Source organism: Pirellulales bacterium (genome assembly GCA_036499395.1).
Lineage (GTDB): Bacteria > Planctomycetota > Planctomycetia > Pirellulales > JACPPG01 > JACPPG01.
The window spans coordinates 57,672-173,014 of sequence record DASYDW010000063.1; the positions used below are offsets into that span (position 1 = coordinate 57,672).

Here is a 115,343-nt window from a genome sequence, read left to right on the forward strand (position 1 = left end):
ACGATCGTATTGTCATGCCCGTGGCTGGGCAGGATCGTCATCAGCTCGGGGTTGGCCTTGCCGGTGGGATCGTTGCCGATCGGCGTGCCGTAGCTGACTTGGATCGGATCATTTGGGTCGTAACCAACGACACGACGATCCTCGACGTAAACACATGGCGTGCGATCGCCTGTGGCCGGCACGCCGAAAAAACTGCTGAAACCAATTTCGAGAGGGCCGGGCTTGATCTCGCGGTTGTAGTCGGTCTGGCCCGTGATGGTGCCGTCCGGCAATCGCTCGCCGCCAAGCCCCAGGTGCCACTTGCCGACGGCGGCGGCCTCGTAGCCCGACGCTTGAAAGCGTATGGCCAGCGTAGTCCCGGAAACCGGAATGCATAGCGGCGAGACGCCGCTTAAGATCCCTGCGGCCGGCTTGTGCCGCCAGGCGTATTGGCCGGTAAGCAACGCATAGCGCGTCGGGGTGCAGACCGACGAGGGGGAGTGCGCGTCGGTGAAACGCCGCCCCGCGCGCGCCAGCCGATCGATGTGCGGAGTTTCGACCTCGGTCGCCCCGTAACAGCCCAAGTCTCCGTAGCCGACATCGTCGGCCAGAATAATGATGACGTTCGGTCTGCCCGATGGCTCCGCGAAACAGGCCTGATTTACACCGCCGAATGACGAAAGTCCGCAAACCCAGCCAATGATTAGCAAAGTGAATCTGCCTAGCCAATATCGGACGGACGAGCTGATGACGGAATTGGAAAGCATGGGCCGTCTCACGGGATGTATGTCGGACAAGTTGTTGGAATTCGACGGTTAGTATCAATCGCCGCACGGCAAGGGTCAACGATTCATGACAAGACGCCGCAAAATGGACAGAAGACCACGAGCGCAGCCGGTGGCGCCCTGGGGGCCCATGTTGGAATTACGGCCCTCTTGGGCGTGAGCCCGCCGTTCGATCTGCAGTTCAGCGCACTGCTGGGCACGATTCACGGCGATGTGATCCTCGGTCATTCTGAGGCTCACCCTACCGCGGTGCCCGAGCCGAGCAGAAAGTTGGCTGGATGCGCAGCGGACAAAGGAGCAACGTGACTCACCGCTCTTAAACTACCGTTCAAGTTCCTCGCGAACGACGGAAGTCATTTGCAAATTTCTTGCCGAATTTTCAGCGGAGCGGAATGTCACAAAGGCACAGAGCTGGGTCTGGACACTCAGCTCTGCGCCGTCCCTTAACGGCTCTCTCTCGAGTGTTGTTGTGGCAAGTGTTTCTGAAAGCTCGTCGCGACTTGTAGTTGGGCAACCACGGGTCGACGTTGCGAGTTGCCGCGAGAATTAACTCGCGGCGAAGCGTATATCGCCAGGCGGATCGAAGTCAGGAAATGCCGGGGGCGCGAATCGCGATTGAGCGATCGCTTCCGACCTGCCCCGCCGTTGAGACAGCAGAGTCTACAACATCCCAGACAAGTGTGGAAACCACTTGGGTTTTTGAGCGTCCAATTTAACCACCGAGTTACGATACCGCGAGAATCAATCAGATACGCTCAGTTTGGTGTGCCGCAAGTAGACAAGCCGCGGCCGCCCCAGAAAGTCGTCATTTCTAGGATCGCGCCATCCGAGGAATGTTTCCTGCCTCGCATGCGGGAAGTGATGAAGTCGTCGCGTGACACTCATCGCCGCGCCAAGAGATTCCTGGAATCGTTCGACTGGGAATCAATCTAGAAATGGCAGCCACTTCTCAAGTACAGTGCAACGGCGCCAGCGAGCACAAGTAAGATCGCTGATGGTTCAGGGACAGTCGTCGAACCGCCAGAAGTATGCAGCCAATTCGACGAAACTAATGCAAGATCCTGACCATGGGAATGACCCCCACCAAGAGTTGCAGCGATTTTGTGCTGGCACGACGGATCTCCGCTTCGGTCGCGATGAGCGTTAGGTCGGTCAAGAGAGCGGCGCCGGGGGGATCGACTTCTGACTTTAATAGCTCGCACGTGGCCGAGGGCTCGATAGCACGCCTCGCTCTGGCCGATCAGCTTGCTCAGCAGTATTGCTGAGGTTACGGACAAGCTAACGACAGGCAATAATGTCTCAGCGTAATTCGCGAATTACCCGGACTGGATTGCCCACGGCCAGCACATTCGGCGGCAGATCATGCACGACCACGGCGCCGGCGCCGACCACGGTGTTTTCACCGATCGTTACGCCTGGGCAGACGATTACGCCGCCGCCGAGCCAGACGTTGTTGCCGATCGTTATCGGCTGAGAACCTTCCCATTTGGCCCGCCGCGGTCCTGCTTCGAGCGGATGGGTCGGCGTCAGTAGTTGCACGTTTGGGCCGATCTGCACGTCTTCGCCAATCGTGATGCGGCCGACGTCAAGCGCCATAAGCCCGCAATTGGCAAATGATCGCGCGCCGACGAAAATGTTATAGCCGTAGTCGCAATAAAACGGTGGTCGGATCACGGTACCGGCACCAACGCTGCCCAGCAGTTCGAGCAGAATGCGATCGCGTTTACCTTGATCCTCGGCCGGCGTCGCGTTGTATTGGGCGAAGAGGTCCGCAGCGAGGTTTCCTTCGCGGATCAATTGTGGATCGTCACAGATGTACTGATCCCCGGCTAGCATGCGCTCGCGATTCGTTCGACCATCAGGAGTAAACCGTTTATCCATGGCGACTGCTGCTAATGAATTGATGACTTGCTCTGTCGAGAACTTGGGCGTGTTCTGAGAACCATTTCCTTTAGGGTGATTACTCGCAGGAGGATTTCACGGTATTGGCTCCCGTACGATCTTGCCCTTAGCGCCGCTAGTAGGAGTCGCTTGAGCATACTGTCGACGGTTTCGCCTTGCCATCGTTGTCTTTGTCCCTAGCGCGTCAAAGTGTAGCGCAGGACAACTTTGGCCATTTGCTTGGGCTGTCGATTCCTCGACCATCGGCCCTCGCAGTGAAGAGTGGTCACCACGCGTTTCAAATTGCGCAGGCATTTGTCGAGAGGGGCCTATCGAAGTCGGGGGACACACCCCGATCACACCGACCGAACACCGCTCGACAGGTTCTCAAGTCGAACTAACTGGACGCGATCATTGAGCGCCAAATGACACGCCCCTCTGGTGCGCTAGGGCAAACTGGAGACTCGTCTCAACCGCCTGCTCAAAATCTACAGCAAAATGGCCTCGCTCGATTGGAGCATGTGGCCTGTGCGTAGTATGCTGCACGCCAACGCCCCGGCCCAACCCGCCGCGATGGCTCACGAACCTGCGTTTTTCAACACTCACCATCTACTGCCACGATCTTGCGCCATGTGTAACGGTCGCCGTATGATCATTCGACATCTTGCCGCTTGCATTTTGATCCTGAGCCTCACTGCCGCCGGCTGCGGCAAATCGGCCAGCGAAACTTTTGAGGCGTCGCCTAAATTGCCAAGTAAGTCGGCCGAGCCCTCCGCGAACCGTGCCGATAACGGCGTCGGTGCGACACCAACGGGTACGCCAATCGACCCGACACCAGCCGGTTCGAGAATCGCCCCTGCCGCGCCGCCTGCACCGAAAGATCCGCCTCCCACGGCCGAACAAATCGCTCGCTGGACGCCACCGTCGTTCGAGCCGTTGCAACTTCTCGCCGTCCGCCAGTGGAAAAAGACGAGCTTCACCTCGCGCCTCGCTGCGGCGCTTGACGGCACCCACTACCTCGTTGCCGGTTCGCGCGTCTTGCTCTGGTCGCTAACCGACGACGCGCCCGAACACGTATTCCTCGATCATACTGCCGATGACACGGACCACGGGCTCAAAGCTATGGCCGTTTCACCCGACGGCAGGTGGTTCGCAGCCGGTGATTCGAAGGGCACATTGCGAATCTGGAGTCTAGAAGATCGTAAAGAGCTCGTCTCGAAGCAGCTCTACCGCAATGGCATCCAGCACATCGCCATTTCGCCTGATGTCACTGAGATCGCTACTATCGCCTACGACAGCGACGTGACGATTTGGACCGCCGACAAGCTCGAGCAAAAGCGGAAGTTCGAAGTCACGTCGCGCGGTGTTGAGCGTATTGAGTACGTCGCCCCGAACCTGCTGGCCGTTGCGGGCGAGTCCACGGCGATGTGGAACACCACTACCGGCGACAAAGCGCACGACCTGCCGGCCGGTCGCTACAACTTCGCGCTGGCCCGCACGCCTGACGGCGCGAAATTCGTCTACGGCGCGAATGAGGTGCTCAGCATCTGGGACATCGCCGCGGCCAAGCCCGACGCGATGATTATCCGCGGCGTCGGCGGCAACGTGTCGCTCTCCGTTTCGTCCGACGGCAAAACTCTTGCGACGACCGACGGCCGCTCAGTCGACCTTTGGAGTCTCTTGGACGGCCGACGCTTACAGTCGATGCAAGGATTCGGCGGGACAATCGTCGGCGTCAGTTGGCTGCCGACGACCAATCTGCTCGCGGTCGCATCCGACAGCGGCATCACGCGCATTTGGGGGACGCCGGCCCAGGGCGAATCACTCGGCCTCAAGCCGCTCGACACAACGGTTGCGATGCCTGATGCCAATTCCAAAGATCCTGCTACTCCCGAGCAACTCCTCCAGGTCATCAACTGGCGCACGTTCCCATCGCTGCCGGAGAGCGTATCCAATGTGCAAAACCCGACCGATTTGAGCGGCGTTGCCCCTATCGCCGTTCCTGAAGCCCGCGCGTTTTACCGTTACTTCCTGACGAAGGGGGGTTGGAGCGAATCGCCGCCAGACCCGAACAATTCGAGTTCGGTCGAGTTCCACAAGGGCGGTTCGACAATCACCGCGTACTTCTATGACGCCGGCGAGGGCAAGACGAACTTCAACCTTCACCACGCCGGCAATTTTGATGTGCGGTGGACGCCAAAGGCTGACGCGGCGGCCATCAAGATAGTTCACGAAAACGCCGCATCGAGCTCGTATCGTGCGAAGGCCGGCATTCTGCAACTCGAGACATCGCTCTTGCGCAAACTACACGACGCCGGGTGGACGGCGTACGCGCGGCTCAACAGCTCCTTCCACGAGGAGCCCAACAAACGCGATTTCGAGTTCCTCAGAAATGGGGCCACACTCCGCATCTCCATCGGCAAATTTCCTGACGGCACCGAAGAAACATACACCATTCAACAATCGCTAGTCTCGAACAACTCATGGGCGCCCCCTCCCCCGGACGCTGGCTTCATCGAGTTCGACGGCTCAACTGAGCCGATGCTGATCGCCATCACTAAAATGAACTTGTCTGCCGCGCGCGAGTTCTACGACAGCGAAATGACCTCCCGCGGTTGGCTTACGCAAGAAATCGGCCGCTCGCTCCGAGACGAGCAAAACTGGCTCCGCTATCTGCGTGGCCAGTGCGACCTGACGGTGAGCTTGACCGATTTGACCGATGGCCGCGTGTTGGTGCGCATCGGAAACGCCTCTGGCTCGATATGGGAGGCCGCACGGCATAAGAAAGACCAACCAGAAGAGCCTGCAGCCGCCGGCCTCCAAGCCGCCGATTTCCCGCTGCTCAACACTACGAAGACGGGCAAATTTGACCCGCTCGGCAAGACAATCCAAGTGCAGCTCGACGGTTCGACCCTAGCCAACGCCGCCGAGGTCTACACGAAGGCGCTCAGCGAACTCGGCTGGAAGGCCGAGACAGATGGCATCCACGATGAAGAGTACACCTTTTTCCATTTCAACAAAGACGATCAAGAAATCTCGTTCCGCGCTCGCAGGCAAGACGGCGCGGCCATCGTGAGCTGCGACGGAAACGGCCTGCTTTGGACCAAGGAACTTCCCGGCGGCAAGCAAGTCGTGTCCTACGAAGCCTGGCTGCGCCAAAGTAAGCTGCCGCCAAGCTTGGAGTTTCTCGAGCGGTACGAAACAGAGATGAAGGCCATCACTGGTATTTGATCTGCTGGTGCCGCCTTGAACTTTGAATACTCAGATGCTCACCACGGGCGCCGGTTCCGGCCGCGGCAGCCCGCGACGTTGAGCCAATCGAAATCGCCGTCTTCGCCTGGTGTCGAAGGCATATCTTCGATCGCAGCTGGTTCATCGAGGGCGATCAGGCCCCCCAAAGATGAAGCTAGGCGATCCACGGCCTGCGCATGAGTCGTGATTGCGCTTGCTGCGGAATCTGGTACTGGCGCGATCGCCGGCGCGGCGCCGAGCACTGTTTTTGCTCCCTTCGAGACACTCGGCACATTCCACGAGTCACGGACGGTAATCGCGGTGCTGCTGATACTCGTCGGCCCGGCGGCGATGTCATTATTCGTTGTGGGGCCGGCGCTTGGCACGGCAGATGGCTGAGTGATGCTGTTCGCCGTGGCGGCGACGATCGTAGAGGCGTTGACCGTTGCCACAGGTTTGACCTCGATCACAGATGGCGATTGAACGCTCACGAGCGACTGTGCTCCAGCCGACGACGTCGTCGTTTTCAACCAGTTAGAAGAGATCAGGGCAATGTCTTGGGCATTCACAATTCCATCACTGTTCACGTCGCCCGGATTGTTCGCTCCGGTTTGCAACCAGCGAGATGAGACGACAGCAAGGTCCTGCATGTTGACAATGCCATCGTGGGTGAGATCGCCAGGCGGCAGGCTTGTTCCATTGAGTTGGATCGCGGGGCCGCCGATGGCACGAATCTCGTTGTTCTTCGCCAGGTCGTTGTCTCCTCTGCCGCCGTCGATGAAGTGCAGATAGAGATTGCCGACATTCGCCATCCCAGTGCCCGTCGTATCTGGTAACTGGCGGGAACGCCGTTAAAGGATGGGCTGATCGAGAACGAGCTAACCCAGGTTCCACCGATTATTTGATAACTGCCTGGCCCAGCGGCAACGAAGCTGTTATTGCCAGGGCCACCGAGCATCAGCCCACCACGGCTGGCAATCATCGTCGCGCCGATGTCAAGCAGATTCTTGAAGGTCCGCTCGAAGTGCAGTTCGACGACGTCGGCATTTTCGACTGACGCCGCTGAACGACAATCGCTAGGTCACTGCGCCCCAACTTGCTTGGCCTTGGCAACTGTGATGACCATATCGTGCATACTCGATGCGCAACAATTTAAGCGTGGCCGATGAATCCATGCCATTCCAGAACTAGATTCAAGCCCCCGTTCAGTCGTATCCCGCTTGGAAAGCATGGGCCGTCTCACGGGACGTATTTCGGAACAGTTGTTGGAATTCGACGGTTAGTATCAATCGCCGCACGGCAAGGGTCAACGATTCATTGCCAGCATCGAGACATCCCAAACCCAACACGTCTTATCCCTTATCAGCATGTTCCCGGTGATCGATCATGTACGGTACGATGAAGGCGGCCGTCCGCTCGTTCGAAGGCACTCGTCCGCATGGAAACATTTTTCTGTAAGAGGAATTCCATATGCGTAGGTCGATAATCCTGTTCCTAGGGCTTGGCATGATGGCGACACTGCTGCCGCGTTCATTGGCGGTCGCGGGCGAGAAGGATCGGCCCCGCGTTTCCGACTTCAAGGTCGTCACATTTGGGACGGACGAGGCCGCGAATATCGAACGATTGGCTGAATTGGCGGCTGACGGATGGGAGTACGTCGGACCACTCAATCCTGGAACGGTTGCCTTTCGCAAAGTTGCCACGAAGGCCGCGGCCAGGGACATGGCCAAATTGTCAGGCGTCTGGATCAATGTCTACACCGAACAAAATGGAATCCGTGACACCCCCGACTCTCGGCATGTCTTCGTCGGCAACCGATATTTTGTGATCGACGGCGAGACCGTCACCGAGGACGGCACGTTCGTGATCGATGTTTCTGGGCCCGTCAACAAGATTGACTACAAGTGTGTTCGCGGAGCTTATGCAGGACTCACATGGCGCGGAGTGTACGAGTTGGACGGAAATACGTTTCGACATTTCGGCCCCTGGGGAACCAATAACTGGAAGAACCGGCCCGTGGCCATGGCCACGCAAACCGATGCGACCACATTCCTGCGGGTTATGAGACGTGAGGCGCCCTAGCATAGGCCGAACAGTTCCGTGCATGGGATCGGAAATTCGCCCTAACGAGAGATGGGCGATTGAAGCAGATCTCGGACGGCGCGGCATTTTTCAACGGAATCTTTTCCACGCTGTCGAGAATGATCTGACTGCAGAGCGTGAACGCGCGACGGCCCTGCTGCACCGCACCGTCGAAATGGTTTGGCCGTGCAGCAAAGCGGGACCCGCTTCATCGGGGCGGCATGAAGCGCAGATCCCGAACGCCCGGCCTTCACGCTCAAAGTCTATTGGACAGAGAGTGCCGATTGCATCAACCAGAGGAGTTTTGCATGAGCATTGCGGAGCACGAGACAGCGAACGCCGCGGCAATTGCGGTCGAGGAACTGGTCGATATCATCGAGAGGATCGAGCGGCTGGAAACGAAAAAAGCTTCGATCGGCGCGGATATACGCGACATCTACGTTGAGGCAAAAGGTGCCGGCTTTGACGTGAAGGCGCTCCGCGAGATTATCAAGATCCGCAAAATCGACGCCCACAAGCGCGAGGAACAAGAGACGGTGCTCGAGGTCTACAAACGGGCGCTGGGCATGGACTCGGATCTGGACGCGGAAGAAGCCGCGTAACTGACGAGCTTCCGCGTGACGTCTCGCCCACTCCTGACAACGGAGCGAGGCCCGATCAAGTAGCAAGACACTTCCCTGGCTCACCCTCCCATTTCGGCGGGGGGGGCATCAACCGCGATTTCGGCGTTATAGGCCGGACGCGGTTTTTTCATTTACGGTGAAAACTTTTGCGCGACGTCGAGTTCGAAGAGCGCGAACAACGTTCGTTGAGCCGCTCATCTGACAATTGACGGTCGTGTCTTAAAGCGATGTTTCCTTCGGGCGCGCGCGAATCTGCACCAGTGACACGCCATCTGGCCGATTGTCATCGAATGGACGAATGAACTTGCCTACCAACCGATTAGCGCCCCAAGGCCCGTCACCTAATCCAAAGGCAGCCGTACACCCTCTAAAAACTCAGAGCACTGCCGAGGGCACAAAAGGACCCCAGCGTCATTAATTCGCATCCCAGTAAAGTTCCCCGAATACGACTGAACAACAAAACAACTACTAATGAAACGACGCGATGCTTTTGGATATGTTCCATTACCGCGTGTCCGAAACTGGACTCGTACGCTGTCGGCGGCGATAATTTTTAATCGAGGCGGTTCGGAGCAGAGAATTTGCGAACAGAGGCGAATCGATGAAAGATTTTGCCGGGACATATACAAGGTTCGGAATCTGGCTGGCAGCGGCGTTGTGCGTCGTTGCTGCCTGGCACTCGCCAGGAGTGGCCGCGGAAGGAGAGCCGCAACTGAGCATGTCGCTCGTCTGTCTCAACGCGGAAGAGCCTGATACCAGCGGCATCGAGTCTAGCAGCAAGTTGTTCCTTCGCGAACTATTGCGGCAAGCCGTGCTCATGGCAGTCCGCGACGAGGTCGGCCAGGGGACGCGCGATCGCGTGCTGCGCGAAGACTTTCCCGACGGAGCGCAGGTCTTTGGTGTCAAAACATCGCACAACGAGTCGCGACATTGGCAAATGAAGATCCTCGCGCCCGGCAACGGCAACGATGTGCTATTCGAACGGCGTCTCGAAATTCCGCCCGCCGAGCCAGGCACGATCGACTACCTGGCGCATGTAGCCTTGGCCGAGGAACTGGTCCGCACCGACCTGAAGAAATTCTGGCAGCAACGATTTGCCGACGGCAAAGCGAACGGCACGGACGCAAGCAAAAATGTTCCGCCGGAAACTGCGCGCGACGTCGAACAAATGAACTGCGTCTCGCAAATTTCAGCGCTACGCGACCTGCACGAATTACATCGCACGCAGGGCGAGTCGCCCGCGACGATGGCTGCCCTGATTCGGGCCTACGCGCACCTGGGTCAACTGACGATGCTGCATTGGAACGCCTCGCATTGCGTTTACCAAACGCGCTCGCTGCTCTACGCCCAGCGGTGGTGCGCCCGTGAGCCGCGTTCGGCACTCGCGATTTGGCATCGCGCTTATGCGCTGGCCCTGGCGGGCTTGCATCAGCAGGCGCTATTGGATTTGAAGACGGCCGAGGAGCTCGCGAAAAACGCAGGCGATCCCAAGCAGGCTGCGCGCCCGGGCTGGGTGCCGATGATCGAGGGCCTTTGCCGGTACGACATTGATAGCCTGTACGAAGCCACGAAAAAGGACGGGCCATACATGCAGCTCGCTTGGCTGTGCACCTACCTGGCGGTCGAACCGGGCGCCGACGCCGAGAATGAACGTCTCACCATCGGCTTCGAAGCGTTGAAGGGCGTGCCAGAATGCCTGCGGATCTCGGCCTCGATGTCGAGCACCGAGGGATACGACGCCAAGCACCGCGTGACCAAGCACGGTGTAAAGACCGTGACTTCGGCCTGGCGAACGCGACTCTTGGGCATGAACGGTTTGCCGGACGCGGTGCGACTAACGGCCGACAAGATTACGCCGGCCCCCGAGGATTACATCTTTGGCCGTGGGACCGATGTTCCAGGGCTATTCGCCGATGTGCGCCCCGTCGTCGAGGCGTGTGTTGCAGCCGGCGGCGCCGATCGGGGCGAACCCTCGATGGCGGCCCTCGGTCGGCTGCTGGAAGACATGACGTTTCTCGAGGTTGCAAACCGTCAGGAGTTCTACGCCGTGGCCTGGGGACACGGCCAACTTCCTGATCAGCATATTCAAGCGGCGCTCGATCTCTTTCCGCACCACCCGTACCGGGTTTTCTTCACGTTGGCAGCGATGCATCCCAAAAATGATGGCCAGAATTACTGGACGCCGCTGGCTGATCTCGATATCGTCGACGCGGATACGAGCCAACGACTGCTCATCGATCGCACTTGGACCAGCCCGTACACCCAGCGAATTCAAGGGGCGAGGGCCGTTGATCGGGCACTCGCTCATGCCGACGACGCCGCGTACGCGCTCACGTTCTTTCTGCAGTTCGCCAAGGATCATGGGCAGCAAGTCCAGCACGCCGAGACCTTGACGAAAGTCAGCCCCTACTGCCCGTTGGGCATGGCGACCCTGGTCCGCCTGGACTGGGACAAGTACGCACAAGGAAAAGAAGCCGAACTTGAAAAGGAATACGCCGACCGGCCACTCGTGCTCGCCGCGCTCGCGCGACAATATCTCAATCGCAACCGGCCTGACGATGCACAGCGCGCCCTCGAGGCTTACTTAAAGCTGTCGTCCGGTTGGTGGGCCTACGAAGCGCTGGCCAACATCTATTTGTCGCGTGGGGACGAAGAGCGTTGGCTATCCACGTTGCTCGCCAGCTTGAATCACGAAGACTTCTTCGGCATGCACGAAGAAGTGCAAGAGAAGCTGACGCGACATTACATGGCCAAAAAAGAATGGGAGAAAGCGCTCCCCTACGCGGACGCGGGCATTGAATTGGGCGCCGCGTGGGCCCTGGATTGCGCCATCACTTGCCATACAGAGCTGGAGCACTGGGAAGAAGCCGAGCAATATGCCCGTTTCCACCCGGGACGGATGGAACCCATGGGACCGCGTTGGTACGTTTGGTGCCGCATGACTGGCCATGGAAATCTGAAGGAAGCGCGCGCCGCGGTGTTTGAATACTACAAGCAACTCGAAGAGCGGGCCACTTCGCAAAACTGGATACCGATCGGCTTTTTCAAGTATGGCGAGAAGGACAAGGAGGGCGCGCTGAAGGCCTATCGAAATGCGATGAACTTGAGCAAGAGTCCGTTGGCGGCCCTGCTTTCGGCCCTCATTATGGATGAAGACCATCGCGATGCCGAACGGGATGAGCTGCTAGCCGGCATCGCCAAGCTGACTCCTCCCGAGGAAAGTCGCAAAGTGATGGTGCGGCTGGCGGCGATCGTTCAGTCGTCCGTGGCGAATGGCCCGGAGCACAAGCTCGATATCGAGGCAATCGAGAATTTGGCAAATGTTTCGGAGGAAGATTCGCGCGACGAGATTTGCCTGGTGGCAGGCCAATACTTGGAAAATCGGGGCGAGCGGAAAAAAGCGATCGAGTATTATCGCCGCGCAGCGGCAATCACGGGCTGGAACTTTCCAAAGCTCGGCGCTGCCATGCGAATGTGGGAACTGGAGCAGCAGAAGGGGCACTAGACGCGATTGCACTGCGCTCGCGCCGATTAGCTCCCGTGCGCCTGCACGCTCTCGTAGGTGCGGGTGACGACGTTCGATTTCGAATTCGTCACCGCAATCTGATACAGATCCTGGCCGCAGGGCGTCGGATACTCACCCGTCAGGCAGGCCTGGCAAAGCTGATCGCTGTCGAATCCGATCGCGCGGGCAATTGACTCCAGAGGCAAATAGCGGAGCGAATCGGCTCCCAACTGTTCGGCCATGCGCGCCTGGCTGGCTGCGGTCAGCACGCCGTTCTCGAGAAAGCGCGGGGCGAACAGCTCGTTGATCGTCGACATGTCGATGCCGTAGAAGCATGGTGCAACAATCGGCGGACAAGCGACGCGGACGTGAATCTCGCGCGCGTGGCCCAACTCGCGGATGCGGTGCAGCAGCACCTTCATCGTGGTTGAGCGGACGATCGAATCCTCGACCAGCAGCACCCGTTTATCTTCGAGCACTTCTCGCAGCGGCGTGTATTTACTCTCGGCCTTTTGCTTGCGGGCGCCTGATCCCTCAATAAATGTTCGGCCGGCGTAGCGATTGCGGATCAATCCTTCGCGCGATGGTACCCCCAACCTGTAAGCCATCGCATCGGCCGCGGCCTTACTGGTGTCGGGCACGGGGACAACGATTGTATCCTCGTCGATCGGCACCGTTTCGAGCCGGGCCAGCTCCTCGCCCAGCGCCGTGCGCGAGAGATAAACGCTGCGGTTATCCATCGTGCTGGCCACGTTGGCGAAGTAGACCCACTCAAAGAAGCAATGCGCCTTGCGAGGGCTGGGAGCGAAGCGTTGCACCTCAAAGCGGCCGTCGACGATCGTGATCGCCTGGCCGGGCAGCAGTGATTTGATACTCTCGGGGGCAAAGCCGAGGTTCAACAGCGCCACGCTTTCGCTAGCGGCGGCGAACAACGGCCCCTCGAGCGCGTAACAAAGGGGTTTGATGCCCAAGGTGTCACGCGCGACCAGCATGTCCCCCACGGCATTGAGGAATACCAGGCTATAAGCGCCGTCCAACCTACGATCGACGTTGCGCCACAGATCGATCAACGTCGGATCGCGGTCGCCCGACAGCTCGTGGCTGATCTCGTGAAGCAAGATTTCCGTATCGGTCTCGCGGGCCAGGTGGTTGTCACCGTTGGCCAGCAAATCGCGGCGCAGTTTCTGATAATTGGCCAACTGACCATTGAAGGCGAAGCTGAACCATTTGTGCCGCTGCAGGTGGTGCCGCTCGAACGGTTGGGCATAGCTGCGGTCCTCGGCCCCGCACGTGGCATAGCGAACATGACCGATCGCGGCCCGCCCGGCGTACTCTTGCATCAGGCTTTCGCACTTGCCGCGATGGCTGAGGCGAAAGACTTCGCTGACACTACCCAATTCCTTATAGGTATCGATGAGCTGATTGCGCTCGGGATTGTACGTGGTCATGCCCGCCGAAAGCTGGCCGCGATTCTGAATATCCAGAAGCATCCGCGGCAGCAAACGCGAGGCCTGGTCAGGCCCCTGCTCGAGGCACAGCGGGCTGGTAGTCCGGCCCGGCAGGTGATAGATCGCCGCGACTCCGCACTCGTGGTACAGTTCGCTCATCGTGGTGCGCTTACCCGGCTAAGGGCAATACGGCTCCGGTGGCTGTCAGGGGGAGAAACGCAGCGAGAAAACCAGGGGCCGAGATAGTATTTGCCACCAGCGCGCGTTCTGACCGCGAAATGTTGCAGTCAGGGGGGATGCCAGCGGCTCCCTCATTGTACGCTAACACAATCTTTTCTCAACCGGACGGCGCTCGAGAAGGCGCGCCGCTCGTAAACTGGCTCCCGCATCCGCGACGTAATTCTCTGCCTGTCGTGACTTGCGCCCATGCCATTGGGTGGCGGGCATCTGTTGCGGCGAATTGTCGTCCGCGTCGCCGAGGCGTAAAATCCTCGCTCCTACGACTCATATCACCACGCCGCCACGCTGCCGGCCACCTGATGCAAGGAGCCACGCCATGAATTCCAAGGAAACGATTCGTCACAGCATTGATAACGCCGACAAGATCGTCGCAGGTTACCTGGGCGACCTCTCGGACGCCGACTTGTTGGTCCGCCCTGTGCCCGGCGCCAATCACATCGCCTGGCAACTAGGACATTTGATCGCCGCGGAAAATATGCTGATCGACGCGGTCGTGCCGGGTTCGATGCCGAAGCTGCCCGAAGGCTTCGCCGCCAAGCATTCGAAAGAAACCGCCACGATCGACGATCCGAAGGCGTTTCTAACGAAGGACGAATACCTGCGGCTGATGAAAGAGCACCGGCAAGGAACGTTCAAGGCGTTGGAAACATTCTCGGAAGCGGATTTGGACAAGCCGGCGCCCGAGAAGTTCCGCTCCTACTTCCCGCAAATGGTCGATCTGTTCCTGCTGATGGGCTCGCACTCTCTGATGCATGCCGGCCAATGGGCCGTGGTGCGGCGGAAGTTGGGGCGGAAGCCGTTGTTCTAGGCAACGCCCGGCGCTCGAACAGAGAGGGGGCAATGATGAAAAAGCGCTCTCGGATGGTATATGCGCTGTGGGCGGTGGTGGTCATGGCCCTTTATGGCGGTGAGGACGCCGCCCCGTGCTTTGCCGACGAAGCGGAGGGTCTGGCACTTCTCGTGAATGCTGCCAAGCATGCTGGGGATCGTCAGATCCGCACGGGCGAGTTTACTTATACGCGCCGGATCACCCGCGACCCTCCCACCGACAAGGAGATCCAGCGATTGGTCGAACAAGTTCGCGCCGCTTTGCGCCGGCAGTTGGAAACGGTCAAGAACGAGCGCGCCCGCGCATCGATTCAAAAGAGTATCGATGATGCCGAGGCGGACATTGCCCCGCAGATGAAGGCAAATGCCAATCAAGAATGGCAATGCGAGTTCGCGCTGCGCGATCCGGACCACGGCGGCGACAAATATTCCGAGTTTTTTCGAACCGATCAGGAACCGGGACACGAAAAGCGGATGGCCGTCTTGCTGCGCGCGGGGCTTACGCTTGAGCAACACCAGGAGAATTTGGCGATAGTGGGCTCGGCTGGCATTTATCTGGGTCAAGAGCCGCAACGTGCGGGTCGTTTAACAGGCTTCCTCCTTCAAAGGGTCGCCGGCGACGGGGAGGAGATCATCCGCAACCTTAAGGATACTGTTTCCGAAATTGAGGTCGGCAACGTCAACGAGGATCGCCCGAGCAATACGCGAAAGGTGACCTGTTGGTTTACCGCGATCGGCGTGCCGCGCACCCAGGTCACGGTGCATATCGACACTTTGCGTGACTACGTGACGCCGCTAGTCCGCGAAGCCGACGAGGAAGGTAACGTCTTGCGAGAATGGATCGCAGAGACATACTTCCAGCCCGAGGGCACGGAACTGTGGTTTCCGCAGTCGGTCACTTATCGAGAATATCTTCACCCGCAGCGACCGTCGAGAAACGTCGTGGAGCGGTATGAATTCCCTCAGGACGGAGTCGCGATAAACGCCAAGATTGCCGACGAACGATTCACCATCGTGCTGCCGGCAAAGTCGACACTCTTGGACAGTCGAACGAAGGAGAACATCTCGTACAAAACGACCGAAGAAGTCAAACTTTCGCTGGACGCGCTCGAAGACCTGAACAGCGTATCAGGGCTAGAACGGGGGAAGAAATGACTCGGGGTGTTCGCCCGCACCGCGGCTGAGTCCCCCCCGGCGTAAACGAGAATGACGCAGCGTCCGTGAAATGTCACAGCCGCTGCGTCATTTGAATTTCGAGATCAGCCCTTTGCTCTACAGCGTCTTCAAATACTCAATCACGGCCTGCTTCTCCGGCTCGTCAAGCGCCTCGGGGAATGTGTGGCCGCCGGAGCTTTTGCCAAACAGGCGCGTGTCGAAGTACCGGCGTTTGTCCCGGCCGGTGGTCGCCGTGGCGGGCAGGTGGGACATGGTCGTCACTTCCAGACCGACCTTTTGCTGGTCGTAACCATCCTCGGTGCGCTGCCAGACGACCGGCCGTTCGCTTTCGTGGAACAAGTGCCACAGCGTGGGCACCGATCCGTTGTGCAGATACGGTGCCGAGGCCCAGATGCCGTCCAGCGGCGGCGCCACGTATCCGCCCGGATTTGTCACGACCTTTTTGTCATCAAGCTGGCCGAACCAACTGAGCTGATAGCCATAGCGCTGCTCGGGCGAGAGCGAATCGAGCCGCACGCGATCGGTGCCCACTTCCTCGATCGGCACCACCTTATTCGGATACGTCCACTTCTCGCCGTAGGTGCCGTGGCAACTGCTGCAATTCTGCTCGAAGATCGCGCGCCCTTTTCCGGCCAGCGCATGATCGACCTCGAACGGATATTTCGGCGGTTCGAGCGATTCGATCCATGCGTACAGATCTTTGAAATCCGCCTCCCATTCGCGGAACTTCGCCGCGTCGTTCTGCGGCACGAGCAGAAACTGCATCAACGAGCGATGGCTCTTGGGGGCGAAGCCGTCGATGTACAGGTATGTCTTCTTCTTGACGTTCCACCAGGGCGGAGCATCCATGTCATGATGAACGAAGCTGGGAGCCGAATCGGCCGGGCGCATGTTCAGATTTTCGTCGCGCAGAAAACCGAGAGCCACGCCGAACATCACGGCATTGGTCGTGCCGTTCGAGTTCCCCATCGGGAACGGCGCCGCGGCCAGTTCGAACGCCGTGAGCTTCCCTTGCCGGGCCTTGATCATGCGCACTTCATCGGTAAAGGTCTGCATGGCAAAGTGCGAGTTCGGCAAACCGGGGATCGATTTACCCAGCACTTTGCCGCCGTGGCACGACAGACAGTTGATCGACCAGCCTCCGTGGCCGGCGTCGACATATTGCATCGCCACTGGGCCGGGCAGGTTCGGCGATTCGGTCAGACCGTAACGCGAGAAGGCCATTTTGCGCCGCTCTTCGACCGTGGCCTTGACCGCCTTGGTGCGCAGCGGCTCTTCCCACACCTTCCATAAATCGTCGAACGTCGCCTGGTCGTGGGCGACCGGGATGTAGGCCTTGGTCGTCAGCCAGCGATAACCGCGCTGAGCCGCGGTCTCGGCGTCAGGGGTCGAAATGTTGGCATCCGCCGCCCGCAACGGGTTGAGCCATGTCGCCAAGAACCCGACAAGGATTAAAGCCAGCAATGCGGCTGCACCGTAAACCGTCCGCCGCGACGCCGTTTTCGACGGCGACTGTCCAAAACGCGACATGCGATCCCCCCTTGTGTCGGCCGAAAGCCAGAAAGGGACAGAAATGCCGGGCCAACCCTCGCGACGAAGGCCCGGATGCCTCCGATTTTACTAGGTCCGTTCGAAATAGCGAGATGAATTGCGCGCAAACTATTTTTGCGGGGTGGGGTGCCTCGCCCGCAAAGCCTGTTGGTAACCGACAATTCCTCGGACGGCTGTCCAAACGGTTTCAAGCGTCGAATCGCCCCGACTTTTCGCTACCGGGGCGTCACTGTAGAGTGTGTCGCGCCTCGAAGAATGTTTCGTTGCCAAGGAAATAGGCCACATGCTGCTCGATAACGCCCTGCTTTGTTTGTCCGCGGTACTGGCCGGTGCCATGAACGCCATTGCCGGCGGCGGCACGTTGGTGACTTTTCCCGCCCTGTACGCAATCCTGGGTACGTCTGGCGAGGCAGCTCGCATTGCCAATTGCACGAACACTGTGGCGCTGCTGCCCGGGGCACTTGCAGCCGCCTGGGGGTACCGGCGCGAGCTGTCGGCATCACGGCGCTGGATGGTCTGGCTGGCGGCGCCGAGCATCTTGGGCGGCCTGATCGGGTCGCTGTTGTTGACCGAGTTTTCGCCCGACACTTTTAAAAAGCTGGTGCCATGGCTGATCCTGACCGCGGCGCTATTGTTCGCCATCCAGCCCTACGTCGCGCGTTGGACCGGCATTGGCAAGCCTCACGCGACGCCGACCAGGCAAACAATCGCCGCGATCATCAGCTTTCATTTTCTGGTCTCGGTTTACGGCGGCTACTTCGGCGCCGGAATTGGCATCCTTATGCTGTCGGCACTGGCGATGATGGGGCTTTCGGACATTCACGTCATGAATGGGCTGAAGACCGTGCTGAACGCTCTGATCAACGGCGTCTCGGCCGTGTGGTTCATTTGGAAACAAGACGTCAACTGGCACTATGCCTTGATGATGATGGTCGCAGCGATCATCGGGGGATATTTCGGCGCACATGTCGCCCGACGTCTCGATAAGAACGTCGTCCGCCGCATCGTGGTCGTGATCGGATTTTCGCTGGCGGCCTATGAGTTCTATCGCCAGGTGAAGGGGGCGTGATCGAACGGCGCAACCGCGGCTTCGAACGGCTAGGCGAGATCGAGCGAATGGTCGTAGCGGAAATCCCTCTCCCCCGTGGCGGGGAGGTTAGGTGAGGGGAATCGCTTCGAGCTGACGATCGACTTGCAGTTCGCCCTCACCCTGCCCTCTCCCGAAGGGAGAGGGGTTATTGCACTATGCGATTGATTTGCGTGTTGCGGCTTTACGACATGGCGACCGCGTTCGGCGACATGGCGGCGAATTCTTGTAACGCCGCTCGGCAATGGTCCGCTCAGGCCGCTGCGCCTTTGGCGATAACTTCATAAACGTGCGCATTGCGTTCTTTGCCGATCGCGCGCACGGCGCCGGTTTCGCGCAGGCAATAGGCGATGCGCTGGGCGATCCAACGGGGCATGTCGAGCGCTTCGGCCAGGTGGCCGGTGTGAAAACGAGCCGGCAAATCGCAATTCAACATCGCGATTAAATCCCCCGGCGTGCGCACGAGGTACGAATCCCCGACGGCCGCCAGCAGTTGATCTTCGACTTGAAAATCGCTGCGGCGATAGCGGCGCCGCCGGCCGTGGCCTGGGTAGCGATACTCTTCGACGTCTACGAGCACGGCTTCGATCGTCAGCCGGGGATGGGGAAAGACCTTGGTGAAGTAGACCAGATCGTGAAATAGATCGAGCAGCTTGCCGCGCTTGGGACTGCGGCGGCGCGACAGAATCTTGCCGGCGCGGCGCCGGCGCTTGATGAGCAGTTTTTCGCGCACGATCGGTTTGACGACGCGCACCGAGTGTTCGGCGAGCAGTTCCGCGATTTTGAAGCCGATCGCACCCAAACGGCCGTGCTGGATTTCGATCAACTCGCCGGCGGCAACGGCGTCGACGCGATAGCGACCATAGCGAACTTCGGTCTGCGCAGGGTCACCGGCATAGAGGAGTTTCAGGTCGCGATGCAGGCTGGTTTCCATGCGATCCGTCGCTGGAGTGTATCGGACAGCCGCGCGATGAATGAGGGCGAGTTAGGCCTGCGGCTCGATACCAAAATCGCGGATCGTCAGCAGGGTGTCCATCGCAATCCCGCGCGCGGCGAAGGCTTCGCGCCCTCCTTCGAGCCGATCGACGATTGCTATCACCCGTTGGACGTGCATGCCGAACTCGATGGCCCGATCGATGGCCAACAGCGACGAGCCGCCGGTGGTGACGACGTCCTCGACGATCACGACTTCGTCCCCCGGCTGGACCGGACCTTCTATGTAACGGTTCGTGCCGTGCCCCTTCGGCTCTTTGCGGACCATGAAACCCAGGAGCGGAAGGCTGCGAATACCGGCCAGGGTAATAATCGATGCGGTAATCGGGTCAGCCCCGATCGACATCCCGCCCACGGCCTTCGGCATCCGGCCGACGAGCATGTCGAGAATCCCGGACCCGACGAGCCGGGCCCCTGCCGAATCGAGGGTGACCTGCTTGGTATCGAGGTAAAAACTTGCCTTTTTGCCCGATGCCAGCGTGAAGTCGCCGAATTTGAGGGCCTTGGCGCGAATCAGGTCGATGAGGGGCTGTTTGTCAAACACGGCGATTTCGGGGGCTGATTGAGTTGAGCGAAACTGCGGCAACAACAGGTACTTGCGAAGCATAACAATCTGCCGGCTTGCTGCCGAGACCCTGAGCCGGGGCCGACGGGCCGCGCCCCGTGTCACTGCTGCCTGTTGCAATTGCCTACCTATCTCGCCTATCTCGGCTGCCGCGAAATTGCTATGAATTGACCCCCGAGCCAAGGAGGGCCAGCATGTCGCAAGCGCAGTTCGTTCCACGCATCCATTCGACGAGCCTGATCGTGATTCCGGCCCGGCTGGCTTCGAGCCGCCTGCCGCGCAAAATGCTGTTGTGCGAGACAGGCAAGTCACTGATTCAGCACACGTTCGAGGCGGCCAGCCGTGCATCGCGTCCGATAGGCGTTTGTGTGGCAACCGACCACGCCGAGATTCTGGACGAGGTCACTCGATTTGGCGGCCAGGTCGAGATGACCAGCGAATCTTGCGCCAGCGGTACCGACCGTGTGGCCGAGATTGCCCGGCGCCGGCCGGACATCGATATCTTCGTGAACGTGCAAGGGGACGAGCCAGAGTTGGCAGGGCACTCGGTCGACCTGGTCGTCGAACTCTTGGAACGCGACCCGCGCCTGCAAATGTCGACACTAGCCACGCCCATTCGGCGGCGCGAGCAACTACTCGACCCGGCGTGCGTCAAAGTGGTATTCGACAGCCACGGGCGGGCACTGTATTTCAGCCGCTACCCGATCCCCTTCGTGCGCGAGTGGCGCGACGAACTGCTCAATGAAAATCCGCCAAATTTTTTCCAGCACGTCGGGCTGTACGCGTATCGACGCGATTTTCTGCTGCAAATCGCCCAGATGCCTCCGGCGCGAATCGAGCAGCTCGAAAAACTCGAGCAGTTGCGCGTGCTCGACGCTGGGCATTCGATCGCGGTCGGCGTGGTCGACGAGCCGACTGTCGGCATCGATACGCCCGAGGATTACGCCGCATTTGTACGACGGGCGAACACCCGCTAAGATGTGGCTCCAGGGTTAACACGGGGTGAACGTGACCCTGGCCCCGCCTTGCAGGCCCACGACGTTTGATTTCGTCGGGCCTATTTCCTTTTTGGCAGGCTTCCTTTTTTGCGATCTCTCGTTGGCCGTCATGGCCTGCGAGTGGCGGTCGCGCGTTGACATGCGGCAAGAATCCAGCTCCCCCGGGAAACGAACGAATACATGGACGGTGAACCGATGACTAAGCACATTTTCGTCACCGGCGGCGTGGTCAGCTCGCTTGGCAAAGGACTGACCAGCGCCTCGATCGGCATGCTACTCGAGCGGCGCGGCCTGCGAGTGCGGATGCAGAAGCTCGATCCTTATATCAACGTCGATCCGGGCACGATGAGCCCCTATCAGCACGGCGAAGTCTATGTGCTGGACGACGGCAGTGAGACCGACCTGGATCTGGGGCACTACGAACGGTTCACTAACAGCCCGCTGACGCGCGATTCGAACTACACCACCGGCCAGATTTACTTGTCGGTGATCAACAAGGAGCGGCGTGGCGAGTTCCTGGGCAAGACCGTACAAGTTATCCCGCACATCACGAACGAAATCAAAAGCGTTATCGAGAAGCTGGCGGCCGACAACGTCGACGTCGTGATCACCGAGATCGGTGGCACGGTGGGTGACATCGAAAGCCAGCCGTTCCTCGAGGCGATACGGCAGTTTTCGCTGGACGTCGGCAAAGAGAACTGCCTGTACATTCACCTGACGCTGGTCCCCTATCTGAAAGCGGCCGGTGAGCTGAAGACCAAGCCGACGCAGCACTCGGTGGGGCTGTTGCGTCAGATCGGTATTCAGCCGGACATTTTGATTTGCCGCACCGAGCGGACAATCAGCCGCGAAGATCGAGAAAAGATCGCCCTGTTCTGCAATGTGCCGAAGGACGCCGTAATCGAGGAGAAGGACAAGGACTTCTCGATCTACGAGGTTCCCTTGAGCTTGATGAACAACAAGCTCGACGATCTGATCGTACGCCGGCTAGGCCTCTCGGCCGGTCATCTGGACATGGACGATTGGAGCGAACTGCTGCACAAGCTGCGCAATCCGGATCACGAACTGGGCATCGCCGTGGTCGGCAAATATGCCGAGCATCGCGACGCGTATAAATCGATCTACGAGGCGCTTGACCATGCGGGCATCGCCCACCGGGCGCAGATTCGCATCCAGCGCATCCAAAGCGAAGAGGTCGAGCGCGACGGACCGGAACGGCTGCTGGCCGGTTACGACGGAATCTTGGTGCCGGGCGGATTCGGCGAACGTGGCATCGAAGGCAAGGTCGAGACCATTCGCTTTGCGCGCGAGCGCGGTATTCCGTTCTTCGGCATCTGCCTGGGCATGCAATGCGCGGCGGTAGAATTCGCCCGCAATGTTGTCGGCCTGGCTGGCGCGCATTCGACGGAAATCTGCAAGGACACGCCCCACCCCGTGATTTGCTTGTTGGACGAGCAAAAATCGATCACGGACAAAGGGGGCACGATGCGGTTGGGTTCGCAGGAAGCGCTGCTCGAACCGGAGAGTCACGCGGCCAAGGCCTATCACCGGACCCGAATTTTCGAGCGGCATCGGCACCGCTTCGAATTCAACAACGTGTATCGCAATCAATTCGCGGCCCACGGCATGCAGTTCGCCGGCACCAGCCCGGATGGATCACTGGTGGAATTGATCGAGCTGCCGGCGCACCCCTGGTTCGTGGCGGTGCAGTTTCATCCCGAGTTCAAGAGCAAGCCAACCGCGGCCCACCCGCTGTTCGCCGGATTTATCGGCGCGGCGGTAGCACGACACAGCTTGCGCGGCGAACGCACGCGCGAGGTTGAACAGCCGTAGAAGAGCTTAGAAGCAGCCTGACGCGGCGAAAGCCATTTTGGGCGGGCTTGGAAATGCGATAAGCCAGTGTCATTCGTCAAGGCACCTAAGGCGGCGGAATAGCGCTCGACTCCCAATCGGGCCAGGCTCGAATCGCATCTCCACCATGTCCGAAATCCCATCTATTACTGAACTCTGACATCGCGGCATTGTGGTCAGGAAACCGATAGATTCCAGCACAGTGCATGACGGGCGAGATCGTGACCATGGGCGGTCGGCCGTCGGCGAAGTAATGGTACTTCCAGTGGAAATCTGGTTTCGGCACGCGGGCCAATTCCGAAAAGGACGTGTCTGTCGGCCAGCTACCGGTGCGCGTTTTATAGTCGTACACCGCTTGAACAATGGCGTCCGCTTGCTTTACCCGGGCCCCGAATTCGGCATCCGTCAGCAGGCCGATGCCTCGACGACACGATTCCAACGCGAAGCACGTTAGCACGAGCAAAACACTCCATCGAAAAATCTTCCCAAACTTCCAGCGGCGTGTGAGCGCTTTCGCCGACATGATGCGGATTTTGCTCCTCCGTCGGTTCTCGCATTTTCAAATTCGAAATGTCGCAGACACCGCCTACACACCCTCGCGGGCGATTCGGGCCGGTGTGACGTCTTTTATTTCGCGTTCGCGCTCGCTGGGGGCAGCACGACGATCGTCAGCCAGAAATTTTCGATCATGCGCACCACGTTGATAAATTGATCCAGGTCGACCGGCTTGGTGATGTAGCAGTTGGCATTCAGCTCGTAGCTCTTCAACACGTCCTCCTCGGCCTTGGACGTGGTGAGAATCACCACCGGAATGCGGTGCAATTGCGGATCGGCTTTGATTTCCGCCAGCACCGAGCGGCCGTCTTTCTTCGGCAGATTCAAGTCCAGCAAGATGACATCCGGCCGGGGCGCATCGCTGTAACTCCCTTCGCGCCGCAACATGGCCAGGGCCTGCACCCCATCGCCGGCTACGCGCAGCGTGTTGCGGACTTTGCCGTCGCGCAGCACTTCTTGCGTCAGCCGTACATCACCAGGATTATCCTCGATCAACAAGATCTCGATCGGCGTGGCCCTGAAGCCATCGTTCATGTCGCGGTTCCTTCGCAGGCGGGCAAAGTGAAATGGAAAGTGCTTCCCTGGCCAGGCGTTGATTCCACCCAAATCCGCCCGCCATGTCGTTCGACCAGTTTTTTACAGACGGCCAGCCCGATTCCGGTTCCGGGGTATTCACCCCAACCGTGCAGCCGCTTGAAGATTTCGAAGATGCGATCCGTGTATTCCGGTGCGATGCCGATGCCGTTGTCGCGGACCGAAAAGTGCCATTTGTCGTCCTGCCGAGTTGCGGCCACGTGAACCTGCGGCCGATGTTCCGAGAACTTGAGCGCATTGCCGACCAGGTTCTGCAGGATTTGCAGCAGGTGGGCCCGATCGGCCCGGACCGTGGGGAGCGGATCGTGGGTGATTTCCGCGCCATGCTCGATAATCGCCGCCTGCAAATTAGCGATCACGTCGTCCAGCACCAGGGCACAATCGGTGGCCACGAGCGACTGCTCGCGGCGGCCAGCGCGCGAGTAGGCGAGCAAATCGTTGATTAGGACCTGCATGCGCCGCGCACCATCGACGGCGAAATTGATGAAATCATCGGCATCGGCGTCGAGCTTCCCCTGGTACCGGCGCTGCAACAATTGGCAGTAACTGGCCACCATCCGCAACGGTTCCTGTAAATCGTGCGAGGCCACGTAGGCGAATTGCTCCAGCTCGGCGTTCGAGCGAGCGAAGTCTTCGGCCTGCTGGGCGAGTCGCTCCTGGGCGCGGCGCTGCTCGGTGACGTCACGCACCGCGGCAATCACAACGACCCCCTCTTCGGTCTCGAACCGACTGAGACTGACCTCGACGGGCAATTCGGTCCCATCGCAACGCAAACCTTGCGACGGTAGCTTGCCGGCGCTTGGATGGCCATGGATTTCTTGTGCGACCCGGACCTGCATGGCGATGTCGTCGAGACCAAGCGGTTCGTCGAACAGCATGGCCACCGGACGACCTAGCAATTCGTCGCGGCGATAGCCGAACATTTGCTCGGCCTGAGAACTGACCATCTTGATGGCGCCGCCGCCATCGACGATGACCATTGCATCCGGCGCCGATTCAAGCAGTCCGCGAAAGCGCGCTTCGCTCGCGCGTAGCGAACGGGCCGCCTCTTCACGGTCCGTAACATCGCGGGCAATGCCCTGGACACAAACCGGCGCCCCGTCGCGCGTCACCAACCGGCTGTGAACATCCACGATGCGGTGTCGACCGTCCTTGGTGCGGATTACTAATTCGTACGACGAGCCCGAGTGCCCCGCTAGTTTTTGCGCGGTCATCTTGTGGGCCAGTTCGCGATGCTCGGGAACAATCAGTTCGTCGACGTTCATGCCGAGTAGCTCTTGCCGACTGTAGCCCGTGGCCTGCATCGCGGCCTTATTGGCCGCAGTGAATCGCCCTTTCAGGTCGTGCAAGTAGACGATGTCGTTGGCGTTCTCGAACAATTCACGGTATTGCGCCTCGCTTTCGCGCAGCGCGCGTTCCATGGCGCGGCGTTCAGCCAATTCGCGCTCGAACTCCTGCGGCGACCGTAGCGCCAGGACGCGCGGCACGACCGGCACCAGCGCGACGACCGTGGCCCAGGAGACGACGGCCGTGGCCAGTTTAGCCAACCCCAAGAGACGATACGCCGGCCACCAGAACATGACCGCATCCAGCAGACAGACCGCGCCGCAGCCTAAGATGAACGCCCCGGAAAGGATGAAAGCCCGGCGAAAAGGAGCCTGCCTTCGGCGCGACGCCAGGTAGAAAAGCATCGCTGGAATGGCGAGAAAAGCCAGCCACATCGCGACGTCCGAGAAGATATGTAGCCATCCCAGCGCTGCGCTCCACGACTCGCTCTCCCAGAGCGGCGTGAAGCCCGAGGTATCGAGCGGGTGGTTCAGTATCTCAAGCATGCGTCCACCTCGCCTCGGGTCGATCGTCGAATGCCGGCCGCCGAGCAAAGTTTTGAGAACTCCGCTGACCGAGTGGCAAAGCTGGCGATTATCAAGACGCCAGCAGCGTCTTCATCAACCACGATTTCTTGAGCTGCCGTATGACGGCGACGAACTTATCCCATTCGACGGGCTTGGTCATATAAGAATCGACGTTGGCCAGCTCGCCGCGCAGATAGTCTTCGTGCGCTTCGGACGCCGTGAGGATTACGACCGGAATCTGCTGCAGGTCTACGTCGGCTTTGATATGGTCCAGCAGTTGTCGACCGTCCATCTTGGGCAAACCAAGATCGAGCAGTATCAGGTCAGGTCTTGGCACCTGCGCGAAAATCCCCTGCTGGTGCATGAATTCGATCGCTTCGTAACCGTCGCGCACCACCGACAGCCGATGCTTGACGTGCCCTTCGCGCAGTGCCTCCTCGGTTAGTCGAACATCTCCGAGATTGTCCTCAACAAGCAATATTTCCACCGGTCGACCGACGACTTCGCGGTTCATCGTTGTGCCTCCGTCTCGGTTCCGATTTCGTCAGAGTGTCTAGACAGGCTACCAGGATTCGACATGCGGTTCCTCACGCTTTACCGTCCGGGGACGGCGTGTTCGACGGAATGGGCCGTGGACCGGGGCGCCCGCGGCGGGATCGGCTGGTTGATGCCCAGCCAGTACAGCACTGTTTCTTGTACGGTCTCCACGAATCGGCCGTGCGCAACCGGCTTGCGTACGTAACTGAGCGCGCCGAGACCGTAGGACGAGGCAATATCCCTATCGTCGTCGGATGACGTGAACACCACGATCGGCCAGACCGTTGGCTCGGCATGCGCGGCATTCTTCAAGATTTGCAGAACCTGCAGGCCATTCAGCTTGGGCAACTTAAGATCCAAGAGGATCAGGTCGGGGGGCCTCTTCTTTTCCTGCCCTGCCCGACCGGCATGCGCAAACAGGTATTCAAGCAGATCTTCGCCGTGGCGGACGACGTCGACGTGACAATCAATATTGGCGTGCGCGAGCGCGAGGCGGAATAGTTCCTCGTCGTTGGCGTCGTCTTCAACTAGCAATACAGTCTTGTTCGCGAAATTCATGATGTGCCGTCTCTTTTTGCAAGGCGAAGAAGAACGTGGCCCCTTGGTCGACGGCCCCTTCGGCCCATACGTGGCCGCCGTGGCGGCGCACGATGCGTTGAACGGTGGTCAAGCCGACGCCGAGCCCTTCGAATTCGCTTTCCAGGTGCAACCGCTCGAAAGGCTGGAACAGTTTGTTGGCGTAGGCCATGTCGAAGCCGACGCCGTTATCGCGAATGTAAAACACTCGGTCGTCACCGTCGGGCAGCCCGGAGAATTCGATCAGCCCGTCGGTGCGATGGCGCGTGAACTTCCAGGCGTTGGCCAGCAGGTTTTCCACCACGGCCGTCAACAAATGTGGATCGCCAAAAACAGTGAGCCCCTCGGTGACGACCGCTTGCACGACGCGCGTTGGATCGCGCCGCCGCAACTCGCGCACGATTTCCTCGGCGATTTCGCTCAGATCGACGCGCTCGTGCCGTAGCTCAAGATGCGACAGGCGGGCGATCGTCAACAGCGCGTCGATTAAATGATCCATGTGCATGCAGGCGCCGCGGATCCGATCGAAATAATTTCGCTCCTGCGGATCGAGTTTGCCTCCGCATGTTTCGCCCAGCGCAGCGCTAAAGCCATCGATGGCGCGCAGCGGCCGGCGTAGGTCGTGCGCGACCGAATAGCTGAAGGCCTCGAGCTCTTGATTGACACATGCCAGCTCGCGCGTGCGTTCGCGCACGCGCCGCTCGAGTTCGGAGTTGAGCGCCATGGTTTGCCGCTGTGCTTTTTTTCGTTCGAGTGCGTAACGCACACAACGCACCAGCAGCGGGCCGGTGACCTCGCCCTTGGGCAAATAATCCTGGGCGCCTGCCTGTACGGCGCGCAGTGCCAGGTCGTCGTTATCGCACGACGAGAGGATGATGACCGGTAAATGGGGGACCGCGTCGTGAATGGCGCGGAAGGTGTCGAGCCCGCGGCTATCAGGCAACTCGAGATCGAGCAGCACGCAATCGACGCCGCTTTCGGTTAATCGTCGCAAGCCGGCGTCGAGAGTCGGGCAATGCTCGACCACCAGTGGCGTCGCCGTGGAATCGACGAGCGCTTCGCGCGTCAGCCGGACATCGGCCGGATTATCCTCGATCAACAATAATCGGATGGAGTGCATCGACTCATCCTTTTCTGCTTCCCGAGCCTCTGGATTCGAGAAGTCGTCTGGCCCGCGCGTCATTCCGCTATTTCAACATTAGGCTGCCTTGCGGTCGGCGTGAAGAGAAGCGCACGATTGCGGCGGAAGTTCGTGCGTTTCTTCACAAGGACAGTTCCGGTCGCACGGAAATCAGCGGCAAACATAGGCGGCCGGAAGCTGACAATTCCGAAAGTGGAGCGATTCCGCGTTTCCGCGATATCGCGTGTCCGATCGTTCGTGCAGGACCGAATTCCGCGCTGCGCGTCAGGCGCGCGGTGGGCACTCGGGGTGCAGGACGGAAGTCGCGTGAAAATCATCCGCGCGGTGTGTGCCAACATGCCATGCGTCAGCCACTTACACAGGCGCGAATGCGCGGGCGAGGCTTGATTTAAAAAGCCCTGCCCGGTGGGAGAAGAAAATTGGCTTCCATGCCAAAGGGGCCGTCCTTGGTATTGTGCTTTCCAACCGGGTGACAAGCGGGGAAAACAGCACTTGCTCCTCACCGGGCATGGGCGCGTTAGTCGCCTTAGCCGGTTAATCGATCGAATAGTCTCCGGAACTTGGGCATTCGCTGTTCCAGGTACTCCAGCCAGATTGTTGGATTCCAGATCTCTAAACAGACGGTCGCGCCAATCAGCACGACCTCGCCGCCAGACTCCACGCGGAGAAAATCACGAAAGCCTTCCGGCACTAGCAGCCGCGCACGGCCGGCCAATGCTACCTCGGTATGTCGCGTCGATAAGAGCCTGCCGAGGAGTTGTACTTCCTCTAGTCGCGACTCGAGCTTGCCCGCCCGTAGCTTTCCTTGAATGACATCCAGCCCCGCCGTGAACTTCCCTTGCCATTGAGGCTGATTCCACAAGCTGAGACAGCCGAGCCGCTCCTTGGCAAGAATGCATGTCGCTTGCTCTCCACCCAACGCGGCCACAAACTGCTGGGGAATGGACAGACGAAATCTCTCGTCGAGAGTTCGTCGTTCCTCTCCCAGGATCAGGTTCTCATCCCTAACCATGCCGGTCGGACCAACAGAAAGTAGTGCTCGTCAAAATGGGTGAGACGCGCGACTCCGTTCTCGTCCGACCTCACATAAAATTGGGCTTAAATCCCGCTTTTACACGCCTGATTCTTCGGTTATTGGGCGTGTTTCCCACAGGCCTCGGAGTTTACCAATTCACATTCGTTTTGCAACCACTTTCTTCCCCCTTTTTCGCGCAACAAGAAAAATCGACGACGCCTTTTTCGCACGCTCGGAAGCACTTCGCACCGCGTTTGCCCGAGCGAAAGCGAAATGAGCCTGCGCGCAAATCTCACTCAGAAAAAATCACTATTTGTTGACGACGAGCCTTTTGAAATCTCGCGTTCGGCGGACGGCGAAGCAGGTCAAGAATGACGCGCCGTGCGACGACCGTATCGAGAAGCCTGACCCTTGCCGCTCGGCGCAGGCAGGGTTCGCTGTCACTCGAGCTTGCCGAACGGGGGGCGGAAAAACTTGACGCAAATGTGCCGATTTTTCAAAATTCAGTCGATGCGGCTTATATGATTACATCGCATTTCCGGGTTGGCGAAAGTTTTCCGCGGCTTTCTCCGATGTTTGGCGATGAGGACCAGTGCGTTGGATTTAGGGAATGACGCACAACGCAAGATTCCGCAGCCTTAGGTGAGTCACGCAGTGCCAGTGAGACTTCCACCAGCGCGCGACGAGCAGGAGCCGATCGTCATCACGGGGATCGGCATGATCGCTTCCGTGGGCAACGATCGCGAGAGCGTATGGCAGGCCGTACAGCGCGGCCAAAGTGGCGTGCGCAGTTTGCGCGGCCTGCAGGGAATTCCCGACGATCTATTGATCGCGGCCACAGTGGATATTCCGCCGCGTTATCCTGGCGAGCTGAAGACGATCAGCCTGATGCACCACGCCGCGGCCGAGGCCATGGCGGACAGCCGTGTGCGCATGAACGACGTCGATCGCGATCGTTTTGCTTGCGCAATCAGCGGGCACATGGGGGACACGGGCTTTGTCGTCGAAAACCTGGGGCGACACGATCTGATCGATCCGCAAGCCGTTCCCTGGTGGCAACAGTGGTTGCCCAACACCGGCTGTTCGACGGTGGCCAATCGATTTGGATTGAACGGGCCGCGTATTTGCCACTCGACGGCCTGCGCCAGCGGCTTGATCGATATCCTGGCCGCGGTCCGCGCGATTGAGGACGATAAAGCGGATATTGCCCTGGCCGGCAGCGCCGAGGGAATTCACCCGTTGTTCGCGGCCGGCTTTCATCGCATGGGTGTCCTGGCTGAGCACGAGGATCCGACGCAGGCCTGTCGCCCTTTCGACGTGCGCCGCAGCGGCTTCGTGATGGGCGAAGGGTCGGCCATGTTCGTCATCGAGCGACTGAGCCATGCGATCGCGCGCGGCGCAAAGATCTATGCCGAAATCACCGCCGGCCGCGTTCTGGCCGAGGCGCATCACGTCACGGGATTGGACGCCTCGAGCGAGGCGCTGGCCTATCTGATTTCAGCAACGCTGAACGACGCTCGCCTAGCGCCGCATGAAATCAATTACATCAACGCACATGGTACTGGCACGCAGCAGAACGACCTGGTCGAAACGCGCGGCATCCGCCGCGCGCTGGGCGCCGCGGCCGATAACATCTGGGTCAGCGCCACCAAGTCCATGCTGGGGCACCTGGTCAACGCGTCGGGCAGCGTCGAGCTGGCGATCACAACCATGGCGCTGCGCGATGGATTTGTACCGCCGACCTTGAACCTGACCGATCCCGATCCGCAATGTGATCTGGATTGCATTCCGCTGGTGGGTCGTCCATCGCGCTTTCAGACGGCGCTAAAACTATCCGTGGCGTTCGGCGGGCATCTGGCTGCTATTACGCTCCGTCGCTGGGACGACGTCAAAACCGGCTTCAGCTATCCGCCACGTTTGGCCGCATAAGACCCTGCCAACGAACACCGGCTGAAACCAGTAAATCGGTGCCATGCTTTTTCGCCACAAGCGAATAAGCATGCTCCTCGCTCGCTGGTTATCGCTACTCACCCAGCCGCAACACACGTCGCGCGTTGTCACGGAAGATCTTCGCGGCCGCCTCGGCCGGAAGATCGATCTGGGCGAAAAGTTCGAGTTGCGGCACGTCCTGGCCCGGGGCCAGAAAGTCGGTGCCGAACATTAATCGATCCTGCCGGCGCAGCAAAAACTCGCGACCGAATTTGGCGTCGCGCTTAATGGCCCCTGCCCCGCTGCCGGCAGATAGATCGCCGTAGAGATTCGGATGTTTATCCATGAGAGCGTCGATGGCGCCGCCCGGCGCGACGTCGCCGCGTGGATAGCCGGCCAGGTCGGCCGCCGTTGCTCCGCCGCCGATGGATGCCCACCAGCCGGGTCCGTGCCCAATCATGACTAGCTCCGGATGCTCGCGCAGCACTCGATCGAGACCGGGCAATCCGGGCACGTCCATGTTGCGCTCGTTGTCGAGGTGAAACAGCAGCGGCAGCTTCAATTCAGCGCAGGCGGCGTACAGCCTCCTATTGCGAGGGTCATCGATGGCAACGCCGGGCTTATGTTCGCCAAAGCCGCGTGCTCCGGCATCGATATACCGCTTGAGCATTTTCAGCAGCCCATCATGGCCGCCGGCGTAGCTGGTCCGCGGATCGACGGAGCAAAACGGAATCAGTCGATCGCGATGCGGCCGTGACTGCGCGAGCACGTAGTCGGTGCTGATCGGATAGCTACTCGATTCAGGCGACACCAACGGCAACACCACGGCTTGCGCGATATCGGCCGCATCCATCCAGCGCAATAGGGCCTCGGCCGTGAGCTCCGCGCCCGTGTTCCACACCGTGCCCAGATGCGTGTGAATATCGACGTAGCGGCCCGGCGGAAACTTCGCAGCGGGCTCGGCCGCGAAGGCGTTACGCTGACGCGAACGTGCGACGGACGCGGCGGCCACCAGGCTTGCCATTCCACCGCAGAATCGACGTCGCGTCACGACCGGACTATTCATGTGGGTGACTTTGTACAGTGCGGACAGGCAAAGTGGGAAAGAGAATTGATCCGCGGATTACACAGGTGAGGAGCAGCTTGATCGCAGCAATGAGCCGGTCCACCTCGATCGATTCTAACTGTCACGATTCGTAATCGTATCGGGGTCATTTGCGAAATCTGCCGGGGTATTCGGTACGGGACCTAGCCCCCTTCGCGGCGGTGCAAATCGGCGTGTTCGGTTTCGTCCGCGGGGCGATTGTCATGGCCGCGATCGGTCGAGAGTTCGATATGATCGACGAACTTGACGTTCGCGCACTCGTCGATGTCGGCCGAGTGGCAGGCGGAGTAATCCGGGATGAAGAACCGCAACGGTCCGCCAGCCTTTGCGGGCAGGGGCGCACCGTCGAGCGCATAAATCAGCACGGCGCGATCGCGCACCGCAGCCAGGGGAATGCTGGCGTGAAAATCATCGGCCGCCGCGTGCAGCGTCAGGTAGATTGCATTCGGCTTGACGCCCACGTACTGCAACAGGCCGGCCAGCTTAACGGCCTGGCCGCGCCGCTTCGGGTCGAGCGTGCTGACGTCGGCAATCTGAAACTGCGCGTCGATGGCTGCCAGGTCGGCCGTCGAAAGCTGGCGTGGGTGATCGACCTCACCGGTAATGCGCAATTGCATGGCGCTCGTCTGCCGTTCCGAGAAGCAAATGTCGCGGCCTCGCAACCAATTTGCGAAGCAATCCTGGTGGGCATCGCTCTGGCCATATCATAGCTACCGAGAATGAGAGCAGCGACGGGCGCAAAAAAGGAGCGGGCACCACTCCCGACCATGTGGAGTGGTGCCCGCCAACTGCTGGGCCGACCGCGGGACGAAGCCCGACAATCCGTTACGAGCAGCCCATGCTGTTACCGCAGTTGTGACAGAGATAGCAATTGCCGGCACGCACCGTAATGGCACCGCAGTTATCGCAGCTCGGTGCGTCAGCCTGGAAGCTGGCGAACTGTTCGCTGCGGACTCGCAACCGCCCGCCGTCGGTATCGGTCCGTTCGAGCAGCAGACTCTTCGCCTCGAAACTGTGACCATTTCCGTTGCCGTTGAAGTGCGGCTTGAGAACCTGGGCGTGACCATTGCTCTTGGCCACGGGGGCCTTGGGATCAGAGCTGGCTGCGTCGGCAGTTTTGGGCGATCCTGCCCCCGCGTTTGGCCCGCCGCTCGTCCTGGCGACGGGCTTGGTCTCGCCGGGACTATCCTCCGCGGCCGGTCCGGCCGCCTCGCTATGGGCGAGATTGCCGTTGGCCTCGCGATAACCGGGCAGAAACGTGATCCCCAACCAGCGGAAGATGTAATCGACGATGCTCTTCGCAATGCGGATGTCGGGGTTCTTGGTATGCCCCATCGGCTCGAACCGCGTGTGCGAGAACTTGTTCACGTACACTTCGAGCGGCACGCCGTACTGCAAGCTCATCGAGACCGCGGTGCCGAAGCAATCCATCAAACCGCCGACGGTGCTTCCTTCCTTGGCCATGGTGATGAACAGTTCGCCCGGCCGGCCGTCATCGTACAAACCGACCGTGATGTACCCCTCGTGCCCGGCGATGCTGAACTTGTGCGTGACCGAGCGGCGAGTATCGGGCAACCGTTCGCGACGCGGAGCAGCCTTTTGCTTTTCGGCGGCGCGATCCCCTTCGGTGCTGGTCGACAGCGGCTGGCTTTCCTTCGAACCGTCGCGATAGACGGCCAAAGCCTTCAACCCTAGCCGCCACCCTTCCATGTAAGCATCAGCAACGTCAGCCGGCGTGGTATCGCGCGGCATGTTGACCGTCTTGCTGATGGCACCGGAGAGGAACGGTTGGGCCGCGGCCATCATTCGCACGTGGGCACGCCACGAAATCGAACGCGTACCGTTGCGCGGTTGGAACGCACAATCGAAGATCGGCAGATGCTCGTCAGCCAGGTCGGCGCCCCCTTCGATCGTATCTTCGCGACCGATGTAGGCAACGATCGACTCGATCCGCGGCTCGTCATAGCCGAGCGCACTCAGGGCCAGCGGCACCGTCTGATTGACGATTTTCAGCATGCCACCACCGGCCAACTGCTTGTACTTCACCAGCGCGATATCGGGCTCGATGCCCGTCGTATCGCAATCCATCAAGAAGCTGATGGTGCCGGTCGGCGCGAGCACCGTGGCCTGTGCATTGCGGAAACCGTGCAAACGGCCGCTGGTAAGAATGTCTTCCCACACGACGCGGGCGGCATCCTTCAAATAGGCGGGGCAAGCGTCGTCGATCTTCTCGACCGCGTCGCGATGCATCTGCATAACACCCAGCATCGGCTCGCGATTTTCCGGATAACCCTCGAACGGACCGACCGCGGCGGCCAGCTCGACGCTGGTCAGGTTCGCGGCACCGTGCAAGAGAGCCGTCATCGCACCGCACAAACCCAAAGCGCCGGCCGAGTCGTACGGCAGGCCACTGGTCATGATCAGGCTGCCCAGGTTTGAGTAGCCCAAACCGAGCGGACGGAACATGTGACTGTTGCGAGCAATGTCCGCCGTAGGATAACTGGCGTGATCGACCAGGATTTCCTGAGCGATAAAGAAGATACGGCAAGCGGCCTGAAAACGCTCGACGTCGAACGTACCATCCGCCAGGCGAAACTTCATCAGGTTGATGCTGGCCAGGTTGCACGCCGTGTCGTCCAGGAACATGTATTCCGAACACGGGTTCGAGGCATTGATGCGCCCCGAATTCGGGCAGGTGTGCCAGTGGTTGATCGTGGTGTCGTATTGCACACCAGGATCACCGCAGTACCAGGCCCCTTCGGCCATTTTGGCCATCACTTCGCGTGCCGGCCAGGTTGGGCCCTGACGCCCGGTGTCGGTGACCCAGTGCGTCTTCCACGGCTTGTCAGCAATGACGGCCTGCATGAAGTCGTCGGTCAGGCGCACCGACAGATTGGCATTCTGGAAGAGGATCGAGCTATAGGCTTCGCCGTTGAAGTTCGACTCGTAGCCGTTCTCGATCAGGATTCGTGCCTTTTTCTCTTCCTTGAGCTTGCACTCGATGAACTCCATCACATCGGGATGCCAGACCTTGAGCGACTGCATCTTGGCAGCGCGACGGGTCTTGCCGCCGCTCTTGACCACGGCCGCGATCTGGTCAAAGACCCGCATGAACGACAGCGGACCCGACGGCTTGCCGCCGCCGGAGAGCTTCTCGCGGTGCGAACGCAGTGTCGACAGATCGGTGCCCGTACCGGAGCCGAACTTGAACAGCATGGCCTCGCTGCGGGCGAGTTCCATGATGTCTTCCATGCTGTCATCCACGCTTTGGATGAAGCAGGCCGAGCCCTGGGGGAACTCGTACGGGTTCTCGGGGCGACGTGCTTCCTGCCCCTCGACGTCCCAGTGCCAATTGCACTGCGATCCCTTCACACCGTATTGATGGAACAGACCGACGTTGAACCAGACGGGCGAATTGAAGGCACCGTGCTGATGCAGGCAGAGCCACGACAGATCGCGATAAAACCGCTCGCTATCGGTGGGCGTGGCAAAGTATCCGTCCTTCTCGCCCCAATCGGCGATCGTGCGGCTGACGCGGTTAATCAGCTGGCGGACGCTGTTCTCGCGCTCGGGGGTGCCCACCTCGCCATAAAAGTACTTGCTGCAGACGACGTTGGTGGCCAACTGGCTCCAGCCGGTGGGCACCTCGCAATCGTTCTGCTCGAACAGCACGTCGCCATCTTCCCCCTTAATGGCGGCGGTGCGGATCTCCCACTGGACCGTGTCGAACGGATCTGCCACGTCTTCCGGGCAAAAGACCGCGTTCATCACCAGGCCATTGGGGAAACGGCGCACGGGCTTCTTCTTGATCATTCCGACGGCCGAGCGAACTTGCCCGCCGCTCAAATCATGCTGGGACATGAGGGCATCCTTTCCATTAGTATACAGAAGTATACCACAAGAACCATCTTCGACAGGTTGCGCGAGGTCGGATACCATTCCGAGCCGCGGCTTCCCGGTCTTCCCGAATTATCTAACTTCCGGTCGCTACACGCTATATATTGTAGTCACGCAAGGCGATTACTACAACATCAGGTGCTCGAACGAGAGTCTACACGATTTGAATCGAGTGTCAATCAAATTCTAACAATGCCCTAAGAGCCTACACGGCAATGGCTTGCTGACTCTAACGACAACCGATTCCTGGCATTCTTTGCGGCTCGAGCAAGACGTAACCAATTGCTAGCATTTGGTTTGCATCGATAGGTGCTAGCATGCGAGGGCGTCCAAAAACGAATTACTACTTTTTGGGGTTACCGAACCACCCTGCCTGGCGCGAAGATGTAGCGGTCCGAGAATTTCTTACGGGACACCTCGCGGAAAAGAAAAAGGCCGCGTCCCTATCAGGAACGCAGCCTTCGGTATTTCAAAAACTCGGGCGGGCTGCCCGTGCGAAGATAACTTAGACGACGATCTTGCTCACGCGAACCTTGGTGTGCAACTGGCGGTGGCCCGTGCGACGGCGCGAGTTCTTGCGGCGACGCATCTTCTGCACGACCAGCTTCGGCCCCTGCGAGACGCCGACGACCTCGGCCACGACGCTGGCACCGGCCAGCGTGGGCTGCCCGATCTTGGTGCCGGAATCGTCGCCATAGGCCAAAACCTGCTCGAATCGCAGCTCCTGGCCGGCACTTGAGTCACGATAGTCGAGCTCGACGACCTGACCCTCTTCCACTTTGTATTGCCGCCCACCGTCGACGATGATCGCGTACATCGTTTTCTTTCCCACACTCTTGAATTTCGGTTCTTGGCCGGCCGCGGAAGTCATCCCGATAGCCGGTGTTTACCCCCCAGATCGAAGCTGAGGGCCTTGTAGTCTAGCGGACCTCGTGGCCGGGGTCGAGGGTCATCGGCCGTGGAATTTCACGTCGCGCCCGCTGTTATCGAAGCATTCGACCACGAGATGCTCGGGAGGAACCCCCTCGCGCCCGTAAATCTGCACCGAAATGCCGGCATCGTCCTCGATCTTGGCCAATTCCCGGCGCTTCTTGTTGTTCAGATAGGTCGAAACCTCGTCCGAGACGGTCACCGCGACCCTAGCCACGTCCTCCTGCTGGCTGGCCAGGATCAACGTCCGAACGACCTCGATCGCCATGCTCTCGGCGGTTTTCACGACCCCCGTCCCTGCGCAACCAGGGCAATCCTTGAACACGCTGCGCTTCAGGCTAGGTCGAATCCGCTGCCGGGTCATTTCGATCAGGCCGAAAGGGCTGGTGCGCAGAATCTTCGTCCGCGCCCGATCGCGTTTCACGGCGTCACGCAGGGCGCGTTCCACGCCGCGGCGATGCCGTTCCTTGCGCATGTCGATGAAGTCGTTGACGATCACCCCGCCCAGATCGCGCAAACGCAACTGCCGAGCGATCTCGCGAGCGGCCAACAGGTTCATCTGGTAAGCAGTCTCTTCGGCCGAATCATCGGCGCGGAAGTTACCACTGTTGACGTCGATTGCAACCAGGGCCTCGGTCTGGTCGACGACAATCGACCCACCCTGCCGCAGCGGTACCTCGCGCTGGTGGATGCGCCCGATCTCTTCATCTAGACGGTAGCGATGAAAGAGCGGTTCCTTGCCTTCGTACAGTTGCAGTCGATGAACGTAGCGCGGCATGACGATTTGCAAGAACTCTTTCGCACGTTCGTGTGCCGCCGCCTCGTCGATGTAGATCGCGTCTACATCGCCCGTGAAAATGTCGCGGATGGTGCGAATGATCATGTCGCTTTCTTCGTAGATATCGACCGGCGCCTGTGCCTTTTTGATGCGGCGCACGATGACTTTCCACAATCGCACCAGGTAGGCCAGATCGCGCGATAGTTCCTTCTTCGTCCGATCGATGCCGGCGGTGCGAATGATGAATCCCAGACCTTTCGGCGGACTCAACTCAAGCATGACGTCGCGCAGCTTACGGCGCACGTCCTCGTCCTCGATCTTGCGCGAGACGCCTACGCGTCCTAGGGCCGGCATCAGCACCAGGTATCGGCCAGGAATGCTGATATAAGTGGACAGGGTCGGCCCCTTGGTGCCGATGCCCTCCTTGATGACCTGCACCAGCACCTCGTCACCGCGGCGCAGAATGTCCTGAATCGGCGGCTTCACCCGTGGGCGCGCGCCGGGGCGCATACCGCGCTTGCGATGGCGCGTCGAATCTTCCATCTGGTCGTCGTCTTCGACGTGGTCATCGCCGCCGTTGCCATTGCCACGGCCGCGCTGCGAGCCGTTGCCTTCGATAGGCTTTGTCGGATCGAAGCCCCCCTGGCGAAAGTATTGCGGCTCGACGTCGCTGATATGCAAGAAGCCGTTGCGGCCGACGCCAAAGTCGACGAACGCCGCCTGGATGCTCGGCTCGATGTTGACGACTTTGCCTTTGTAAATGTTGCCTACGTAGTTGTCCTGGCTGCTGCGCTCGATGTACAGCTCTTCCAGGACGCCATCCTCGACGATCGCGATCCGACATTCCTCGGGCTGCGATACGTTGATCAGCATTTCCTGCTTCATCCGGTGACCTTCTCGATCGGCATACATCCGTGAGCTGCGCTGTTCGCGTTGGTTTGTTGTCATCGGTCGGGCGGAGTCCTTTATGTTTCCAACACCACTTGGGTGCGGGCTGGGTAAATTCCGCCTTCGCGCAAATCGTTAAGTCCGAGGGCGGCCAATACGTCTCGCGCGCGCAAATTTCGCTCGCGGCTGGCGCGGATGCGAAACCGCAGCACGCCAGCAGTAACATCGGCCCCGACCAGAAAGTCGCGCAGGTCGACCGTCGGCGCACCATCGCGCGCGACGGGCAACGTTGCTTGCGCGAGCAACTGCGCGGTGCGGTGGGCTGCTGCTTGCCGATGCTGGGCCGGCAGCGAAACCTCGTATGCCGTCTCGCGCAGCATTGCGGCGCGGGCCAGCGGCGAGGTTTCCTCGATATGCGTTACGACCAGGCCTGCTGGAGCAGAACGCGCAAGCGCCGCGCGTAACTCGTCCAGGCTTTGCGGGCCCGAGAAGTCCACCTCGAGGACTTCGTCGTGCCCCTCCTCGCCCATCGGCAGGGCCGAAGGAAGACTCATCCGCGGTCGCGGATGACAGCCTTCGGTCATTACCAGTGCTACTTGCGCGCGGCGCAACAACCGCTCCCACGCGCGCAGCAGGTCGAGGTGGCCAACCCAACGCAGGTCACCCTCTTTGCGAAATCGAATGCGTATTCGTCGTCGAACCATCAGCTCAAGGCGTTTCGCACTGCCGAGGCGCGAAACCGTTTTTCAGCGGCTGTCCCGATCATCCTGGCGGCCGCCGGGCCGCACGATCAATCCGGCAGATCGGGTAGTACTCTCTTCAACTCTTGTCTCAAATAACTCGTCACGTCGCGGGCGTTCTCCAAGTCCAGCGCCCGATCGGCCACCTCGCGGCATTGCTCGATCGTGACGCTGCGGCAGACACGCTTGATCTCGGGGATGGCGGATGCCGCGACGCTCAGTTGCCGCAATCCCAGTCCCAACAACAACATCGTGTACGTGGAATTCGCGCTCATCTGGCCGCACAGGCTGATCGACTTATCGTGGCGCTGCGCGGAATCGATGGCCATTTTCACCAGTTTCAATACGGCCGGGTCGCTGGCGCTGTACAGGTCGGCTACGTCCTTGTTGCTGCGGTCGACGGCCAGCGTGTACTGAATCAGGTCGTTCGTGCCTATGCTGAGGAAATCGACTTCTTCCACGAAGTGATCGATCATTAGCACGGCCGAGGGGACCTCGACCATCATGCCAACGGGCAAATTACGATTAAACGGCTGGCCGCGCTCGTCGAGGTCCTCCATCACATCGGCCAGCACCATCTTGGCCTGGCGCAGCTCGAGCAGTGTCGCAATTAGCGGAAACATGACACGCACATCGCCCAGCGTGCTGGCGCGCAGGATCGCGCGCAGCTGCGTACGAAAAAGCGGCAAGTTCCGCAGGGCCAACCGCGTGCTGCGCAAGCCCAGGAACGGATTTTTTTCCTCCTCGATCGCAACTTGCGACTGCACCTTATCCGCGCCCAGGTCGAATGTGCGGATGATGACCGGTCGATCACCCATGGCGCGGACGACGCTGGAATAGGCCTGAAAGTGCCCCTCTTCGTCGGGCGGCGTTTCGGTGCCCAGGTAGAGGAACTCCGTCCGATAAAGCCCCACGCCACCGGCGCCGCGACTCAAGCAGTGCCGTACCTCGTGGGGAAATTCGATGTTGCCGAACAGGTCGATCTGCTCGCCGTCGGCAGTGATCGCGGGCAGATCGCGCAGCGCCGCCAATGTCAACTCGTGCGAGCGATGCTGCACTTCGTCGCGCCGATAGCGGGCCAGCGTTTCTTCGTCTGGCTGCAGGATCACCTGCCCACGATCGCCGTCCACAATCACCAGATCGCCACCGGAGATATCGGTCAGGAACGGACCGATGCCAACGACAGCGGGGATTTCCAACCCTTGCGCGACGATGGCGGTGTGGCTGCCCGATCCCCCTTCTTCCGTAGCAAAGCCGCGGACGAATTGGCGGTCGAGATTGGCGACCTCGCTGGGGGTCAGATTATGCGCGAGGATCAGCACCGGCGAAGTGAGCGAAGAAATCTCCTCGCGCCGGCGGCCCAGCAAGTTGCGCAGCAGTCGTTTCTCGATGTCGAGAATATCCGTGGCGCGCTCGGCCATGTAACTATTGTCGAGCGACTGGAACACTTTGACGTAGCGGCGCAGCGCGCGGCTGACGGCATATTCGGGGGAATAATGGCGTTCACGAATCAGTTGTTCGAGCTCGGCGCGCAGCCGTGCGTCGCGCAACATTTGTAGATGAGCCTCGAAGATCGAGCCATATTCACGGCCCAACTCGATTGAGACGGCGTCGCGATTGTGCTCGACCTGGACTACGGACTCGGCGAAGGCCGCTTCCAGACGCAGCAGTTCCTCTTCGACCGCGTCACGCGCGACGAAGCGGCGAGGGATGCGAAATCCCTCGTTTCCCATGACGAGTGCCTCGCCGATCGCCACACCGGGCGAAACGGCGATCCCCTGCAACCGCTGCATGTGATTCCTTGTGTGTGGCGTTGCGCCGGCGCTCAAAAGCGCGGCTCGGGCAACGACGTCCCCGGCGTGCGTCACGGTCGAGCGAGGTGATGGGCCGCGTAGCGGGCTCTTTAGCCCAGGCGCTGGCGTGCAATCACTTTCTCGAGCGGACACTTCGCCGCATTTGTCGCCGTGCGACAGGCAATTCGTCCCGGTATGAGGACGTTCGCGGCCACCCACGTGGTTTCGGGCAGGTGGCCCAGCGAGATTGATTGCCGCACGGAGAGGGCCGAGGTTTGCGTGGCGGGCCAACCGGAGGTGTGCATGCCGGCAAGCGCGTCGCTAAACCTCACGTAATCTCTAACACGCTGTTTCGTCTTCCGAGAAATTCTGTCTGATCAGTTCCGCGAGCGCGTCGAGCGCTTGCGCGGCGTCTCGCCCGGTGGCCTCGAGCTGCAGGGCGGTCCCCTCAGCGGCGGCCAGGGTGAGGATGGCCAAAATGCTTTTACCGTCGACGCGTTCGCTATCCTTAACGACTTCGACCTTCGACTCGAACTTGCTGGCTACTTTCACGAACATATCCGCCGGGCGGGCGTGCAAGCCCTGCGGATTCGTGACGATCACGGTTCGTTGCAATGTCTGTTCGCTCATGCGCGGCAATTCACAGGACCGACCGTCGGGCTCGGCCGTCGTGGACGATTGAGATTTCGTCCACACGGCCAGTCCCTAACGGGACTAGGAAACAAACTGGTTATTATCGGCCTCGTCCAGGAGTTGCAGGATCTCCTCGGCATTCTTCGCTTGCTTCAAGAACTTGCAGAACGTCTCGTCGCGCAACTGGCGCGAGACATTTTCCAGGGCACGCAAGTGATCTCCCGGGCGATCGGGTGGCGAGATGAGCAGGAAGAACAGGTTCACCTTCTCGCCGTCCAGGCTGTCAAAATCGACCCCCTCGGCACTGACGCCGACGGTGCCGGTTAGCCGGTCGACGCTGGCATGCTTGGTATGGGGCACCGCGACGCCGCGGCCGATACCAGTGCTACCCAATTCTTCGCGCTTGAGAATCGCTTTGATGATGCCTTCGTACTCGCCGGGCGCGATCTTGCCGGCATCGAGCAAGGCTTGCGCCATTTCGCGAATCACGGATTCTTTATCGTCGGCCGTGAGATCCGCGCGAACGGCCTCACGGCTCACGAAGTCTGCGAACTTCATTCACCCACTCCCTTCTAACTGCCGGCTCACACGCGTGCGTTGCGATGCGACGACCGACACCTCTACTCGGTTTCCGGACCAGGCTCGCTGGCCGTTCCTTGCTGCCGTAGTCCGGGACTGCGGTGATGATCCTGTACTTTCTCTTTGTATTTCTTCAACTGCTGTTCCACCTTATGCACGGCGCAATCGACCGCCGCCATCAGTTCGCCAGCCTGCTCTGTGGCAACGAAATCGTGCTTGTGCTCGGCCGAAACACGCAAGTCGACCGACGGCGCGTCCCGATGCTCCAGGTTCACCGTCAGTTCGACGGCTGTCAGGCGCTCGAAATACTTCGGAAGCTTCTCCAGTTTGGTCGCGATCTTGGCTTGCGTCGAATCGCTTAAATGTCCATGCCGGGCTGAGATGCTGATCTGCACCGCGCCGCTCCTAAGTTGTGTGGAACCTTGCGCTTTCGGGTGTGCTCATGCGCATAAAAGGGCCTATCTTAGCTTCCCCCCCGACGGGTCACCAACAGCAGGATGCGTGATTTCGCGGGGAGGGCGATAACACCTGGGGTCAGTTTACCCAATCTGCGTCTTAACGTAAGGGGATAACTGTCAGATCGTTCGATCAAAATGTCATTGGACCGACTCGCAGGGTCTCCGACTTTCCGTCGGGGGACCATCTGGCTATTTGGGAACGATCTGGCCATCGGCCAGCCGCTGCTTCCAGGCCCGCACCCCCGACTGCCGTTTGGCCGCGTTGTATTCAGGCTTGTAGGTTAATGTCCCGACCGCCACGCGCTGCAAGTTCCAAAAGGCCAGGATTCGATAATCGAGATCCTCATGGTCCAGGTCCGAAACCAGCCGGGCCGCGGCACCGTCCTGCAATTGACGCTTCGAGAAGCCGCGCAGCATCTCGTAAAGATCCTTGGCCTTCTTCGCGTCGCGTTGGCTTTCGAGGGTTTCTTGCAGTTGCTTGGCGATTTCCGGGCTGCGGACCATGGCGCGGCGCGCGGCCTCGATTTGGCCGGGCCAGTTCGTGCGCTGCTTTTCGTCATTCAACAGCGGCAAAAGCCCCTCGAAATCGCCCAACAGCGTCAGGCACTGCACGGCCAGATTGCGCACTTCGACGCGGCGATTCTGCGATAGCTCGCGCAAATGCTGCAGCAAGGGCTCGCCGCTTGGATCATCGGCAATCAGCTCCTTGCTCACGTCGTCCGCCGCCCGTTTCTCGAACTGGCTCAGAGGATTGCCGTTGATCCAGGGAGGAAACACGACTTCGTTCGAGGAATCGCCACCGGCGGGTCCCTCCTTGGCAAGCCAGGTCCGCACCGCGGGAGCCCGCAGCGTTACCGCCTGTGAACCGGCCGTGGTGTATTCGACTTCGCCATTAGGGACGTATAAATCGGCCGTGGTTCGTGCCGGCTCATCGAGCGGATCGGCCCCGTCCGGCAACCAACGCCGCACGTCGACCGCGATCCGCGCGTCAGGTCCCAGGAAGGTGACCAGGTAGACTTGGTCGTCGACCTGGATGTTCAACTGAGTGCCTGGTTTGCCGGCGGTCGCCACGACGACCTGCCCTTCAATGACGTGCAATCCCGGCACGTCGTTGGCATCAGGCGCGGTAAGCCGTACTACCGAGCCCCCGAGCAGATGCGCTATGGCCCCGCCGCCGGTACTCAGCGCCACACCTGGGCGAAATGTCGGCAGCGCGATCAATTCGTCATCCGAGACCAGCGCATCCCGCGTGCTCAGCCGCTGCCAAGTCCCAGCGCCGCTGCCATGTAGCAGGACTTCGCTGTCGTTGACCAGCCGTCCAACAGGCACCGCACCTTCGGCGGTAGGAGTTGCCGCTCGTTCCGCTTCTGGCACGAGCGCCTGATCATTCATCGCCGTACGCGGCCCGTCGTTCGCCGGCACATCGGTGTCAAAGGCGCCTTCGTCGGCACGCAACGTTGGCCGCGCTCGGCCGGCAGGCATAGCATCGCCACGCGCCGGGGCCGCGAAAGCCGAATCCTCGGCCGGCTGCTCGGCAGGAGACTGCGGAGCCTCGGTGGCGCTTTCAGCAGCCGCTTCGGTGGCGATTTCGACTTCCGGTTGCGTGGGGGGTGTTTCTAGCGGGGGTTCATCGACCGGCTGTGCGACTTCGGCCGCCGAGGGCGGCTCAGCCGCAAGCGGATCTGGTGATTTTTCGACGGCAGGCGGCCGCTGAGAGGGGGACGAGCTGGCATCAGCATCGACCACGGCTAATTTTACTCCGCCGCCTCCCAGGCCTGGCATGCCGAGGAAATAGAACGCGCCCGCTCCACCAACGATCAGCAATAGTGTCGCCAGGGTCAAAGGGAGCCATGACCGGCGCTCTTTCGGCTTTTCGCGCAGCCATTCCGGAATCTCGGGACGGCGGCGCTGACGTGGTCCGCTGGTCTGCAGCTGCTCATCATGCATGTCCTCGTCGGCGCCCTCCTCGTGCTCGTCGAGTTCCTCTTTGTGCTCTTCGGCCTCCCGTTCGGCCTGCTGGGCGAGCGCCAACTCCTGTTCGGGGATGGCGTACATTCGCCGGCGTAGTTTGGGGTCGACCTCGGCCCGTTCGCCGAGCACCAGCGCCAGAATCTGGTGCGCCGAAGCGACCTCGGCCAGGTGTACGTCCGAGGTCAGGCAGATTTTTTCGAATTCCGTGACTTGCTCCGCCGGCATCGTGTGGTCGAGATACTCGGCCACAGTGTTGGCGTCCCCTGCCAGGCCACGGGCGAAAAGCTTCGGCGCGCCGAGCTTCAGCCGGCGACTAACGTCGTGTACGCGATGCATGAGCTCCGTAGCGAAGGAGCTGGCCTCGATGCGCTCACTCATCTCTTTGGTGTCGGCCGGCTCGAGTTGATCATCGAGGTACGCCAGCAGGTATCGCAGTGTGAGCCGCATGATCGTGTTCCGTTGGCTAGAGATCGGGGCTTCCCGCTTCGCCGATGCCTAACGGCGCGGCGAGATTGCCTTCTCCCCTGGTTAGTGCCTTTGGGGACAGAAGTCCGTGCAACATTCTCGCGGAGAACGCGAAATTCGCGGATTTCACGCCCGGCGCGACACGGCAATCAGAGGGGGCATGCAGCCCGCGGGATGCGCAAATACCCGCCGATTAATGACTTTCGGTTGCAGATTCCGGCGTGCCTGAAAGTGCAAGCAGGGAAAGCGCCAATTGCAGCGTGGCGATGGCCACCGGATGAACGTGGGGCAGCTCCTGTATGTCCGGAGCACGCCATTGCGGGATTCGCTCCCAACCGCCAAGGGTCCGCCGCCAAGAAAAGCCGGTAATCACGGGCTGGCTGGACGGCGAGAATAACGTCGGCGATGCAAACGCCAACGCTCCCAGAACGACCAGTAGCCAAAGGATCGGACGCAGCACGAGTTTCCGGCTTTCGGAGAGGGCTTGTCGGCGAGCGGAATGGGCAGGTGAATATTTCAGCCGCCACCCCCCCAAAGCAAGCACCGCGCCGAGGCAGCAGAAAAAGCGATGAGGTGGCCACAAGCAATTACAGAGACAACGGTTACGCGAATGCGTCAAGTCGAACAAAGACAGGGCATGTGGCCCTTTTGCCACGTGGCCGTGACATTTCGCGGCGCCGATCACCTGGCTGGTGGCGCGATTCAATCCGCACAGCCCCTGCAGCTTTCGCTTGTTGCTGGGTTCAGGATCGCGGTGATTCTGGCGGACGATCGCTAAATAGTCGACATAGTTCTTAGAACGCGTTGTGCGGCCTCACTTTTCGGCGGTAATTGATGAGGACGCGTTCCCGATTTCCCGAACAAAAGGCGGCCCCGTTCAGCATTTTGCAACTGTCACGTAGAATAGAGAAAGTGCCGATCGCGCAACTCTTGCTGCGTCGGCACCTGCCCCCTCGATTTGTGGTGCAAACGTGTCGGCAAGCAACCGCATTCGATTACAGCGCGTACTCCGCGAGGCGGAGGGCTATCTTGAGCTCGGGATGCCCCGCCAGGCGCTGTCGTTGTTGGACCGCATCGACCAGCCGGGCACGTCCAAAGGGCAGTACCTGTTTCTCAAAGGGGACGCCCTGCGGAACCTCGAGAATTACCAGGACGCGGTCCCCCTGCTGGTTGCCGCGGTCGACCTCGCCCCCAGCAAGATCGACGCCTGGATGGCCCTGGGCTGGTGCTACAAGCGAATTGGCCGCCTGGACGACGCCATCGATAGCCTGGAGCGAGCCCACGAGGTTCAACCGGCCGAGCCATTGATCGAGTACAACCTGGCTTGCTACTACTCCCTGAAGGGAGTGAAGCAGCAAGCGCTGGACCATCTTTCCCGGGCGATCAACACGAACCCGGTCTTCAAAGAAATGGTCGGCCGCGAGCCCGATTTTGACCCGATCCGCTCGGATCCCGGCTTTCAGGCGCTGGTGAGCGTGACCGTCTAAAACTGCTCGCTAACTGCTCGCTAACTGCTCGCAGCGGAGGTCTCAGGCCGAGCGCGCCGTAATCGTGCTTGCCGCGGCCGTCATGCCGGCCACTTCATCGGCTAGCAGCTGATAGTCTTCCGCCCCGTTCGAATCGGGGGCGTAACGGAAGATCGATTGCCCAAAGCTGGGAGCTTCGGCCAGGCGGATGTTACGGCGAATTCGGGTCTGAAATACCCGGGCCGTGGACCAGGGTGTGCGGCGATCGCGCGATTGATCGAGAAACGCGTTCACGTCGCGGCTGACCTCGGTGGCCAGACGCGTGGCCGATTCGAACATGCACAGGACTACCCCGCCCAGTCGCAACCGCGGATTGAGCCGCCGGGCGACCAGGTCGATCGTTTCCAAAAGCTTGCTCAAACCGTGCAGGGCCAGAAAGTGGGGCTGGAGCGGGATAAAAACCTCGTCGACGGCCGCGAGGGCATTGATGGTCAGAATGCCCAACGACGGCGGGCAATCGACGATCAGAAAATCGTCCGCGAGATCCCCCTCGGCGAGTTTGTCTCGCAAAATCACGTCACGCCCGACAACCCCGGCCAGTTCCAGTTCCACGGCCGCCAGGTCGATGTGGGATCCGACTAGCCATAGATTCTCCTCGATCGGTTTGCGGACGTCGGCCAAGGGGGTCACGTCCGTGAGAACATCGTAAATCGAGCGATCGTCGCGCCCCGGCTCAACGCCCAGGTGCAATGTGGCGTGGGCCTGAGGGTCGAGGTCGAGCGTCGTCACCTTCCGCCCGGCCGCCGCCAGCGCAGCACTCAGATTGACCGCCGTGGTGGTCTTTCCGACGCCCCCTTTTTGATTCAGGATGGCAATTTTGCGCATGGCGAAATCGCACCAACGGCGAAGTAAAGTAGTAGGGACGAAACCTGCGGACACGAAACGGGGATCAATCGTTAGGCCGGCGACCCGCAAAGAGCAGACGCCGCCGGGCGGGGATTATACGTACGCCCCCCAAATGCTCCTAGACGAGCTTCTGCGAGCGCCGTGGTGGGGGGCGTTGGCCCCAGAGGGCTTTTGGGCTAAAAATGCCGGCTGAGACGGCGGAGGCGGCGATTTTTCCTTTGATTTTACTTCCGTCCGACAACAGGGTGCTGACAGCATGAGAGTGATCGTCAACCAGGATGCCGCCGGGGTCAGCCGCGTGGGCGCCCGCTTCGTCGCGGCCCTGGTCCGCCGCAAGCCGACGTGTGTCTTGGGTTTGGCCACCGGCGGGACGCCGCTGGGGATGTATGCCGAGTTGATCCGCATGCATCGTGAAGAAGGGCTCGATTTCTCGCGCGTCGTGACCTTCAACCTCGACGAATACGTCGGGTTGGGGCCAACCCATCCGCAAAGCTATCGCTTCTTCATGCAGCACAACCTGTTCGACCACATCAATATCGACTCGCGCAATACCCACGTCCCCGACGGCCGGGCACTGGATTTCGACGCCTACTGCGATCAATACGAAAAGATGATCCGGGATGAAGGGGGCATCGACCTGCAAGTTCTGGGGATTGGCAGCGATGGGCATATCGCCTTCAACGAGCCCGGTTCGTCGCTCGGCAGCCGAACGCGATTGAAAACCCTGACCGAAGAGACGGTCCGCGACAACGCGCGCTTTTTCGGCGGCGAAGAGGCGGTGCCGCGGCTGGCGATCACGATGGGGGTAGGCACGATCCTGGAATCGCGGCAATGCCTGCTCTTGGCTTGCGGCGGAGCCAAGGCGCGCGCCATTCGCGAAACGATCGAGGGACCAGTCACGGCCCAGGTCACGGCGTCGGCCCTGCAGTTGCATCGCGACGTGATTGCGGTGCTGGATCACGAGGCGGCCCGGTTGCTCGAACGCCGTGACTATTACCGCCAGATGGAAGAAGCGCAGGCCCGCCTGCAAACGGGGCACGGCCCGAAGGTTATTCCGGCGTCGTAGCGGTCGCAGTTTCGGCGGATTCGCCGGCCGAGATTGACTGGCCGAAAACGCGCACAGCGCGGCCTTACGCCATTTTTACGACCATACATTGCGTCGTGGGCAGCTCGATCAAAGGCTCTGGCTTGTCGTGCAGGAACTCCGCAAAAGCGGCCCGCACTCCGGACAAAATCGAATAATCGTGCGAAAGCATGACGCCGCCGGGGACCATGCGTGGGTAAAAGAATTCCAGGCAGGCCAGCGTTCCTTCGTACAAATCGACGTCAAAGTGGGCGAAGGAGAATCGCAAGTTCTCGACCGGGCCTGACGTCGTCGGGAATTGTCCCTTGTAGAACGACACGTTGGGGTAACCGGCCAGGTAGCTACGGACGCTTTCCAGGCTGCAACTGTATTGATTCTCGCGGTGGACGTTGCCGTCTTGCGCGGCAGCCTTCGGTAGTCCCTCGAAGGTGTCGAAGACGTGCAGCGGGCGTTCCCCTTTGGCCTCGCAAATCATCTTGGCCGAGCCCCCTTGGTACGTCCCCACCTCGGCCAAAGCGGCATCTTGCTTGCTTTGGGCGCGGGCCAGCGAATAGACGGTGAAAGCCTCGTTCGACGTGAGCAGCCAGCGACGTTCTCGCCGCACCCGGCTAATCAGGCGTACGACTTCACGATCTTTGTGGCTCGCGAGCCCCATCAATTCCAACTTGGAAACCGCGCGGACCGACACGCGTTCGATCAGCCCTCCGCCGATGAGCCGCTGAATGCGCTGATTCCGAAGCCACATGGGTCACCGTCCTTTGGTGGTCCGCCCCGCTCGAAATTTAATACACGCCGCGGCGGCAAACCAATGAGACGGGCGATCCTAAAGGCTGGGTGCGGATTTGCAAAGCGACTGCCTGACACGTCGAGTGGCCAGCAAATCCTAATGGATTGAATCGAGGATCTTCTCGACCTGGTCCAGGTGATACTCCTCGCCGTCGAGTTGCAGGAACAGCAACCCCACGCCTTGATGTCCCTGGAACTCTCCCATAGCGCGAATTAACTTGCGTTCCGTCTTTTTGGTATGCCCCTCTTCGATGCGAAACTGGGCGGGATGCTCGCGAATCGTCAGTTCGCGGGTGTGAGTCTCGTCGACGATGAAATCTTCTTTAGACTCGCGATGCTCGTTATTCGTGAGCGCACGATCAATCTGTTCGCGTAGAGTCTTCTCATCGACAGCCGTGAAGCTTTCCGCGAATTCGCCGATGGCCAGGATCTGCTCCTGCGGTTCGTCCGAGTACACGGCGGCCTTCAAGAACGTCTGATCGACGATCGGAATCTTCACGTCGAAGCTCGCCAACGGTGTCAGGCCGGGCGGAATGTCGATCTCGGCTACTTGCGCGGAGATCGCTTGTATTTCGGCCGGGTCCCGGGAAATCGATCGATTCAGCAGCGAGTAGCTGAACCAGCTCATCCCCACGATGCCGCCACAACACAACAGCAACATCACGCCGCAACCGATACCACATCCCAGCAGGATTTTGACGCCGGTGCTCATGCCCGGCGGCGGTGGAGGAGTAACGGCCGCGGGCTGATAGTGCTGGACGTCGGACATTTGCTGGTGCTCCGTGCTGCTAAAGGATTTGCCCGGCATTGTCTCCCCGCATTGACTGGGCTGTCAAACAGTTCGAGCCCAGACTGCCGGCCAGCGGGCGGCTATAATCTGTCATTCGCCACTGTTTACCGAATGTTGGATGTCCCGTGCGTTCGATCCTTGACCTTTCCCAAGACGAGTTGCGTGATTGGCTGACCAGCCAGGGGCAGCCCGGCTATCGCGCTGCGCAGATTCACGGCTGGATTTTCCAGCGCCGTGCCGCGAACTTTGACGAGATGAGTGACTTGCCGCAGGCATTACGCGCCGCGCTGTCCACGGAATTCACGCTGCTGACGACCAAAATCGCATTGCATCGTCAGGCGGCTGACGGCACGGAAAAGTTGCTGCTGGCCTTGGCCGATGATCAGCGCATCGAATGCGTGCTGATTCGCGAGCAAGCGCGACGCACCATTTGCATCAGCACGCAAGTCGGTTGTGCGATGGGTTGCGTGTTCTGCGCTAGCGGACTGGATGGCGTGGTGCGCAATTTGACGCGCGGCGAAATTGTCGAGCAGATGTTGCACCTGGCGCGACTCTTGCCGGCCGAGGAAAGGCTAAGCAACGTTGTCGTCATGGGAATGGGCGAACCGCTGGCAAACCTGCCTGCGCTTTTGCCGGCGCTACGCGATGCCACCAGTCCGTCGGGCTTGGGAATCGGTGCCCGCAAGATCACGGTATCGACCGTGGGCCTGCCCCCCGCGATGGATCGGCTCACGGCCGAGGACTGCCAATATCACCTCGCGGTGAGCCTGCACGCACCGGACGACGAGTTGCGACGACAACTAGTGCCGGTCAGTCGCAACATTCCGCTCGACAGTGTGCTGGCCGCGGCGGATCGTTTCTTCGACGCGAATCATCGTCGCCTGACGTTCGAATATGTACTGCTGGGCGAATTGAATGATCGTCCGGAACACGCCCGACGATTGGCCGATCTGCTGGCGGGACGGATGGCGCTCTTGAACGTGATTCCGTACAACCCGGTAGCGGGCCTTCCCTACAAAACGCCCACCGAGCGCGCGCAAGAGCAGTTCTTGCGGATCCTCACGCACGCCGGGATCAACGTTCAGGTGCGGACGCGCAAAGGGGATCGCATCGACGCCGCGTGTGGGCAGTTGCGCCGCTCGCAGGCCGGGGCGGTGCCGGTTTCTGCCGGCGAGTAGCCGAGTAAAGCCGATCCTTTGGCAGTTTGTAGGGGCTGCGATTTCTGGCCGGGGGGGATTGGCCGTTCAAAACCTGCGCCGCTGGACGGGGTTAAATCTCTTGCCGTCGCCACGGACCGAACGCCAAGGGTCCGCGTGCTGTGAAGAACGGCAAACGAGCGTATGCTGAAGTGAGCGTGGCAATCTGGTCTGCGCACGTTTTTGTTCGCCTGGACGGGCCATCGGGGCGGTGGCCGGGGGCGAACATCCCCGATTACGCATGAGGGCGCCCTTTGGCGACTAGCGACGATTCGCCAGCGGGATACGAGCTGCGCGACCCTGACGTGCGGCTGATGCTCGAGGTGCGCAACGACAGTGCCGCCGCGTTCGAGGAGCTCATGCTGCGCTACCAGAATCGCCTGGTGACGGTGCTCGATCACCTGGTCGGCGGCCGCGACCAGGCCGAAGACCTGGCCCAGGAAGTTTTCCTGCGCGTCTACCGCTCGCGCAAGCGGTATGTGCCAGGGGCCAAATTTTCGACATGGCTATTCACGATCGCGAACAACGTCGCGGCCAATGCGCGGCGCTCGCGCTCGCGACGCCGTGAGGTCAGCCTGTCGGTCAACGACGGCAGCAGCTCGGGGGGCAACCGCTTGGACCAGCTAGCGCAAGCGGCCAGCGGTCTGATGCCGGCCCGACAATTGGACAAGGCCGAGATGCGCGAGGTGGTCCACCTGGCGATCGAGGCTCTCAACGAACGGCAGCGCATGGCGCTCTTGCTCAGCAAATTCGAGAACATGAGCTATGCCGACATCGCGGAGACTATGGACATGTCGCAGGAAGCGATCAAGTCGCTACTGTCGAGGGCCAGGCTGAATTTGAAGGAAGTTCTGGAACCTTATCTCGAGCGCGGGGACCGCCCTGCCGCGGATTGAGACTATGAGCCAACCAAGCCCCGAAAATCTACCTCCCGAGCTGACGGATCAATTGGTCAGCTACCTGGACGGCGAGCTGGACGCTAACCAGGCCCGACGCGTCGAAGAGGCGCTAGCGGCCGACCCACGCGTGCGCCAAGAAGTTTGGCAATTGGAGCGAAGCTGGCAATTGCTCGACGAGCTGCCACGCACCGAGGTCGACGAATCGTTCACGCGGTCGACGGTCGAAATGATCGCGCTGCGGGCCGAAGAGGATCTGGTGGCCGTGCAGGAGCAGATTCCGCAGCGCAAAAAGCGATTCGGGATGGTGGCAGCGATATTGCTCGCAGTCGCCGCGATCGCTGGCTTCTTCACCGTAAACACGATCGCGCGGCGCGCGGACGAACAATTGCTTTCCGACTTGCCGATCGTCGAGAACCTGGATCAGTACCGCGAAATCGAAGACATCGAGTTCCTGCGCACCCTGCAATCGAGAGATTTCCAAGCCACGGAGGTGAAGCGTGACCGGTAACCACGAAATCGCCATCGCAAAAAACGTCTGCCGTCGCGGAGTGCGCGCCTTAACGGTCATGGTCGTCATTTTGGCCGCGGCGCAGGCCGGCGCGGGGGACGTGCTTGTTGAACGGCGGACGCGGTTGGAGCAGATGGACCAGCAGGACCGCGAACAGGTTTCGCAAAACTTCGAACGCTTTCAGCGTCTCGAGCCGGCCGAACGCGACCGGCTGCGCGAACTGCATGACGAGATCGACGCCGATCCGCAACGGGACGAGTTACTGAAGGTCATGCAGAATTATCACGAATGGCTGAACGAGCTTCCGGCCAGCCAAAGAATCATGCTCGCGGCATTGCCGGTCGAAGATCGAATCAAGCGGATCGACGAGTTGCGCGGAGCGCAAGCGGCAGGCAAGCGAAATCGGCTCAGCCCAGCCGACTCGAAAGCGCTCGACGCCTGGATCGTCAAGCATGATTTTCACAAGCAATGGGCCGACGCGCAGCGCAATAGCCGGCCACCGAGCGTAACGCCGGAACAGTTGGCCGATTTACGTAACGTGCTCTCGGAACCGGCGCAAAAGGCACTCGACGAGGCCAAGACCGAAGAAGAGCAGCGCCGCTTGGTCCGCGGTTGGATCTTTCAAACCCGCGCGCCAGGCTGGGGCGCCGGCGGCCGCGGCGGTTTTCATCGCCCCAGCACCGAAGAGTTGCATCAGCTGTTCACGAACGACCTTTCGGAGAGCGAGCGCAGCTACCTGCGGGCGTTGCCTCCGGAGCAGATGCAGCGCGAGTTGGTTCACCTGTGGCGCGAGCATCACGCCAAGCAAGGGGACGGACCGCACGATCGCTCGGACGGCCGCGGCCCTATGAATCGCCGCGGCGGCAAGGCGGACCACGTTTCGCCTGATCGACCTGCGCGTGAGCGCGATAGCAAGGATGCTAGTGCGCCGTGATGTTGAACATGCTTATCCGCCTGTGGCGGATAAGCATGGCACACACGCCAGAGACCGTTGCCTTGCCAGGACTGTTTCGCTGAATTACTTGGCTTGCGTCGCGAACGGTAATTGCCAGGTGCATAGGAAATACGCGCGGGGCGATGCCAGATCGACCAGGGCGGCCAGATCGAGCGACGAGCGCGACTCGGTTGCAAACGGCAATCCCATCAACCCGCCTCGCGTTTTATACTTCACGGCGCGCAGGTTATCGCGCGACAGGCCTGAGAGCTTAGCGGCTCGATCGATCGCTTCTTCGATATACCCTTCTTCATCGACCAGCCCCTTGCTGATGGCCTCGCCGGTGGTGAATACCTGGCCGGTGGTCACCTTGGCCAGGGCGTCCGGGTCCTTGGCCAAAGCGGGTCGCCCCGCTTTGACGATGTCTTGAAACCGCTGAAAGCTGTCGTCGACCAGGTGCTGGAAGATGGCGCGCTCTTCGTCAGTCATGGGACGAGTCGGCGTGCCCATTTGTTTCAATGGACCGCTTTTGATCGAGTCCTCTTCGACGTCCCAGGTCTTCATCAGGCCGGCAACGTTGTAATGCGGAATGATCACGCCGATCGAGCCGGTCCAGGTCGTGGGCTCGGCAAAGATCACTTTTTCGCCGTCGCCGACGGCCATCGCGATGTAATACCCGCCGCTGGCTGCGATGCCTCCCATGCTGACGACCATGGGAATCTTGCGCTCGGCGAGCATTTTGCGCAGGTGATGGTACAGGTAATCGCTGGCCGTCACGGTCCCGCCCGGCGAATTAACGCGCAGCACGACGGCGCGGACCTCTTTGTCGTCGCGGACGTGATCGATCTGCTTCTTGATGAAACCTTCGCCGTCAATGATGGCGCCGTCGACCGTGATGATCGCGATCTTGTCCTTGGCGGTCTTGGAAAGCGAGTGATAATGCTCGTCGACGGTCTTGTCGACGCCGCCGGTGACCGAAGCAACCGCTCCCACCAGCATCAAAGCGACAAGAATGCCTGGCAGCACCAGGAAGACGAAAAACAGCAGACTGACGATCATCGACAGCCGGCTGCGCTGCGGCGCGGCGGCGACGATGATTCGTTCGGTGACCTGCGGCGGCGGTGGTCCGTAAGGGGTTGGACGTGGCGAGGGATCGTCGAGGTTCATCGTTCCTCCTTGTCGCCGACTGCTAGCGGTCGTCCCGCTGTGAAGTCGGACCGAATTCATTTCACGAGCGAACTATTATAGCAATCCTCGTCACAAGGTGGCGCCAGTCGTCAGGGGTGTTGCCAGCGGACACCCCTGAACAGTAAGCTACTCGAACGTTCGCACCCGGAACTTTGGGCTGTCAGCGGCGACATTAATGGAAGGCCGCCAGCCCGGGCGCTGACCAGCATGGCGAGCAATGGCTGCCATGCGGAGCCTTGAGGCGGCAATTGTCGCGCGGGCTCGGTATCTCTATTCAAAGGAGTGGCCTGGTGTTTGTCGCTGCGTCAACGGAGTGTTTTGCCGACTTGCCCTTGGACGCGGCGCTCCAGCGGCTAGTCGACCTCGAATACAACCGCGTCGAGATCACGTTGCTCGAGCGCAGCCAGCAGTTAAAGCCCTCGCAGGTTCATGCCGACCTCGATTCGGCAGTTTCGGTCTGTCGCGAAACGCATCGGCTGACCCCCGTGGCGTATTACGTCGATATCGACGCCGAAGGTGATCTGTACTACGAACAGTTCTCGGCTTGCTGCAAACTGGCCAAGGCGACCAAGGTTGTCACGCTCACCGTGCGGTCGGGCGAAATCGGAACTCCGTTCAATGCCGAAATCGAGCGGCTGCGCGAACTGGTGCGAATTGGTTCGCTCGATGGCGTACAGATCGGCCTGAAAACCGAAACTGGCCGCATGAGCCAAGACCCCGCCACTGCGATCGTAATGTGCGACAACGTCAAAGGGTTAGGCATCACGCTCGATCCCAGCCATTTTGTCTGCGGACCGCACAAGAGTGGTAACTACGACCAGATCTTCAAATACGTCATCCACCTGCAGCTTCGCGACACGACCAAGGACAAGCTGCAAGTTCGCGTCGGTCAGGGTGAAGTGGAATACGGCCGGCTGGTGACGCAGCTTGGTAAGTTCCGCTACAACCGTGCCCTGTGCGTCAACATTCTCGAGCAACCGGAATCGGGCGTGGATCACATGGCCGAGATGCGAAAGATGCGGTTGCTGCTGGAAAGCTTGCTGTAGTATCGCCGGACGCGACTGCATGTTCCCGTTGTGCGCCCGGGGCGATGTCGCGTGCTTATTCCGCGTGCCGCGGAAAAAGCATGGCACCCAGCCGAAAAGTGCGGCGCCTCGATGATATCAGTTCGATGTGGCGTCGTGGCAGGCGTCGGCGAAGATCTCTAGCGCGCTGGCTACCTGCTCGGCCGTGACGCACAGGCCGGGGCAAAACCGTACGGCCGCCTTGCCGCAACCCAACAGCAGCAATCCTCGTTGGAAAGCCGCATCGACGACTGCATCTCTCCGCGGTGGGTCCGGATTTTCATCACGCAGAATATCCACGGCGACCATCAATCCTCGCCCGCGCGGATGGGCCAACATCGGCAGTTGCTCAACAAGCCGGTTTAGGCCGGTCAGCAATTGCGCGCCGCGTTCGGTCGCGTTGGCCAAATATTCGCGTTCGAGCAGATCGATCGTTGCGAGCGCGGCGCGGCAACAAACCGGATTGCCACCAAACGTCGATGCGTGACTGCCCGAGGGCCAGTCCATCAGGTCGGCATTTGCCACGATCGCCCCCAGCGGCAAGCCGCTCGCCAACCCCTTGGCCAGGCACAACACGTCGGCTGTCACGCCAAAGTGCTCGATGGCGAACATCTTGCCGGTCCGCCCCATGCCGGATTGCACTTCGTCGGCCACGAGCAACATGCCATGTTCGTCGCACACGCGCCTGAGCATGGGAAGGAAGTCCGGGTCAGGCAAACGATACCCACCTTCGCCCTGAATTGGCTCGACGAAGATCGCGGCGACTTCGTCCGGCGGACAAACAGTGCGGAATTGCTCATCGAGAACGGACTGATCGCAGTTGAACGGAATGCGGTGTACGCCGGGCAAGAGCGGTCCGAAGCCGCGCTGATGAATCGCTTTCGACCCGCCAATCGACATTGCGCCGAACGTGCGGCCGTGAAACGCACCGTTGCAGGAAATCACGCGCTGCCGCCGGGAGTGATAGCGCACTAGCTTCAGGGCCGCCTCGACCGATTCGGCACCGCTATTGGTAAAGAAGACTCGCTTGGGTTGCGTGCCGGGAGCGAGGCGGGCCAGCCGCTCGGCGAGTTCGATTTCGGGAGTGTAGTAGAAATCCGTCCCCGACATGTGGATCAACTTGCCGGCCTGATCGGCGATCGCGGCAGTGACTTCGGGATGGCAATGCCCCGTAGCGGTCACGGCAATGCCGGCGGTGAAATCGAGAAACAGGTTGCCGTCGACATCCTCGATCGTGCAGCCGGCGCCGCGCGCCGCGACCAGCGGATAGCCGCGCGTGTAAGACGGGGACAGAACCTGGTCATCACGTGCGATCCAGGCTGCCGCTCTTGGGCCAGGGAGTGAGGTCAACAAGACCGGTCGGCTGACATCGGGCGTTGTCGTGATCGTGGAACGCATGATCAGTCCTCCCGTTGAGCTCCATACTTTTTCGCCGGTGGCGAATCAGCATGCTTCGCGATCTCTGTGTTATTTCGTTTTTTTCCCGTCGGAAACGTCGGCGCTCATTCCCTGGGCCATCGTGATTTTGCGATCGTAATTCACCGTGAAAGCGATCTTGTGCGTCACGGCATCGACCAGTGCGGCGGCCGACGGCTGACCGTTGCCGCTGCGCTTCACGCCGCCGAACGGCAAATGCACCTCGGCGCCGATGCATGGCAGATTGACATACCCCATGCCATAGTCGCACTCGTCGCGAAACAACCGCCAGCGCCGATAGTCTTCGGTAATCACGGCCATCGACAATCCGTATGGCGTGTCGTTGTAGATTTCAATCGCCTGCTCGTCGGTGTCGAAGGGAACGATCGCCACGTGCGGCCCGAATACTTCTTCGCGAATTGTGCGCACACTGGGCCGATATTCCTGGACATAGACAAACGGCGATAGAAATAGGCCACGGCCATACGGCTCGCCGGTAACGCGGCCGCCGTCGAGTAGAATCCTCGCCCCCTCACGTCGGGCGAGGTCGTTGTATTCAAGCACTTTGTCGACGCCGGTCTGATTGATCATGGGACCGGCAAAGACGGTCGCGTCGAACGGATCGCCGAACTTCAGACACTTGGCCTGCGCCACGAACATCTCGGCGAAGCGATCGACCAGGCTGCGATGCACGAGGACACGCCCCGCCGAGACGCAGCGTTGCCCGGTGGTCTTGAACGCGCTCAGCAAGGCGGCGTTAACGGCCAGCGGCAAATCGGCGTCCGCGCACACAATGACCGCGCTTTTCGAGCCCATTTCCAGCGCGCACGACTTGTGCGCCGCTTCCGCTGCCAGCCGGCGGATATGCGCGCCGACCTGGTAACTGCCCGTGAAGGCGACGACATCGACATCTGAGTGCCGGGCCAAGGCGTCGCCGGCCTCTTCCCCGACGCCATGAACGAGGTTGATCGTGCCGGCGGGAAAGCCCGCCTCTTCGAAGAGTTGCACCAGCCGTTGACCGATCTCGGGCGTTTCTTCCGAGGGCTTGAAGACCGTGGTATTCCCCTCCAACAAGCTCGGTCCCAACATCCAGAGCGGCACCGCGAAGGGAAAGTTCCACGGCGTGATCACTGCGACGACGCCGCGCGGCTTGCGGCGAACGTAAAGGTCCTTGGCCTCGATCTCGGAATCGATCACCTGCCCCGTGGGCTGGCGTGCGGTGCCGAAAACGTATTCGACCATGTGCAGGCCTTCGATGACTTCAGCCCGCGCTTCGTTCAGAACCTTGCCGTTTTCGCGCGCAAGTACCGCCGCCAGCTCCTCGGTATCACGGCGTATCAGGTTCGCGAGATTCAAAAACAATTCGCCGCGGCGAATACGGCTCACACGGCGCCAACTGGCAAACGCCGTGCGCGCAGCTTGGACCGCCTCGTCCACATCGGCGTTGGTGCCGCGCGGATAAACACCTAGCACCGTCGAAGTATTCGCCGGGTTCGAGTTCTCGAAGACCTCGGCGCTCGAGTCGCGCCAGTGACCGGCAATATATTGACGGCCTTGCCAACTGCCGACGACAACGGGGACATTCATACCTGGGCCCTCCCGTGTGGCGTGTGCGTCCGATGCAGGGCATCATGACCCATCGCCGCGATCCGCGTGAAGTCCATTTTGCGGCCGCGGCCAATTCGAAGTGATCGGCCGCCGGGCGACGCATTGCTGGCAACGATCGCCACGGTGCTCAATGGCCAACGCCGATCGCACCCGCAAATGAACCGCCTGGGGACCTATAAGAACAATAGAGGTCGGTCGAACCACGGCAAGCGGCCAATTTCGTAGGTTTAATGCCCACGAATCGGGGCTGCGAACGCATTGCCCCGGCGCCTCCACGCGGGAGACGGAGGGGGCGCCGGCAAAGGTTCACTATTTTTCCTGAAAAGTCCGGCACAATGTGGCGGTAAAAACAAGGATTTCGCAACCGGAAATGTCCCCGCCGGCCAACTTCGGCTGCATATCTTTTCCGGTTATGCCGATTATCGGATAGCGTCGGCAAGGCAGCTTCCAAGCAGCCTCGGCCGGCGGAACAGTGGGCGGTTTTTACCAAGTCCTTCGGGACCGGCAAAGTAGTTTGCTGGCGAACCGGTTTGGTCAATTCGGGTCCAAACTCGGCCCCCGCAAGGACTGCAGCGCCACAGAGTTAAGAGGCTTGACGGCGAGCGTACAATCGTTCGCGATTTCAGCGACCCCTCCGGGGTGTCGTGCGTACTATATTTTGGTTGCCGTTTTTACCGGCTCGGAGGGCTGGTGAAAGGCGGTCGAGGGTTCTGGACAGGGAGTCAAGGCAACTTCAGCGGTTCGAGCAAGGCTTCAGTTCGAAGGGGGGGTCTACCTTCGACGCAGCCGACCATCGGACGGGTAAGGTGAGGCATGGCACGCAAAGACGGAATGCAGAAGATGCGTCAGCTTTTGGTGATGCGCCGCGACGCACTGCGCAAGGCACTCGCAGGTGACTTGAGCTTGCTCAAGCAATTGCGCGAGCAAAGCGCTGGCGATGTCGTCGACTTCGCGCTCGACTCGGCCCAAGACGAGATCAACTCGCAATTGGCCGAGGTGGAAAGCCGCGAATTGGCGCGCATTGAGGTCGCTCTGGAAAGAATCCGCACCGGTGAATACGGCTTGTGCGAAGCGTGCAGTGGGAGAATTCCCGTGGCGCGACTGAGCGCTCTGCCCTATGCCACATTGTGCATCGAATGCCAGCGCGAAGCGGAACGCACCGGCAATGCCGGCGGCGCCGCCGGCGACTGGGGTCGCGTGATGGATTCGTCCTCAGGTGACGCCGAGCTCTCGATCAACGATATCGAGCTGGACGTTTCGTAACATATCAGACCGCCCTTGAAGGGCGCACCCCTGGTGCGCCACAATAGGCCGTAGCGCAAATGCACCTCTGAGAGTTCCACCGGTTTCGATCGGGGTGCTTCGCTCGCAGGTGCGTTTGAGTTTTATGGGTGCCCGTGCCGCCGCACGCGGGTCGTCCGAATTTCGTGCCAGGAACTTCTGTTCCGCGCACAGTCACGCGCAGCGGCGGCGGTCTCGCAGGGAATCGATGCGTATGCCACGTCACCGCTCGTCCTATAATCTCGCGGGCTTGACGCTCGCTGCCGGCACCGCGCTGGGCTTGCTCTTGCACTTTCCCACCGCGGGCCAGGCGCAACAGGGCGAAGTTCGCTCGGCGTCAATGACGTCGCGGGACCAGCAATTCGAGTCGCTGGCCCGCGAAGTTGATCAATTCCAGCGGCAGGCCAATATTCTCAAGACCGTGATCAAGCTGGTCAGCCCCTCGGTCGTACATATCGATGCCGAACGGGTCGAAACACTGGGCCGCTCGCGCAAGGGCCTGGTCGAAGAGGCGGGTTCGGGCGTCATCATCGAAGTGGCAGGCAAGGCGTACGTGCTGACCAACCGGCACGTGATCAAGAACCACAACAAGGCCGACATCAAGATTCGCCTGTACGACAATCATGAGCTACACCCCCAGCAGATCTGGTCCGATCCGGATACGGACATCGCGCTGATGCTCGTGACGGCCGATGATCTTGTTCCGGCGCGCATCGGCGACAGCGATCAGGTGGAAATCGGCGACGCCGTGCTGGCCATGGGCAGCCCTTTCGGCCTCAGCCGATCGGTCACCTCAGGGATTATTAGCGCCAAAGGGCGGCGCGATCTGAAGCTGGGCGAACAGGGGGTCCGGCTGCAGGACTTTCTGCAAACCGATGCCGCGATCAACCCCGGCAACAGCGGCGGCCCGCTAATCAACATGCGTGGCGAAGTCGTGGGAATGAACACGGCAATCGTCAGCAACTCGGGCGGCTTCGAGGGAATCGGGTTCAGCATTCCCATCAACATGGTAATGGTCGTCGCGCGGCACCTGGTCGAAAAGGGAGTTGTGGTGCGTGCGTTCCTGGGAGTCACCTACGACAAGAACTTCGACGCCGAGATGGCGACCCGACTCGGTCTGCCAAGGCCGTACGGAGCGAGGATCGAAGGGCTGACCGAAGGAGGCCCAGCCGAGGCCGCGAAGTTACGCGTTGACGACGTGATTCTGAAATTCAACGGCGTCCCGGTCGATGACGGCGATCACCTGGTGAACATCGTCAGCATGACCGAGGTCAATAAGTCTGTGCCGGTCATCGTCTGGCGTGACGGGCAAGAGGTTCCTCTCACGGCGCGAGTCGGTGACGCCGCCCGTTTCCGCAAGACGCCGCTGGTGGATAACCCGCGCTAAAAGGCCGCTGTCCGATTTGTATTATCCGGCGCGGGCGGCTTCGGTAATGCCGCGGATCACGACGTCCATCACCGCCGCCGTATCGACCTTGGTCGCCACGTAGAGATTGTGGCGCCATTGAGGCATGGGGCGACGATCGAAAACCGTTTCGCCCACGGTCAGCTCACCCTGCGTCTCGACGTCGGCTGCCATCCGTTCAGTGACAAACAGCTCGGGGTGCAACGCCGCGACCAGCCCGACGGTATCGTGTAGATACATTCCTTCCAGGCCGAACTCCTGGCGGTGCGTGCGGAACGCGAAGGGCAGAATGCGGCGCAACAGCTTGCCGGCCCGCGTTGATTCCGACGGCAATTTGTCGAGTTCGCTGAAGGTCATGACGACCTGGGTGGCGATGTCCAGGGGAACCAGGGTCATGGTCGCCGGCTGCCGAAAAACATCCCGCGCCGATTGGGGATCGCAGTAGATATTGAACTCGGACGCTTGCGTGACGTTGCCACCAGCGAGTGCGCCGCCGCGGATCACCAACTGACCGAACTGTGTCGCGATGGAAGGGTCGCGGCGAATGGCGCCGGCCACATTCGTTAACGGTCCCAGGCAGACAATCGTCACTTCGTCGGGGGCGGAGCGAACTTCGTCCGCGATCACTTTCGCGGCCGGGTGCAGATGGTGCAGTTCGGAAACCGCGAAGTCGTTGTTTCCCAGCCCGTCAGCACCGTAGATGTGGCAATTATCGGCCGGCAGTGGCCGATCCGGGATCGTCGGCGCACCGACGCGCGGCCAGCGGGGCGGATCGAGGGCTTCCACGATCGTTTGCACGTTGCGGGCGGCCCGCTCGGGCGGGACACTGCCGCCGACGGCCGTGACGGCCACGACCTCGATGCGCGGATCGAACAGCGCGATGGTCAATGCCAAGGCATCGTCAATGCCCCCGTCAACGTCCAGAATCACCTTGCGGGGCACCAACGGATTACCTCCCTGCATGTCGGCATCAAATCCGCCGAATTGTAAGTCTTGACGGCGCACGGAACAAGGCTGAACAACCGCGACTCGCTCTTTGTCCCAAGTCTGGGGATTCGATCTTCGTCGGCCGCTGGACTACAACTAATGAGCCAGGCGCTGGATCGTCAAAGGCATCGCCCGAAATTGTGGTGGAGGATCGGCAGTTGATCGAAGAGACGTTGGGACGAATCGCCGGGGGCGAAGATTTATCCGTGGAGGATACCTCGCGCGCGGTCGAAGCCATCATGCTGGGGCTGTGCAGCGATGCCGAGATCGGCCTGTTTCTGAGCGGTTTGCGGCTCAAAGGGGAAACCGTGCAGGAAATCGCGGGGGCGGCGGCGGCCATGCGTCGCCACATGACCCCGATTCGCACCAGTCGGCAGGGGGTGATCGACACTTGCGGCACCGGCGGCGACGGCTCGCGAACGTTCAACATCAGCACCGCTGCGGCGATCGTTACGGCCGCGGCGGGCGTGCCGGTAGCGAAACATGGCAACCGCCGCGTGACGAGCACCTGCGGTTCGGCCGATGTGCTGGCTGTGCTCGGCGTCAACATCGAGGCCGGCGTGCCGCTGGTCGAGGCCTGTCTCGACGAGTTAGGAATTTGTTTTTGCTTCGCCCCCCTGCTGCACGGCGCGATGAAAAACGTCGCTCGCGTTCGCCAGCAGTTAGGAATGCCAACGATTTTCAACCTCCTGGGCCCCCTTTCCAATCCCGCCCGAGCGCCGTTTCAATTGTTGGGCGTGGGGCGCCCCGAGCTGCGCCCGGACATGGCCGAGGCGCTACGCCTATTGGGCATCGAACGTGCGCTGGTCGTTTGTGGCGAGGATGGTCTGGACGAAGTCACGCTTAATGGCCCGACGCGCGTCACGGAAATCGCGCAGAATCGCGCGCGCGAGTTCGTTTGGCATCCGCACGACTTTGGTATCGAACCGTCAGGGCTGGAAGACTTACTCGTGACCGGCCCCGAGGAGAGTGCGGCGATCATTCGTGGTGTATTGGCGGGCGAGGCGGGACGACCGCGCGATATCGTCGTGCTGAACGCGGCCGCGGCATTGATCGCGGCGGGCAAAGCGACCGGCCCGCGCGAAGCAGCGCAGCTAGCCGTCGTGGCAATCGATAGCAGAGCCGCCAGCGAATTGCTCGCGAAGCTTGTGGCAAAGACCAACGCTTGACGGTTGCTGTCACTGCTATCGCGTACAGTGCTTCTTACGGCAATGCAAGCCAATCAGTGGGCAGGCCTGATTCGATTCGGATTGTCCCCCCGTCAGGGTGCGACTAGAATGCCCGGCCTTTCGAGCTTGCCCCGCTTCGGGCAGCGGTTCGAAGGCCGGTCACGAAAGGATCGCCCGGTGTTACACCGGCGGCTTCTCGTACCGCCAAGATACATGCGCAAGCACTGCACGGCCCCGTAAGGATGCGCTCGTCGTGTTGTGTTCAGTACGGCCCACTTTGTCTCCGCAAAACCTCGATGGATCGCCTCATGTCCGCGGATAGGACGCCGCCGGGTGAGTTTTCGTTCTTGGCGCACGTGATGAGCGCCGTGACCCGGGCGGTCGTGCGCTTTCCGGTCGCCACGGTAACGCTCGGCGTTGCGCTGGCCTGCGTTTCGATTTACTTGTCGTCGACTCGCCTCGGCTTTCACACCAGCCGGCTCGATTTGTTGGATCCTGAGAGCGATTACAATCGCCTGTGGATCGATTACATCAACGAATTCGGCGACGACGACGACGCCGTGGTCGTTGTCGAAGGGGATAATCGCGACCAGGTCGTCCCGGTCTTACAAGAGATCTCGCAGTCGCTGTCGCGCCAGGAACGCTTGTTTCATGCAGTTCTGCACGAGGTCGACCTGGGCAAGATTCGCTCGAAGGGATTGCATTACCTCTCGCCCGAAGAGCTGATGAAGCTCGACGGTTTCTTGTCCGAGGTCGGCCCAATCCTGAGCGGCAACTGGTCGCTCTTGAACCTGGGGCACATGACCGAAGGGATGTGCATGCGGCTCGAGGCCAGCGCCCGAGCCCCAAACGATCCACTAAGCCAAGGCGTCGATGCCGAGGCCGAGCGCTTTGGCACGAGCTTGAACACAGCGCTCTCGCACGGCGGACGTTATGAATCCCCCTGGCCCGCCATGCCGCAATCGTTCGCCACGCTCAGCGAGCTGTCCGGCGAATACTTGCTGACCAAGGAAGGCAAGCTGGGGTTCGTGATCCTGCGGCTGGCCAAGGGAAAAGACGAATTTGCCCGCGCCACCGAGGCCACTGACGCCCTGCGTGACCTGATCGCGCAGATGTCGGCCCGGCATCCGGAAACCAAGATCGGCCTGACCGGCCTGCCGATCATGGAAAACGATGAGATGCGCTCTAGCCAGTCGTCGATGTTCTGGGCGAGCCTGATCTCGATGTTCGGCGTCGGCGCTTTGTTCGTTGCCGGCTTCGGCGGCGTGCGCCACGCTTTGCTGGCCAACGCAGTCCTGCTATTGGGCATGGCCTGGTCGTTTGGTTACGTGACCCTGGTCGTCGGGCATCTAAACATTCTCAGCGTGTCGTTCACCGCGACGTTGATCGGCATCGGCATCGATTACGGCGTCTATTACTCGGCCCGTTATCTGCAGCTACGGGATGAGCGCTATTCGTGCTCGGACGCGCTGGTGCGGGCGTCGTTCGAGGTCGGCCCGTCGATTCTTACCGGCGCCGTGACCACGGCCGTGGCCTTCTTCGCCGCTGGCTTTACGAATTTCACCGGCATCGCTGAGCTCGGAATCATCGCCGGCGGCGGCATCATCCTGTGCGCGATTGCCGAACTAGTGGTTCTGCCGGCCGTGATCTGCCTGGTCGATCGCAGCGGTTACGGCAAACGCATGCCCGAGAGCCTGCCGATTCACTCGCTGATCAACCCGCTGATGAAAATGCCGCGGCTGCTCTTGTTCGTAACCGTGACGGGCACCATCGGCATTTCGTACGGCATGTCACAGTTGTGGTACGACCACAACCTGTTGAACATGCAGCCGGTCGGTTTGGAAAGCGTCGAGCTAGAGCGCAAGCTGCTGGCCGAAAGCGATCAGAGCATGTGGTATGCCCTGTCGATTGCTGAGAACCGCGAAGAGCTGCTCGAGCGCAAAGCCGAGTTCCTGAAGATCGATTCGATTGAACGAACCGAAGAAATCGTGTCGCTGCTCCCCTCGGACCACGAGGTGAAGGCGCCGTTGATTGCCCGCATCCGGCAACAGTTGGACACCCTGCCCGAGCGGCCACCGGTGATCCCGGTCGATCGACCGGAAGAACTTGGGCGCTTACTGGCGCGGGCGCAAGAATTGATCGCCCGGCGCAGCTCGCGCTCGCGGGCCGAAATGGATCTCGAACAATCGCGCGACAAGCTGCGGCGGATGCAGGTCTCGGAATGCCGGGCCCTGGTCTCGCAGTACCAGCAGCAGATGGCCGGCGACTTGCTCAGCCGATTGTATGTTTTGAAGAGCATGGCCAATCCCGAGCCGCCGAAGCTGACTGACTTGCCCGACAGCCTGACGAGCCGGTTCGTCGGCGCGCACGGCCTGCACCTGCTGAAGATCTACGGTCGCGGCAATATCTGGGATATGGACGCCCTGGGCAAATTCGTACAGGACGTTCGCTCGGTCGATCCCCGCGCCACGGGTAATCCTCTGCAAGCCTACGAAGCTTCGCTGGAAATGAAGCACAGCTTCGAGAAGTCGGCGATCTATGCGTTGATCGTGATTTCGGCGCTGTTGCTGTTTGATTTCCGCAGCGTCCGGTACACCCTGTTGGCGATGTTGCCGCTGGCCGTGGGATTGGCGCAAACGTTCGGCCTGCTGGGCTTGTTGGGCGTCCCGCTCAACCCGGCCAACATGATTGCCCTGCCGCTGTTGTTGGGCATCAGCGTCGACGAGGGGGTGCATATCGTGCATGACTTCCTCGATCAAAAGGGGAAATACAAGATATCGCAATCCACGGCCGTGGCCGTGCTGGTTGACTCGTTGACGACGATCGTCGGCTTCGGCTCGCTGATGATTGCCAGCCACCAAGGACTGCAAAGCCTGGGACGTGTGTTGACGATCGGCGTCACCTGCTGCCTGTTCACGTCGCTGATCATGCTGCCGGCGTTGATGACGTGGTTCACGCGTCATCGCAAGGACGAGGCTGTCGTCGCACCGCCGAGCGCGGAGTCGCACCGCGCGGCACTTCGCCGTCGTTACGATCCGCGCCAGAAGGTGCCAACCGTTCCCCACGTGTCACCGGCACATCGGCCTGACGTCCGCAAAACCGCGGCCTGAACTATGCCTCGGGCAGCGGCTCCCGACAGCAGACTGTCTGCTAGACTTGCCGCATGGAACGCGCGGCACTCACCAAACACTTGAAGCAATCGGCGCACGAGTTGGGCTTTGCGCTGGCCGGTGTTTGCCCGGCCGTGCCGCCAGCGGGCTTCGATCGTTTGCGCGAGTGGATCGCACGGGGATTCGCCGGCGAGATGCACTATCTGGCCAAGCGCGAGGCCGCCTATCAGCACCCGCACCACGTACTAGACGGTGCCCGCAGCCTGATGGTGCTGGCGATGAACTATCGCACCGTCGAACCGGCGCCGCCGCAGGCCGGGCAGGGACGTGTTTCGCGATACGCCTGGGGTCACGACTATCACGACCTGATTCACGATCGGCTGAAAGCGCTCGGCAAGGTATTGCAAGACGCCGTGCCGATGGCTGTGGTGCGCGGCGTAGTCGACTCGGCGCCGCTCTTGGAGCGAGAGTTCGCGCAGTTGGCCGGCCTGGGCTGGATCGGCAAGAACACACTGCTCTTAAATCGCGAGGTCGGCAGTTGGTTCTTCCTGGCGGTGCTGCTGACCGACGTGGAGCTCGAGTACGACGACGCTCAGATGACCGACCATTGCGGTACATGCACGGCCTGTCTGGATGCTTGCCCAACGCAAGCGTTCGTGGCGCCATATGTGCTCGATAGCCGGCGGTGCATCAGTTATTTGACGATCGAGCTGCGCGAGAGCATGCCGGTCGAGTTGCGTGCCGACGTCGGTGATTGGGTCTTCGGCTGCGACGTGTGCCAGGACGTGTGCCCCTGGAATCGCCGCGCACCGACGAGCGATGAAGCTGAGTTGCAACCGTCCGGCGCGACCCGGCCGCTCGAATTGATTCCGCTTTTCGCCATGACCGACGCCGACTTTCGGACCCGCTTTCGGCATAGCCCGATGTGGCGCACGAAGCGTCGGGGGCTGTTGCGGAATGCCGCCGTGGTCCTGGGGAATCAACGCTGCCGCGAGGGAATGCCTGCGCTGGTGCATGGCTTACGCGATGATGAGGCGCTCGTGCGGGGGGCTTGCGCTTGGGCCCTGGGTCAGATCGACGACAACGCCGCGCGCGATGCTCTGCGACAGCGTTTGGAGATTGAAACCGATCGGACCGTGCGCCAGGAATTGATCGCCGCGATTCAGGCGGCGTCCACGCATTCGGCGTCTTCGTTGACCGAGCCATCGGGCCCGGCCGGGGCATAATTGCCAGGCCGGTCTTCAGCGTAGAAGCGTTCGAGGACGAGCGGCCAATCTTCGGTGTGGTGCACTCCAATAAACGCGTCTCGCACCGCCAGCGCTTCGGGATGCAACTGCGCGTACTTGATGCCGAACTTACGCATCTGCCGGCCGCAAGCATTGGGACCGTAAATCTGCTCGGAAAGGCGGTAGTGCTCGCGGATCACTTCGCGCTGTTGATGCACGGTCGGCGGCAGTGGCAGCGGCAGGCCCGCCGCCAAGGCGCGAGCCTGGGCAAAGATCCACGGGTTGGCGATCGCGCCGCGGGCCGCGGTGACGCCGTCGACCCCGGTTTCGCGCATCATTGCCAGACAATCCTCGGCGGTGAACAGGTCGCCGCTCCCCAACACGGTGCGCGATCCGGCGTGCGCTTTCACTTCGCGCAAAAACTCCCAGCGACTTGGTCCGACGTAGCGCTGCACCACGGTGCGCCCGTGAACCGTAATCGCGGCCACACCGCGGGCAAAGGCACCATCGAAAATCGTAAAGAACTTGTCGCGGCTCTCTTGAGAATCGTCCAGCCCGCGCCGCATCTTCACCGTCACCGGCTTGTCGGGCGGAACATGCTCGCGCACACGCGATATGATCTCGAGCGCGGTCTCGGGCTGACTCAGCAGAAAGCCGCCCCGGCAGCGCCCCAGTACCTTTTTCACCGGGCAGCCGAAATTAATGTCGATCACGTCGTAACCGGCCGCGGCCAGGTGGGCTGCCGCGGGGCCGAATTCCGCCGGGTTGCTCCCCATCAACTGCCCGCCCACGGGATGATCGTCGTCGGCCACGCGCATGAAGTACAGCCGCTCTTTGCGTTTGGTCTCGAGCACGATGCGGTCGAGCACGACCTCGCACAGCGCGTATGTCGCCCCTAACCGGCGCGCGACGGCACGCATTGCGTAATCGCTGTAGCCAGAGAGAGCGGCCTGAACGACCGGAAAACCGACGTTCACATGGCCGAAATGTAGATCAGGAAGAAGCGAGCTCATGGCTCGATTCTGGACGCCACATAGGCAGACCGTCAAGCGGCTGCGCATTGCGTCAGAATAACACGAGCACAGCGGAAATCAGCGAACGCCTACCGCCGCGGCGTTGCGGGCTTTCATTCGCTCAATTCTCGCACCCAGACTTGCCAACTTTTCTTCCAGCCGCTCGTAGCCGCGGTCGAGGTGGCGGATACGGCGGACGATGGTTTCGCCGTCGGCGGCAAGGCCCGCCAGAACCAAGGCGGCGCTTGCGCGCAGGTCGGTTGCCGTTGCCGTCGCGCCGGTGAGCTGCATGACACCGCGAACACTGGCACGGCCCGGGGCACGGCGGATGTCAGCTCCCAGGCGGACCAACTCGCGAAGGTGGTGAAAGCGGTCAGGAAACACCCGGTCCTCAATCCGACTGCACCCCGCCGCGAGCGTAGCCACGGCCGTGAGTTGCGATTGCACATCCGTGGGAATGCCGGGGTACGGTAGCGCCGTAATGCGAATCGGCCGAGTAACGTCGGCTGCGCGTAGCGTAATTTCTCGCTCTTGGATGTCCAGCATACAGCCCATCGATTCCAAGACCGCGAGTACGGCCTGCATGTGTTCGGTCGGTGCATTGCGAAGTGTCACGCTGCCGCCCGTGATAGCGGCAGCGCACATCAGTGTGGCTGCCTCGATGCGGTCCGGGATGATGCGATATCGCGCGCCGCCGAGTTGATCGACACCGTGAATCTCGATGGTCGAGGTCCCCTGCCCTGCGATTCGCGCCCCGAACGAAACAAGCAAGTTTGCCAGGTCGACGATTTCCGGCTCGATCGCGGCGCCAGTGATAGTCGTGACGCCGCGTGCCAGTGTCGCTGCACTCATCACATTCGCGGTGCCGGTAACCGTGGGACCGTGCGGTCCAAGGAGATTGACCTTGGCCCCGACCAGGCGCCGCGCTCTGGCGATGACGTAACCGCGACGCACTCGAATGTCAGCGCCGAGAGCCGTTAGCCCGTGAAGGTGCAAATCGATAGGCCGTTCTCCGATGGCGCAACCACCGGGTAGCGGCACGACCGCGCGCCTACGCCGCGCGAGCAATGGCCCAAGCACGCAAAAGCTGGCACGCATCCGCGCGACCAATCGACGATCCGCGCGGATGAGTGCCGGATCGATGTTTTCCAGGTGTACCGAACCGGCGCCGTCGCGACGTACGGCCACTCCCAAACGCGACAACAGACTCGAGAGGGTTTGCACATCGAGCAGGTCAGGAACGCCGTCGAGTGTGACAGGCCCGTCAGAGAGAATCGCCGCGGCCATCATCGGTAGGGCCGCATTCTTCGAGCCGCTCACCGCGACCCGTCCCGAGAGGGGAATTCCCCCCTTGATCCGCAGAGCATCCATGCTGCTGACCACCTTGATTCGTCGATTTCGTGAACCGCTTCTGAAATGCCCTCGTCTAACTCGTCGCTGCGCATTCCACGCAGCGCACCAGGCATTATTTTCGCCGCGCCTGCACGACGCGGGCGTGGGCGGCCAGATCCTTAATCGTGGGCGCCAGCTCGAAGCGTGTGTCAGCCTCGACCAGGCGCCGCACCTCAGCTTCGATCATAGGGCTGATCTCGGTCAAGAGGTGACCGCCCGAATTCAGTCGTTCGGCCGCCTGTGCTATCAATCGTTCGATGATCTCAGTGCCACGCGGCCCGGACACGAGCGCCTGTCGCGGCTCGAAATCGCGGACATCGCGTGCTAGCTCGGCAAATTCCGCCTCGGTGACATACGGTGGGTTGCTAGCAACGAAATCAAACTTCGCGTCCGCCGGTAGAGCAGCCAGCAGATCGCTTTCGAGAAATTCGATGCGCTCCGCGACACCGTGCTGCGCAGCATTCGCACGGGCCACGGCCAGGGCCGCCGTGCTTTTGTCGATGGCCGTGACGCGACAGTTGGCAAACTTCTTGGCCGCGCAAATCGCGATGATGCCGCTGCCGGTGCCGACGTCGGCCACGCGAATTTCGGCGGCGCCGTCCTTCGCGCGCTCGGCCATCAGATCCAGAAGTCGCACGACGAGCAATTCTGTTTCGGGGCGCGGGATCAGCACGTCCGGCGTGACACGAAACGGCAACGAATAAAACTCGCGCCGCCCGACCAGGTACGCGACCGGCATTCCGTCGGCGCGTTGTTTGACGAACTGCCGAAACTTCGTGCGCACGTCGTCCGCCGGAACCTCGGCGAACGAGGTGTACAAATCGATCCGCCGACTACCGCGCGCTTCGGCCAGCAGGATTTCCGCGTCCAACCGCGGGCTGTCGGCGCCGCGATCTTGCAAGAACTGGGTGGTCCAGGTCAGAAGCCGCCCGACGGTCCACGCTTCGGCTTCGGACATGGGCGGATCGCTGGGATTTAGTAATCGGTAGTCAGTGGACAGTAGTCAGTAGGAAGTGATGCACGATGACCAAACTCAACGCTCATCACTCCTCGCTCAGCGCTTTTTATTCCACCGTTCCCATCAATGAGCGTTGTTCCTGACGATCGTGATCGATCAGGGCTTCGGTCACTTGGGCCAAGTCGCCGGCCATGATATTCGATAGTTGGTAGAGAGTCAGGTTGATCCGGTGATCGGTCAGTCGATTCTCGGGATAGTTGTAGGTCCGAATTTTCTCACTGCGGGCACCGGTGCCGACCATACCGCGGCGTTCGCTGGCGCGTTTTTCATCCTCTTCCTTGCGCTTCATCTCGTAGACGCGTGTCTTGAGCACGCGCAGCGCCTTGGCAAGGTTCTTGTGCTGGCTCTTCTCGTCCTGACAACTGACGACGATGCCTGTCTCGTAGTGCGTTAGCCGGACGGCCGATGCCGTTTTATTGACGTGCTGCCCGCCCGGCCCGCTCGCGCAGAACAGGTCCTTGCGATAGTCGTCGGGCTTGATGTCGATTTCGACGTCTTCGGGCTCGGGCATGACCGCCACGGTCGCTGTGGAGGTTTGGATGCGTCCCTTGGCCTCGGTCTCTGGGACGCGCTGGACGCGATGCACGCCGCTTTCGTATTGCAGCTCGCGATAGACTCCTTCGCCCGAGACACCCAGGATCAATTGCTTGAAGCCGCCTAGTTCGGTGGCGTTCATGTCCAGGATTTCGATCTTCCAGCCTTTGCTGTCGGCGTAGTGCTTGTACATGTCGTACAAATCGCGGGCGAATAGCCCGGCTTCTTCGCCACCGGTGCCGGCACGAAATTCCATCACGCAGCGCGTACGGTTGGCATCCTCGCCGCCGACGGTCATGTCGAGCAGTTCGTCCCACAGCGCTTCGCGCTGTTCCTTCAGGCCGGGCAGCTCGCTCTCGGCCAGCTCGCGCATTTCCAGATCCGAGCCCTCGATCATTTCACGGGTTTCGGCGATCTGGTGATTCAAATCCTTGAAGCGCCGATACTTCGTCGACAGTTTGGCCAGCGAACCGTGCTCGCGATACACGGCCGCCATCAGCGCACCGTTCGCCTGGACGGCCGGATCGAGCAGTTGCTTCTCCAACTCTTCGAAGCGATCCAGGGTTTTGTCGAGTTGATCCCTCATCTTGGCTCACCCACAAGAAAGTGCGCAGGCGCAAATAGCAATCGGAACACGTGCGGCAACGAACGCGCGCGAAAAGAAGAGAGCCGCGGCGCGCACTGCGCACCCACGGCTCAACAGATATCGACGACTGCTAGGTCTCGGCGGCTTGGGCTTTGGCTGCCTTGCCGCCCTTCTTGCCGCGCTCGACGCTGGCGTAACCGGTGCCCGAGAACTTGCTCTTGAATTTCTCGATACGCCCAGCCGCATCGACGTACTTCAACTTGCCGGTGAAGAACGGATGGCAGGCGCTGCAGATATCGACCTTCAACTCGGGCTGGGTGCTGCGTGTCGTAAACGTATTGCCACAACCACACTTAACGTGTGTTTCGCCATACTTGGGATGAATGCCCTTTTTCATGATCCACTCCCTTGCTGCGACCCTGTGTACTGGGGTCGGCGGCAACCGCTTTTTGACTAGCTGAATTGGTAAGAGAGACAAGTCTACCGCCCGCGCGACCGGCGGGCAAGATGGGCCTTTCGGCCGATCGAGGGTCAGCGGGTGCTACTCGGCCGGTGCCTTATCCTTTTCGGCGGATTCGGCTGGTTTCTTGGCCGCTTCCAGGTGTTGTGCCCGCAGGATATTCCCCTGCCGCTGCGCGGACAGGTCGGCCCGATAGAAGCGGATTGCTTCGTCGGTACGCCCCAGGGCCTCGAGCGAGCGGGCCAGGTTGTAGCGGGCTCCTGCGGTCCAGGGCCCCTCGGGTGCTGCATCAAGCGTGCGCGTCTGCAGATAATCGACGGCCGCGGCATAATTGCCACGTTCGAACGCGATCAGCCCCAACCAGTAGCTAGCGGCTTGCTTTGCTTCCTGCATGTGGGCGACGTCGAATTCGACCCTGGGACGATTCTTCTCGGGGGCTTTGTCGCGATAGGACTTGATATCCGCTTCCGAGGGGCGTACCGACTGATACAACGCGTTCGCTCCCTTATCCCCTTCGAACGTCCCTAGCAGGTGCAACACCCGCGCTTGCCAAAGTACGGTACTCGGCGTTTGAAACGCCGCGAATTCGTTCGCCGCTTTGACTTGCGTCTCGCGATCAATCTGCATCTGGCTTTTCATCCGTTCATACGGATGTCGCCAGGCCTGAACGGCGGTAATGCCGGGACTCGCTTTCAGTCGTTCGGCCAGCGCCGACGGATGCGCGGTGAGGACCAAAGTTTCCTTGCCTGGCAACTCGGATTCGACCAGCCGCATGCGATGAGAAATGTACATCGGGGACGCCTCGACCAGGGCCACGACCTGCTGCAGATCCAGGGCCGTGATCGGGTAGACGCGCTGGTCGTCGAGGTCCATTGATCGCAACAACTTCTCGTCCGCCATGACGTCTTTGAGTGTGGCCACCGGCTTGCCGTCCGAACCCGCGATCGGCAGACCGAGCCGGGTGTCGAACAAATACAACTCGCCGTCCAGCAGCAGGGCCGGCAGCCAGTTGCGCGGCTCGCCGTTGGGCCCCTGGTCGGAAATTGCGAGCTCGACGACGTCCAATCCCTGTTGCCTGGCCAGCAGCGAGAAGATCCAAGCGCGATCGGTCGCGGTGCAGCGCCCCAGGATGAGGATTTCTCGCCCCATGTGCGGGACGGGCATGTGGGCCTCGCGTTCGATTTGCTCGTTGCGGATAACCCAATCGAACAGCGCCTGGGCAATCGCCAGCGGCTGACTTTCCTGGCCGCGGGCGCGCTCGGCAATGGCACTCAGCCAGACCGTTTGCTGCAAATCGGGGCCGTCCGTGGGCGGAAAACTTAAGTCGCCCAGCGAACGCACAGCCGGCAGAGAGCGCAGATCTTCGGGAAGCGTCTCGAGAATCGGCTCGGGTTGCCAATCGGCCAGCGGCTGCTTTTGCTGACTCCATTGATTCAAACGGGCGACGACCGTGCCTAATGACTCGGCGGTCTGGAACTCTTCCGTCCCCCGCAACACGTCGAATGCATACTGCAGGTTCTGATCATTCATCTGCGCGCGCGATGTGGCCGAGGTGACGTGGGCCGTGCGCGGACTGCTATTCGTATCCTGGCAGCCAGCAAAAGCCAGAATGGCGAGCGCGCCCACCAGACCGAAGCGCCAGCGAGGGTGTGCGTTTAAGCGGACGAAAAAAACCTCGCTAGCGCTTCGGGCTAGTGTTGCTTTCCATCCCTCGCCTGCGCTTCGGGCTGCTGTGAGTTCGACGTGTTTCGCCGGAACGTTCGTCACTAGAATTTCTCCACGACCGCGCGAATCTCGAGCAGGCGGGCGATGAGCGCCGGAAATTCATCCAGCGGGATCATGTTCGGCCCGTCGCTGGGAGAGGTGTCCGGCTGGGGATGTGTTTCGAAGAAAAGTCCGTCAATGCCGATCGCGGTGGCGGCGCGTGCCAACGGTTCGACCATCGCCCGATTACCGCCGGTCGCGGCCCCCAGTCCACCGGGCTCTTGGACGCTGTGCGTGGCGTCGAAGACGACCGGCGTTCCCAGGGCACGCATCTGCGGTAGGGCACGCATGTCGTTGACCAGACGACCGTATCCGAAAAATGTGCCGCGCTCGCACAGCAGGATGTTTTGACAGCCCGACTGTTCGAGCTTTGTCACGACGTGCCGCATGTCCCAGGGGGCCATGAACTGCCCCTTCTTAACGTTCACGGCACGGCCGGTTTTTGCGGCCGCGACGAGCAGGTCGGTCTGCCGGGCCAGGAACGCCGGAATCTGCAACAGGTCGCACACCTGTGCCACGGGCGCGGCCTGACAGGACTCATGAATATCGGTCGTCACAGGCAACCCTGTGACCTGGCGAATCCGATCGAGCACGGCCAGGCCGGCTTCGAGCCCCAGGCCGCGGAAGGCGTCGCCGCTGGTGCGATTGGCCTTGTCGAACGAAGCCTTGAAAACCAATTGGATGGGCAATTCGTGACGCAGCCGGTCGAGCCGCTGGGCGATCGACAGGGTCAGCTCTTCGTTCTCGATCACGCACGGCCCGGCAATCACCAAAAGTGGCTGTCCGGGGCCGCAGGTGTATGGTCCGATCCGAGCAGGATTGGCAGGCACTGGAGTTCCCTCAGCCGGCGGGGCGCGCTGAAAAGCCGGCCAGGCAAACAACTTGCCATCCAGGCCGGACGTCCCCTGAACGAGAAAAAGCCCATTCTACTGCGACGGGCAGCGCCTATAAAGCCAAGCCTCGCCTGTCGTTGCTACGCAGCGGCTGGCCGAGCTGTTTGCTCGAATCGATGCCCGAGAATAAGGGGTGGTGCCCGGCCGTCGTTGCGCCCCTTTCAGCCTGCGTGTCTCATTGTGATACAGGCTGGTCGCCTTGCGACCCGCTCCCCCTGTCGTTGCATCGATGAGTCATCCTTGTACAGCGTTATTGATCGTTGATCGACGACAAACCCCTACTAACGGGTTAGATGAATTGCGCAGCCAAGAGAAATTTGAAATCTCTGAAACGGACGTAAGTCGTTGTCAGGAAAGACACCTCTTGACGACTCAGCGCAGCTTGCGACCAAGGCGGGCCATTTTCGGCACACCTCGTGCATATAAGGGAGAGCAGAACTGGACGCGAGAGTCCGGTTCCTTAATGAGACTGGCCCGCGGGGCCTCTGACGACTACCGGCAGGATGGTTGACTTGCCCCTGGCCATCCGGCAATGCCATTGTGGATGTGGCGCGTCAGAGGCCCCCGTTTTTTTCCCGCATGGGATTTCCCCCAGACGGGCCAGTATTCCGAGAGCCGCAATTTTCGAGAGCGCTGCGTATCGAGCGCTCCCTCCGCGGACGTTGCTTCCCAAGCATTACCCGCGATAGTCGGGAGATGTTTCACATCCCCGTTCCTCCCCATGCTAGCCATTTTCGCCCGTTCGTACACGAACATTTTTGGAGAAAATCGCCTCGGCCGGGTGGGTCGGGCTACGCGTCGATCCGTCAGGATTCGGCCGATGGAGGCGATTTCGACTGGCAGATCCCAATGGGCCACATGGGCTCCATTAGCAAGTTCTTACGTATCGCGGCTTCTGTCGGATCGTTTGAGGGACCAAGGCGGCCGCTAGACCTGCTCGCCGAGAGGGCTCGGATTTCGTTGGCCCAGGCCGGCTTGACGACGCGACATACCTGGCCGCGGTTTGAAGTCGGTAAGCATTTCCAATCCGACTCGAAACTGACTGGCGTAGATTTTGATTGCGGATGGAGATGCGAAAGGCGCCGCCGTCCCTCTCGCGCCAAGCGGTATCTGGCCCAGGCATGGCTTGACGAGCCGAGACGCATTCCGTAGCCTCGAAGGCTTGCTAAACGGACGACTCGTTGCGAGTGGTATGCTTGATCGTCGGTCGGGTGGCACCGGGGCCTTGCCTGCCGGTGCAATCACGGTTTCGTCATGACCGAGTACCGAATGATTCTTGGCAGCCATTTGCAACCGGCCCGAAGCAAAGATCAGCCAGCGTAGCTTCAATTGGCAGAGCACCGCATTCGTAATGCGGGGGTTAAGGGTTCGACTCCCTTCGCTGGCTCTTCAGACAAAGATCAAAGGCTCATCACAACTCGCTTGTGATGGGCCTTTTCGCATTTAAAGGGCGTGCATTGCGGTAGACACGTCGGGGACAGCTTCAGTCGCGGCAGCACGACGACCTCTTCATCGCCTCTGGGAACGTGAACCGTGATCGGAAACCTGGTCTCGTCCGTCAATTCAATCGCGCGGTGCCTCGGGGCTCGAAATCGACACGCTGGTCAGGTTTGTACCCGAGTCATGCTGACTCGGCGTTCACCAGTAACTCCGCACGATATCGGATGCGGTACGCACAGCTTGCCCGTCGCCGTCGGGCACGAGCCTTTTCAATATCTTTACAATCGTCATCGCTTCATCATCACTTAGTGTAAATACACTACGTAGACCTCCGTTCTGCAAACTCATGCGCGATTAAAGTCTTTGACGAGCATGAACAAATTGGCCGCGCCGTCATGTGCGCCATCTCGTGGCCGTCGAGCGATTCTTAAAACGCTGGCTTCGAAAGATGGATCGCTGATCTTTCACGGCACATCCGGCACCTATCGAGCCGACGAAATTCTTTGCGCAAAAAATGCGCGGCTTTTTCCTTGGTTGAAATCAGGCCACGATGTTTGCTAATGTCGGGCCCTGTTGACACGGCAGCGCGGCTCGTCGTCGTGCTGCCTTCTCTCGCGGCGTTTCTCTGCTAAGGCCGTCGATTCTCGTTTCGGTACCGCCAGGGATCGCGCTGCGCGCTCATCGTCCCCTTTTGGAGTCATTGTGAACCATGATCGACCTCAGCACAGTCAGCGGCATCACTCTCAACAGTCCCACGTCTGCTAGTGCTAATAGCACGGCCATCGCCACCCTGATCAGCAACATGGAATCAGGCGCGATCACGGATTACTCGGTCACCTGGGTCGGCGATTTGTACGTCGCCTCGCCGTTTCCCTTGCCGTTCACGTCGGCCGGATATGCCATGTGGTTCGGCATCTTCGGGCAGGCGGGCACCCGCTTGATCTACACGGGTAGCACGGGCTATGCCATCAACTACACCTGGACCAATCCCACGATCGTCAACGACCAGCACATCCGCATCTTCTTGCACAATCTCACGATTCAAGCTCCGAATGCCTCGGGCTTGTACATGAACGACGGCGGACAATCGATCTCGCTGAAGGATCTGACTGTCAGCCTGTGCAGCTCGCGCGGAATCTGGCTCGAAAATATGTCCGGCATGGAGCTGGATACCGTCTACGCGCTAGGCAACACGGGGGACGGGATCACGTTCAACAACTGTACGATCATGTCCCTGAACAACGTCACGTCGCGCGAAAATGGCGGCTGCGGTTTCGTGTTCCAGGGCTCGTGCGATGGATTTGACGGTGTCGTCTACGCCGAAGTGAACGGCGACTACGGGATCAAGGCGAACGGTCTGCACGAATCGACTCTGACGATCTGGCAGGAAGCCAACAGCATGATTCGCTCGGGCGGCACCGTGGCCCGCAACCCCAGCTCTCCCTCGTGCGCGGTCTATCCACTGGGCCGAACCGGAGAAAGCGTGCCGCAGGGCTCGTTAAGCAATTGCTCGCAGATCACATTCCACGGCAGCTATGGGCAAAACCACAATACGGATTTTGATTACGATCCGCAGTCGCGCATGTTGTGCGCTTTTCCCGACGATTGGCGCACCTATCCGTTGGGCAGTCCCTGGACGGCCATCTCGAGCAATTGCATTTTCGTTCCCAGAACTGGCACCGGTTACTGGGGGAGCCTGCCCGGCGTAACTTTTACCAACAACGTCGGCGGCCCCGGCATCAATACGCTCTCGATCACCGCGGGGGCCTTGTCCGGAGGATATCCGGCGGGGTTGGTCGAGATTCGCGATCCCAGCAACAGCTTCCTGGGAGGCGCTACCTACAACTACTCGACCGGCGATTTGTTTGCCATCGAAATGAACGTCACCGCCGACGCCACCACCTACAGCACGCTGACCGGTCTGCGCAGTTCGCAAGACTTGCAGACATTCATGCTGGATCCGCTGTCGGGCGTCGGGCTCGATGAACTCGATTCGTACTGGTACCTGCCGACCAACGCCAATTCGGGGCCCTCGAAGTTCCGAGTTATTGGCGCCGCGACGGCCAGCGGCACCGTGGTGCGAGCCTTCATGTATCCGCTCGCCTATATCACCTCGGGCCCCAGCACGGCACTGAACCTGACGTTCTCAAACATCAACGTCTGGCACCTGCCGGCGCAGTACTACTACTAGTCGTCACGGCGACGGCGGCAACGAGATTTTTGTACTGCCGCGATTTTGCCATAACGTGATCTAGATGCCTCGCGACTCGCTAGCGCCTCCGGGGCGCTGCGAGGCGCGGGCCTTTTTTATTTTTTTAAGTGGAAGCCCTTGTCGCGTATGCTCAAAACCGACGCTCGCGGTGGAACCACGCGAGCGCGGATTAAACGTGACAATAGATCACGCGCAACTTCGTTCCTAGAAGTACTTCCAGGCGTGCCACGTCTGAATCGCTGATTTTGGGGATGACGGGATTCATGGCGGATATCGCGAACCTCGCAAAACCTTGTGCCTCGTGATAAACGAGATCGTTCAGGCATCTCTTTGCCGCGCAACAAGGGAGTGAGTAGTCGGCAAGTTCGAACCCTTCGCCGTCGAAGTCTTCGCCCATTCGCTCTTGCCACCACTCGAACGGAAGAATCGCGTGGCAATCCGGACACTCGACTTCGGCGAAGTATTCTCCGGCGTCGTAGAATTTGACCTTGGCGGTCGTTTGCACTTCGACAGTTTCAGCATCAGGGGCCAGGACTTCAAACGCTGCGCGTGCGAGTTCCGATTTATGCTCCTCGGGCACAAACCTTGGGTCGCTAGGGATCAAGAATATGTAGGAATCTGACATCCCCGATTTCCGTCGTTTAACTATCCGGACGTCCCTCGAGTCGCACGACGAAACGTTAGCAGCCCCATCGTGGCGAGTACTGCCATCGCCCAGGTCGCAGGTTCGGGCACAGTCACGGCGAAGACCATTCCACCAAAGTTCGAGAAATTCGTGGGGCCTGCCAAGGCATTTCCTATCGGCACCAGTGGGCCATTCACTTGGAAGCCAAGATTGACCGACGGATCGACATTCTTGAAATCGAGCACCTGTTGATAGCCGGATCCGTCGGGATTGATCGAGAATATCTGGTCGTCGAACGTGCTGAAACTCGTGCCACTACCGAATAACTTGCCATCGAACGAGGTTACACCGTAGTTAGGCTCGAATCCTCCGGCGGCAAACGAATGCAGCGTTTGAAAATTGCTGCCATCGAGACTCATTGAAAAGAGCGACGCGTCCGGCCCGCCCAAGGCCGTGTTACTCGGAAATTGCGTCGTCCCGTAGATTGTCGAACCGATAACGGCGAGTTGCGACGAGGCCGTTGTGCCTGGCAATGCGTGCAAACTCTGAATGCCTGTTCCGTCGAGATTGATCGAGTAAATCGTGCTGGCGATATTGCTAAAGTCCGTGCCGGTCTGGCCGATGCCGTACAGTTTCGATCCGATTAGGGTCAATTGACTTCCCCCGGAATTACTGGCGTCGAAGGAATACAGCGATTGGTAGCCGGTCCCGTCCAGGTTCATCGAGAAGACAGTCCCTCGATTGTCCGTCCCGCCGCTACTCGTCGTACCGTACAGTTTTGAGCCGACGAGCGTGACGGGCGAACTGCCTGACAGGTCCGCAAAGGTGTGAATTGCTTGCAGGTCTGTGCCGTCGAGATTGAGCGAGAAGATCGTGGGGGAGCCAGAGTAGACGCCAGTTTGGCCAAAGGTTGCGCCGTACAGTTTCGATCCGTCCGAGACTAATGCTCCGGTCACGGTCGAGCCGCCGGTGTCATTGACGTTGTCCAGAACCTGAAATCCGGAACCATCCTGGTTCATGGAATAGATGACGCCACGCATACCCGGGCCATCGAGACCGGTGGTCCCATAAATCTTGCTGCCGACGACGGTCAGCGCCTGTTCGCCATCCCCTTCGTTCGAAAAATTGACATTATGAAGATTTGTGACCGTCACCTGCGCTCGCGCATTCGCTACGCATACGAATAGGAATGCTGTGATGACCGCCGCAATCACGGTGCTGTGAAACGCCGCCTGCCCGCTTCTCGTTTGCCGCATCTTGAGACTTCCCCAGTTGCTTGATCGATGTGGAAGACGCGATTCGTGCGCAGGGGTTAACGCCTGGCGTCTCCCAAAGAATTGCCCCTGCCTGGACCGCGACTACTCAGAGCGCGCGGCTTGTTTAGAGAGAGGCCGACTGCTCTGTCGCTGCAGCCCGAGTCTACGAAATACTTCCAGGCAGTTCAACGAAATTCACAATTCGCATCGACCTCTAACAGAGACAGCAGCGATTAGCGCGCTAACGCTAATTAACCACCGAATCGGTGGCACATCATGGCATCATCAATGCATCCATCTCGATAATTCTTCTTGGGATGCGCGTGCTCCTTCGCTAAAATCAGCGACCGCGTGGACACTCACACAGGAGCATCGCTAATGCGAATATCAATATTAACTTCATTTTCGCTCGCGATGTTATTGGCTACATCCGGCCGGGTGTGCGTAGCGTCGATCACGTACACCATTCTCTCGTTTCACGGCGCAGGCTCGAAGACGAACTTCGGCTCGAATGGTTTTACGCCGTCCGATACACCAATCCAGGGAGTCGTGGCAGGCACAATCACGACCGATGGCGCGCTCGGGAACCTAACGAGCAGCGATATTACTTCATGGAGTTGGAGCGCAGGCGGGGCGACCGGTCAGTCGTCGGGACCAATGGCGGGCCTGACGGCGGTTGGCCTGTTCGCGACAGGTACGACATTGTCCTTGCTGCCAACGGTCACTAACGGCCCGGTTATGCAGGTGGGCGAAATCCAGTTTGGAAATGAAACCACGGCCGGTCCTAACGTGCTTTCCTCAGCCGATCTCACCTTCGAAGCGATCAACGGCGGCATCACCTGGAACGCCAGCACGTTCTCAATTGCCAGTGGCGGCAGCTCGATTGGCATCGGCGGCGCCTATCGCTACCCATCCTTGGTCTTCGCCAGCGTCAATGGGGGTGTTCCGCCAGGGATACCCGAGCCGTCCACCATCACGCTCGCCGTTCTGGCCGTCGCTTCGCTCTGCGTGATGCGAATGCGCCGACGAGCATTCAAAGCCTAACAAGGTTGCGCTCGGGTCAGGACTTCTTTCGGGAGGCGCCGATTCTACTACGGCAAAGGTTCGTAGTAGAATCGGCGCATGGCCCCCCCATCACAACAACACGGCCGGCGATCGCCAACTCTGATGGGGACGGCGTTTGTGATTCTCGCCGTGGTAATGCTGGCGATCTTGTTGGGACCGTTGCTGATGGATGGAAGCGAAATACTCAAGGCATTGAGGGGCGGGAGCGAGGCGCATCGCAAGGCCGATTGCCAGAATCATCTCAAGCGTATCGGCCTGGCACTGCAGAACTACTTGTCCGTCTACGGAACATTTCCGCCCGCGTACATTGCCGATAGTCACGGGCGTCTGATGCACAGTTGGCGCGTGCTGATCTTGCCCTACGCCGAGAAATGGGACAATTCATCCCACTATCAAGAGATCTACGACGCGTACGACTTCAGCGAGCCGTGGGACGGACCGGACAATCGGCGACTGCTAGAGCGCATGCCGGACATTTATCGCTGTCCCAGCGACTCATACGCGCCGCCGGGCACGACTAACTATGTGGCAGTGATTGGCAACGAAACGGCTTGGCCGTTCTCAGCCAGCCGCGCAGCGAGTGAATTCACCGATGGCTTAGCAACCACGTTGCTCGTCGTCGAAACGACTGATCGCAACATCCCCTGGCTCGCGCCGATCGACTTGGACTTCACCTATTTCGATCCACGGATCAATCCGCCGTCGAAGTACGGCATCGCTAGTCAGCACGCCGCCCGCCAGCGGTGGCCCGGCGGTGCCATGGCCTTGATTGCCGACGGCGCCGTCCGGTATTTCGACGACAAAACCGATCCTGCCCTCATCCGCGCTCTGCTAACGGTCGCCGGCGGCGAACCGGTCACGTTTCCCTAACATTCCCTTTCCAGCGTGCGCGATGGATCGGCATCGAGTGTTGCGAATACGCATGCGCCGCACAGCTCGAATACCCCAGGTGGCCGGTGGGGGCGAATTTTTGATGAAAAGTCTTGGCCGATCGCTACAATCAACAGCCTCTTCGCGAAGACAGCTCTTCCAGCTCGACGAATTCTGCAGGAGACGGGGACATGCAGCGACGTTTCTTAATCGTATCGGTATTGATCGGCGGATTGCTCGGCTATGCGGCCGCACGTCTGGACGTGTTCAGTGCTCCAAAGGTGATGGCTGAATCCGAAGTAGCACCGCCCACCACAAGCGATCGCGCCCGGGTGCAGTTCGTTGCTCAAAACAAGTCAGCGCGGAACCAGAACAACGCACAGCGACCGGCCGCGGGCAGCAAGCCCAACATCCTCGTGATTTTCGGCGACGATGTCGGCATCAGTAACGTTAGCGCCTACAGCGATGGCCTGATGGGCTACGAGACGCCGAACATCGATCGCATCGGCAAGGAAGGCTTGCGCCTGTTGCACTATTACGGCGAACAATCGTGTACCGCCGGTCGCGCGGCGTTCATTACCGGCCAGCATGGTATCCGCACCGGCCTGACGAAAGTCGGTTTCCCGGGCGCCCCGATGGGCATCAGCCAACTCGATCCCACGCTTGCCGTCGTATTGCGAAACCTCGGCTACACGACGGGGCAGTTCGGCAAGAATCACATTGGCGATCGCAACGAAACGCTTCCGACCGTGAACGGCTTCGACGAATTCTTCGGCAACCTGTACCACCTCAACGCCGAAGAGGAGCCCGAGCTTCCCGACTATCCCAAGGATCCGGCGTTCCGCAAACGCTTCGGGCCGCGCGGCGTGCTGAAATGCAAGGCCACGGACCGGGATGACACGACCGTCGATCCCCGCTGGGGCAAAGTCGGCAAGCAAACGATTGAAGACAGCGGACCGTTGACCAAGAAGCGGATGGAAACGATCGACGACGAGACCTCATCGGCGGCGATCGATTACATGAAGCGTCAGCACGCGGCGAGCAAGCCGTTCTTCTGCTGGTACAACTCGACACGCATGCACTTGCGCACGCACGTCCGGCCCGAGCATCGCGGCCGCTACAAGCATGCCGATAGCGAGTACATCGATGGCATGATCGAACATGACGAAACCGTGGGCAGCCTGCTCAAGTCGCTCGACGACATGGGGATCGCCGACAACACGATCGTCGTCTACACCAGCGACAACGGTCCGCACATGAATACATGGCCGGACGGTGCGATGACCCCGTTCCGCAGCGAGAAGAATACGAATTGGGAAGGAGCTTATCGCGTTCCCTGCCTGGTGCGCTGGCCTGGCGCGATCAAGCCGGGCACGGTCACCAATGAAATCCTGAGCCACAACGACTGGCTGCCCACGCTATGTGCTGCCGCGGGCGAGCCGGAGATCGTCGACAAGCTGAAGAAGGGTTACACCACCACCGGTCCGCAGGGGCGGGACTACAAGGTACACCTGGACGGTATGGACCAGTCGGCGTTTCTGCGCTCGGCCGGGATGGACAAGAGCGCCAAGAGCGCGCGTAACTGGTTCATCTATTGCAACGATGACGGCGACCTGGTGGCGTTGCGCGTCAACGAGTGGAAGCTGGTCTTTGACGAGCAACGCGCCCAAGGGACGATGCGCGTGTGGGCCGAACCGTTTACGAAGTTGCGCATGCCGAAGCTCTACAACCTGTTCATGGACCCCTTCGAGCGTGCCGACATCACGTCGAACACGTACTACGACTACTTCATGGATCACGCGTACTTCATCTATTACGGACTGGATTACGTGACGCGTTTCTGCGAAACGTTGAAAGAGTTTCCGCCGCGCGCCATGCCGCAGAGCTTCACACCGACGGCCATCTACGAGCACACGCTCGAAGAAATCCGCAAGGCTCACGAGGCATCAGCCGCGGAAAAGGCGAAGTAGCGCGCGAAGCCTAGGCGTGCCTGCCGGCCAAGCTTGTTACGGCATCAGCCGTGCAAGTTAATGCCCTGAATTACCCATCGCCCCTCTTCGTTCACGAAGGTGAATTGCACTTTGCTATCTCCGTGCTCCCGCACGAGGCGGTATGTCAGCACGAGCACGCCGCTATTGTTGTGGGTTGACATCGATACGCCGTCCAGGGTCCACGTCTGGACGTGCCCCTGGCTCGCTTCGAAGACCTCCCACATATCGCGCAACTGTTCCTCCGAGGTAACCTCCTGGCAACGCTTCGAGCACAGGGCAAACGCCGCGTCACGATGACCTGCGTTCATCTGCTCGAAAAACTGCTCGGCCGCGACCTTGGCGGGCGCGAAGCCTTGCGCCGTGCGACAGCCGGCCACCACGACTGAGGAAATCAGCAGCCAAACCACGAAGAAGAGCGCCACCCAAGTCAGGGCGGCCCGACTGCCCCCACCCCGTTGCGACAACACAAGCATTAGCTGATCGCCGGTGAATCCTTCTTGGCGAGCGTGGGCGATCGCTTTCTGTGCGCGCGATAAATACCAGGCGTTCGCGCCCAGGCCGCACACGATTCCGATGACGACCCTGCCGATAAAAAACGGCGCACGCTGCTTGTCAAGAAAGCCCAGGAAGATGATTTCCGACGCGATCGACAGTACAAATCCAATCACGTAAACCGCGATCGCAGCGCGATACATCCTGCGATAGGCAAACCAGAACGTGGGAAAGAAGAACGCCATCCAATTCATGCCGACTTCGCTAGCCGGATTCTGCAGACGCGGCCCCCACTTGCGCAGAAAATAGTCGAAGTTCGGCCCGACGAAGGCTCGCAATTCGTCCACGTTCGGGGGACTGGCATCGAGCATGGGTAGTGGCGTCGAATAACCGTGCGTGCGATACGGATTGTCGACGTCTTCGATCGCCAGGGTCTGGCTCATGAGCGATCCCCATCCCTTAACTACGGCGGGGGTCGGCGCCCCCTGTCGATTCCTCGTCGCGGCGAACAAATTTCCGATTCGGCGCGGACGCCGTTTCGTGTTTTGAAAAGGCCATTGAAAGGATAGATCAATCAGCCGAGTGGCGACGAACCGCAGCGGGCAACGAAACCCCCTGCGGGCGGACGATGATGCCACGCGGTTCGAACTGTGCCGATTCTGGCGGGCGATCGCGGCGGGTAAACACGGGGGGTGTCTCCCCTTTCACAACGTATCACCCGCACAATTTGACCGCCGGTTACAATTACTTGCCGGCAGGGGTTGAAAAACCTCAATGCGGTCCACACCTAAGCACGATTCTACCAGTAACGTAAACGAGGTAATTCACGTAGAGATGACCGACAAGCCGACGTAAGTCTCGCATCCGCTGGTTTTTGCGCAACGCTCTGTTATGATTCTGACGGGTGTAGGGCGCAAGGATGGGCAGCGCCAAGCGGCTCTCGACAACGGACTTCCGGCCACGCGTGGCATGCGCTGCCTGGCCGACGACTGATGGGAGCAACCCGGAATGAATATTCTTGTGGCCACGAGTGAAGCGGTCCCCTTCGCCAAGACAGGGGGACTGGCCGACGTCTCTGGGGCGTTGCCGCTAGAGTTGGCGCGGCTGGGGCATTCGCCCGTGGTCTTCATGCCGGCTTATCGCCAGGCGCTCTCGGCCGGACAGCCGATCGAGCAGACCTCGATTCAGCTTTCAATTCCCATCGGCACCAAGACCGTCCGTGGAAGCCTGCTGCGTAGCCGTTTTCCAGGCACGCAGGTTCCGGTGTACCTCGTCGAGCAACCGCAGTACTTTGATCGCGACGGGCTCTACGGCGCCGGCGGTCACGATTACATCGACAATTGCGAACGGTTCGTCTTCTTCTGCCGCGCGATTATGGAGTCGATCCGGCTGCTGGAGTTGCCGGTCGACGTGATCCATGCCAACGACTGGCAAACCGGGCTGCTGCCGGCACTGTTGAAAATCGAATACCGGGGCGTACCGCGCTATGAGCGGATTGCCTCGCTAATGACGATTCACAACCTGGCGTTCCAGGGACAGTTCTGGCATTGGGACATGCTGCTGACTGGGCTGGATTGGAAATACTTCAACTGGCATCAGATGGAGTTCTTCGGCAAGTTGAACCTGCTGAAGACCGGTTTGGTGTTCGCCGATGCGATCAGCACTGTCAGCCCACGCTATGCCGAAGAGATCCAGGCCTCGCCGCTGGGTTGCGGTTTGGAAGGGGTGCTGCAGCAGCGGCGCTCGGTCTTGACCGGCATCCTTAACGGCGCCGACTACACGGTCTGGAATCCCGTGACCGATCGGTTCCTGCCGGTCAATTACGACGCGGCGTCCTTCACCTCGGGCAAGGCGGCCTGCAAAGCGGCCCTGCAAACCGAGTTGGGGCTGGAACTCTCGGCCGACAAGCCGCTGATCGGCATGGTCACCCGGCTGACCGATCAAAAAGGGATGGACCTCGTCGCCAACGTCATGCAGGAATGGGTCAACTCGGCCGACGTGCAATGGGCGATCGTCGGTACCGGGGACACAAAGTACGAACAGTTTCTGACGAACCTGGCGGAACGTCATCCGCACAAGGTCGCGGCCAAGCTGCAATTCTCCGAGGCGCTCGCGCACAGGATCGAAGGGGGCGCGGACATGTTCCTGATGCCCAGCAGCTTCGAGCCGTGCGGCCTGAGCCAGCTTTACAGCTTGAAATACGGCGCCGTGCCCGTCGTCCGCGCCACAGGCGGCCTGGCCGACACGATCGTTGATGCCACGCCCGAGGCACTGTCCGCCGGAGCGGCCAATGGTTTCAGCTTCCGCGAGTACAGCGTTCTGGCCTTGTCCGAAGCCCTGCGCCGGGCGGTGGAAATGTACCGCCAGCCGGAATTGTGGTCGCAACTGGTTTCGACCGGAATGCAGCAAGACTGGTCTTGGAAGCGCAGCGCCGAACAATACGTAAGCTTGTACCGCCGCATCAGCGCCCTGGTGCCGCAAGCCGCTTGCAGTTGAGAATCGCCCGCCAGGCTCGATAATCGGGTCAATCGCCGCGTGATCCAGTTCGCCGGCCGATTCGATACGAGCCGATAGACGCATGCATCGCACGCCCATGTCCGGTGGCCGCTAAAGGATTTGCCGCGGCCAAACCGGTAACGATATTCGTCGCAAGACTCGTGGGCCCGAGCCGCAAGGAGGGAATCGTTATGCATGACGTAGCTCTCGCCTTTTTCTGGCACCAGCATCAACCCTACTACCCTGACGATGTCAGCGGCGAGAATCCCATGCCGTGGGTGCGTCTGCACGCCACCAAGGATTATTGGGGCATGGCGATGTTGCTCAAGGAAGTGCCCGAGATGCACGCCACGATCAACCTCGTCCCCAGCCTGCTTGCGCAGTTGACGGCCTACACCGACCGCGGCGCCCAGGACGAGCACTTGCGCGTATCGCGACTGCCGGCCGACACCTTGGCCGAGGCGGACATGACGTACCTGCTCGATAATTTCTTCATGGTCCATCCGGATCACATGATCCGGCCTTACCGCCGGTATCTCGAGCTGTATCAAAAGCGCGGCGTGTCGATCGACACCGCGGCCCGAGCGGCCAAGCGATTCACGAAGCGCGACATTCTCGACCTGCAATGCTGGTCGAACCTGTCGTGGATCCACCCGCTGGCGTTCGACCAGGATGCCGACCTGGCCGAGTTTCGCAAAAAGGGGAAGCATTGGAGCGAGGACGAAAAGCAATGGCTGCTGGCGCGACAGATGGATCTGTTGGCCGAGGTCGTGCCGCTGCACCGCGAGTTGGCCGAAAGTGGTCAGGTCGAGCTGACGACCACCCCCTTCTACCATCCCATTCTTCCGCTCCTCTATGACAAACGTTTGGCGCGGCAGGCGATGCCGGACGTCAGCCTGCCGAAGCATCTGGAAGGGTACCGCGAGGATGCCGAGGCCCAGATCGCGCGGGCCGTCGAATATCACACCAAGTTGTTTGGCGAAAAACCGGTCGGCATGTGGCCCTCGGAAGGATCGGTATGCCAGGCCATGATCGCGGCCGTGGCCAAGGCCGGCATTCAATGGATGGCCACGGACGAGGAAATCTTGTCGGCCTCGACCGAAGGTTGGGTGTCGCGCGATGGGCATGGCTATTTGCGCAATCCAGAAATGCTGTACCGCCCCTGGCGCGCCGAGGATAAGGGGCACGCCGTGCAGATGATCTTTCGCGATCACGCGATGAGCGATCAGATCGGCTTCCACTATCAGCGCTACCAGGCCGACCAGGCGGTCGATGACTTTATGGGCAAGGTCGAGGCCATTGGCCGCGCCACCACGGCCAACGCCGGACATCGGCCCACGCTCGTGAGCATTATCCTCGACGGCGAAAACTGCTGGGAATACTACCCCAACAGCGGCGTTGAGTTTCTGCGTGCCCTGTACCGCCGCGCCGCGTCGCATGCCAAGGTCACGCCGGTCCGAGTGCGCGACTATTTGGCCCGTCATCCGGCCACGGACAAAATCGGCCATTTATTCTCAGGCAGTTGGATTCAGCACAACTTTGGCATATGGATCGGGCATCCCGAGTGCAATCGCGCGTGGGACCTGCTGTTCGAGACGCGCACTCACCTGGTGCGAGCAGCGCGCATCGGCGAGAAAACAGCCGAGCAATTGCGCGGCGCGTGGGAAGAGCTGTACATTGCCGAAGGAAGCGATTGGTTCTGGTGGTTCGGCGACGACCATTCAAGCGCTCAGGACGAGTTGTTCGACCGCTTGTTCCGCCGTCACCTGCAGAATGTCTACACGCTGCTCGACGATCCGGCCCCCACCGAACTCTCAAAGCCGATCAGCCAGGGACATCAACACGCGCGGCTGTTTACCGAGCCGACGTCGTTCTTGAACGTGCGTGTGGATGGCCGTCGCACGTACTTCGAATGGCTGAACGCCGGACACTACACAGCGTCCGGCTCACGCGGGACCATGAGCATGGTTTCGGAAGGAAAGATCGCAGATTTTTATTTTGGATTTGACGCCGATCGTCTCTTTCTTCGCTTCGACGCCCACGGTGTTACAATTCGCGAGCGCTTGGCCGAGGTCGACACGCTGAAGGTGACTTTCCTGCAACCCACGGGAATCGAACTTTTGATCTCGCATCCCAGTTGGCCGGAGCCGATCCTGCAACTGTATCGCAACGATGTGCCGGTCACGGCCTCGGGCGTCGAGGCCGTGGCCGATCTGATCCTGGAAGTGGTGGTGCCGTTCCGCAGCCTTGGGGTCGCCGTCGACGCGCCACTGAATTTTGTCGTCGAACTAGTATCTGGCGAGCAATCGATCGAACGCTTGCCCCACGAAGGAGCGATCGAGACGTTCGTCCCCTCGGCCGATTACGAGTTGCAAATGTGGCAAGTGTGAGAGACAGTCGCCGTTAGCCGGTAGTTAGTAAGGTTAGAGGTGTCAGGCGGTCCTCGAAATGATCCACAACTCAGCCGCTGAGCTTGCTCAAGGCTTCGCACTTCGACATTTTGTTTCGACATTAGTCATCTGAATACTCATGCCTGACTTACGCAAAGATCCGATCGTTGGCCGGTGGGTGATCATCGCCAAGAGCCGTGCCAAGCGGCCGCACGACTTCGAGACTACGCCCCGGGTGCGCGGTGGGAAGTTCTGCCCTTTCTGCGAGCACAACGAAGACAAGACACCCGGCGAGGTGCTGGCGTATCGCAAGCAAGGCTCGCTTCCCAACCGCGAAGGGTGGCGGGTCCGCGTCGTGCCGAACAAGTTTCCCGCGCTCGAGATCGAGGGGGACTTGAACAACCGCGGCGAAGGCATCTACGACATGATGCGCGGTGTCGGCGCCCACGAGGTGATCATCGAATCGCCGCAGCATCTGCTCAGCACGGCGGACATGACCGAGGATAATCTACGCGAAGTATTCTGGGTCTATCGCGACCGGCTGATTGATCTGAAAAAAGATCGCCGCCTGGTGTACGGCATGATCTTCAAGAACGTGGGCGAGGCGGCCGGCGCATCACTGGAACACACCCACAGCCAATTGATCGTCACGCCGATCGTGCCGATCAACGTGCGCGAGGAGATGATCGGCAGCCAGGAGTTCTTCAAATTTCGCGGCCGCTGTGTGTTTTGCGACATGGTCCAACAGGAGTTGGCGACCGAGAAGCGAATCGTGCTAGACACGCCGGGTTTTGTTGCCTTCTGCCCGTTCGCCAGCCGCTTTCCGTTCGAGACGTGGATCCTGCCCAAGGTCCACTCTAGTCATTACGAAAACATTCAGAAAAACGGCGTCGAAGACCTGGCGCGGATCATGAAGCAGGTAATGGGCAAGATCGAAGTGGCACTCGATCGGCCCGCTTACAACTACATCTTGCACACAGGACCCTTTGACACGCAAGAACTCAATCACTATCACTGGCACATTGAGATTATTCCGCGCCTGACGAAGACCGCCGGATTCGAATGGGGCTCGGGTTTCTACATTAATCCTGTACCGCCTGAGGAAGCCGCCGCGTTTCTCCGCGAAGTCGAGGCTGACCTGCACGAGCCGCGGACTCTGCCGATCAGTCAGACTGGGTAAACCACGGCGGCTGAACATGTCGAACACGGACTGTCGCTGCTAGCACATCGTGATCTGAACCATCCAACGATTTCCTGTTTCTACGCCTCTCTCATTTATGCCACATACGATTCGTCTGGCTCTGGTCCTGCACAATCATCAGCCGATCGGCAACTTCGACGGCGTCATGGAGCAGGCGTATCACGATAGCTATCGGCCGTTCCTGGAAGTCTTCCGCCGCTATCCGTCGTTGAAGATTTGCCTGCACACCAGCGGCTCGTTGATGGAATGGCTCGCGGCGCGCCATCCGGAATACCTGGATGATCTGGCCGACCTGGTCGCCCAGGATCGGATCGAGATCGTCGGCGGCGCGTTCTACGAGCCGATCCTGTCGATGATCCCCCGCCGCGACCGCATTGGACAGATTCGGGCCTACACCAACTGGCTCGAGGGGCGCCTGCGGTGCAAGGTCCGCGGCATGTGGATTCCCGAGCGTGTCTGGGAACCGACCATGGTCACTGACCTGGCCGACGCCAATATTCAATACACGGTGCTCGACGACTTTCATTTTCGCAATGCCGGATTGTCGCCCGAGCTGCTGGATGGCTACTTCATCAGCGAGAACGATGGCCAGATCCTGGCGATCTTTCCCGGCAGCGAGCGGCTGCGGTACACGATCCCCTTTGCGGCCCCCGAGGCGACGATCGACCATCTGCGCAGCATTGCCGAGCGCCGGCCCGAGGCCGTGGTCGTGTTCGGCGACGATGGCGAGAAGTTCGGTACCTGGCCCGAGACAAAGAAGCACGTGTACGAGGATGGCTGGCTCGATCGCTTCTTCCAGGCGCTCGTGGCCAACGAAAGCTGGATCAAAACCACGACGCTGGCCGACGCGGTCGACAACGTGCCACCGAACGGCAAGATCTATCTGCCCGACAGCAGCTATCGCGAAATGACCGAATGGGCGCTGCCTACCGCGCAGCTCTTGGAGTACGAGCGCGTGCGGCACGACATGGAAAGCGACCCACGCTGGCCGGTGCTATCGCAATTTGTACGGGGCGGCTTTTGGCGGAACTTCAAAGTGAAGTACCCCGAAGCCGACGAGATGTACACGCGCATGCTGATGATCAGCCGCCGCGTGGAAGAGGCCGAGCAAAAAAGGCATGACCGTGCTCTGGTCGACGCGGCGCGCAGCGAGTTGTACCGCGGCCAGTGCAATTGCAGCTATTGGCATGGTGCGTTCGGCGGCATCTATCTGCCCCATTTGCGTAACGCCGTTTATCGCTCGCTGATCGCAGCCGACAATTTGCTGGATCGCGCGGCCGATCGCCAGGATACCTGGATCGAGGCCGTGGTCGGCGATTTCAATCTCGACGCTCGGCAGGAAGTCTTCCTCGCCAATGACAAACTGGCGACGTTGATCCGGCCATGGCGCGGCGGCTTGATGTATGAGTTGGACGTCCGTTCGATCTGCCACAATCTGCTGGCCACGCTCGCCCGCCAGCCCGAAGCCTATCACCGCAAGGTATTGGCCGGGCCGAACGCGAGTTCCGATGGCGTAGGCAGCATTCACGATCGCGTGGTTTTCAAGCAGCCCGGCTTGAACGAGCGCTTGCAGTACGACAACCTGCCGCGCAAATCGCTGATCGATCACTTTCACGACAACGACGTCACGCTGGCGGCTGTTGCGTCAGGCGAGGCCGTGGAGCGCGGCGATTTCGCCAGCGGCGCTTACGACGCACGCTTGCGGCGCAACCCGAATCGTATTCAGGTGCAACTGTCGCGGCAGGGGAACGCCTGGGGGCAGTCGCTGAAAATCACCAAAGGGCTGACCCTCGAAGCCGGCAGCTCGACGATCGAGATCGCCTACATGATCGAAGGGTTGCAGCCGGATCAGTCATTCCACTTCTCCGTCGAATTCAATTTCGCCGGTTTGCCGTCCAACTGTGACGATCGATTCTTCCACGACGGCGATGGTCGTCGCTTAGGGCACCTGGGCGAGCATCTCGATTTGCACGACACGCGCTCGCTGGGTCTGGTCGACGAATACTTGGGAATCGACGTCGGTTGGAAAGCGTCTCGCGCGAGCAACATCTGGACCTATCCGGTGGAAACGGTCAGCCAGTCCGAAGGGGGCTTCGAGCTGGTGCATCAATCGGTCGTCGTGCAACCGCACTGGACCGTGACGCCCGACGCGTCAGGTCGCTGGAGCGTAACGATGGAACTCGCGATCGACACGGCCATGGCCGAGCGTCGCCGCGAACATCATCCGGTGGCCGTGGCGAGTTCATAGCATCTGCAAAGACGAGCTACAAAAAACACGAAAAGGCACGAAAAAAGATTTACAGAAGCAAGCGGAGGAAGCAGCGTCGATTTGATCCTCCGTCTGTCTCAACTTCGCTTTTCGTGTAGTTTTGTGCTTTTTGTGGCCGTCCTTTGCGAGCAACCAACCATCGTTCGGCAACGCTAGCCTCGCTTCGCCAGGTTCAGCCAGTCGATATCTGGCGGCAGGTTGCCCTGCCAGGGGACAAGACCTAGCACGGTCGGCACGCAGCGTGCCTGCAGCTCGGCCAGGTTCGTTGCCGCGCTCGTATCGGCGCCGGCTTCGTGCGGTTCGTTGACGATTACGCCAGCCACATCCAGCTCATCGCCGCAGGTAGCCGCGACGACCAGAGTGGATAGCGTGCGGTTGATTGTGCCCAGCGAATTGTCGGTCACGACAATTAGCGGGAAACCGAGTTCGGCCGCCAGGTCGGCAACGTATTCGTCATCGGTCAACGGCGAGAGCAGTCCGCCGGCCCCTTCGACGATCAAAACATCGCTGCGCGCGCGCCAGTATTCGAGGCCCGAACGCAACAGGTCGGCCGAGACTTCCTTGCCGCCTGCCCGCGCCGCCAGGTGCGGCGCCAATGCCGCGGCAAATCGCTGCGGACAGACGTGCGCAAGGTCACCCGGACGGCCAGCGCCGTTCCACAGGCTGACTGCGTCTTCGCTGACCAACTCGCCCCCGATGGTCGGACAGCCACTGGCCACGGGCTTATAGACGCCGACGCGCAACCCCTTTTCCGTCAGCGCCGCGGCAATCCGCGCGGCGACGTAAGTCTTGCCCACGTTGGTGTCGGTACCCGTGATAAACAGGCCCGGCAACTTTGCGAGATTCATGAATTCTGGCCCGCTCCTTGCGTATGATTCACACCGCCACATCCGGCGCGCCAGGGGCTGCGGCCCTTGGGTCCTTCCCCACGCGGCGCCGGATAGGGTAACATCCGAGAACCATGAATCACAGCAGCCAACCCACGTCAGGATCGTCGCGGTCGCCGTCCAAGGTATCGATCGCGCTTGTGCAAATGAGCTGCGTCGCCTCGCAAGAAGCGAATGTGGCCAAAGCCGTGTCGCGCATTGCCGAGGCCGCGAGCGCCGGCGCGCAAATCGTCTGCCTGCAAGAGTTGTTTGCCGGACTTTACCCTTGCCAAAGCGAGGACCACACCCGCTTCAGCGACGCAGAGCCGATCCCCGGGCCGACGACCGAACGCATTGCCGAGGCCGCGCGGCGGCACGGCGTTGTCGTTGTGGGTTCGTTCTTCGAGCGCCGCGCGCCCGGACTGTATCACAATACGGCACTGATCTTCGACGCCGACGGCAGCGTGGCGGGCAAGTACCGCAAGATGCACATCCCGGACGATCCGCTGTACTACGAGAAGTTCTACTTCACACCGGGCGATCTGGGCTTTGCCAGCTTTCCCACACGCTACGGGCGCATCGGGACGTGCGTTTGCTGGGACCAGTGGTACCCCGAAGCGGCACGGCTGACCGCGCTAACCGGGGCGCAAATCCTGTTTTATCCCACGGCCATCGGTTGGCATCCGGCCGAAAAAGATGAGTACGGCGCGAGCCAGCATTCGGCGTGGGAAACGATGATGCGCAGCCACGCGATCGCCAATGGTGTCTTCGTGGCCGCGGCGAACCGCACCGGACTGGAAGGCAATCTGCAATTCTGGGGCGCGTCATTCATGGCCGATCCGAACGGCAATATCCTGGCCCGGGCCAGCCACGACTCGGAAGAGACGCTGATCGTCGAATGCAACCTCGACAAGATCGACGTCGTGCGGACGCACTGGCCCTTCTTGCGTGATCGCCGTGTGGACGCATACGGCGACATATCACGGCGCTATCTCGATTAGCGATTGCCGATATGCTGCCGAGCTAATGCAGTTCTTGCCACCGAGGGCACAGAGAACACCGAGGTGAATCGGTTTTTCGCGCGTCGACACCTTTATTGGCGGCGTCATCGCCGGTGAATCGCGAAGAGTCCACGCGGGTCGATCAGCCGTTAGTAAAGAAATCTGACATCTCTGTGGTCTCTGAGACCTCTGTGGCTAATTGCCGTCTCTGTGGCCGATTCCGTCTACGGTACTTCGTAGAGCGACTGGCTTTTGACGATCGCGTAATCGTCAGGAAAGGTGTGGAAGGCCTGGACCAGCAGGCTGCGATTGCGCGTCTCGACGTTGATGTAACTGAGCGCGCCCAGGGCCATGCGACCGCTGGAATTGAAATGGTGCAGCATGCCTTGCCGCTCGCCCGAGAATGCTAGCTCTTGCTGGAAAGTCCAGAAGACCTCGGGCTCGACCGGTTCCAACTGGAAGTTGACCTGGTAGGCGGCACCGCCCCGGCATTCCATCCGATCGCTGCGTTCCCCCTTCAGCCGGTATGACAGCAGGCGCCGCTTTTGCGGCAGCGGATGATGGGCCGACGTGCAAACCTCGGTCAGCACCAGACCGTCGTACCGCCAGGTAACGATGTGGCCAGCGCTGGTGATGCTGATCGTGGCCTCGTAACCGCCACGTTTGACGGTGTGGCTGCTATAGACTTCGAACAACTCGGGGTGCAGCGACCTTCCATAGAGTTGGAATACCAACTCGGCGACTTTTGGTCGAACGGAAAGCACGTCATCAATTCCTTGGGCTTCTGCACATCTGTCGTCTGCGATTCTAGCCGCGGCGATTCAATCCACAACATAGTCGCCGCGCACGATCACACGACCTCGAACGAGTCGCATTATAAGCCGACCTTCCGCGTGCGACAAACGGAGTTTACCGACAAATCATGACGCCAGCGTTTTCGCTCTTGACAGACGCGCCTCGCCACATCCCAACGGTGCCATCACGACGCGCGTCACCATGAGCGCACATCACATTTATTGACGCTTGACAAGTTGCGCGCAAGTCTGAATCTGTGTTCGTCGATGCGCCACGCGGATGATCTTCTTCCGACTGAAGAGTCTGGATGACGAGTAAGAACTCATCCGCAGATCTCAAGATGACGCAGATTGCAAAAGCAAGCCGTAGGCGCGTCCGCGATTCTTGAACAAGGTTATCTGTCACACCCTGCGCGGCCATCCTTTTTCGGTCCTCAAATCTGCGTCCCTCTGCGCAATCTGCGGAGGATCCGTTCTCCTGCCATCCGAGTTCCCATCGTTCGAATGCATTGACCCCGGGCTGCAAGAAAAGTGCAGCAGATCACGGTTGCTGATTCCACTTTTTTCGCGCCTTGCTCGATTTTCTGCGCTCTTAGTGGAAGCGATCCCCGCGAGGTCGATTTTTCCGAGAGCACCAGCGGTATAATGTGCCATGAACAATTCGGATCGACCGTCAAGAAACAACAGCCGACTTCCTTCCAAAGCGTTACAAGTCAGATTGATCATGTCGGACGAAAAACGCACCAAGATGGTCGGTCGTGGCGCGACGACCAGCCCGGCCAATCGTTTCGAGGCGGTGCATCTGGAATCGCAGTTCGACGATCTCGAAGCCGATGACGAATCGCTCGACGGCCGGCGTGCCGTGCCAACGCAGTTTTTGCCCGACAGTTCGCAATCGATTTTTGCCACCAACGACAGTCCCGACATTAGCTTTCGTTACAGTATCAACGCCTATCGCGGTTGCGAGCATGGGTGTGCCTACTGCTATGCGCGGCCGTCGCACGAATACCTGGGCATGAACGCCGGGCTCGATTTCGAGACCAAAGTCATGGTCAAGCACGACGCGCCGGCGCTACTGCGGGCAGCGCTCGCAAAGTCGAGCTGGCAAGGCGAAATGATCACGATGTCCGGCGTCACCGATTGTTATCAACCGATCGAGCGCAAGTTGCGTTTGACGCGCGGCCTGCTGGAGGTCATGAGCGAAGCGCAACAATGTTGCGGTATCATCACGAAAAATGCGCTCGTCGGACGCGATCTCGACATTCTCACCGAGCTGGGGCGGCAAAACCTGGTTCATGTCCACATCAGCATTACCACGCTCGACAACGAGCTCTGCGGTTCGCTGGAACCGCGCACGTCGCGCCCTGCCGCGCGATTGGCCGTCGTACGACGCCTGGCCGAGGCCGGTGTGCCGGTGGGAGTCATGGTCGCACCGATCATTCCTGGATTGAACGATCACGAAATGCCAGCGATCCTGGCCGCGGCCGCCCGGGCCGGCGCGCAGCACGCGAGCTATGTTTTGTTGCGACTGCCGCTGGCCGTGGAACCAGTCTTCCGGGATTGGCTGGCCACGCACCGCCCTGATGCCGTGTCACGGATCGAAACGCGCATCCGCTCGACGCGCGGCGGGGCGATGTACCGGTCTGGTTTTGCCGAGCGGCAGCGCGGCCGCGGTAAATACGCCGAACAAATCAAGCAGACGTTTCAAGTCTTTCGCGCGAAGCACGGTCTCGATCGGCCGCTCGCGCCGCTCGACACGTCGTTGTTTCGACCGCCGCGGCCGTCGTCCGGTCAAATGAGTCTGTTCTAGACGTGAATTGGTCTCAGCAGTTTTCGACTACCTTTCCGGGCAAAGCAATGGCTCAGCGAACTCTCTTCACGATCGGGCATTCAACGCACCCGTGGGAAGAGTTTGTCGCAATTCTGCAGGCCTGGAAAATCGAAACATTGGTCGACGTGCGCACCGTTCCGCAGTCGCGCGCCTTTCCGTGGTTTGCCAAGGCACGCATGACTCGGGCCCTTCCGAAAGCTGGCATCGAATACGTTCACCTGCCGGCGCTCGGTGGGCTACGACGGGCGAAGAAGGATTCCGTCAACGCTGGGTGGCAAAATTCCAGCTTCCGGGGATACGCCGACTATATGCAGAGCGATGATTTCGAGCAGGGCCTGGCTGAGTTGAACGCGCTGCGACGCAAATCTCGCACTTGCATCATGTGCTCCGAAGCAGTCTGGTGGCGCTGCCATCGCCGGATGATTGCCGATGCCGAGGTCACGCGTGTCATCCCTGTGAAGCACTTGATGAGCGCGACCAAGGCGACGCCGCATGAGCTCACGGAGTTTGCCGTGGTCAAGAAACGGCGCGGCAGTCCGGCCCTGGTCACGTATCCGCAGCCGGCCGCCTGACGAAGGCTTGTAGCCCAGGTCGCGCGGACACGCCAGCGGTATATAATGCCCTGGCTCTCGGTGGGCGCCCAATTGTTGACCTTCTCGCGCGACGACAATCCGTATGAAGCCTAATCGCGGACCTTCTCTGTTCGAAGCGGGCGAAGCACAGAATCGCCGGCGGGCGCAGCCCCTGGCCGCGCGCATGCGCCCCCGCACGCTGGCTGAATTCGTGGGCCAGCGCCAGTTCTTGGGAGAAGGAAAATTGCTGAACCGGTTACTGAAGGCCGATCGCCTGGGCTCGGTCATCTTTTACGGCCCTCCCGGCACGGGCAAGACGACGCTCGCGCGTCTGCTCGCCGCGGAAAGCAAAAGCGCTTTCGTTCAACTCAATGCGGTCACGAGCGGCGTGAAGGAACTGCGAGAAACACTGGATGGCGCCCGCGATCGACTATCGGGCGGCGGCAACAAAACGCTGCTCTTTGTCGACGAGATCCATCGCTTCAATCGCGCGCAGCAAGACGTGCTGCTGCCGGATGTCGAAGAAGGCATCGTGATCCTGGTGGGTGCGACGACGCAAAATCCATTTTTCGCTATCAATAGCGCGCTCGTGAGCCGCAGCCGTGTTTTTCAGTTCGAGGCGTTGTCGGTGGACGATATCAAGCAGGTCCTGCGCAGTGCATTAGCGGACAAGGAGCGCGGCCTGGGCTCTGAAGACGTGCGGCTCGAGGATGATGCTCTCGAGTTCCTGGCCGAAATAAGCGACGGCGACGCGCGCCGGGCCCTGTCGGCGCTTGAGGTCGGCGTGCTTTCGAGCAATTCGCGACCGCTGATATTTACGAGATCACTTGCCGAAGAATCCGTGCAGCGCAAAGCCGTGGCGTACGACCGGACGGGGGACGCTCATTACGACGCAGCGAGCGCGCTGATCAAGAGCATCCGCGGCAGCGACCCTGACGCAGCACTGTATTGGCTGGCACAAATGCTCGAGGCAGGCGAGGACGTGCGCTTTCTGGCCAGGCGGATCGTGATCGCGGCCAGTGAAGACATCGGCAATGCCGACCCGCACGCGCTGCCGCTGGCCGTGGCCGCGATGCAAGCGACCGAATTCGTGGGCCTACCGGAATGCCAGTTGCCGCTGGCGCAGGCGGTCACATATCTGGCCTGCGCGCCGAAGTCGAACGCTGCCACGGTAGGAATCTCGGAAGCGCGCGCCGACGTTAAAACGGGTCGCCTGCTGCCGGTGCCGGTCCATCTGAAAGACAGCCATTATTCCGGAGCGAAGCGGTTGGGGCACGGCGAAAGCTACGAGTACGCGCACAACGCGCCGGATGCCGTGGCGGCACAAGACTACCTGGGAGTCGAGCGCGAATACTACCGACCAGTGCCACGCGGTTTCGAATCCGAATTGGCCGAACGGCTGAAAAAAATTCGGATCCGCCTGCGCGAGGGAAAGGCGCAGCAAGCTGCTAGCAAACCCGCGCCGCATGAGCGCGAATGATCGCGCTGGAACGAAGCGCCAAACTGGGCAATTTCAATGTTTGCCCAAATCACGTTCTTCGCCGCATCGTTGGACGAAATGATGCCACCGGTCGCCTCGGCGAACTCGTACCCAGTGCTCCCGCTCTTCATACCGATATAAAGAACAACGGGGTTGACCCCTCGCGGCTGACATAGCGTCAGAAGACGACTTGTCCTATGATCTTGCCGCAATTTGCCATGCGGTACAGCGGGTTACGGCGATCGCAGAAAGCGGTCATTCGATCGCAAAATTCTGCCGCATTCAAACCATCGCGGCTGACCGCGCCGCCACGGTCCACAACGGGATCTCCAGGAGAACGACGGTGCAGGCCTTTAAAACACTCCTCATTGTCGCCGTACTTTCGGCGGTTGCCTATGGCGTGTATGTCGCGCTGACGGGTGCGCGTGACGTGGAACCACCGCCCGGTGTCGTTGCGGAAGATTGGCAAGGTGGACCGCAGATCGAACTGCCGCCGAGCGACGGCGCAGCGTCGGGTCCGCCGGCCATCCTGGGCGCCGCACCCCCAGCGCAAGCTGCACCGCAAGTCGTGCAGCCGCAAACGGCCACCGCCGTGGAAGCCCCGCCGTTCAGTGCTCCTCCTTCGACACAAGATTCCGGCGCCGCTCCGCCGTTTGTCTCGCCGAACGTCGGTCCGGGTAATCCCGAGATGCCGCCGGTCGGATCCGAAGTGACGGCCGAAATGTCGCAACCGCCGATTCACGATCCGGCAACGCAAGGCGTCGACTATCGCCAGGCACCGACGGGTGACGGCGCCATGTTGGCTCCGCCCGTGGGCGAAGTTCCTCCGGCCAGCGACTTGCCGGAGAGCACATTCGCCACCGACTTCGCAGCGTCGCAAGCGCTACTGGCCGAGAATCGCCTCGATCCCGCCTTGTTGCTACTCTCGCGCTGGTACGACGATCCACGCCTATCGCCACCCGAGCATCAACAGTTGATGCCGCTGTTGAACCAATTGGCGGGCACGGTCATCTATTCGCAGGAACATTTGCTGCTGCCGGCCTACGAGGTGCAGCCTGGCGATACCTTGGACCGCGTGGCCCAGCATTATCGCGTGCCGGCGCAGATCCTGGCCAAGATCAATGGGATTGCCGATCCGAACCAACTGCGACCGGGCGATAAGCTGAAGGTCGTACAGGGACCGTTCGACGCCACGATCAACAAGAGCACGCGGCAGTTGACCATGATGCTGGGCGGGCGCTTTGCCGGGCAATTCCCGATCGGCATCGGCGCCGATCAGACAACGCCCGAAGGGGAGTTCGCCGTCAAGACGAAGACCCCGAATCCGACGTATTACGGGCCGGACAAAGTGATCGATGCCAACGATCCGACCAACCCGCTGGGCAAGTTTTGGATCGGCCTGGATGACCATTTCGGCATTCACGGCACGAATGATCCGAACAGCATCGGCCTGGCCGAATCGCGGGGCTGCATCCGCCTGAGCCCGCGCGACATCGAAGACGTCTACGATATGATGACCAGCGAATCACGCGTCAGGATTGTGCGATAAGCGTTTGGATTCTTGACCTCACTCCCTGACAGGCGACGCGTGAAGCGTCGACTAGGCGGCAGGTGAGCGGGAATCTCTCACAGGATCTCGCCAGGTACAAAGCTACCGGGCACGAAAAGCTCCTGCTCTCTGCGGTCGCCCGATACGTTTCTTTCGGGGACGCTTCCCACGGCATATCATGGCAGCGTCGCGCGCTCCTCCGTGCGCCATATGCTTAGAACCGCTGCTGGAGAAAACACCGTGCAACGCATCGAACGCGAGCAAGCGAGAAAATACGCCTTCAATTTTCAGGACGCGCCGCTGCTAAAGGTCGAGTCGGGCGAGACGTTCGAGATCGAAACCTACGACGCCAGCACCGGGTACTTCCGTAGCGAAGATGACAAGGCGGTGCCCGGGCGGCGCCCCGGATTCGATCGTTCTCCGCCGATGGCCAACCCAATCGGCGGCCCAGTCTGGGTTGCGGGGGCGGAACGCGGCGACGTCCTGGTAGTGACAATCGACGAGATCGTCGTCGATGATTACTCGTGGATCGCCGTCGGCCCGCGCCGCGGTCCGCTGGGCGAATCGACGCGCTGGCCTGAGCTGTCAGCCGAGTACACGACGCGCATCTTTCGTCACGCGCCAGGCACCAGCGGCACGATGCGTGACGGCACCTTGAAATTCAACGACCGGATTACCTGGCCGCTGACGCCGTTTGTGGGCACGCTAGGCGTCGCGCCGGACCGTGAGGTGACCACGAGCGTCGATGGGCAAGGAGAATGGGGTGGCAATCTGGACATTCGCGATGCTGCGCCTGGCAATCGCATTTTCATCCCCGTGTTTCACCCAGGCGCGCTGTTCTACTTGGGGGACGTACACGCCAGCCAAGGAGACACCGAGTTCACCGGCACCGCGGCCGAGACAAAATCGACCGTGCGGCTGAAGCTCGAAGTGATCAAGCAGAAACGGATTCCGTGGATGCGTATCGAGAAGCCGGACTCGATCATTTCACTGCATGCCTTTCGCCCGCTAGAGATCGCAGTCGAGACGGCCACGGTGAACCTGATGGATTGGCTAATCGCGGATTACGGCTTCTCGCCGACGGACGCCTACTGTTTCGTCAGCACCTGCCCCGACTTCCGCATCAACGTTTACCAAATGTGCAAGCTCGGCAAGCTGAACTACGTGGCGGGCGCGGAAGTGCCGAAGAAATACCTTACGTAGTGGGCAGTCGGCAGAGGGCCGTAGGCAGTGAGGAAATGCGGCGTGCGGAGTGGTGAATGATGAACTCAAGATTGCGGCTCTGCAGAAGCAGCGCGGCGAGCCAGCCAATTGCTTGCCGCACTTGGCATTCAGCACTTCTTCACTGCCCTCTGCCTACTGCCTACCATCTACTGTTCGACAATGGCTTCGCAGATTTTGCCGAGAACCTGACCGATGCGGTCACGCTCTTCGCTCTTGGCGAGTTGCACCTGATTGACCACGAGCGACAGGGCCACGCGCTTGCCGGAGCCCGTCGTGCCGTAGCCGGCCAGCGCCTTGCTATTGAGCAACGACGTGCGATTCATGGTGTTCGTCCAGATCAGCGTGCCTGTCTTCGCGTGAAATTTGTCGCGCGCCGGGCTGTCCTTGCCGACCGCGGTAGCCAGGGTGCCGTCTCCTCCCAAAACCGGCAACGCGTCACGATAGATCGGAAAATCGGGGCGAGTGGCCATATAACGCAGCAGTTGCACCGTCACGCGCGGCGTCGTGTAGTCCGCCCGATCCCCTCCGGCACCTCCGCCGAACGAGATTGCATCGACGTCGACACCGGCACGGGCCAGAAAATCATGCTGCCGATGCAATCCGGCTGCCAAACTACGTTCCCCATGCCGCGACGCCACGATCAAGGGGAGCGTGCTGGCGTGCAAGTTGTGACTGACCTTCAAAATCAGCTTCGCTGATTCGGCGAACGGTGGCGATTTCAATAGCGCCAAGCGCTTCAACGACGCATAGTCCTCGGGCTCGGGCAGTTCGTCTTCGTCGTTCGACTCAAACGGCGACGCTTCGACGGTTACGCCAGCCCGGCGTAACGCCTCGATCAATAGCGCCCGCGCAAACGATGCTGGATCAGCAACTTCGTGAATTCGCACGATGGGCTTATCCGCGGCCTTGATCTGGCCGCGGACGATCACGACGTTCTCTGCCGGCGAGACAATGTCGACGTGCGTCTCTTCGTCGGAGCTCACCGTGTCGACCTGCACGTCCACATGCACGGCCGACGTTTGCGGCCGCCACTCGAACTTGGCCGGCTGACCGGCCTCGGTCGGCGTCACACGCACGTCGATCAAATTGTCATTGACGATGATAGGCGTCAATAAGTCCGGCCCGCTACCGGTTCCTTCGGCCTGATCGAATAGCCGGTCGTCGATTACGACGTCCCCATCGACGTGCTTGATCCCCGCGGCCAGCACTTGCTGGGCGATATCATTTAGGCCGGCCAAGGGATCGGGCTTCGTGATCTCGGCCGAACGACTGAAGTTGGCATACGTATGATCCGAATCGACGAAGGCAATCCGCCCCGCTTCATCCGTTCGTCCCCCCATCGTCAGGTCGCCGCTGGCCACGAGTACCAGATTGCCGTCCAGTCGACCGTCCTTGTCGATCTCGCCATCGGCGTACACCGGCGTCTCGAAGCGAAAATCCGCCCCCAGTTCGTCGAGTGCGGTTGCCACGGAAAACAACTTCGTCGTCGAGGCGGGGGCAAAAAGCTTATCGGCCGATCGTTCGTAGAGCGTGTCCCCCGACTCCATGTCGACGATCAGCAGCCCCCAATGGGCATGCTTGAACTCGGGCGCGTCGACGATGGCTTCGATGCGCTTCGATAGTTCGTCGGCGGCAATGGCGCTCGAGGCATCGGGCGCGACCGTGACGAGAGAGACGAGCAAGAAGAATAATGCTGTATAGCGCACGGGCCGGTCCTCCAAAATGTCCCTTGGCAAATATAGCTCCGCCCGCGGGCGCCATTTTGAACCGCATCCAAGGGCTTTGCAACGCAGTCAACCAGGACCAACTGTACTCAACCGTCGCGATGCAGTATTCACACCAGCCCGCAAGGGTGCTTGACTCTCACCAATGAAAAGAATGCACGACACGGATGCATCCGACGACAGCCGCGTACAATGGCGCGGCAAAGCACCGACGAGCATCTTGGTTGACACGCCGCATGCTTTATCCACGTACCGCGGAAAAAGCATGGTACGAAGGGACGACACCGCCAGCTGAATACGTGAACACGCTGCTAGGGCAATGCGGGCACACTAATAACAGTACTCGGCATGGACTTTTTGAATAGCCGAACCCCCTCGGCTGTAACGCGGTGACTCCGGAAGGATATCTCTTTGAGATTGGGAATATGCTGTAGCTGAAGTAATCCCTCATCGGTAATCAAGGGACTGTCGAGCGAAAGAAATTCGAGCTGTGAAGCACCGGCAAGGTAGTGTAGGCCCTCATCTGTAATTCGTTCATTGAAGATCTCAATAATTGTTAGCCGCTTTAATCGCGATAACGCTAAAAGGCCGGTATCAGTAACTTCGTCCGATCTAATATAGAGCGATTCAAGGTTAGGAAGTGACTCTAAGTTATTGAGTCCATTGTCGTTCAGATTTGGACAGTGCAATAAAAGCTTGCGCAGCTTATTGAGCGATCTCAGATGCTCAAATCCGTGTCCTGAAATATGGGAGTTAAAAATACGTAGAGATTCTAAACGGCCCAAGCGGCCAACCGCTGATAGACCAGCATCAGTAAGGTTATGACACGAGAGCGTCAGTTTCCGTAGGTTAGTCAACCGCGTTAATTGATCTAAGGTGGCATCGGTTACAGCATCTGAATAGACCTGCAATTCTTTGAGATTGTTCAATTGACCAATATATGAGACACCGAAATCAGTTATCCGATCAGACTGAATATTGAGGCGACGTAAATTTTGGAGACGTGCGATCTGTGCTAGTGTGTGATCGTTGAGTTCCGGGTTGAAGATAGTGACCACTTCAACCCGGGCAAAGAATTCGTTTCCTACGATGCGTCTTAGCCACGCTGGTCCTGGTGGCGTTGGTTTGACGTGCAAGTAAAGTGCGTCGATCTGATGCTGAAATCCGATCGATGCATTTGGAAACCGCTCGAGCAATTCTCTGACTATACGCTGCTGCTCAAACCGCGGACTGATGAACCACCCCATCCCGAGCGCCAACGCTGCAATTAGTAGCAGAAACGCTCCGAGGCTGAAGCTGAACCAGGATCGTCGGCGTGTGACGTTTGGAGCTGGCATCCTTGGATTATAGGCTGACGCCATTGCCGATAGCGCTCGAAGTGACCTACGCGATGCAAGAGCGACGAGCGTCGTCGAGATATCTCAATCAGCCAGACCGCGGCATTGCATTCAATGCCGTTACCGATGCCAGCCGATGAGCCCTCAAAACAATAGGGGTTGACCGGTTACGATGCATTGCCCGAGGGCATCAAGTCCTCGAACATGGCTTCCACGAATTGGTCGGGATTGAAGAGGGTCATGTCTTCGGCCTTTTCGCCGACGCCGAGATATTTCACCGGCAGACCGACCTGCTGCCGGATGGCGATGACGACGCCCCCCTTGGCCGTGCCATCGATTTTTGCCAACACGATTCCGGTACACTGCACGGCTTCGCTGAAACTCTTGGCCTGGCTGATACCGTTTTGCCCGGTCGTCGCGTCGAGCACCAGCAGCACTTCGTGCGGCGCACCCGGCACCTTCTTGCCGATGACGTTGTGGATCTTCGTGAGTTCCTTCATCAGGTTCTGCTGCGTCTGCAGCCGACCGGCCGTGTCGACGATGCATACATCGGCGCCTGTCTCCACCGCGTGCGCGACGGCACGATGGGCAACGCTAGCCGGATCGCTCTTGGCTTCGCCGGTGACGATTTCCGCCCCCAAGCGACCGGCCCACACGGTCAATTGTTCGACCGCCGCGGCGCGGAAGGTGTCGCCCGCGCCCAGAACGACCTTCTTTCCCTGTCCGATGAAGGTCCGCGCCAGCTTCGCGATCGATGTCGTTTTGCCAGCGCCGTTGACGCCCGCCACCATAATCACGGTTGTGCCGGTGGCTGCGAAGCGGATTGGCTCCTCAGGCTGCTTGAGCAGTTCCTTGAACTTGCTTTTCAAGGTGCCGACGACGTCCTCAATGTGAACGACGCGGCCACGGAAATCGGTGCGCACCTGGTCGATCGCCTGCTGCGACGCGACGACCCCCATGTCGGTCTTGATCAAGATCTCGAGCAGCTCGTCCAGAAAGGCATCGTCGACCAGACGCCCCTCGCTTTTGAAGAGATCGCGAATATCGGTGTTGAGGATCCGCGTGGTCTTCTTCAGCCCTTCGCGAATCTTGGCAAAGAAACCCCCTTTCTTCGGCGGCTCGGCAGCGGGAGCCGGCTCGGGGGGCGGCGGAGTTCTGGGCGGGGCGGGGGGAGGCACCGCGGGGGTCTTGGCGGCAGGCGCCGGTGCGGGCTGTTTCTCAGCTGGCGGAGCAGACTGCTTCTCAGCCGGAGGTGCGGCCCCGGCTGCGGGCGCCAGAACGGTCTTGTCGGCGGGGCCGACGCGCACCGTCGGTTCGTCAGCGGGCGCGGCGGGGGGCTGCTGCGCGGCCGGCTCTGCTTTCGCGGGGTCCGCAGCAGGCGTTGCCGCAGGCGGCGGTGCGTCGGACTTCTTCTTGAACCGGTCGAGAAAACCCATCTTCAAGCTACTTAGAGGGATGTAGAGCCAATATGAAAGCAATCGGCATGCGGCCGGAGCCGAGCTTACGGGAATCAGTCCAAGCCGGCAATGGCCTCGATAGCGGCCCAGACTAATACGACGTTCGCCAGCAAGCCGATCACCAGCAGGACAAACAGCGGCGGATTCTTCACCGCTCCCCAAAAAGTTACAAACGAAAGACTCAACGCGAAAACGATTAATGGCCATAGCGCGACGGCAAAAACAACAACACTCAGCCTAACGCCTTGGACCAGCGGATTGGTAGCCGGATGAGGAGCGATCAAGGCAACAAGCAAGAGCGGGCCGTACGTCAGCATCGAGCCGAGACCGAATCCGAGTGCCGTCCTCTCGTTCGTGACGGGTGACACTTCCCCCTGTTCCGCTTGTCGGTTCCAACGCCTTTGCGCGATTCGCCAGGCCGGGAGCGCCAAACAGACCGTAACAAGAAGCGCCGAGGTTAGCGCCGCGAACGCCGCTTGCAATTGCCACGATTGTTCGCGAACCGGCCAGTGGGCGATCACGAGGGCGATGATACCTGTTAGCAGTAGAAAAGATCTAATGCTGAATTGCCACCTGGGCTTTGCTTGTAAGTATGCGGTCGGTGATATCGCTTCGATTCTCGCCATCTGCTTCTCACCATATTCGGTCAAAAACGGCCGAGACTATCCGCTTATCCCTTCTACTTGCTCGTGTCGCCGAGCTTACGAGCGTCAGTAGTCCATCCCGACCATGCACAAGATCAGGATGGTCAGCAGACAGAGGTACATTAGCAGGACCGTTATCCGCATTACCAAGAGCGGCAAATTGATGCGGCGCCCCCAAAACGCTTCCAACGAATAGATCAATGCCAGCAACAGCGGCAAACACGACAAGGCGGCGATAAATCCAATCAACACGTACACAGATGCGAGGAACTTTGGTGCGGCGTCCGCAGCGGCGATGGGGTAGAGAATGCCCATCATCCAAAATGTCGCGTAGGGCGCGGACGCCAGTAATCCATACTTGAACGCGAAGCGCTCGTGACCGATATCCGCAGGCGGATCGCTACCGGCTTCCGCCCGTGCTTTCAGAAGACGCCAGGCCGCGGGTGCCGCGAGCGCGACGACTAACAGCGGTAGCGTGACTATCGAAAAAACCGTAAACGCGATCGCCGGCGATTTCAATTGCGAAGCCGGGATAGCGAGCACCAAAGCCAGTGCCGTGAGCAGAGCGAGAAGGTCCCGCGTCGTGAGTGGCCAAACACTCGCTTGCGTCAATCGCTCGCCGTTCGTGCTCATCCTGCGCATTAGGTCAGCTCGACTTTTCCTCGCGATGTCCCGCCAGGAAGCGATCAAGAATGCCGTTCACGAATTGCGCGCTGTGGGCCGAGCCGAAACGTTTGGCCAACTCCACCGCCTCGTTGATCGCGACACGACCGGGCGTGGCCGTATACAGAATCTCGAATGCGCCCAACCGCAGCACGTTGCGATCCGTGGCCGCCATTCGTTCCAGGCTCCAATTGTCGGCTGTCCGCGACAAGAGCTGATCGAGCTCCCCTTGATTGCGGCGCACGCCCGCCAACAGGCTGCGCGCGAACTCGAGCAACTCGTCCCCTTGCAAACGCAATTGCAGAAATTCGTCAGCGGCGATGGGGTTGGGGGCCGGATTCAGGTCGTCCTGAAACAACACCTGCAAGACGACTTCACGGGCTCGACTACGACGTGTCATGGCAAACTTTTCGACCAGGGACGACGGACACAACTCTCGGTGACTACACGGCTGACGCGCCGCGGGCGGCCAGGCTCTTGCCTATCAAAACGGCATTCATCTTTAATGCCGGCCCTAGCGGTCTCTTGCTAGCGCGGCAACTGGCCCAGCAAATGAATCATCTCCAGGGCTGCCTCGGCGCAATCGCAGCCCTTGTTGCCTACGTTGCCGCCCGAGCGATGGATCGCTTGCTCCAGGCTCTCGCAGGTCAGCAGGCCAAATAATACCGGAACGCCGGTCCGCACCGATAGCCCTGCCAATTCCAGGCTGACGGCCCGATTGATGTGCTGGTCGTGCGTGGTCTCGCCGCGAATGACGGCGCCCAGGCAAATCACGGCGCCGTAACGCTCGCTGCCGGCCAGGCGTGCGGCGACCACAGGCAATTCAAAGGCGCCGGGTACCCAGGCCACCGAGATCTGTTTATCCGCGATGCCGTGCCGGGTGAGCGTTTCGATCGCTCCGGACAATAACCGACCCGTTACGGATTCGTTGTAGCGCGAAACCACGATCGCGATCGCGGCAGCAGTCGGTTTCGTTTCACCACGAAAGGTCTGAGGCATCACACTCACTTCAGCCAAGGTTTAAACGTGGCCAACTACGGCCGAGGGAAACGGAAGCGAGGGACGGCTCGCGATCTTGGTGCCCATTCGGCACCATACGATGGCGCGGGCCATTCGGCCTGCTACTTCAAGTTCATGCTCATCAAGAACTCGGCGTTGCTCTTGGTCTTCGACAGCCGATTAACCAACAGCTCCATAGCCTCGGTCGGGTTCATGTCGTTGAGCACGCGGCGCAGAATGCAGACACGGCGATGTTCTTCGGGGTCCATCAACATCTCCTCGCGGCGCGTGCCACTGCGATTGACGTCGATAGCCGGCCAGATGCGCTTGTCGACCAGCTTGCGGTCGAGCACGACTTCCAGATTGCCGGTACCTTTGAACTCTTCGAAGATCACTTCGTCCATCTTGCTGCCGGTGTCGACCAGGGCCGTGGCGATAATCGTCAACGAGCCTCCCTCTTCGACCTTACGGGCCGCGCCGAAGAAGCGCTTCGGACGCTGCAAGGCGTTGGCGTCAACGCCGCCGGAGAGAATCTTGCCCGAGTGCGGCACCTCGGCATTCCAGGCGCGGGCCAGCCGTGTGATGGAATCGAGGAAGATAACCACGTCGTGGCCGTACTCGACCATCCGCTTGGCCTTTTCGATCACCATTTCCGAAACTTGCAAGTGCCGGGCCGAAGGTTCGTCGAACGTCGAGCTGATCACTTCGCAGTTCGGCCCCTTCACCTGACGTTCCATGTCCGTGACTTCTTCGGGGCGCTCGTCGATCAAGAGCATGATCACGTACACCTCGGGGTGATTGATCAATACGCTCTTGGCCATCTTCTGTAAAAGAATTGTCTTGCCGGCGCGGGGCGGGCTGACGATCAAGCCGCGCTGACCGAAGCCAATCGGCACGATCAGGTCGACGACCCGCATGTTGACTTCGTCGGCGGCCGCCTCGAGCACCACGCGCTTGTCGGGATGCAGCGGTGTCAGTTCGTCGAACGACACGCGCTCGGAAACCAGGTTCGGATCCTGATAGTTGATGGCCTCGACCCGTAGCAACGCGAAGTAACGTTCGTTTTCCTTCGGCGGGCGTATCTGGCCGGATACCGTGGCCCCGGTGCGCAGACCGAAGCGGCGAATCTGGCTGGGCGAAACGTAAATATCGTCCGGGCAGGAGAGATAGTGGTAATCCGGGCTACGCAAGAAGCCGAACCCGTCGGGCAGTACTTCCAGCGTCCCCTCGCCGAACATTAGTCCGTTGAGCTTCACGCGCTCTTTCAGGATCTTGAAGATCAGGTCCTGCTTCTTGATGCCCGTCAGCTCGGTGAGATTCTCGCGGCGTGCCTGCTCGATCAGTTGCGGCATGCTCATCCGCTGCAATTCGGCAATATGAATATCGCCGTGCTTGATTTGCTCGTACCGGTCGTGCGTATCGTCTCCCCCCAGGGCGACTTCTTCGGCGATTTCTTCGGCCAGCGAGAGGGGCTCGGCTTCCATCTCGGCCGTGTCCGTGACGTAACTCTTCTCGTCAGCGAGCGGCGGTTTGGTCTTCGTGACGCGGGGTTGTCGTGTTTCCGACATGAGACGCATGCTCCGGATAAGAACCAGTATGCGGACGCGCTGAAGGCGCCTGCGGCGGGGATCAAATACCTACTGAAGTGGCGAGTGGACGATCGCTGCGGACAGTCACTCTTCGAACATTCGAACGCGAATCTGAATCGATGGGTCTTTAGGGATTCGTGCTCAGGCGCGGGCGGGCAAGACGGGGTTTGGCGACGTGCAGTTCAATCAGCCGTTAAGCGAATGCCAAAGATGCTTGACTTGCTCGCGAGTGGCTTCCGCCGAACCGGAGTTATCAAGGACCACATCGGCGCGATTGCGCTTCACGTCCAATGACTGCTGCGCGGCTTCGCGTGCGGCAAATTCCGCGTCGCTCCAACCGCGCCCTCGTGCTCTTTGTAATCGTACCTCACGCGGGGCCTCGACGAAAACCGTTTTCTCGCAAAATTTGTTCCAACCAGCTTCCATCAACAATGGTGCATCTAGCACTAATATTTGCTTCCCTTCCTCCTCCAGCGCCGCGGCCTGCCGGCCTAGCAATTCGCCGATGCGAGGATGGGTCAGTTGTTCCAAGAATCGCCGGTCCTCGGCCGCTCCTTCGCTGCCAAAGACGCGCCGGCCAATCGCCGGCCGCGAGAGCTGGCCATCTGGCGTGAAGACTTCGCTACCGAAGCGCTCACGGATCGCCTGCTTGACCTCCTCCTGTTCCAGGACCTCGTGTCCGGCCCGATCGGCATCGAGCCAACCGGCTCCTAATTCTACCAACTGTCGAGCAACCAGGCTCTTTCCGCTAGCAATGCCCCCCACCAGGCCAATCACTCGCACGATGCACCAATCCCTAAACGGGGCCACCGCAAAAAAGTATCGCTTTCTCTTTGGCGCAACTGTCGCTACGTGGGCTTTGCATGACCTCTGCTTCGAAAGACGTTGGCTGCGAACGTTCTTGCTGATTTAACCCCGGCAAATCGCTACGAGGCGTCGGAAAAATCCGGATCAATCCCCGGCAACTCCTCGCCGGCAGCCGACCATGGCTCGGTCTGGGCCCAATTCATCCCCGTCTTTACATCCACGACCAGCGGCACTGCGAGCGCCATCACGCCGGCCATCTCCTCGCGCACCAGTTCCGCGAGCGGTTCCAGCTCCCCGGCCGGCGCCTCGAACAATAATTCATCATGAATCTGCAACAACAGTCGCGCTGATAATCCGCGCTCGCGCAGCCGGCTATGCACCGCCAGCATGGCCAGCTTGATCAAGTCGGCCGCTGAACCTTGGATTACGGTATTGATGGCTGTCCGCTCGGGCAGGTTCCGTTGCCGAGGGGCATCAGGTCGGACGCCGCGAATTGCTCTTTTGCGCCCCAGGATCGTTTTAACATACCCATTTACCCGACATCCTTCCAGTATTTTTGCCAGGAATTCATCGACGCCAGAATAGCGTTCGAAATAGGCGGCGATGAAATGTGCAGCCTCGTCCTGTTCGATGTCCAGGCTGTTAGCCAGGCCGAATGCGCTTTGGCCGTATAGCACGCCGAAGTTGACCGCCTTGGCGCGGCGCCGCATCTCGGACGTGACTCCGTTTGCCGCCACGCCAAAGACCTCGGACGCTACTTGCGCGTGGATATCGTCGCCACGCGCAAACGCCGCGCACAATGTTTCATCACCTGAGAAATGCGCCAGCACACGCAACTCGATTTGCGAGTAATCTGCCGCGAGCAAACGCCAGTCGGCCGGGCCGGGCAGAAACGCCGAGCGTATGTCGCGCCCTTCCCGCGTACGGATGGGAATGTTCTGCAAGTTCGGATCGCTCGAACCTAATCGCCCCGTAGCGGCGACCGCTTGCTGAAACGTGGTGTGTACGCGGCCGGTCCGCGGAGTCACAAGCGTCGGCAGCGCGTCGACATAGGTGTTCTTCAATTTCGAGTACTGACGAAACTCGATGATCTTGGCTGGCAGCGGATGTTGCGCTGCGAGTTCTTCGAGCACGCTGGCATCCGTGCTGGGGCCTGATTTGGTGCGCCGTAAAGCTGGCAGCTTTTGCTCGGTGAATAACACCTGCTGCAATTGCTTCGGCGAGGCGACGTTAAACTCGTGGCCAGCCAGAGCGTAGATTTCTTTTTCCGCTGCCGACACTTTTTCGCCGAAGTCAGCGCTCAAAGCCGCCAGTCGATCGGTGTCGACCCGAATGCCAATCCGCTCCATGTCGGCCAGTACCACGGCCAGCGGCAACTCGAGATCCACCAGCAAGCGCTCAAGCGTCTCCTCTTGCAAACGTTTCGTCAAAAGGGGCGCCAGCCGTAGCGTAACGTCGATCTCTTCGCCAATGCTCTGAGCAATCGCCGCCGCGTCGGCCGTATCCCCTTGCGCGACGGGCGTCATGGCATGATCGAGGTAACGTTGCGAAAGCTCGCCAAGCGTGTGATTTCGTTCACCGGCATCGAGCAGATAGCTAGCCAACATCGTGTCGAAGGCAAATCCGCGCGGCGCGATGCCGGCGCCGGCCAGCAAAATCGTGTCATGCTTCGAGTCGCGCGAAATCTTTTCAACGCCCTCGGTTTCGAAAAATGATTTGAGCGCCCCGAGCGTCGTGTCACGGGCAAGCCCATCGGCGCCAAACGGCAGATACCAGGCTTCGCCGGGCGTCCAGGCCACGGCCAGCGCGGCCACGTCGGCCTGCACCGTCGGGCCTGCGGACGCGATCACGCGCACTGCGATGCGCGATTGGGCCATTAACTGCGGCAACCATGCGGCGAACTTTTCGGCCCCGTCGATCGTGTGATAGTTTCCTTGCCAGGTGCTCGGCACACTGGACGATTGCGCCGCGCGCAACTGCTCGGCAAAGCGATGAAAGCCGAAGGCAGCGCACAATGCCAGCGCACGTTCTGGATTGAACGCACCGCGACGTGCGGCCTGCCAGTCAATCACGATCGGCGTGCTGGTATCGAGCCGGACCAGTTGCCGACTGACGAGCGCTTGCTCGCGCCCGGCGATGACATTCTCGCGGCGCTTGGTGCCGGCAATTTCACTGGCGTGTTTGAAGATGCCTTCGAGCGTATCGTATTTGTTCAGCAGCTCACGGGCGATCTTCGGACCAATCAGCGGAATGCCCGGCACATTGTCGACCGAATCGCCGACGATGGCCTGATAGTCGACAACCTGATCGGGCCGGATTCCCCAATCGGCTGCCAGCGCCCCGGCGTCGTACATCAAGTCCTTGCGAACGTTGTACACCACGACGCGGTCCGTGATCAGTTGCCGGCAATCCTTATCGCCAGTCACCACGTAGCACTCGCCACCGGCGTCGTGGGTCAGTCGGGCGACCGTCGCCAGCACGTCGTCGGCCTCAAAGCCTTCGAGTTCCAAAATGGGAATGCCGAGCGCTGCGATCATGCGACGCAGCAATGGGAAT

The 115,343-nt window shown here is 60.3% G+C and carries 94 protein-coding genes and 1 tRNA gene (2 of these 95 cut by a window edge); 40 read left to right on the plus strand and 55 right to left on the minus strand.

What is annotated here, in order from left to right; all coding sequences use genetic code 11:
* Both VGN12_09535 and VGN12_09540 read right to left on the minus strand, forming a co-directional pair.
* Positions 1 to 746: the 5' end (the start) of an arylsulfatase gene (locus VGN12_09535; protein HEY4309678.1), read on the minus strand. Its footprint begins 853 nt before the window's first position; 746 of the gene's 1,599 nt are visible here — the first part of the coding sequence; its start codon is at positions 744 to 746; its stop codon lies off the left edge, out of view.
* Between the two features lie 1,317 nt (positions 747 to 2,063).
* Positions 2,064 to 2,645, minus strand: coding sequence for a sugar O-acetyltransferase (locus tag VGN12_09540; protein HEY4309679.1), 582 nt, complete (start codon positions 2,643 to 2,645; stop codon positions 2,064 to 2,066).
* 648 nt (positions 2,646 to 3,293) lie between these two features.
* Between VGN12_09540 and VGN12_09545 the strand changes: the two genes are divergently transcribed.
* Positions 3,294 to 5,876 (plus strand): hypothetical protein, encoded by a 2,583-nt coding sequence (locus VGN12_09545; GenBank protein ID HEY4309680.1) that lies wholly within the window; start codon positions 3,294 to 3,296, stop codon positions 5,874 to 5,876.
* Positions 5,877 to 5,914: 38 nt separating this feature from the next.
* Here the strand turns inward: VGN12_09545 and VGN12_09550 are convergent, their stop codons facing one another.
* Complete coding sequence (locus VGN12_09550; protein ID HEY4309681.1) at positions 5,915 to 6,688, minus strand: dockerin type I domain-containing protein; 774 nt, start codon at positions 6,686 to 6,688, stop codon at positions 5,915 to 5,917.
* Between the two features lie 89 nt (positions 6,689 to 6,777).
* On the opposite strand from VGN12_09550, the gene VGN12_09555 reads away from it, so the two are divergent.
* From VGN12_09555 to VGN12_09570, 4 genes are all read left to right on the plus strand, one after another.
* Entirely contained in the window at positions 6,778 to 6,933 is a 156-nt protein-coding gene (locus VGN12_09555) for a hypothetical protein (protein HEY4309682.1), read from the plus strand.
* Between the two features lie 413 nt (positions 6,934 to 7,346).
* Complete coding sequence (locus tag VGN12_09560) at positions 7,347 to 7,958, plus strand: hypothetical protein (GenBank protein HEY4309683.1); 612 nt, start codon at positions 7,347 to 7,349, stop codon at positions 7,956 to 7,958.
* Positions 7,959 to 8,266: 308 nt separating this feature from the next.
* The gene (locus VGN12_09565) at positions 8,267 to 8,560 is read left to right on the plus strand and encodes a DUF2312 domain-containing protein (GenBank protein HEY4309684.1); all 294 of its coding nucleotides are present in this window, start codon (positions 8,267 to 8,269) and stop codon (positions 8,558 to 8,560) included.
* A 622-nt stretch (positions 8,561 to 9,182) separates the two neighbouring features.
* On the plus strand, positions 9,183 to 12,086 hold the full coding sequence (locus tag VGN12_09570; protein HEY4309685.1) for a hypothetical protein: 2,904 nt from the start codon (positions 9,183 to 9,185) through the stop codon (positions 12,084 to 12,086).
* Positions 12,087 to 12,112: 26 nt separating this feature from the next.
* On the opposite strand, the gene VGN12_09575 is transcribed toward VGN12_09570, so the two are convergent.
* Positions 12,113 to 13,693 carry an amidophosphoribosyltransferase gene (locus tag VGN12_09575; GenBank protein ID HEY4309686.1) on the minus strand — a complete coding sequence of 527 codons (1,581 nt, stop codon included), beginning with the start codon at positions 13,691 to 13,693 and terminating at the stop codon, positions 12,113 to 12,115.
* A gap of 397 nt (positions 13,694 to 14,090) precedes the next feature.
* On the opposite strand from VGN12_09575, the gene VGN12_09580 reads away from it, so the two are divergent.
* Positions 14,091 to 14,582, plus strand: a complete 492-nt coding sequence (locus tag VGN12_09580; protein ID HEY4309687.1) for a DinB family protein — start codon at positions 14,091 to 14,093, stop codon at positions 14,580 to 14,582.
* A gap of 32 nt (positions 14,583 to 14,614) precedes the next feature.
* Positions 14,615 to 15,757, plus strand: a complete 1,143-nt coding sequence (locus tag VGN12_09585) for a hypothetical protein (protein ID HEY4309688.1) — start codon at positions 14,615 to 14,617, stop codon at positions 15,755 to 15,757.
* Between the two features lie 117 nt (positions 15,758 to 15,874).
* Here the strand turns inward: VGN12_09585 and VGN12_09590 are convergent, their stop codons facing one another.
* Entirely contained in the window at positions 15,875 to 17,308 is a 1,434-nt protein-coding gene (locus VGN12_09590; protein HEY4309689.1) for a cytochrome c, read from the minus strand.
* 304 nt (positions 17,309 to 17,612) lie between these two features.
* Between VGN12_09590 and VGN12_09595 the strand changes: the two genes are divergently transcribed.
* Positions 17,613 to 18,398: a sulfite exporter TauE/SafE family protein gene (locus tag VGN12_09595; GenBank protein HEY4309690.1), complete on the plus strand. Its 786-nt coding sequence runs from the start codon at positions 17,613 to 17,615 to the stop codon at positions 18,396 to 18,398.
* Positions 18,399 to 18,669: 271 nt separating this feature from the next.
* Here VGN12_09595 and VGN12_09600 read toward each other — a convergent pair whose 3' ends face one another.
* Both VGN12_09600 and pyrE read right to left on the minus strand, forming a co-directional pair.
* A complete protein-coding gene (locus VGN12_09600) occupies positions 18,670 to 19,350 on the minus strand; it encodes a hypothetical protein (protein ID HEY4309691.1) in 681 nt (226 codons plus the stop codon).
* A gap of 51 nt (positions 19,351 to 19,401) precedes the next feature.
* Positions 19,402 to 20,016, minus strand: coding sequence for an orotate phosphoribosyltransferase (gene pyrE, locus VGN12_09605; protein ID HEY4309692.1), 615 nt, complete (start codon positions 20,014 to 20,016; stop codon positions 19,402 to 19,404).
* 152 nt (positions 20,017 to 20,168) lie between these two features.
* On the opposite strand from pyrE, the gene kdsB reads away from it, so the two are divergent.
* Both kdsB and VGN12_09615 read left to right on the plus strand, forming a co-directional pair.
* A complete protein-coding gene (kdsB, locus tag VGN12_09610) occupies positions 20,169 to 20,951 on the plus strand; it encodes a 3-deoxy-manno-octulosonate cytidylyltransferase (protein ID HEY4309693.1) in 783 nt (260 codons plus the stop codon).
* A 216-nt stretch (positions 20,952 to 21,167) separates the two neighbouring features.
* Positions 21,168 to 22,805, plus strand: coding sequence for a CTP synthase (locus VGN12_09615; protein ID HEY4309694.1), 1,638 nt, complete (start codon positions 21,168 to 21,170; stop codon positions 22,803 to 22,805).
* An 85-nt stretch (positions 22,806 to 22,890) separates the two neighbouring features.
* Here VGN12_09615 and VGN12_09620 read toward each other — a convergent pair whose 3' ends face one another.
* The 7 genes from VGN12_09620 to VGN12_09650 form a co-directional block, all read right to left on the minus strand.
* Positions 22,891 to 23,346, minus strand: coding sequence for a hypothetical protein (locus VGN12_09620; GenBank protein HEY4309695.1), 456 nt, complete (start codon positions 23,344 to 23,346; stop codon positions 22,891 to 22,893).
* Between the two features lie 104 nt (positions 23,347 to 23,450).
* Entirely contained in the window at positions 23,451 to 23,912 is a 462-nt protein-coding gene (locus VGN12_09625; protein HEY4309696.1) for a response regulator, read from the minus strand.
* Complete coding sequence (locus VGN12_09630; protein ID HEY4309697.1) at positions 23,909 to 25,804, minus strand: PAS domain S-box protein; 1,896 nt, start codon at positions 25,802 to 25,804, stop codon at positions 23,909 to 23,911. Before VGN12_09630 ends, VGN12_09625 begins: the two co-directional genes overlap by 4 nt.
* A 91-nt stretch (positions 25,805 to 25,895) precedes the next feature.
* Entirely contained in the window at positions 25,896 to 26,339 is a 444-nt protein-coding gene (locus VGN12_09635; GenBank protein HEY4309698.1) for a response regulator, read from the minus strand.
* Positions 26,340 to 26,419: 80 nt separating this feature from the next.
* Positions 26,420 to 26,920: a response regulator gene (locus VGN12_09640; GenBank protein ID HEY4309699.1), complete on the minus strand. Its 501-nt coding sequence runs from the start codon at positions 26,918 to 26,920 to the stop codon at positions 26,420 to 26,422.
* On the minus strand, positions 26,886 to 28,058 hold the full coding sequence (locus VGN12_09645) for an ATP-binding protein (GenBank protein ID HEY4309700.1): 1,173 nt from the start codon (positions 28,056 to 28,058) through the stop codon (positions 26,886 to 26,888). The genes VGN12_09640 and VGN12_09645 overlap by 35 nt, the downstream gene beginning before the upstream one ends.
* Before the next feature lie 547 nt (positions 28,059 to 28,605).
* Positions 28,606 to 29,091: a division/cell wall cluster transcriptional repressor MraZ gene (locus tag VGN12_09650; protein ID HEY4309701.1), complete on the minus strand. Its 486-nt coding sequence runs from the start codon at positions 29,089 to 29,091 to the stop codon at positions 28,606 to 28,608.
* 374 nt (positions 29,092 to 29,465) lie between these two features.
* On the opposite strand from VGN12_09650, the gene VGN12_09655 reads away from it, so the two are divergent.
* Both VGN12_09655 and VGN12_09660 read left to right on the plus strand, forming a co-directional pair.
* The gene (locus VGN12_09655) at positions 29,466 to 29,708 is read left to right on the plus strand and encodes a hypothetical protein (protein HEY4309702.1); all 243 of its coding nucleotides are present in this window, start codon (positions 29,466 to 29,468) and stop codon (positions 29,706 to 29,708) included.
* Between the two features lie 46 nt (positions 29,709 to 29,754).
* Complete coding sequence (locus VGN12_09660) at positions 29,755 to 31,023, plus strand: beta-ketoacyl-[acyl-carrier-protein] synthase family protein (GenBank protein HEY4309703.1); 1,269 nt, start codon at positions 29,755 to 29,757, stop codon at positions 31,021 to 31,023.
* Between the two features lie 94 nt (positions 31,024 to 31,117).
* Here the strand turns inward: VGN12_09660 and VGN12_09665 are convergent, their stop codons facing one another.
* The 12 genes from VGN12_09665 to VGN12_09720 form a co-directional block, all read right to left on the minus strand.
* Entirely contained in the window at positions 31,118 to 32,089 is a 972-nt protein-coding gene (locus VGN12_09665) for an amidohydrolase family protein (protein HEY4309704.1), read from the minus strand.
* Between the two features lie 182 nt (positions 32,090 to 32,271).
* Complete coding sequence (locus VGN12_09670; protein HEY4309705.1) at positions 32,272 to 32,745, minus strand: molybdopterin-dependent oxidoreductase; 474 nt, start codon at positions 32,743 to 32,745, stop codon at positions 32,272 to 32,274.
* A 208-nt stretch (positions 32,746 to 32,953) separates the two neighbouring features.
* Positions 32,954 to 35,941, minus strand: a complete 2,988-nt coding sequence (locus tag VGN12_09675; protein ID HEY4309706.1) for a vitamin B12-dependent ribonucleotide reductase — start codon at positions 35,939 to 35,941, stop codon at positions 32,954 to 32,956.
* 589 nt (positions 35,942 to 36,530) lie between these two features.
* Positions 36,531 to 36,842 carry a 50S ribosomal protein L21 gene (gene rplU, locus VGN12_09680; protein HEY4309707.1) on the minus strand — a complete coding sequence of 104 codons (312 nt, stop codon included), beginning with the start codon at positions 36,840 to 36,842 and terminating at the stop codon, positions 36,531 to 36,533.
* Between the two features lie 132 nt (positions 36,843 to 36,974).
* On the minus strand, positions 36,975 to 38,681 hold the full coding sequence (locus tag VGN12_09685) for an Rne/Rng family ribonuclease (protein ID HEY4309708.1): 1,707 nt from the start codon (positions 38,679 to 38,681) through the stop codon (positions 36,975 to 36,977).
* A 17-nt stretch (positions 38,682 to 38,698) separates the two neighbouring features.
* Entirely contained in the window at positions 38,699 to 39,325 is a 627-nt protein-coding gene (locus VGN12_09690) for a TIGR03936 family radical SAM-associated protein (protein ID HEY4309709.1), read from the minus strand.
* A gap of 86 nt (positions 39,326 to 39,411) precedes the next feature.
* Positions 39,412 to 41,154 (minus strand): phosphoenolpyruvate--protein phosphotransferase, encoded by a 1,743-nt coding sequence (gene ptsP / locus VGN12_09695; GenBank protein ID HEY4309710.1) that lies wholly within the window; start codon positions 41,152 to 41,154, stop codon positions 39,412 to 39,414.
* Positions 41,155 to 41,493: 339 nt separating this feature from the next.
* Positions 41,494 to 41,850, minus strand: a complete 357-nt coding sequence (locus VGN12_09700; protein ID HEY4309711.1) for an HPr family phosphocarrier protein — start codon at positions 41,848 to 41,850, stop codon at positions 41,494 to 41,496.
* An 18-nt stretch (positions 41,851 to 41,868) separates the two neighbouring features.
* Positions 41,869 to 42,345: a PTS sugar transporter subunit IIA gene (locus VGN12_09705; GenBank protein HEY4309712.1), complete on the minus strand. Its 477-nt coding sequence runs from the start codon at positions 42,343 to 42,345 to the stop codon at positions 41,869 to 41,871.
* 62 nt (positions 42,346 to 42,407) lie between these two features.
* On the minus strand, positions 42,408 to 42,761 hold the full coding sequence (raiA, locus tag VGN12_09710; protein ID HEY4309713.1) for a ribosome-associated translation inhibitor RaiA: 354 nt from the start codon (positions 42,759 to 42,761) through the stop codon (positions 42,408 to 42,410).
* A 252-nt stretch (positions 42,762 to 43,013) separates the two neighbouring features.
* Positions 43,014 to 45,242 carry a hypothetical protein gene (locus VGN12_09715; protein HEY4309714.1) on the minus strand — a complete coding sequence of 743 codons (2,229 nt, stop codon included), beginning with the start codon at positions 45,240 to 45,242 and terminating at the stop codon, positions 43,014 to 43,016.
* Positions 45,243 to 45,453: 211 nt separating this feature from the next.
* On the minus strand, positions 45,454 to 45,720 hold the full coding sequence (locus VGN12_09720; GenBank protein HEY4309715.1) for a hypothetical protein: 267 nt from the start codon (positions 45,718 to 45,720) through the stop codon (positions 45,454 to 45,456).
* Positions 45,721 to 45,870: 150 nt separating this feature from the next.
* Here VGN12_09720 and VGN12_09725 point away from each other — a divergent pair, with 150 nt between their 5' ends.
* Together VGN12_09725 and VGN12_09730 are read left to right on the plus strand one after the other, a co-directional pair.
* The gene (locus VGN12_09725; GenBank protein ID HEY4309716.1) at positions 45,871 to 46,038 is read left to right on the plus strand and encodes a hypothetical protein; all 168 of its coding nucleotides are present in this window, start codon (positions 45,871 to 45,873) and stop codon (positions 46,036 to 46,038) included.
* A gap of 262 nt (positions 46,039 to 46,300) precedes the next feature.
* On the plus strand, positions 46,301 to 46,747 hold the full coding sequence (locus VGN12_09730; protein HEY4309717.1) for a tetratricopeptide repeat protein: 447 nt from the start codon (positions 46,301 to 46,303) through the stop codon (positions 46,745 to 46,747).
* 42 nt (positions 46,748 to 46,789) lie between these two features.
* Here VGN12_09730 and VGN12_09735 read toward each other — a convergent pair whose 3' ends face one another.
* The gene (locus VGN12_09735; GenBank protein HEY4309718.1) at positions 46,790 to 47,611 is read right to left on the minus strand and encodes an AAA family ATPase; all 822 of its coding nucleotides are present in this window, start codon (positions 47,609 to 47,611) and stop codon (positions 46,790 to 46,792) included.
* 277 nt (positions 47,612 to 47,888) lie between these two features.
* On the opposite strand from VGN12_09735, the gene nagB reads away from it, so the two are divergent.
* A complete protein-coding gene (gene nagB / locus VGN12_09740) occupies positions 47,889 to 48,698 on the plus strand; it encodes a glucosamine-6-phosphate deaminase (protein ID HEY4309719.1) in 810 nt (269 codons plus the stop codon).
* Between the two features lie 64 nt (positions 48,699 to 48,762).
* On the opposite strand, the gene VGN12_09745 is transcribed toward nagB, so the two are convergent.
* Positions 48,763 to 49,461 carry a TylF/MycF/NovP-related O-methyltransferase gene (locus VGN12_09745; GenBank protein HEY4309720.1) on the minus strand — a complete coding sequence of 233 codons (699 nt, stop codon included), beginning with the start codon at positions 49,459 to 49,461 and terminating at the stop codon, positions 48,763 to 48,765.
* Positions 49,462 to 49,599: 138 nt separating this feature from the next.
* Positions 49,600 to 50,271: a hypothetical protein gene (locus VGN12_09750; GenBank protein HEY4309721.1), complete on the minus strand. Its 672-nt coding sequence runs from the start codon at positions 50,269 to 50,271 to the stop codon at positions 49,600 to 49,602.
* A gap of 146 nt (positions 50,272 to 50,417) precedes the next feature.
* On the opposite strand from VGN12_09750, the gene rlmN reads away from it, so the two are divergent.
* The 4 genes from rlmN (at position 50,418) to VGN12_09770 (ending at position 53,829) form a co-directional block, all read left to right on the plus strand.
* Positions 50,418 to 51,470, plus strand: a complete 1,053-nt coding sequence (gene rlmN, locus VGN12_09755; protein HEY4309722.1) for a 23S rRNA (adenine(2503)-C(2))-methyltransferase RlmN — start codon at positions 50,418 to 50,420, stop codon at positions 51,468 to 51,470.
* 272 nt (positions 51,471 to 51,742) lie between these two features.
* Entirely contained in the window at positions 51,743 to 52,384 is a 642-nt protein-coding gene (locus VGN12_09760; GenBank protein ID HEY4309723.1) for a sigma-70 family RNA polymerase sigma factor, read from the plus strand.
* Between the two features lie 4 nt (positions 52,385 to 52,388).
* A complete protein-coding gene (locus tag VGN12_09765; GenBank protein ID HEY4309724.1) occupies positions 52,389 to 52,895 on the plus strand; it encodes a hypothetical protein in 507 nt (168 codons plus the stop codon).
* Positions 52,885 to 53,829 carry a hypothetical protein gene (locus VGN12_09770; protein ID HEY4309725.1) on the plus strand — a complete coding sequence of 315 codons (945 nt, stop codon included), beginning with the start codon at positions 52,885 to 52,887 and terminating at the stop codon, positions 53,827 to 53,829. Before VGN12_09765 ends, VGN12_09770 begins: the two co-directional genes overlap by 11 nt.
* 84 nt (positions 53,830 to 53,913) lie before the next feature.
* Here VGN12_09770 and sppA read toward each other — a convergent pair whose 3' ends face one another.
* Positions 53,914 to 54,996: a signal peptide peptidase SppA gene (sppA, locus tag VGN12_09775; protein HEY4309726.1), complete on the minus strand. Its 1,083-nt coding sequence runs from the start codon at positions 54,994 to 54,996 to the stop codon at positions 53,914 to 53,916.
* A gap of 311 nt (positions 54,997 to 55,307) precedes the next feature.
* Here sppA and VGN12_09780 point away from each other — a divergent pair, with 311 nt between their 5' ends.
* Positions 55,308 to 56,063, plus strand: a complete 756-nt coding sequence (locus VGN12_09780) for a TIM barrel protein (GenBank protein ID HEY4309727.1) — start codon at positions 55,308 to 55,310, stop codon at positions 56,061 to 56,063.
* Between the two features lie 117 nt (positions 56,064 to 56,180).
* Here the strand turns inward: VGN12_09780 and VGN12_09785 are convergent, their stop codons facing one another.
* Both VGN12_09785 and VGN12_09790 read right to left on the minus strand, forming a co-directional pair.
* Complete coding sequence (locus tag VGN12_09785; protein ID HEY4309728.1) at positions 56,181 to 57,479, minus strand: acetyl ornithine aminotransferase family protein; 1,299 nt, start codon at positions 57,477 to 57,479, stop codon at positions 56,181 to 56,183.
* Positions 57,480 to 57,548: 69 nt separating this feature from the next.
* Positions 57,549 to 59,084, minus strand: a complete 1,536-nt coding sequence (locus VGN12_09790; GenBank protein ID HEY4309729.1) for an aldehyde dehydrogenase family protein — start codon at positions 59,082 to 59,084, stop codon at positions 57,549 to 57,551.
* A gap of 834 nt (positions 59,085 to 59,918) precedes the next feature.
* Between VGN12_09790 and VGN12_09795 the strand changes: the two genes are divergently transcribed.
* Both VGN12_09795 and VGN12_09800 read left to right on the plus strand, forming a co-directional pair.
* Positions 59,919 to 60,368: a TraR/DksA family transcriptional regulator gene (locus tag VGN12_09795; protein ID HEY4309730.1), complete on the plus strand. Its 450-nt coding sequence runs from the start codon at positions 59,919 to 59,921 to the stop codon at positions 60,366 to 60,368.
* A 232-nt stretch (positions 60,369 to 60,600) separates the two neighbouring features.
* A complete protein-coding gene (locus VGN12_09800) occupies positions 60,601 to 61,773 on the plus strand; it encodes a trypsin-like peptidase domain-containing protein (GenBank protein HEY4309731.1) in 1,173 nt (390 codons plus the stop codon).
* 21 nt (positions 61,774 to 61,794) lie between these two features.
* Here the strand turns inward: VGN12_09800 and VGN12_09805 are convergent, their stop codons facing one another.
* Positions 61,795 to 62,796 (minus strand): nucleoside hydrolase, encoded by a 1,002-nt coding sequence (locus VGN12_09805; GenBank protein HEY4309732.1) that lies wholly within the window; start codon positions 62,794 to 62,796, stop codon positions 61,795 to 61,797.
* A gap of 140 nt (positions 62,797 to 62,936) precedes the next feature.
* On the opposite strand from VGN12_09805, the gene trpD reads away from it, so the two are divergent.
* The 3 genes from trpD to queG all read left to right on the plus strand — a co-directional run bounded on the left by trpD (position 62,937) and on the right by queG (position 68,283).
* A complete protein-coding gene (trpD, locus tag VGN12_09810) occupies positions 62,937 to 63,947 on the plus strand; it encodes an anthranilate phosphoribosyltransferase (GenBank protein ID HEY4309733.1) in 1,011 nt (336 codons plus the stop codon).
* 308 nt (positions 63,948 to 64,255) lie between these two features.
* On the plus strand, positions 64,256 to 67,057 hold the full coding sequence (locus VGN12_09815; GenBank protein ID HEY4309734.1) for an MMPL family transporter: 2,802 nt from the start codon (positions 64,256 to 64,258) through the stop codon (positions 67,055 to 67,057).
* A gap of 53 nt (positions 67,058 to 67,110) precedes the next feature.
* Positions 67,111 to 68,283 carry a tRNA epoxyqueuosine(34) reductase QueG gene (gene queG, locus VGN12_09820; GenBank protein HEY4309735.1) on the plus strand — a complete coding sequence of 391 codons (1,173 nt, stop codon included), beginning with the start codon at positions 67,111 to 67,113 and terminating at the stop codon, positions 68,281 to 68,283.
* Here the strand turns inward: queG and VGN12_09825 are convergent.
* The 7 genes from VGN12_09825 to kdsA all read right to left on the minus strand — a co-directional run bounded on the left by VGN12_09825 (position 68,220) and on the right by kdsA (position 75,880).
* Entirely contained in the window at positions 68,220 to 69,296 is a 1,077-nt protein-coding gene (locus tag VGN12_09825; protein ID HEY4309736.1) for a tRNA-dihydrouridine synthase, read from the minus strand. The genes queG and VGN12_09825 overlap by 64 nt on opposite strands.
* A gap of 78 nt (positions 69,297 to 69,374) precedes the next feature.
* Positions 69,375 to 70,667 (minus strand): UDP-N-acetylglucosamine 1-carboxyvinyltransferase, encoded by a 1,293-nt coding sequence (gene murA, locus VGN12_09830; protein HEY4309737.1) that lies wholly within the window; start codon positions 70,665 to 70,667, stop codon positions 69,375 to 69,377.
* A gap of 94 nt (positions 70,668 to 70,761) precedes the next feature.
* Positions 70,762 to 71,646, minus strand: a complete 885-nt coding sequence (prmC, locus tag VGN12_09835; GenBank protein ID HEY4309738.1) for a peptide chain release factor N(5)-glutamine methyltransferase — start codon at positions 71,644 to 71,646, stop codon at positions 70,762 to 70,764.
* 106 nt (positions 71,647 to 71,752) lie between these two features.
* A complete protein-coding gene (gene prfA, locus VGN12_09840) occupies positions 71,753 to 72,826 on the minus strand; it encodes a peptide chain release factor 1 (protein HEY4309739.1) in 1,074 nt (357 codons plus the stop codon).
* A 130-nt stretch (positions 72,827 to 72,956) separates the two neighbouring features.
* The gene (gene rpmE / locus VGN12_09845) at positions 72,957 to 73,223 is read right to left on the minus strand and encodes a 50S ribosomal protein L31 (protein HEY4309740.1); all 267 of its coding nucleotides are present in this window, start codon (positions 73,221 to 73,223) and stop codon (positions 72,957 to 72,959) included.
* A 144-nt stretch (positions 73,224 to 73,367) separates the two neighbouring features.
* Positions 73,368 to 75,053 carry a tetratricopeptide repeat protein gene (locus VGN12_09850; protein ID HEY4309741.1) on the minus strand — a complete coding sequence of 562 codons (1,686 nt, stop codon included), beginning with the start codon at positions 75,051 to 75,053 and terminating at the stop codon, positions 73,368 to 73,370.
* Positions 75,053 to 75,880 carry a 3-deoxy-8-phosphooctulonate synthase gene (kdsA, locus tag VGN12_09855; protein ID HEY4309742.1) on the minus strand — a complete coding sequence of 276 codons (828 nt, stop codon included), beginning with the start codon at positions 75,878 to 75,880 and terminating at the stop codon, positions 75,053 to 75,055. The genes VGN12_09850 and kdsA overlap by 1 nt, the downstream gene beginning before the upstream one ends.
* A 1,376-nt stretch (positions 75,881 to 77,256) precedes the next feature.
* Between kdsA and VGN12_09860 the strand changes: the two genes are divergently transcribed.
* Positions 77,257 to 77,330, plus strand: a tRNA-Thr gene (locus VGN12_09860).
* A 762-nt stretch (positions 77,331 to 78,092) separates the two neighbouring features.
* Positions 78,093 to 79,574 (plus strand): right-handed parallel beta-helix repeat-containing protein, encoded by a 1,482-nt coding sequence (locus VGN12_09865; GenBank protein HEY4309743.1) that lies wholly within the window; start codon positions 78,093 to 78,095, stop codon positions 79,572 to 79,574.
* A gap of 190 nt (positions 79,575 to 79,764) precedes the next feature.
* On the opposite strand, the gene VGN12_09870 is transcribed toward VGN12_09865, so the two are convergent.
* Complete coding sequence (locus VGN12_09870) at positions 79,765 to 80,220, minus strand: hypothetical protein (protein HEY4309744.1); 456 nt, start codon at positions 80,218 to 80,220, stop codon at positions 79,765 to 79,767.
* Positions 80,221 to 80,240: 20 nt separating this feature from the next.
* Positions 80,241 to 81,476 carry a choice-of-anchor tandem repeat GloVer-containing protein gene (locus VGN12_09875; GenBank protein ID HEY4309745.1) on the minus strand — a complete coding sequence of 412 codons (1,236 nt, stop codon included), beginning with the start codon at positions 81,474 to 81,476 and terminating at the stop codon, positions 80,241 to 80,243.
* 378 nt (positions 81,477 to 81,854) lie between these two features.
* Between VGN12_09875 and VGN12_09880 the strand changes: the two genes are divergently transcribed.
* The 3 genes from VGN12_09880 (at position 81,855) to VGN12_09890 (ending at position 85,381) form a co-directional block, all read left to right on the plus strand.
* Positions 81,855 to 82,520, plus strand: coding sequence for a hypothetical protein (locus VGN12_09880; protein HEY4309746.1), 666 nt, complete (start codon positions 81,855 to 81,857; stop codon positions 82,518 to 82,520).
* Positions 82,521 to 82,598: 78 nt separating this feature from the next.
* Positions 82,599 to 83,411 carry a DUF1559 domain-containing protein gene (locus tag VGN12_09885; protein ID HEY4309747.1) on the plus strand — a complete coding sequence of 271 codons (813 nt, stop codon included), beginning with the start codon at positions 82,599 to 82,601 and terminating at the stop codon, positions 83,409 to 83,411.
* A gap of 191 nt (positions 83,412 to 83,602) precedes the next feature.
* Positions 83,603 to 85,381: an arylsulfatase gene (locus tag VGN12_09890; GenBank protein ID HEY4309748.1), complete on the plus strand. Its 1,779-nt coding sequence runs from the start codon at positions 83,603 to 83,605 to the stop codon at positions 85,379 to 85,381.
* 44 nt (positions 85,382 to 85,425) lie between these two features.
* On the opposite strand, the gene VGN12_09895 is transcribed toward VGN12_09890, so the two are convergent.
* Positions 85,426 to 86,337, minus strand: a complete 912-nt coding sequence (locus VGN12_09895; protein HEY4309749.1) for a DUF2628 domain-containing protein — start codon at positions 86,335 to 86,337, stop codon at positions 85,426 to 85,428.
* 565 nt (positions 86,338 to 86,902) lie between these two features.
* Here VGN12_09895 and glgA point away from each other — a divergent pair.
* The 4 genes from glgA (at position 86,903) to VGN12_09915 (ending at position 94,229) form a co-directional block, all read left to right on the plus strand.
* Positions 86,903 to 88,390, plus strand: a complete 1,488-nt coding sequence (gene glgA / locus VGN12_09900) for a glycogen synthase GlgA (protein HEY4309750.1) — start codon at positions 86,903 to 86,905, stop codon at positions 88,388 to 88,390.
* A 191-nt stretch (positions 88,391 to 88,581) separates the two neighbouring features.
* Positions 88,582 to 90,780, plus strand: coding sequence for a glycoside hydrolase family 57 protein (locus VGN12_09905; GenBank protein HEY4309751.1), 2,199 nt, complete (start codon positions 88,582 to 88,584; stop codon positions 90,778 to 90,780).
* A 139-nt stretch (positions 90,781 to 90,919) separates the two neighbouring features.
* On the plus strand, positions 90,920 to 91,960 hold the full coding sequence (gene galT / locus VGN12_09910; protein HEY4309752.1) for a galactose-1-phosphate uridylyltransferase: 1,041 nt from the start codon (positions 90,920 to 90,922) through the stop codon (positions 91,958 to 91,960).
* Positions 91,961 to 92,057: 97 nt separating this feature from the next.
* Entirely contained in the window at positions 92,058 to 94,229 is a 2,172-nt protein-coding gene (locus VGN12_09915) for an alpha-amylase/4-alpha-glucanotransferase domain-containing protein (protein HEY4309753.1), read from the plus strand.
* Between the two features lie 173 nt (positions 94,230 to 94,402).
* Here the strand turns inward: VGN12_09915 and bioD are convergent, their stop codons facing one another.
* Entirely contained in the window at positions 94,403 to 95,098 is a 696-nt protein-coding gene (gene bioD / locus VGN12_09920; protein ID HEY4309754.1) for a dethiobiotin synthase, read from the minus strand.
* A 113-nt stretch (positions 95,099 to 95,211) separates the two neighbouring features.
* Between bioD and VGN12_09925 the strand changes: the two genes are divergently transcribed.
* Positions 95,212 to 96,117, plus strand: coding sequence for a carbon-nitrogen hydrolase (locus VGN12_09925; protein ID HEY4309755.1), 906 nt, complete (start codon positions 95,212 to 95,214; stop codon positions 96,115 to 96,117).
* A 224-nt stretch (positions 96,118 to 96,341) separates the two neighbouring features.
* On the opposite strand, the gene VGN12_09930 is transcribed toward VGN12_09925, so the two are convergent.
* Positions 96,342 to 96,881, minus strand: coding sequence for a DUF2617 family protein (locus VGN12_09930; protein ID HEY4309756.1), 540 nt, complete (start codon positions 96,879 to 96,881; stop codon positions 96,342 to 96,344).
* 754 nt (positions 96,882 to 97,635) lie between these two features.
* Between VGN12_09930 and VGN12_09935 the strand changes: the two genes are divergently transcribed.
* From VGN12_09935 to VGN12_09955, 5 genes are all read left to right on the plus strand, one after another.
* Positions 97,636 to 98,721, plus strand: coding sequence for a PA0069 family radical SAM protein (locus VGN12_09935; GenBank protein HEY4309757.1), 1,086 nt, complete (start codon positions 97,636 to 97,638; stop codon positions 98,719 to 98,721).
* 47 nt (positions 98,722 to 98,768) lie between these two features.
* A complete protein-coding gene (locus tag VGN12_09940; GenBank protein HEY4309758.1) occupies positions 98,769 to 99,314 on the plus strand; it encodes a DUF488 domain-containing protein in 546 nt (181 codons plus the stop codon).
* A gap of 103 nt (positions 99,315 to 99,417) precedes the next feature.
* Positions 99,418 to 100,794, plus strand: coding sequence for a replication-associated recombination protein A (locus VGN12_09945; protein HEY4309759.1), 1,377 nt, complete (start codon positions 99,418 to 99,420; stop codon positions 100,792 to 100,794).
* A 343-nt stretch (positions 100,795 to 101,137) separates the two neighbouring features.
* Complete coding sequence (locus VGN12_09950) at positions 101,138 to 102,343, plus strand: L,D-transpeptidase family protein (protein ID HEY4309760.1); 1,206 nt, start codon at positions 101,138 to 101,140, stop codon at positions 102,341 to 102,343.
* A 240-nt stretch (positions 102,344 to 102,583) separates the two neighbouring features.
* Positions 102,584 to 103,546, plus strand: a complete 963-nt coding sequence (locus VGN12_09955) for an acetamidase/formamidase family protein (protein HEY4309761.1) — start codon at positions 102,584 to 102,586, stop codon at positions 103,544 to 103,546.
* A gap of 167 nt (positions 103,547 to 103,713) precedes the next feature.
* Here the strand turns inward: VGN12_09955 and dacB are convergent, their stop codons facing one another.
* The 10 genes from dacB to polA all read right to left on the minus strand — a co-directional run.
* On the minus strand, positions 103,714 to 105,273 hold the full coding sequence (gene dacB, locus VGN12_09960; GenBank protein HEY4309762.1) for a D-alanyl-D-alanine carboxypeptidase/D-alanyl-D-alanine-endopeptidase: 1,560 nt from the start codon (positions 105,271 to 105,273) through the stop codon (positions 103,714 to 103,716).
* 329 nt (positions 105,274 to 105,602) lie between these two features.
* Positions 105,603 to 106,538, minus strand: coding sequence for a hypothetical protein (locus VGN12_09965; GenBank protein ID HEY4309763.1), 936 nt, complete (start codon positions 106,536 to 106,538; stop codon positions 105,603 to 105,605).
* A gap of 257 nt (positions 106,539 to 106,795) precedes the next feature.
* Positions 106,796 to 108,064 (minus strand): signal recognition particle-docking protein FtsY, encoded by a 1,269-nt coding sequence (gene ftsY / locus VGN12_09970; GenBank protein ID HEY4309764.1) that lies wholly within the window; start codon positions 108,062 to 108,064, stop codon positions 106,796 to 106,798.
* Between the two features lie 74 nt (positions 108,065 to 108,138).
* Positions 108,139 to 108,606, minus strand: a complete 468-nt coding sequence (locus VGN12_09975; GenBank protein ID HEY4309765.1) for a hypothetical protein — start codon at positions 108,604 to 108,606, stop codon at positions 108,139 to 108,141.
* A 189-nt stretch (positions 108,607 to 108,795) separates the two neighbouring features.
* The gene (locus tag VGN12_09980; GenBank protein ID HEY4309766.1) at positions 108,796 to 109,371 is read right to left on the minus strand and encodes a hypothetical protein; all 576 of its coding nucleotides are present in this window, start codon (positions 109,369 to 109,371) and stop codon (positions 108,796 to 108,798) included.
* Between the two features lie 4 nt (positions 109,372 to 109,375).
* Positions 109,376 to 109,810 carry a transcription antitermination factor NusB gene (nusB, locus tag VGN12_09985; GenBank protein HEY4309767.1) on the minus strand — a complete coding sequence of 145 codons (435 nt, stop codon included), beginning with the start codon at positions 109,808 to 109,810 and terminating at the stop codon, positions 109,376 to 109,378.
* Between the two features lie 110 nt (positions 109,811 to 109,920).
* A complete protein-coding gene (ribH, locus tag VGN12_09990) occupies positions 109,921 to 110,391 on the minus strand; it encodes a 6,7-dimethyl-8-ribityllumazine synthase (GenBank protein HEY4309768.1) in 471 nt (156 codons plus the stop codon).
* 122 nt (positions 110,392 to 110,513) lie between these two features.
* The gene (rho, locus tag VGN12_09995; protein ID HEY4309769.1) at positions 110,514 to 111,875 is read right to left on the minus strand and encodes a transcription termination factor Rho; all 1,362 of its coding nucleotides are present in this window, start codon (positions 111,873 to 111,875) and stop codon (positions 110,514 to 110,516) included.
* Between the two features lie 291 nt (positions 111,876 to 112,166).
* Positions 112,167 to 112,763, minus strand: coding sequence for a dephospho-CoA kinase (gene coaE / locus VGN12_10000; GenBank protein HEY4309770.1), 597 nt, complete (start codon positions 112,761 to 112,763; stop codon positions 112,167 to 112,169).
* A 143-nt stretch (positions 112,764 to 112,906) separates the two neighbouring features.
* A protein-coding gene (gene polA, locus VGN12_10005; protein ID HEY4309771.1) for a DNA polymerase I crosses the window boundary here: on the minus strand, positions 112,907 to 115,343 show its 3' portion. The gene runs 464 nt beyond the window's last position; only the last 2,437 of its 2,901 coding nucleotides appear in the window; its start codon lies off the right edge, out of view — the gene reads right to left on this strand; its stop codon occupies positions 112,907 to 112,909.

Coding starts and splice junctions, on each gene's coding strand:
- VGN12_09615 (HEY4309694.1), top strand. CDS start 21,168: ATGACTAAGCACATTTTCGTCACCGGCGGCGTGGTCAGCTCGCTTGGC.
- VGN12_09765 (HEY4309724.1), top strand. CDS start 52,389: ATGAGCCAACCAAGCCCCGAAAATCTACCTCCCGAGCTGACGGATCAA.
- VGN12_09745 (HEY4309720.1), bottom strand. CDS start 49,461: ATGTGGCTTCGGAATCAGCGCATTCAGCGGCTCATCGGCGGAGGGCTG.
- bioD (HEY4309754.1), bottom strand. CDS start 95,098: ATGAATCTCGCAAAGTTGCCGGGCCTGTTTATCACGGGTACCGACACC.
- ftsY (HEY4309764.1), bottom strand. CDS start 108,064: ATGGGTTTTCTCGACCGGTTCAAGAAGAAGTCCGACGCACCGCCGCCT.
- kdsB (HEY4309693.1), top strand. CDS start 20,169: ATGTCGCAAGCGCAGTTCGTTCCACGCATCCATTCGACGAGCCTGATC.
- VGN12_09565 (HEY4309684.1), top strand. CDS start 8,267: ATGAGCATTGCGGAGCACGAGACAGCGAACGCCGCGGCAATTGCGGTC.
- VGN12_09750 (HEY4309721.1), bottom strand. CDS start 50,271: ATGTCCGACGTCCAGCACTATCAGCCCGCGGCCGTTACTCCTCCACCG.
- murA (HEY4309737.1), bottom strand. CDS start 70,667: ATGGATGCTCTGCGGATCAAGGGGGGAATTCCCCTCTCGGGACGGGTC.
- VGN12_09940 (HEY4309758.1), top strand. CDS start 98,769: ATGGCTCAGCGAACTCTCTTCACGATCGGGCATTCAACGCACCCGTGG.
- queG (HEY4309735.1), top strand. CDS start 67,111: ATGGAACGCGCGGCACTCACCAAACACTTGAAGCAATCGGCGCACGAG.
- VGN12_09885 (HEY4309747.1), top strand. CDS start 82,599: ATGGCCCCCCCATCACAACAACACGGCCGGCGATCGCCAACTCTGATG.
- rho (HEY4309769.1), bottom strand. CDS start 111,875: ATGGAAGCCGAGCCCCTCTCGCTGGCCGAAGAAATCGCCGAAGAAGTC.
- VGN12_09825 (HEY4309736.1), bottom strand. CDS start 69,296: ATGAGCTCGCTTCTTCCTGATCTACATTTCGGCCATGTGAACGTCGGT.
- VGN12_09945 (HEY4309759.1), top strand. CDS start 99,418: ATGAAGCCTAATCGCGGACCTTCTCTGTTCGAAGCGGGCGAAGCACAG.
- VGN12_09575 (HEY4309686.1), bottom strand. CDS start 13,693: ATGAGCGAACTGTACCACGAGTGCGGAGTCGCGGCGATCTATCACCTG.
- prfA (HEY4309739.1), bottom strand. CDS start 72,826: ATGAGGGATCAACTCGACAAAACCCTGGATCGCTTCGAAGAGTTGGAG.
- VGN12_09645 (HEY4309700.1), bottom strand. CDS start 28,058: ATGCACTCCATCCGATTATTGTTGATCGAGGATAATCCGGCCGATGTC.
- prmC (HEY4309738.1), bottom strand. CDS start 71,646: ATGTCCGAAGCCGAAGCGTGGACCGTCGGGCGGCTTCTGACCTGGACC.
- VGN12_09630 (HEY4309697.1), bottom strand. CDS start 25,804: ATGCTTGAGATACTGAACCACCCGCTCGATACCTCGGGCTTCACGCCG.
- VGN12_09685 (HEY4309708.1), bottom strand. CDS start 38,681: ATGACAACAAACCAACGCGAACAGCGCAGCTCACGGATGTATGCCGAT.
- pyrE (HEY4309692.1), bottom strand. CDS start 20,016: ATGCTTCGCAAGTACCTGTTGTTGCCGCAGTTTCGCTCAACTCAATCA.
- VGN12_09795 (HEY4309730.1), top strand. CDS start 59,919: ATGGCACGCAAAGACGGAATGCAGAAGATGCGTCAGCTTTTGGTGATG.
- VGN12_09585 (HEY4309688.1), top strand. CDS start 14,615: ATGATGAAAAAGCGCTCTCGGATGGTATATGCGCTGTGGGCGGTGGTG.
- ptsP (HEY4309710.1), bottom strand. CDS start 41,154: ATGCAGCGGTTGCAGGGGATCGCCGTTTCGCCCGGTGTGGCGATCGGC.
- VGN12_09540 (HEY4309679.1), bottom strand. CDS start 2,645: ATGGATAAACGGTTTACTCCTGATGGTCGAACGAATCGCGAGCGCATG.
- VGN12_09800 (HEY4309731.1), top strand. CDS start 60,601: ATGCCACGTCACCGCTCGTCCTATAATCTCGCGGGCTTGACGCTCGCT.
- VGN12_09880 (HEY4309746.1), top strand. CDS start 81,855: ATGCGAATATCAATATTAACTTCATTTTCGCTCGCGATGTTATTGGCT.
- VGN12_09890 (HEY4309748.1), top strand. CDS start 83,603: ATGCAGCGACGTTTCTTAATCGTATCGGTATTGATCGGCGGATTGCTC.
- VGN12_09895 (HEY4309749.1), bottom strand. CDS start 86,337: ATGAGCCAGACCCTGGCGATCGAAGACGTCGACAATCCGTATCGCACG.
- VGN12_09675 (HEY4309706.1), bottom strand. CDS start 35,941: ATGATCAAGAAGAAGCCCGTGCGCCGTTTCCCCAATGGCCTGGTGATG.
- VGN12_09725 (HEY4309716.1), top strand. CDS start 45,871: ATGCGTCAAGTCGAACAAAGACAGGGCATGTGGCCCTTTTGCCACGTG.
- VGN12_09935 (HEY4309757.1), top strand. CDS start 97,636: ATGTCGGACGAAAAACGCACCAAGATGGTCGGTCGTGGCGCGACGACC.
- VGN12_09965 (HEY4309763.1), bottom strand. CDS start 106,538: ATGGGGTGGTTCATCAGTCCGCGGTTTGAGCAGCAGCGTATAGTCAGA.
- VGN12_09655 (HEY4309702.1), top strand. CDS start 29,466: ATGACGCGCCGTGCGACGACCGTATCGAGAAGCCTGACCCTTGCCGCT.
- ribH (HEY4309768.1), bottom strand. CDS start 110,391: ATGCCTCAGACCTTTCGTGGTGAAACGAAACCGACTGCTGCCGCGATC.
- VGN12_09600 (HEY4309691.1), bottom strand. CDS start 19,350: ATGGAAACCAGCCTGCATCGCGACCTGAAACTCCTCTATGCCGGTGAC.
- VGN12_09735 (HEY4309718.1), bottom strand. CDS start 47,611: ATGCGCAAAATTGCCATCCTGAATCAAAAAGGGGGCGTCGGAAAGACC.
- sppA (HEY4309726.1), bottom strand. CDS start 54,996: ATGAACCTCGACGATCCCTCGCCACGTCCAACCCCTTACGGACCACCG.
- VGN12_09790 (HEY4309729.1), bottom strand. CDS start 59,084: ATGAATGTCCCCGTTGTCGTCGGCAGTTGGCAAGGCCGTCAATATATT.
- nagB (HEY4309719.1), top strand. CDS start 47,889: ATGAGAGTGATCGTCAACCAGGATGCCGCCGGGGTCAGCCGCGTGGGC.
- VGN12_09915 (HEY4309753.1), top strand. CDS start 92,058: ATGCCACATACGATTCGTCTGGCTCTGGTCCTGCACAATCATCAGCCG.
- VGN12_09705 (HEY4309712.1), bottom strand. CDS start 42,345: ATGAAGTTCGCAGACTTCGTGAGCCGTGAGGCCGTTCGCGCGGATCTC.
- VGN12_09625 (HEY4309696.1), bottom strand. CDS start 23,912: ATGAACGATGGCTTCAGGGCCACGCCGATCGAGATCTTGTTGATCGAG.
- glgA (HEY4309750.1), top strand. CDS start 86,903: ATGAATATTCTTGTGGCCACGAGTGAAGCGGTCCCCTTCGCCAAGACA.
- VGN12_09650 (HEY4309701.1), bottom strand. CDS start 29,091: ATGGTTAGGGATGAGAACCTGATCCTGGGAGAGGAACGACGAACTCTC.
- rpmE (HEY4309740.1), bottom strand. CDS start 73,223: ATGAAAAAGGGCATTCATCCCAAGTATGGCGAAACACACGTTAAGTGT.
- VGN12_09580 (HEY4309687.1), top strand. CDS start 14,091: ATGAATTCCAAGGAAACGATTCGTCACAGCATTGATAACGCCGACAAG.
- VGN12_09635 (HEY4309698.1), bottom strand. CDS start 26,339: ATGAACCGCGAAGTCGTCGGTCGACCGGTGGAAATATTGCTTGTTGAG.
- VGN12_09875 (HEY4309745.1), bottom strand. CDS start 81,476: ATGCGGCAAACGAGAAGCGGGCAGGCGGCGTTTCACAGCACCGTGATT.
- VGN12_09980 (HEY4309766.1), bottom strand. CDS start 109,371: ATGCGCAGGATGAGCACGAACGGCGAGCGATTGACGCAAGCGAGTGTT.
- VGN12_09925 (HEY4309755.1), top strand. CDS start 95,212: ATGAATCACAGCAGCCAACCCACGTCAGGATCGTCGCGGTCGCCGTCC.
- VGN12_09905 (HEY4309751.1), top strand. CDS start 88,582: ATGCATGACGTAGCTCTCGCCTTTTTCTGGCACCAGCATCAACCCTAC.
- VGN12_09665 (HEY4309704.1), bottom strand. CDS start 32,089: ATGAATAGTCCGGTCGTGACGCGACGTCGATTCTGCGGTGGAATGGCA.
- VGN12_09785 (HEY4309728.1), bottom strand. CDS start 57,479: ATGCGTTCCACGATCACGACAACGCCCGATGTCAGCCGACCGGTCTTG.
- VGN12_09590 (HEY4309689.1), bottom strand. CDS start 17,308: ATGTCGCGTTTTGGACAGTCGCCGTCGAAAACGGCGTCGCGGCGGACG.
- VGN12_09815 (HEY4309734.1), top strand. CDS start 64,256: ATGTCCGCGGATAGGACGCCGCCGGGTGAGTTTTCGTTCTTGGCGCAC.
- VGN12_09570 (HEY4309685.1), top strand. CDS start 9,183: ATGAAAGATTTTGCCGGGACATATACAAGGTTCGGAATCTGGCTGGCA.
- VGN12_09670 (HEY4309705.1), bottom strand. CDS start 32,745: ATGCAATTGCGCATTACCGGTGAGGTCGATCACCCACGCCAGCTTTCG.
- VGN12_09730 (HEY4309717.1), top strand. CDS start 46,301: ATGCCCCGCCAGGCGCTGTCGTTGTTGGACCGCATCGACCAGCCGGGC.
- VGN12_09715 (HEY4309714.1), bottom strand. CDS start 45,242: ATGCGGCTCACACTGCGATACCTGCTGGCGTACCTCGATGATCAACTC.
- VGN12_09620 (HEY4309695.1), bottom strand. CDS start 23,346: ATGTCGGCGAAAGCGCTCACACGCCGCTGGAAGTTTGGGAAGATTTTT.
- VGN12_09545 (HEY4309680.1), top strand. CDS start 3,294: ATGATCATTCGACATCTTGCCGCTTGCATTTTGATCCTGAGCCTCACT.
- VGN12_09690 (HEY4309709.1), bottom strand. CDS start 39,325: ATGGTTCGACGACGAATACGCATTCGATTTCGCAAAGAGGGTGACCTG.
- VGN12_09870 (HEY4309744.1), bottom strand. CDS start 80,220: ATGTCAGATTCCTACATATTCTTGATCCCTAGCGACCCAAGGTTTGTG.
- rplU (HEY4309707.1), bottom strand. CDS start 36,842: ATGTACGCGATCATCGTCGACGGTGGGCGGCAATACAAAGTGGAAGAG.
- galT (HEY4309752.1), top strand. CDS start 90,920: ATGCCTGACTTACGCAAAGATCCGATCGTTGGCCGGTGGGTGATCATC.
- VGN12_09640 (HEY4309699.1), bottom strand. CDS start 26,920: ATGAATTTCGCGAACAAGACTGTATTGCTAGTTGAAGACGACGCCAAC.
- VGN12_09560 (HEY4309683.1), top strand. CDS start 7,347: ATGCGTAGGTCGATAATCCTGTTCCTAGGGCTTGGCATGATGGCGACA.
- VGN12_09865 (HEY4309743.1), top strand. CDS start 78,093: ATGATCGACCTCAGCACAGTCAGCGGCATCACTCTCAACAGTCCCACG.
- VGN12_09550 (HEY4309681.1), bottom strand. CDS start 6,688: ATGGCGAATGTCGGCAATCTCTATCTGCACTTCATCGACGGCGGCAGA.
- VGN12_09595 (HEY4309690.1), top strand. CDS start 17,613: ATGCTGCTCGATAACGCCCTGCTTTGTTTGTCCGCGGTACTGGCCGGT.